The sequence below is a fragment of the Cupriavidus sp. 05T41 genome, from assembly GCF_056396525.1.
The window spans coordinates 1-113,593 of record NZ_JBFTLQ010000012.1; the positions used below are offsets into that span (position 1 = coordinate 1).

General features: G+C 64.7%; 105 protein-coding genes and 2 pseudogenes (1 of these 107 cut by a window edge). 48 read left to right on the top strand and 59 right to left on the bottom strand.

Annotated elements, in window-relative coordinates; all coding sequences use genetic code 11:
- Positions 1-546 precede the first annotated feature (546 nt).
- A complete protein-coding gene (locus AC1DKV_RS09740; RefSeq protein ID WP_441613963.1) occupies positions 547-2,031 on the top strand; it encodes an MDR family MFS transporter in 1,485 nt (494 codons plus the stop codon).
- Positions 2,032-2,055: 24 nt separating this feature from the next.
- Here the strand turns inward: AC1DKV_RS09740 and AC1DKV_RS09745 are convergent, their stop codons facing one another.
- Positions 2,056-2,394: a DUF190 domain-containing protein gene (locus AC1DKV_RS09745; protein ID WP_441613964.1), complete on the bottom strand. Its 339-nt coding sequence runs from the start codon at positions 2,392-2,394 to the stop codon at positions 2,056-2,058.
- A 306-nt stretch (positions 2,395-2,700) separates the two neighbouring features.
- Positions 2,701-3,219: a MarR family winged helix-turn-helix transcriptional regulator gene (locus AC1DKV_RS09750; RefSeq protein ID WP_441613965.1), complete on the bottom strand. Its 519-nt coding sequence runs from the start codon at positions 3,217-3,219 to the stop codon at positions 2,701-2,703.
- Positions 3,220-3,355: 136 nt separating this feature from the next.
- Here AC1DKV_RS09750 and badH point away from each other — a divergent pair, with 136 nt between their 5' ends.
- From badH to aliA, 4 genes are all read left to right on the top strand, one after another.
- On the top strand, positions 3,356-4,123 hold the full coding sequence (gene badH, locus AC1DKV_RS09755; RefSeq protein WP_441613966.1) for a 2-hydroxycyclohexanecarboxyl-CoA dehydrogenase: 768 nt from the start codon (positions 3,356-3,358) through the stop codon (positions 4,121-4,123).
- 37 nt (positions 4,124-4,160) lie between these two features.
- Positions 4,161-4,943: a 2-ketocyclohexanecarboxyl-CoA hydrolase gene (gene badI / locus AC1DKV_RS09760; RefSeq protein WP_441613967.1), complete on the top strand. Its 783-nt coding sequence runs from the start codon at positions 4,161-4,163 to the stop codon at positions 4,941-4,943.
- Between the two features lie 89 nt (positions 4,944-5,032).
- Positions 5,033-6,184, top strand: a complete 1,152-nt coding sequence (gene aliB / locus AC1DKV_RS09765) for a cyclohexanecarboxyl-CoA dehydrogenase (RefSeq protein ID WP_441613968.1) — start codon at positions 5,033-5,035, stop codon at positions 6,182-6,184.
- 48 nt (positions 6,185-6,232) lie between these two features.
- Positions 6,233-7,852: a cyclohexanecarboxylate-CoA ligase gene (gene aliA, locus AC1DKV_RS09770; protein ID WP_441613969.1), complete on the top strand. Its 1,620-nt coding sequence runs from the start codon at positions 6,233-6,235 to the stop codon at positions 7,850-7,852.
- A gap of 35 nt (positions 7,853-7,887) precedes the next feature.
- Here aliA and AC1DKV_RS09775 read toward each other — a convergent pair whose 3' ends face one another.
- The 5 genes from AC1DKV_RS09775 to AC1DKV_RS09795 form a co-directional block, all read right to left on the bottom strand.
- Entirely contained in the window at positions 7,888-8,196 is a 309-nt protein-coding gene (locus tag AC1DKV_RS09775; protein ID WP_441613970.1) for a hypothetical protein, read from the bottom strand.
- Positions 8,197-8,324: 128 nt separating this feature from the next.
- Complete coding sequence (locus tag AC1DKV_RS09780; protein WP_441613971.1) at positions 8,325-9,296, bottom strand: LysR family transcriptional regulator; 972 nt, start codon at positions 9,294-9,296, stop codon at positions 8,325-8,327.
- Positions 9,297-9,339: 43 nt separating this feature from the next.
- Positions 9,340-9,765, bottom strand: coding sequence for a cupin domain-containing protein (locus AC1DKV_RS09785; protein WP_441613972.1), 426 nt, complete (start codon positions 9,763-9,765; stop codon positions 9,340-9,342).
- 4 nt (positions 9,766-9,769) lie between these two features.
- Positions 9,770-10,249, bottom strand: coding sequence for a carboxymuconolactone decarboxylase family protein (locus AC1DKV_RS09790; protein ID WP_441613973.1), 480 nt, complete (start codon positions 10,247-10,249; stop codon positions 9,770-9,772).
- 301 nt (positions 10,250-10,550) lie between these two features.
- Positions 10,551-11,012, bottom strand: coding sequence for a carboxymuconolactone decarboxylase family protein (locus AC1DKV_RS09795; protein ID WP_441613974.1), 462 nt, complete (start codon positions 11,010-11,012; stop codon positions 10,551-10,553).
- 195 nt (positions 11,013-11,207) lie between these two features.
- Between AC1DKV_RS09795 and AC1DKV_RS09800 the strand changes: the two genes are divergently transcribed.
- Positions 11,208-12,080, top strand: a complete 873-nt coding sequence (locus AC1DKV_RS09800) for a sigma factor-like helix-turn-helix DNA-binding protein (RefSeq protein WP_441613975.1) — start codon at positions 11,208-11,210, stop codon at positions 12,078-12,080.
- A 16-nt stretch (positions 12,081-12,096) separates the two neighbouring features.
- Here the strand turns inward: AC1DKV_RS09800 and AC1DKV_RS09805 are convergent, their stop codons facing one another.
- From AC1DKV_RS09805 to AC1DKV_RS09905, 21 genes and pseudogenes are all read right to left on the bottom strand, one after another.
- A complete protein-coding gene (locus AC1DKV_RS09805; protein WP_441613976.1) occupies positions 12,097-13,104 on the bottom strand; it encodes a bestrophin family protein in 1,008 nt (335 codons plus the stop codon).
- A 119-nt stretch (positions 13,105-13,223) separates the two neighbouring features.
- A complete protein-coding gene (locus AC1DKV_RS09810; RefSeq protein ID WP_441649728.1) occupies positions 13,224-14,219 on the bottom strand; it encodes an alpha/beta fold hydrolase in 996 nt (331 codons plus the stop codon).
- Positions 14,220-14,594: 375 nt separating this feature from the next.
- Positions 14,595-15,221: an FMN-dependent NADH-azoreductase gene (locus AC1DKV_RS09815; RefSeq protein ID WP_441614072.1), complete on the bottom strand. Its 627-nt coding sequence runs from the start codon at positions 15,219-15,221 to the stop codon at positions 14,595-14,597.
- Positions 15,221-15,673, bottom strand: a complete 453-nt coding sequence (locus AC1DKV_RS09820; RefSeq protein ID WP_441643211.1) for a GNAT family N-acetyltransferase — start codon at positions 15,671-15,673, stop codon at positions 15,221-15,223. Before AC1DKV_RS09820 ends, AC1DKV_RS09815 begins: the two co-directional genes overlap by 1 nt.
- A 103-nt stretch (positions 15,674-15,776) precedes the next feature.
- On the bottom strand, positions 15,777-16,676 hold the full coding sequence (locus AC1DKV_RS09825; RefSeq protein ID WP_441613979.1) for an IclR family transcriptional regulator: 900 nt from the start codon (positions 16,674-16,676) through the stop codon (positions 15,777-15,779).
- A gap of 43 nt (positions 16,677-16,719) precedes the next feature.
- Positions 16,720-17,847 carry an FAD-dependent monooxygenase gene (locus AC1DKV_RS09830; protein WP_441613980.1) on the bottom strand — a complete coding sequence of 376 codons (1,128 nt, stop codon included), beginning with the start codon at positions 17,845-17,847 and terminating at the stop codon, positions 16,720-16,722.
- Between the two features lie 249 nt (positions 17,848-18,096).
- Complete coding sequence (locus AC1DKV_RS09835; RefSeq protein WP_441613981.1) at positions 18,097-19,071, bottom strand: oxygenase MpaB family protein; 975 nt, start codon at positions 19,069-19,071, stop codon at positions 18,097-18,099.
- A gap of 62 nt (positions 19,072-19,133) precedes the next feature.
- Positions 19,134-20,156 (bottom strand): cytochrome d ubiquinol oxidase subunit II, encoded by a 1,023-nt coding sequence (locus tag AC1DKV_RS09840; RefSeq protein WP_441613982.1) that lies wholly within the window; start codon positions 20,154-20,156, stop codon positions 19,134-19,136.
- Positions 20,153-21,529 carry a cytochrome ubiquinol oxidase subunit I gene (locus tag AC1DKV_RS09845; RefSeq protein WP_441613983.1) on the bottom strand — a complete coding sequence of 459 codons (1,377 nt, stop codon included), beginning with the start codon at positions 21,527-21,529 and terminating at the stop codon, positions 20,153-20,155. Before AC1DKV_RS09845 ends, AC1DKV_RS09840 begins: the two co-directional genes overlap by 4 nt.
- Positions 21,530-21,533: 4 nt before the next feature.
- Complete coding sequence (locus AC1DKV_RS09850) at positions 21,534-22,175, bottom strand: GbsR/MarR family transcriptional regulator (protein WP_441613984.1); 642 nt, start codon at positions 22,173-22,175, stop codon at positions 21,534-21,536.
- 131 nt (positions 22,176-22,306) lie between these two features.
- Positions 22,307-22,465: pseudogene (locus tag AC1DKV_RS09855) on the bottom strand (MFS transporter); the annotation flags it as partial.
- A 46-nt stretch (positions 22,466-22,511) separates the two neighbouring features.
- Positions 22,512-23,276: an arsenical resistance protein ArsH gene (gene arsH / locus AC1DKV_RS09860; RefSeq protein ID WP_441613985.1), complete on the bottom strand. Its 765-nt coding sequence runs from the start codon at positions 23,274-23,276 to the stop codon at positions 22,512-22,514.
- A complete protein-coding gene (arsC, locus tag AC1DKV_RS09865; RefSeq protein ID WP_441613986.1) occupies positions 23,273-23,695 on the bottom strand; it encodes an arsenate reductase (glutaredoxin) in 423 nt (140 codons plus the stop codon). The genes arsH and arsC overlap by 4 nt, the downstream gene beginning before the upstream one ends.
- A gap of 9 nt (positions 23,696-23,704) precedes the next feature.
- Positions 23,705-24,769 (bottom strand): ACR3 family arsenite efflux transporter, encoded by a 1,065-nt coding sequence (gene arsB / locus AC1DKV_RS09870; protein ID WP_441613987.1) that lies wholly within the window; start codon positions 24,767-24,769, stop codon positions 23,705-23,707.
- A gap of 28 nt (positions 24,770-24,797) precedes the next feature.
- Positions 24,798-25,127 carry an ArsR/SmtB family transcription factor gene (locus AC1DKV_RS09875; protein ID WP_441614073.1) on the bottom strand — a complete coding sequence of 110 codons (330 nt, stop codon included), beginning with the start codon at positions 25,125-25,127 and terminating at the stop codon, positions 24,798-24,800.
- A 141-nt stretch (positions 25,128-25,268) separates the two neighbouring features.
- Complete coding sequence (locus tag AC1DKV_RS09880) at positions 25,269-25,610, bottom strand: copper-binding protein (RefSeq protein ID WP_441613988.1); 342 nt, start codon at positions 25,608-25,610, stop codon at positions 25,269-25,271.
- Positions 25,607-28,774: an efflux RND transporter permease subunit gene (locus AC1DKV_RS09885; RefSeq protein WP_441613989.1), complete on the bottom strand. Its 3,168-nt coding sequence runs from the start codon at positions 28,772-28,774 to the stop codon at positions 25,607-25,609. The genes AC1DKV_RS09880 and AC1DKV_RS09885 overlap by 4 nt, the downstream gene beginning before the upstream one ends.
- Positions 28,771-30,300 carry an efflux RND transporter periplasmic adaptor subunit gene (locus AC1DKV_RS09890; RefSeq protein WP_441613990.1) on the bottom strand — a complete coding sequence of 510 codons (1,530 nt, stop codon included), beginning with the start codon at positions 30,298-30,300 and terminating at the stop codon, positions 28,771-28,773. The genes AC1DKV_RS09885 and AC1DKV_RS09890 overlap by 4 nt, the downstream gene beginning before the upstream one ends.
- Positions 30,297-31,598, bottom strand: coding sequence for a TolC family protein (locus AC1DKV_RS09895; RefSeq protein WP_441613991.1), 1,302 nt, complete (start codon positions 31,596-31,598; stop codon positions 30,297-30,299). The genes AC1DKV_RS09890 and AC1DKV_RS09895 overlap by 4 nt, the downstream gene beginning before the upstream one ends.
- Before the next feature lie 72 nt (positions 31,599-31,670).
- Positions 31,671-31,943, bottom strand: coding sequence for a hypothetical protein (locus AC1DKV_RS09900; RefSeq protein ID WP_441613992.1), 273 nt, complete (start codon positions 31,941-31,943; stop codon positions 31,671-31,673).
- 344 nt (positions 31,944-32,287) lie between these two features.
- Positions 32,288-33,202, bottom strand: a complete 915-nt coding sequence (locus tag AC1DKV_RS09905) for a LysR family transcriptional regulator (protein WP_441613993.1) — start codon at positions 33,200-33,202, stop codon at positions 32,288-32,290.
- Between the two features lie 144 nt (positions 33,203-33,346).
- Here AC1DKV_RS09905 and AC1DKV_RS09910 point away from each other — a divergent pair, with 144 nt between their 5' ends.
- The 10 genes from AC1DKV_RS09910 to AC1DKV_RS09955 all read left to right on the top strand — a co-directional run bounded on the left by AC1DKV_RS09910 (position 33,347) and on the right by AC1DKV_RS09955 (position 43,341).
- Entirely contained in the window at positions 33,347-34,399 is a 1,053-nt protein-coding gene (locus AC1DKV_RS09910; RefSeq protein WP_441613994.1) for a TauD/TfdA family dioxygenase, read from the top strand.
- A gap of 54 nt (positions 34,400-34,453) precedes the next feature.
- Positions 34,454-35,446: a Bug family tripartite tricarboxylate transporter substrate binding protein gene (locus AC1DKV_RS09915; protein ID WP_441613995.1), complete on the top strand. Its 993-nt coding sequence runs from the start codon at positions 34,454-34,456 to the stop codon at positions 35,444-35,446.
- Between the two features lie 14 nt (positions 35,447-35,460).
- Positions 35,461-36,243, top strand: a complete 783-nt coding sequence (locus AC1DKV_RS09920) for a class II aldolase/adducin family protein (protein WP_441613996.1) — start codon at positions 35,461-35,463, stop codon at positions 36,241-36,243.
- A gap of 81 nt (positions 36,244-36,324) precedes the next feature.
- Positions 36,325-37,149, top strand: coding sequence for an enoyl-CoA hydratase/isomerase family protein (locus AC1DKV_RS09925; protein WP_441613997.1), 825 nt, complete (start codon positions 36,325-36,327; stop codon positions 37,147-37,149).
- 33 nt (positions 37,150-37,182) lie between these two features.
- Positions 37,183-38,361: a thiolase family protein gene (locus AC1DKV_RS09930; protein WP_441613998.1), complete on the top strand. Its 1,179-nt coding sequence runs from the start codon at positions 37,183-37,185 to the stop codon at positions 38,359-38,361.
- Positions 38,362-38,387: 26 nt separating this feature from the next.
- A complete protein-coding gene (locus tag AC1DKV_RS09935) occupies positions 38,388-39,395 on the top strand; it encodes a Bug family tripartite tricarboxylate transporter substrate binding protein (protein ID WP_441613999.1) in 1,008 nt (335 codons plus the stop codon).
- A 127-nt stretch (positions 39,396-39,522) separates the two neighbouring features.
- Positions 39,523-40,755, top strand: a complete 1,233-nt coding sequence (locus tag AC1DKV_RS09940; RefSeq protein WP_441614000.1) for a CaiB/BaiF CoA transferase family protein — start codon at positions 39,523-39,525, stop codon at positions 40,753-40,755.
- A gap of 31 nt (positions 40,756-40,786) precedes the next feature.
- Positions 40,787-41,785, top strand: a complete 999-nt coding sequence (locus AC1DKV_RS09945; RefSeq protein ID WP_441614001.1) for a tripartite tricarboxylate transporter substrate binding protein — start codon at positions 40,787-40,789, stop codon at positions 41,783-41,785.
- Positions 41,786-42,010: 225 nt separating this feature from the next.
- On the top strand, positions 42,011-42,838 hold the full coding sequence (locus AC1DKV_RS09950) for an AraC family transcriptional regulator (RefSeq protein WP_441614002.1): 828 nt from the start codon (positions 42,011-42,013) through the stop codon (positions 42,836-42,838).
- 77 nt (positions 42,839-42,915) lie between these two features.
- Positions 42,916-43,341 (top strand): cupin domain-containing protein, encoded by a 426-nt coding sequence (locus AC1DKV_RS09955; RefSeq protein ID WP_441614003.1) that lies wholly within the window; start codon positions 42,916-42,918, stop codon positions 43,339-43,341.
- 33 nt (positions 43,342-43,374) lie between these two features.
- On the opposite strand, the gene AC1DKV_RS09960 is transcribed toward AC1DKV_RS09955, so the two are convergent.
- Positions 43,375-44,139 carry an IclR family transcriptional regulator gene (locus tag AC1DKV_RS09960; RefSeq protein ID WP_441614004.1) on the bottom strand — a complete coding sequence of 255 codons (765 nt, stop codon included), beginning with the start codon at positions 44,137-44,139 and terminating at the stop codon, positions 43,375-43,377.
- A gap of 148 nt (positions 44,140-44,287) precedes the next feature.
- Between AC1DKV_RS09960 and AC1DKV_RS09965 the strand changes: the two genes are divergently transcribed.
- The 8 genes from AC1DKV_RS09965 to AC1DKV_RS10000 all read left to right on the top strand — a co-directional run bounded on the left by AC1DKV_RS09965 (position 44,288) and on the right by AC1DKV_RS10000 (position 53,350).
- Entirely contained in the window at positions 44,288-45,292 is a 1,005-nt protein-coding gene (locus tag AC1DKV_RS09965; protein WP_441614005.1) for a Bug family tripartite tricarboxylate transporter substrate binding protein, read from the top strand.
- 1 nt (position 45,293) lies between these two features.
- Positions 45,294-46,862 carry an AMP-binding protein gene (locus AC1DKV_RS09970; RefSeq protein WP_441614006.1) on the top strand — a complete coding sequence of 523 codons (1,569 nt, stop codon included), beginning with the start codon at positions 45,294-45,296 and terminating at the stop codon, positions 46,860-46,862.
- 11 nt (positions 46,863-46,873) lie between these two features.
- On the top strand, positions 46,874-48,040 hold the full coding sequence (locus tag AC1DKV_RS09975) for a thiolase domain-containing protein (protein ID WP_441614007.1): 1,167 nt from the start codon (positions 46,874-46,876) through the stop codon (positions 48,038-48,040).
- 4 nt (positions 48,041-48,044) lie between these two features.
- Complete coding sequence (locus AC1DKV_RS09980; RefSeq protein WP_441649729.1) at positions 48,045-48,446, top strand: Zn-ribbon domain-containing OB-fold protein; 402 nt, start codon at positions 48,045-48,047, stop codon at positions 48,444-48,446.
- Between the two features lie 32 nt (positions 48,447-48,478).
- Complete coding sequence (locus AC1DKV_RS09985; protein ID WP_441614009.1) at positions 48,479-49,297, top strand: SDR family NAD(P)-dependent oxidoreductase; 819 nt, start codon at positions 48,479-48,481, stop codon at positions 49,295-49,297.
- Between the two features lie 413 nt (positions 49,298-49,710).
- A complete protein-coding gene (locus tag AC1DKV_RS09990) occupies positions 49,711-50,352 on the top strand; it encodes a cysteine hydrolase family protein (protein WP_441614010.1) in 642 nt (213 codons plus the stop codon).
- Positions 50,349-51,926: an aldehyde dehydrogenase (NADP(+)) gene (locus tag AC1DKV_RS09995; protein WP_441614011.1), complete on the top strand. Its 1,578-nt coding sequence runs from the start codon at positions 50,349-50,351 to the stop codon at positions 51,924-51,926. Before AC1DKV_RS09990 ends, AC1DKV_RS09995 begins: the two co-directional genes overlap by 4 nt.
- Positions 51,927-52,030: 104 nt before the next feature.
- Complete coding sequence (locus AC1DKV_RS10000; RefSeq protein WP_441614012.1) at positions 52,031-53,350, top strand: epoxide hydrolase family protein; 1,320 nt, start codon at positions 52,031-52,033, stop codon at positions 53,348-53,350.
- Between the two features lie 42 nt (positions 53,351-53,392).
- Here the strand turns inward: AC1DKV_RS10000 and AC1DKV_RS10005 are convergent, their stop codons facing one another.
- A complete protein-coding gene (locus AC1DKV_RS10005; RefSeq protein ID WP_441614013.1) occupies positions 53,393-54,388 on the bottom strand; it encodes a quinone oxidoreductase family protein in 996 nt (331 codons plus the stop codon).
- A gap of 155 nt (positions 54,389-54,543) precedes the next feature.
- Here AC1DKV_RS10005 and AC1DKV_RS10010 point away from each other — a divergent pair, with 155 nt between their 5' ends.
- From AC1DKV_RS10010 to AC1DKV_RS10020, 3 genes are all read left to right on the top strand, one after another.
- Entirely contained in the window at positions 54,544-55,578 is a 1,035-nt protein-coding gene (locus AC1DKV_RS10010; protein ID WP_441614014.1) for an AraC family transcriptional regulator, read from the top strand.
- 127 nt (positions 55,579-55,705) lie between these two features.
- Positions 55,706-56,689, top strand: coding sequence for an aldo/keto reductase (locus AC1DKV_RS10015; protein ID WP_441649731.1), 984 nt, complete (start codon positions 55,706-55,708; stop codon positions 56,687-56,689).
- 41 nt (positions 56,690-56,730) lie between these two features.
- Positions 56,731-57,657 (top strand): LysR family transcriptional regulator, encoded by a 927-nt coding sequence (locus tag AC1DKV_RS10020; RefSeq protein ID WP_441614015.1) that lies wholly within the window; start codon positions 56,731-56,733, stop codon positions 57,655-57,657.
- A gap of 220 nt (positions 57,658-57,877) precedes the next feature.
- Here the strand turns inward: AC1DKV_RS10020 and AC1DKV_RS10025 are convergent, their stop codons facing one another.
- The 6 genes from AC1DKV_RS10025 to AC1DKV_RS10050 form a co-directional block, all read right to left on the bottom strand.
- Positions 57,878-58,909 (bottom strand): DUF1254 domain-containing protein, encoded by a 1,032-nt coding sequence (locus AC1DKV_RS10025; protein ID WP_477137599.1) that lies wholly within the window; start codon positions 58,907-58,909, stop codon positions 57,878-57,880.
- 46 nt (positions 58,910-58,955) lie between these two features.
- A complete protein-coding gene (locus tag AC1DKV_RS10030) occupies positions 58,956-60,296 on the bottom strand; it encodes a DUF1214 domain-containing protein (RefSeq protein ID WP_441614017.1) in 1,341 nt (446 codons plus the stop codon).
- Positions 60,297-60,308: 12 nt separating this feature from the next.
- On the bottom strand, positions 60,309-61,055 hold the full coding sequence (locus tag AC1DKV_RS10035) for an SDR family NAD(P)-dependent oxidoreductase (protein WP_441614018.1): 747 nt from the start codon (positions 61,053-61,055) through the stop codon (positions 60,309-60,311).
- Between the two features lie 33 nt (positions 61,056-61,088).
- Positions 61,089-61,844 (bottom strand): SDR family NAD(P)-dependent oxidoreductase, encoded by a 756-nt coding sequence (locus tag AC1DKV_RS10040; RefSeq protein WP_441614019.1) that lies wholly within the window; start codon positions 61,842-61,844, stop codon positions 61,089-61,091.
- A gap of 1 nt (position 61,845) precedes the next feature.
- On the bottom strand, positions 61,846-62,823 hold the full coding sequence (locus AC1DKV_RS10045) for an alpha/beta hydrolase (protein WP_441614020.1): 978 nt from the start codon (positions 62,821-62,823) through the stop codon (positions 61,846-61,848).
- A 65-nt stretch (positions 62,824-62,888) separates the two neighbouring features.
- On the bottom strand, positions 62,889-64,481 hold the full coding sequence (locus AC1DKV_RS10050) for a flavin-containing monooxygenase (protein ID WP_441614021.1): 1,593 nt from the start codon (positions 64,479-64,481) through the stop codon (positions 62,889-62,891).
- Between the two features lie 225 nt (positions 64,482-64,706).
- Between AC1DKV_RS10050 and AC1DKV_RS10055 the strand changes: the two genes are divergently transcribed.
- Positions 64,707-65,678, top strand: coding sequence for a LysR family transcriptional regulator (locus tag AC1DKV_RS10055; RefSeq protein ID WP_441614022.1), 972 nt, complete (start codon positions 64,707-64,709; stop codon positions 65,676-65,678).
- A 179-nt stretch (positions 65,679-65,857) separates the two neighbouring features.
- Positions 65,858-67,558, top strand: coding sequence for a GMC family oxidoreductase (locus AC1DKV_RS10060; protein ID WP_441614023.1), 1,701 nt, complete (start codon positions 65,858-65,860; stop codon positions 67,556-67,558).
- A gap of 228 nt (positions 67,559-67,786) precedes the next feature.
- On the opposite strand, the gene AC1DKV_RS10065 is transcribed toward AC1DKV_RS10060, so the two are convergent.
- Positions 67,787-69,367 (bottom strand): isocitrate lyase, encoded by a 1,581-nt coding sequence (locus tag AC1DKV_RS10065; protein WP_441614024.1) that lies wholly within the window; start codon positions 69,365-69,367, stop codon positions 67,787-67,789.
- A 520-nt stretch (positions 69,368-69,887) separates the two neighbouring features.
- On the bottom strand, positions 69,888-70,802 hold the full coding sequence (locus AC1DKV_RS10070) for a sterol desaturase family protein (RefSeq protein WP_441614025.1): 915 nt from the start codon (positions 70,800-70,802) through the stop codon (positions 69,888-69,890).
- A gap of 307 nt (positions 70,803-71,109) precedes the next feature.
- Between AC1DKV_RS10070 and AC1DKV_RS10075 the strand changes: the two genes are divergently transcribed.
- Together AC1DKV_RS10075 and AC1DKV_RS10080 are read left to right on the top strand one after the other, a co-directional pair.
- A complete protein-coding gene (locus AC1DKV_RS10075) occupies positions 71,110-71,409 on the top strand; it encodes a hypothetical protein (protein WP_441614026.1) in 300 nt (99 codons plus the stop codon).
- A gap of 169 nt (positions 71,410-71,578) precedes the next feature.
- Entirely contained in the window at positions 71,579-72,343 is a 765-nt protein-coding gene (locus tag AC1DKV_RS10080) for a DUF4410 domain-containing protein (RefSeq protein WP_441614027.1), read from the top strand.
- Positions 72,344-72,480: 137 nt separating this feature from the next.
- On the opposite strand, the gene AC1DKV_RS10085 is transcribed toward AC1DKV_RS10080, so the two are convergent.
- Entirely contained in the window at positions 72,481-72,915 is a 435-nt protein-coding gene (locus AC1DKV_RS10085; RefSeq protein WP_441614028.1) for an SgcJ/EcaC family oxidoreductase, read from the bottom strand.
- Positions 72,916-73,189: 274 nt separating this feature from the next.
- On the opposite strand from AC1DKV_RS10085, the gene AC1DKV_RS10090 reads away from it, so the two are divergent.
- Positions 73,190-74,047: a hypothetical protein gene (locus tag AC1DKV_RS10090; protein WP_441614029.1), complete on the top strand. Its 858-nt coding sequence runs from the start codon at positions 73,190-73,192 to the stop codon at positions 74,045-74,047.
- Between the two features lie 317 nt (positions 74,048-74,364).
- Here AC1DKV_RS10090 and AC1DKV_RS10095 read toward each other — a convergent pair whose 3' ends face one another.
- Entirely contained in the window at positions 74,365-74,997 is a 633-nt protein-coding gene (locus tag AC1DKV_RS10095; protein ID WP_441614030.1) for a CGNR zinc finger domain-containing protein, read from the bottom strand.
- Between the two features lie 466 nt (positions 74,998-75,463).
- On the opposite strand from AC1DKV_RS10095, the gene AC1DKV_RS10100 reads away from it, so the two are divergent.
- Positions 75,464-76,318: an alpha/beta fold hydrolase gene (locus AC1DKV_RS10100; RefSeq protein WP_441614031.1), complete on the top strand. Its 855-nt coding sequence runs from the start codon at positions 75,464-75,466 to the stop codon at positions 76,316-76,318.
- A gap of 77 nt (positions 76,319-76,395) precedes the next feature.
- Positions 76,396-77,367, top strand: coding sequence for a zinc-binding alcohol dehydrogenase family protein (locus AC1DKV_RS10105; protein WP_441614032.1), 972 nt, complete (start codon positions 76,396-76,398; stop codon positions 77,365-77,367).
- 127 nt (positions 77,368-77,494) lie between these two features.
- On the opposite strand, the gene AC1DKV_RS10110 is transcribed toward AC1DKV_RS10105, so the two are convergent.
- Positions 77,495-78,343, bottom strand: a complete 849-nt coding sequence (locus AC1DKV_RS10110; protein WP_441614033.1) for a LysR substrate-binding domain-containing protein — start codon at positions 78,341-78,343, stop codon at positions 77,495-77,497.
- 103 nt (positions 78,344-78,446) lie between these two features.
- Between AC1DKV_RS10110 and AC1DKV_RS10115 the strand changes: the two genes are divergently transcribed.
- A complete protein-coding gene (locus AC1DKV_RS10115) occupies positions 78,447-79,094 on the top strand; it encodes a LysE family translocator (protein ID WP_441614074.1) in 648 nt (215 codons plus the stop codon).
- A gap of 163 nt (positions 79,095-79,257) precedes the next feature.
- Here AC1DKV_RS10115 and AC1DKV_RS10120 read toward each other — a convergent pair whose 3' ends face one another.
- From AC1DKV_RS10120 to AC1DKV_RS10135, 4 genes are all read right to left on the bottom strand, one after another.
- Positions 79,258-80,418, bottom strand: a complete 1,161-nt coding sequence (locus AC1DKV_RS10120; RefSeq protein ID WP_441614034.1) for an MFS transporter — start codon at positions 80,416-80,418, stop codon at positions 79,258-79,260.
- Positions 80,415-81,770, bottom strand: a complete 1,356-nt coding sequence (locus AC1DKV_RS10125) for an MFS transporter (protein ID WP_441614035.1) — start codon at positions 81,768-81,770, stop codon at positions 80,415-80,417. Before AC1DKV_RS10125 ends, AC1DKV_RS10120 begins: the two co-directional genes overlap by 4 nt.
- A gap of 59 nt (positions 81,771-81,829) precedes the next feature.
- Positions 81,830-82,591 carry an SDR family NAD(P)-dependent oxidoreductase gene (locus AC1DKV_RS10130; protein ID WP_441614036.1) on the bottom strand — a complete coding sequence of 254 codons (762 nt, stop codon included), beginning with the start codon at positions 82,589-82,591 and terminating at the stop codon, positions 81,830-81,832.
- A gap of 87 nt (positions 82,592-82,678) precedes the next feature.
- Positions 82,679-84,436: an FAD-dependent oxidoreductase gene (locus AC1DKV_RS10135; RefSeq protein WP_441614037.1), complete on the bottom strand. Its 1,758-nt coding sequence runs from the start codon at positions 84,434-84,436 to the stop codon at positions 82,679-82,681.
- Positions 84,437-84,608: 172 nt separating this feature from the next.
- Between AC1DKV_RS10135 and AC1DKV_RS10140 the strand changes: the two genes are divergently transcribed.
- Positions 84,609-85,415 (top strand): IclR family transcriptional regulator, encoded by an 807-nt coding sequence (locus AC1DKV_RS10140; RefSeq protein ID WP_441614038.1) that lies wholly within the window; start codon positions 84,609-84,611, stop codon positions 85,413-85,415.
- 193 nt (positions 85,416-85,608) lie between these two features.
- Here the strand turns inward: AC1DKV_RS10140 and AC1DKV_RS10145 are convergent, their stop codons facing one another.
- Positions 85,609-86,535, bottom strand: a complete 927-nt coding sequence (locus AC1DKV_RS10145; protein ID WP_441614039.1) for a LysR family transcriptional regulator — start codon at positions 86,533-86,535, stop codon at positions 85,609-85,611.
- Between the two features lie 103 nt (positions 86,536-86,638).
- Between AC1DKV_RS10145 and AC1DKV_RS10150 the strand changes: the two genes are divergently transcribed.
- From AC1DKV_RS10150 to leuD, 3 genes are read left to right on the top strand one after another with little or no spacing between them, the layout of a single operon-like run.
- Positions 86,639-87,601 carry a tripartite tricarboxylate transporter substrate binding protein gene (locus tag AC1DKV_RS10150; protein WP_441614040.1) on the top strand — a complete coding sequence of 321 codons (963 nt, stop codon included), beginning with the start codon at positions 86,639-86,641 and terminating at the stop codon, positions 87,599-87,601.
- Between the two features lie 19 nt (positions 87,602-87,620).
- Positions 87,621-89,039 carry a 3-isopropylmalate dehydratase large subunit gene (gene leuC / locus AC1DKV_RS10155; RefSeq protein ID WP_441614041.1) on the top strand — a complete coding sequence of 473 codons (1,419 nt, stop codon included), beginning with the start codon at positions 87,621-87,623 and terminating at the stop codon, positions 89,037-89,039.
- Entirely contained in the window at positions 89,032-89,676 is a 645-nt protein-coding gene (gene leuD / locus AC1DKV_RS10160; protein ID WP_441614042.1) for a 3-isopropylmalate dehydratase small subunit, read from the top strand. The genes leuC and leuD overlap by 8 nt, the downstream gene beginning before the upstream one ends.
- Positions 89,677-89,767: 91 nt before the next feature.
- Here leuD and AC1DKV_RS10165 read toward each other — a convergent pair whose 3' ends face one another.
- Positions 89,768-90,652, bottom strand: coding sequence for a LysR family transcriptional regulator (locus tag AC1DKV_RS10165; RefSeq protein WP_441614043.1), 885 nt, complete (start codon positions 90,650-90,652; stop codon positions 89,768-89,770).
- Between the two features lie 233 nt (positions 90,653-90,885).
- On the opposite strand from AC1DKV_RS10165, the gene argC reads away from it, so the two are divergent.
- On the top strand, positions 90,886-91,818 hold the full coding sequence (argC, locus tag AC1DKV_RS10170) for an N-acetyl-gamma-glutamyl-phosphate reductase (RefSeq protein WP_441614075.1): 933 nt from the start codon (positions 90,886-90,888) through the stop codon (positions 91,816-91,818).
- A 152-nt stretch (positions 91,819-91,970) separates the two neighbouring features.
- Here the strand turns inward: argC and AC1DKV_RS10175 are convergent, their stop codons facing one another.
- The gene (locus tag AC1DKV_RS10175) at positions 91,971-93,401 is read right to left on the bottom strand and encodes a DUF2252 domain-containing protein (protein ID WP_441614044.1); all 1,431 of its coding nucleotides are present in this window, start codon (positions 93,399-93,401) and stop codon (positions 91,971-91,973) included.
- 307 nt (positions 93,402-93,708) lie between these two features.
- Between AC1DKV_RS10175 and AC1DKV_RS10180 the strand changes: the two genes are divergently transcribed.
- The 5 genes from AC1DKV_RS10180 to AC1DKV_RS10200 all read left to right on the top strand — a co-directional run bounded on the left by AC1DKV_RS10180 (position 93,709) and on the right by AC1DKV_RS10200 (position 98,373).
- Positions 93,709-94,239, top strand: a complete 531-nt coding sequence (locus tag AC1DKV_RS10180) for a hypothetical protein (protein WP_441614045.1) — start codon at positions 93,709-93,711, stop codon at positions 94,237-94,239.
- 211 nt (positions 94,240-94,450) lie between these two features.
- Positions 94,451-96,436 carry an alkyl/aryl-sulfatase gene (locus AC1DKV_RS10185; RefSeq protein WP_441614046.1) on the top strand — a complete coding sequence of 662 codons (1,986 nt, stop codon included), beginning with the start codon at positions 94,451-94,453 and terminating at the stop codon, positions 96,434-96,436.
- A 42-nt stretch (positions 96,437-96,478) separates the two neighbouring features.
- Positions 96,479-96,673 carry a response regulator transcription factor gene (locus AC1DKV_RS10190; protein WP_441614047.1) on the top strand — a complete coding sequence of 65 codons (195 nt, stop codon included), beginning with the start codon at positions 96,479-96,481 and terminating at the stop codon, positions 96,671-96,673.
- Positions 96,674-96,783: 110 nt separating this feature from the next.
- Positions 96,784-97,077, top strand: a complete 294-nt coding sequence (locus AC1DKV_RS10195; protein ID WP_441614048.1) for a hypothetical protein — start codon at positions 96,784-96,786, stop codon at positions 97,075-97,077.
- Positions 97,078-97,344: 267 nt separating this feature from the next.
- Positions 97,345-98,373 (top strand): YeiH family protein, encoded by a 1,029-nt coding sequence (locus AC1DKV_RS10200; RefSeq protein ID WP_441614049.1) that lies wholly within the window; start codon positions 97,345-97,347, stop codon positions 98,371-98,373.
- A 106-nt stretch (positions 98,374-98,479) separates the two neighbouring features.
- Here AC1DKV_RS10200 and AC1DKV_RS10205 read toward each other — a convergent pair whose 3' ends face one another.
- From AC1DKV_RS10205 to AC1DKV_RS10240, 8 genes and pseudogenes are all read right to left on the bottom strand, one after another.
- Positions 98,480-99,343 carry a hypothetical protein gene (locus tag AC1DKV_RS10205; protein WP_441614050.1) on the bottom strand — a complete coding sequence of 288 codons (864 nt, stop codon included), beginning with the start codon at positions 99,341-99,343 and terminating at the stop codon, positions 98,480-98,482.
- Between the two features lie 137 nt (positions 99,344-99,480).
- Positions 99,481-100,377, bottom strand: a complete 897-nt coding sequence (locus AC1DKV_RS10210) for a hypothetical protein (protein ID WP_441614051.1) — start codon at positions 100,375-100,377, stop codon at positions 99,481-99,483.
- A gap of 222 nt (positions 100,378-100,599) precedes the next feature.
- Positions 100,600-101,844 carry a complex I 51 kDa subunit family protein gene (locus AC1DKV_RS10215; protein WP_441614052.1) on the bottom strand — a complete coding sequence of 415 codons (1,245 nt, stop codon included), beginning with the start codon at positions 101,842-101,844 and terminating at the stop codon, positions 100,600-100,602.
- 19 nt (positions 101,845-101,863) lie between these two features.
- Positions 101,864-103,513 (bottom strand): FAD-binding protein, encoded by a 1,650-nt coding sequence (locus AC1DKV_RS10220; RefSeq protein WP_441614053.1) that lies wholly within the window; start codon positions 103,511-103,513, stop codon positions 101,864-101,866.
- Positions 103,514-103,527: 14 nt separating this feature from the next.
- The gene (locus AC1DKV_RS10225; protein WP_441614054.1) at positions 103,528-104,166 is read right to left on the bottom strand and encodes a 2Fe-2S iron-sulfur cluster-binding protein; all 639 of its coding nucleotides are present in this window, start codon (positions 104,164-104,166) and stop codon (positions 103,528-103,530) included.
- An 85-nt stretch (positions 104,167-104,251) separates the two neighbouring features.
- Positions 104,252-104,338: pseudogene (locus tag AC1DKV_RS10230) on the bottom strand (hypothetical protein); the annotation flags it as partial.
- Positions 104,339-104,432: 94 nt separating this feature from the next.
- Entirely contained in the window at positions 104,433-105,938 is a 1,506-nt protein-coding gene (locus AC1DKV_RS10235) for a DASS family sodium-coupled anion symporter (RefSeq protein WP_441614055.1), read from the bottom strand.
- Positions 105,939-106,428: 490 nt separating this feature from the next.
- Positions 106,429-107,340, bottom strand: coding sequence for a LysR family transcriptional regulator (locus AC1DKV_RS10240; protein ID WP_441614056.1), 912 nt, complete (start codon positions 107,338-107,340; stop codon positions 106,429-106,431).
- A gap of 120 nt (positions 107,341-107,460) precedes the next feature.
- Between AC1DKV_RS10240 and AC1DKV_RS10245 the strand changes: the two genes are divergently transcribed.
- Together AC1DKV_RS10245 and AC1DKV_RS10250 are read left to right on the top strand one after the other, a co-directional pair.
- Positions 107,461-108,192 carry an SDR family oxidoreductase gene (locus tag AC1DKV_RS10245; protein WP_441614057.1) on the top strand — a complete coding sequence of 244 codons (732 nt, stop codon included), beginning with the start codon at positions 107,461-107,463 and terminating at the stop codon, positions 108,190-108,192.
- Between the two features lie 217 nt (positions 108,193-108,409).
- Positions 108,410-109,267 (top strand): oxidoreductase, encoded by an 858-nt coding sequence (locus AC1DKV_RS10250; protein ID WP_441614058.1) that lies wholly within the window; start codon positions 108,410-108,412, stop codon positions 109,265-109,267.
- A gap of 235 nt (positions 109,268-109,502) precedes the next feature.
- Here the strand turns inward: AC1DKV_RS10250 and AC1DKV_RS10255 are convergent, their stop codons facing one another.
- Both AC1DKV_RS10255 and AC1DKV_RS10260 read right to left on the bottom strand, forming a co-directional pair.
- The gene (locus AC1DKV_RS10255; protein ID WP_441614059.1) at positions 109,503-109,970 is read right to left on the bottom strand and encodes a cupin domain-containing protein; all 468 of its coding nucleotides are present in this window, start codon (positions 109,968-109,970) and stop codon (positions 109,503-109,505) included.
- Between the two features lie 282 nt (positions 109,971-110,252).
- Positions 110,253-111,131, bottom strand: coding sequence for a LysR family transcriptional regulator (locus tag AC1DKV_RS10260; protein ID WP_441614060.1), 879 nt, complete (start codon positions 111,129-111,131; stop codon positions 110,253-110,255).
- A 207-nt stretch (positions 111,132-111,338) separates the two neighbouring features.
- Here AC1DKV_RS10260 and AC1DKV_RS10265 point away from each other — a divergent pair, with 207 nt between their 5' ends.
- Positions 111,339-112,721: an MATE family efflux transporter gene (locus AC1DKV_RS10265; protein ID WP_441614061.1), complete on the top strand. Its 1,383-nt coding sequence runs from the start codon at positions 111,339-111,341 to the stop codon at positions 112,719-112,721.
- A gap of 57 nt (positions 112,722-112,778) precedes the next feature.
- On the opposite strand, the gene AC1DKV_RS10270 is transcribed toward AC1DKV_RS10265, so the two are convergent.
- Positions 112,779-113,593 carry the 3' portion of a porin gene (locus AC1DKV_RS10270; RefSeq protein ID WP_441614062.1) on the bottom strand. Its footprint extends 343 nt past the window's final position, so 815 of the gene's 1,158 nt are visible here — the last part of the coding sequence; its start codon lies off the right edge, out of view — the gene reads right to left on this strand; the stop codon is at positions 112,779-112,781.

Here is a 113,593-nt window from a genome sequence, read left to right on the forward strand (position 1 = left end):
GAGCAAGGCCCGCGCCCCGGTAGTGCGCCAGGGCCGCGAGCCGGTGCTGTCGGCCAAGTCGCTGCCGGTGACCCGCCAATCCAGGCCCGCCGCGGCCGCTCCGGTGGCGCGCCGCGTACCGCGTGCCGCCGCAGCCGGCAACCTGGCGGTGGCCAACGGCGACTGGGAATCCTTCTAAGGCCGTGCCCCGCAGGGCGGGGCACGATGCGGGCGGGAAAGACGCGGTGCAGGGCGGGAGGCTTCGGCCTACAATAACGCCCTTGTATCCCAAAACAGACATGAGCGGGGCCGCCTGGTGCCGTCTGCTGCCGTCGGGGGCCCGCGCCCGCGCCGGTGGCGCCGGCCCTGCACTCGATGTCCTTTCCCGCGTTCCTCTCCCCCCGCCCGCCCATGACCGCCGTCTCCCCGCCGTCGTTCCCGCCGTCTCCGCCTCCACTGTTGCCTGCCCTGCAAGCGGCATCGGCCTCCTCCCCGCAAGGCGCGGCAAACGGCGGCCAGCGCGACGGCCGCGCATCCGGTCCGCCCGCGGTGCCGCCGGTGCCCGTCATGCAGGTCATCTTCGGGCTGATGCTGGCGATCCTGCTGGGTGCGCTGGAGCAGTCGATCGTGGCCGTGGTGCTGCCGGAGATCGCGCTGCAGCTCAACGGCTTCGAGGTGATGGCGTGGGTGGTGTCCGCCTATCTGGTGGCGTCCACCGTGGTGACGCCGATCTACGGCAAGCTCTCCGACCTGCTCGGGCGCCGTTCGGTGCTGTCCTTCGCCATCGTGCTGTTCCTGCTGGCCTCGATCGCCTGCGCGCTGGCGCAGACCATGCCCCAGCTGATCATCGCGCGCATCCTGCAGGGACTCGGCGGCGGCGGGCTGATCTCGGTGTCCCAGGCGACCATTGCCGACGTGGTGCCGCTGCGCGACCGCGGCCGCTACCAGGGCTATGTGAGCGGCGTATGGGCCGTGGCCAGCATGGCCGGGCCGGTGATCGGCGGCTACCTGGCGCATTTCCTGTCGTGGCGCTGGATTTTCTGGATCAACCTGCCGCTGGCACTGATCGCGCTGGTGGTGGTGCGCCGCGCGCTCAAGCACCTGCCGGTGGGCGGGCGCCGCCACCGCATCGATTATGTCGGCGCGCTGCTGTTCGGCGGCGGCCTGACCGGCGTGCTGGTGTTCCTCACCCGCCTGGGGCAGGGCCAGTCGGCGCTGGCGCCGCAGACGCTGGGCCTGCTGCTGGCCGGCCTGGTCGCGCTGGTGCTGTTCGTGTGGCAGGAAAAGCGGGTGGCCGACCCGATGATCCCGCTGGCCATGCTGCGCGTGCCCACGGTGGCGATTTGCTGCATCACGCTGTTCCTGTGCTTCTTCCAGCTCATCGCGATGTCGGTGCTGCTGCCGCTGCGCTTCCAGGTGGTGGGCGGCGCGCAGGCCGACACCGCGGCGCTGCGGCTGGTGCCGCTGACCCTGGCCATCCCGTTCGGCGCCTTTATCTCCGGGCGGCTGATGACCCGGAGCGGGCGCTACAAGCCGCTCCAGCTGGCCGGCTCGCTGATCGCGCCGCTGGCCATCCTGGCGCTGGCCTTCGTCGATCCGCACGCGGTGGTGCTGACCGCCCTGGTGATGATCGCGCTCGGCCTGTCGATCGGGCTGCAACTGCCCAGCGGGCTGGTGGCGACCCAGAACGCGGTGCCCGCGCAGCAGGTCGGCGTGGCCACCGCGCTGACGGCGTTCTCGCGCATGCTGGGCGGCGCGGTGGGCGTGGCGGTGCTGACCACGGTGCTGATCGGGCTGCTGCGCCATGGCGGCATGGGCGTGTCGGACCTGAAGGGCGGCGAGGACATCCTGACGAGCATGTTCCACCGCGCCATGGTGGGCGGCGACGCGGCCGACGCCGGTGCCGTGCGGGCCGCCGCCGAGACGGCGTTCCGCATTCTCTTCGTGCTCAGCGCGGCGGTGTCGCTGGTGGCGCCGTTCCTGGTGATGCGCCTGCCGGAAGCGACGCTGCGCGGCAGCAAGACGACGACCGTCGCGGCCAGCATGGACTGACGTGGCGGGCAGGAGCCGGCAGCTTCACGGGCTGTCGGCCCCCGTCGCGCCTTTGCCGAGAAAGCCGAACTCGACCGGCGTCTTGGCATAGAACACCTGCACGTCTTCCTCCGCCAGCCGCGCGAACAGGCGCTCCACTTCCTCGCCGGTGGCGATGACGGTGATTTCTTCCGGCCGGTCGGCCAGTTCCAGGAAATGCCAGCTATGAAAGCGGCGGTCGTGGCCGATGCCTTCGGCCGCCACCAGGTGCGTGGCGCCGCGGATGCGCAGCTCGCGCAGGACCTGCAGCAGCCAGTGCGACAACTGCTTGCCGTGATGCCGGCGGTTTTCGATGGTGAAGAGTGTCAGCTGGAAGCCTTGCACGATAGCCCCCCTTGCGGGCCCCGCGGCGGCAGGCCCATGGCGCGACCGCGGCACGGATGCCTGGCGCCGGGCTGGGCGCCTGCCTGAAGTCTAGGCCAGCCGTGGGCCGGTCTCAGGTGTTCCTTCTGGCACACCTTGATGAATTTCTGGGGTAACCCTGGTCTCGTCAATACGTGAGACTGGCAGACTGGCCATAGACAAATTCGCGCTGGAAGGCGGCAGACGCCAATCGTTTCTGTATTGAGAACGCGGGGAATATCGCCGCCCATACCGCGCCCGCCACCGCGCCTTCGCATGATCGCGCCTTCAATCCTGCGTGTCCTGCGCGGCGGTCCCTTCGTCATCCAGCGCTTTCATGTTCTCCAGCAGCTTGAGCAAGTAGTGCAGCGTGTGGGTGATATCCCCTGTCGAGAAATCGGTCAGCGCCCGCGCGTAGTAGTCGCGGATCTTGGGCTGGGCCAGGCGTAGCCACACGTCGCGTCCGCTCTCGGTCATGGTGACCAGCCGCGAACGCCGGTCGCGTCCGTCGGGAGCCATGCTCAGGTGCCCGTCGCGCTCCATGCGGCTCACCAGGCCCGACAGGTTCTGCCGGCTCACCATCAGGTAGCGGGCGAGGTCGCCCACGCTCATTCCCGCGGCCGCCTGCGGTCGCGACAGCGCGCCGAGCACCGCCCACTGCTGCGTGGTGAGGCCCTCCGCCTCTACGGCTCTCGATCCCGTTTTATGCAACATATTTGCACATTGGTACAGGCGGAAGAACAACCTGTTCGCCATCTCCGTGCGTGCGGATGGCCCAAGTTCATCGTCAAATTCGGGGTTAACCATGGCTATTTCCTGATGAGGCGGGCTTGCATTGTTCCAGATGTCCTCCTAATATACGTCAACATATTTACCTATTTAAACGGTGCCGCGCGGCGCTTCAGCCGCACGATAGCACCCGGGACCCTGAAAGGAGAACATTGTGCAAAGACTTGAAGGCAAGACGGTCATCGTGACCGGCGGCGGCGGCGGCATCGGCGGGGCAAGCTGCCGGCGCTTCGCTCGCGAGGGCGCCGCGGTGGCGGTGCTGGACCTCAACCCCGAAGCGGCAGACCGGGTGGCGCAGCAGATCCGCGCCGAAGGCGGCCGCGCGGAGGCGTTTCGCTGCGACATCACGGATCGCGCCAGCGTGGACGCCGCGGTAGCCGCGGTCGTCGACAAGTTCGGTCCGGTCGACGTGCTGGTGAACAACGCCGGCTGGGATGTGTTCAAGCCGTTCACCAAGACCGAGCCGGCGCAATGGGACCGCCTGATCGCCATCAACCTGACCGGGGCGCTGCACATGCACCACGCCGTGCTGCCCGGCATGGTGGAGCGCAGGCGCGGGCGCATCGTCAATATCGCCTCCGACGCGGCGCGCGTGGGCTCGTCCGGCGAGGCGGTCTACGCCGCGTGCAAGGGCGGGCTGGTGTCCTTCTCCAAGACCATCGCACGCGAGCACGCGCGCCACGGCATCACCGTCAACGTGGTGTGCCCGGGGCCGACCGACACCGCGCTGTTCGAGGACTACAAGCAGGGCGCGGGCAACCCGGAAAAGCTGATCGAGGCGTTCACGCGTTCGATCCCGCTGGGCCGCATCGGCCAGCCGGACGACCTGCCCGGCGCCATCGTGTTCTTTGCCAGCGACGACGCTGCCTTTGTCACCGGGCAGGTGCTCAGCGTGTCGGGCGGCCTGACCATGAACGGCTGAGCCCGCACTCGCCAACGAAACCCTGGAGACAAGCACCATGAACTACGAAGACATCCTGTATGAAGTGCGCAACGGCGCGGCGTGGATCACCATCAACCGCCCCGAGAAGATGAATGCCTTCCGCGGGCGCACCTGCGACGAGCTGATCCACGCCATCAACCGCGCCGGCTACGACCGTGCCATCGGTGCCATCGTGCTCGCGGGCGCCGGCGAGAAGGCCTTCTGCACCGGCGGCGACCAGTCCGCCCACGAAGGCCAGTACGACGGCCGCGGCACCATCGGCCTGCCGATGGAAGAACTGCACAACGCCATCCGCGACGTGCCCAAGCCAGTCATCGCGCGCGTGCAGGGCTATGCCATCGGCGGCGGCAATGTGCTGTGCACCATCTGCGATCTCACCATCGCCTCGGACAAGGCCGTGTTCGGGCAGGTGGGGCCGAAGGTGGGCTCGGTCGATCCCGGCTACGGCACGGCGTTCCTGGCGCGCGTGGTGGGCGAGAAGAAGGCGCGCGAGATCTGGTACCTGTGCCGGCGCTACCCGGCCGCCGAGGCGCTGGCCATGGGCCTGGTCAACGCAGTCGTGCCGCACGGGCAGCTCGATGCCGAAGTGCAGAAATGGTGCGACGAGATCATGGAGAAGAGCCCCACGGCGCTGGCCATCGCCAAGCGCAGCTTCAACATGGACACTGCCCAGCAGAGTGGCATCGCCGGCATGGGCATGTATGCGCTCAAGCTCTACTACGACACGGAAGAATCGCGCGAAGGCGTGACGGCCTTCCAGGAAAAGCGCAAGCCGGACTTCCGCAGGTACGCGAAGTAAGCCGCGCGCCTCCACGGTACGCGCTGCACGCCCGCACGGCCCGGCCGGCGGGCGCGCGTCAATACAACATTCCGCAGGCCGCAGACATCATGAACCCCTATCTCGACGAAGACCTGGCCGCACTGGCCGACCATGCCCGGCGCTTTGCCACCGACCGCATCGCGCCCGGATTTCTGGAGCGCGACCGGACCCGCGTGCTGGACCGCGCGCTGATGCGCGACATGGGCCAGATGGGCTTCATCGCGCCCGAACTGCCCGAACAGTACGGCGGGCAGGGCCTCGGCTGCCTGGCGGCCGGCGTGATCCACGAAGCGGTGGCGCGCGCGGACCTCAGCATTTCCTACATCAACCTGCTGGCCTCGCTGAACGGGCAGATCCTGGCCCAGCATGCCGCGCCGGAGATCGCACGCCCCTGGCTGCAGCGCCTGACCCGGGGCGAAGCGCTGTTCGCCATTGCGCTGACCGAGCCGCGCGGCGGCTCCGACGCGGCCAGCCTGCGCCTGCGCATGGAGCGCGATGGCGACCACTACGTCCTCAATGGCGAAAAGACCTCCATCTCCGCCGCCGACCAGGCCGACGCCGCCGTCGTGTTCGCGCGCTCCGGCACGGTAGAGGCCGGCGCGCGCGGCGTCTCGGCGCTGCTGGTGCCGATGGACCTGCCGGGCATCACCACCAGCCGCTTCGATTGCCATGGCCAGCGCGCCATCGGCCGCGGCTCGATCTTCTTCGAGAACGTGCGCGTCCCGGTCAGTCACCTGCTCGGCAAGGAGGGCCAGGGCTTCGTGCAGGTGATGCAGGGCTTCGATTTCTCGCGTGCGCTGATCGGCCTGCAGGTGCTGGCGGTGGCCAAGGCGAGCCTCGACGAAACCTGGGAATACGTGGCGCAGCGCGAGGCGTTCGGCAAGCCGCTGTCGGCGTTCCAGGGCGTGTCGCATCCGCTGGCGGATTTCGAGACGCAGGTGACGGCCGCGCGCCTGCTGTGCCTGCAGACGCTGTGGATGAAGGACCGCGAACTGCCGCATACGGCCGAAGCCGCGATGTGCAAGTGGTGGGCGCCCAAGCTCGCCTACGACGTGGTGCACCAGTGCCTGCTGTCGTTCGGCCACGGCGGCTACGACCGCGGCCCGATGGAGCAGCGCCTGCGCGACGTGCTCGGTTTCCAGATCGGCGACGGCACCGCGCAGATCATGAAGACCATCATCGCCCGCACGCGCGCGGGCCGGGACGCGGTGCCGGCCTGACCTGCGCTTGCGCCATCCATGACAACGACAGCAACGAGGAGACACGCCATGGCATTCGACGCCATCCTGCTGCCACCGCGCCGCGCCGCCAGCATCGCGCAGGGCTTGTGGCCGGACCGCACCATCAATGATGCGCTGGACGATTGCGTGTCCCGCTGGCCGGACAAGACTGCGCTGAGCGCGGTGCGCGCGGAAACCGGCGCCACCGTGCGGCTGAGCTACCGCGAGCTTGCCGGCCGCGCGGACCGGATCGCCGCCGGGCTGGCCCGGCTCGGCGTGGGGCGGGACGATGTGGTGTCTTGCCAGCTGCCGAACTGGTGGGAGTTCACCGCGCTGTACCTGGCGTGCTCGCGGCTGGGCGCGGTGCTCAATCCGCTCATGCCGATCCTGCGCGAGCGCGAGCTGTCGTTCATGCTTCGGCACGCCGCCAGCAAGGTGGTGGTGGTGCCCAGGCGCTTCCGCGGGTTTGACCATGAGGGCATGCTCGAAGGCCTGCGCGCGTCGCTGCCGGACCTGCAGCACCTGCTGGTGATCGGCGGCGCCGGCGCCAATGCCTTCGAAGCCCTGCTGCAGGCGGGCGACGATGCGCCTGCGCCGCCAGTGCATCATCGCCCCGGGCCCGATGACATCACTCAACTGATCTACACCTCCGGCACCACCGGCGAGCCCAAGGGCGTGCTGCACTCGGCCAATACGCTGATGGCCAATATCGTGCCCTACGCGCAACGCATGCGCCTGGGCAGCGGCGACGTGATCCTGATGGCCTCGCCCATGGCGCACCAGACCGGCTTCATGTACGGGCTGATGATGCCGCTCATGCTCGGCGCCAGTGTGGTGCTGCTCGATACCTGGGAGCCGCGCAGGGCGCTGGAGCTGATCCGCGGGGAAGGCGTGAGCTTTACCATGGCGTCCACGCCGTTCCTCTCCGACCTGGCCAGGGCCGTAGCCGATACGGGCCTGGCGATCCCGACGTTGCGCACCTTCCTGTGCGCCGGCGCGCCGATTCCCGGCGCCCTGGTCGAGCAGGCGCGCGCAGCGCTCGGGGCCAAGGTGGTGTCGGCGTGGGGCATGACGGAGATGGGCGCGGTCACCACCACGCGCCTGGACGATGACGACGAGCGTGCCGTCAACACCGACGGCTGCCCGCTGCCCGGGGTGGCGGTGCGCGTGGTGGACGCAGCCGGTACGGAGCAGCCCGCCGGCGCAACCGGCAGGCTGCTGGTGCGCTCGTGCTCGAACTTCGGCGGCTACCTGCGGCGCCCGCACCTGAACGACACCGACGCCGACGGCTGGTTCGATACCGGTGACCTGGCCCGGATCGATGCGCACGGCTTCATCCGCATCGACGGGCGCAGCAAGGACGTGATCATCCGCGGTGGCGAGAACATTCCCGTGGTGGAGGTCGAGGCATTGCTGTACCGCCATCCCGCCGTTTCGCAAGTGGCCATCGTGGCCTACCCGGACGAGCGGCTGGGCGAGCGCGCCTGCGCATTCGTGGTGACGCGGCCGGGCTGCGCGTTCGACATGGCCGCCATGGCCGCCTATCTCAAGGCGCACAAGCTGACCCAGCAGTATGTGCCGGAGCGGCTGGTGGTGCGGGAGGCGCTGCCGTGCACGCCGGCCGGGAAAATCCAGAAGTTCCGCTTGCGCGAGGAGTTGCGCGGCTGAGGGCCGGCGGCCGGCAATTGGCTGTCGGCTGTCGGCTATTGGCTCTCGGCAACGGGAGCGGTTTGCCGCGAATCGCGCGGGTCGGCCGCCGGTTGCATCGGCGGCCGGCAAGCCAGCGGCTTCAGAAGCGCGTACGCAGTCCGCACGGCAACGTCGAATGATTTGTCGAGCGCAATCTTGCACCCGTTCACGCTGATCTGCCAGGCGTCCTGGCGCGTGAGCCGGCACGAGATGCTGCGGTCCTCCATGCTGTCGGAGAACCACCTCCACAACCGTGCATCATCCCGCTGGGCTGCTTCCGCAGCACGAAGCCTCGTCATCTCGAGGCGGTCATCTAAAGGCATGCTATCCACATAGTTTCGGGCGGCGCGGGCGCGGCCTTTGCAGGGCGTGCCGGCGTTCCTTGGCAGGCGCGGCGACCCGGCCGGAGCAGGCGCGCACCGCAACACACCCTGTTGTCTCCGGGACACCATCAGGCAAGCGGGATCCGGAGATCGAGCAGCCGCGTCTGCTCCGCGATGTAGTCGACGAACACCCGGACCCGCGCCGGGAGATGCTTGCGGCTGAGATAGCACACGTAGTGGCCGCTGTCGTCGGGTGCATGGCCGGCAAGGCAGTGCACGAGCTGTTCCGTGCGAAGCAGCTCGCGGATCTGGTAGGCCGCCAGCTGCGCAATGCCCTGGCCGCGGAGCACCGCCTGCAGCACCAGGTCCGCATCGTTGAATGTCAGCCGCGAAGGCGGCAGCAGCGTGATGCCAGCGCCGTCGGCCTTGAACTCCCAGCTCCGCACGCGGCCGCCCGCGGTCCGCAGGTTGATGCAAGGATGGCGGGCAATGTCGTCGATGGAGTCCGGCAACCCGTGCATGCGTGCATATGCCGGCGAGGCGCAGACCAGCATCTGCATCGGAATCAGCTGCCGGGCAATCACCTGGCTGTCTTCCATTCTGCCGTCGCGAAATGCGACGTCGATGCGGTCCGCCGCGAAATCGGCGGGGCGGTCGTCGAGCTGAACGTCCAGCGAGATTTCCGGGTACCTGGCGTGGAATCCGCAGAGCAGGGGCGCCACAATCTTGCGTCCGAACCCTGTCGTTGCCCGCACGCGCAGATGACCGCGCGGGGGGCCGTTGCGCAGCTCGCGCATGTCCCCGAGTGCCTGCGCGATGCGCTCGATGGCCGGACGGCAGTTGTCGTAGAACAGCTTCCCTTCGCGCGTCAGCGAGGTACAGCGCGTCGTGCGCACGAACAGCCGCGCGTCGAGTTGCGTCTCAAGCTTCTGCACGTTGCGGCTGACCGCGGAACGGCCGATCCCGAGGCGGACGCCAGCCTTGGCGAAGCTGCCTTCGCTGACGACGGCAATAAAGGCGATCACACCGGCGTAACTCGTTGCGAAACTGGTGGCGAGCGCATCGCCGGGCAAGTCCGGGGCGATAAAAGAAATATCCATGCCCGCAAGACGTTGGATACCGCCCGCGTGTGACAGGCGCCGGCTATTTTTCCGGGACCAGCACCGGTGCGTCCTTGTCCTTGATCAGCAGCACGACGAACTTGGCCGGCTTTGTGTTGCTGGCGTTCCTTCCCACCGTGTGCACGTCGTCCGGGCCTTCATGCCAGGTCTGGCCCGGCGTCAGGGTGACTTCCTTGCCACCCTTGACGGCCATGATGATCTTGCCCTCCAGCACATAGATGAAGGCATGCGCGTTGTGCCGGTGTACGGGATCCTTGCTGCCGGGCGGATAGACCACGGTGATCATCAGCGCCTCCTTGCCGGGGAATTCGGGCAAAGGCTGCGTAAGCACGGGCGTGACGATGGCGTCGTGTGCGTCGTGTGCGTCCTGTGCGGCGTTGGCGGACTGCACGCCCGCGAGCGAGGACAGCAGGAACAGCGCAGCCGTGAATCGCTTGGTGAACTTCATGGCATCACTCCAGGTTGGCCTTGTCCAGACCATACTCCTTGTCGGCCGAGCCAGGGGAGGTACGGAAGGCCACGTTGGCGCGGTTCCAGGCGTTGATCGCCATCACCAGGAACGTCAGGTCGGAAAGCTCCTTCTCCGAGAACTGCGTGAGCACGCGCTCGTAGAGCTCGTCCGGCACCCCATGCTCGGGAATCTTGGTCAGCACTTCCGTCCATGCGAGTGCCGCGCGTTCGCGCGGCGCGAACAACGTCGATTCGCGCCAGATGGCGAGGTGGTGCAGGCGCAGTTCGCGTTCGCCGTGAATGCGCGCTTGCTTGATATGCATGTCGACACAGAAGGCGCAGCCGTTGATCTGCGATGCGCGGATCTCGACCAGGTGGCGGATGTTCGGCTCGATCTTCGAGTCATTCAGCAGCATGCTGACTCCGATAAGCTTCTTGAGGAGCTCGGGGGATTGCTGCATGTAGTTCAGGCGTTGCGTCATGATGTTTTCCTGGCGAACTTGAAGATACGGCCCCGGAGGGCCAGGGCGCCGGCCATATCCGCCGGACACGACGAATCCTAGGTGTCGAAGCCGTGCTGCGCTAGATACGCCGCGGGGATCACATTGTTTCCCGTTCGGCACCAATCGCTTGCGTCCGACCATGCCCTGCGCATGGCGCGCGCGATTGCCGCGACAGCCGGCACCGGACAGGACGCGAGGCGGGCCGATTGGTGCGTGCACGGAAACGCGCCGCGCATGCGCGCAGGGCACCGTGCCAGGGTGGCGTGGACCTGCGGGTCGATCAGAAGCCAGGCGCCGGCACTTCCGGAATCTGGTTGCGCAGGCTCAGGTTCATGACGTTCCAGCCACGGATCGCCGCGATGGTGTACAGCAGTTCGGCAATCTCGGTCTCGCTGAATTGCTCGCGCAGCTCCGGGTAGACCGCATCCGTGTCGTCGCGATGCGGCAGTGCGTTGACGGCTTCCGCCCAGGCCAGCGCGGCGCGCTCGCGGGCGTTGAAGAACGGTGCTTCGCGCCAGCCGGCCACGGCATTGAGATGGCGCGGATCAAGTCCTTGCTTGACCAGGTCGCGCCAGTGCATGTCGATGCACATGCCGCAACCATTGATCTGGGATACGCGCAACTGCACCAGTTCCACCAGGCGGGGCCCGAGCGAGCTCTGCTTGACGGAGCCGGAGAGATTGATCATCGCCTTCAGGTTCGCCGGCGCCAGATTGAAGAAGTCCATACGTGCTGCAGTCATGATATTTACCTTTCGTCTTGTTTGGCAGGAGCCCTCTGCGCCTTGCTTATCCGTAAGACGGCGGGCAGGACACGCTTGTGACAGTCATGGCGAAAACTTCGCTGCATCGCGCCGGCAGGTCCGGTGTCCGCCCGGTGTCACAGGGCAACGCGCTGGCGCGTCTAAGGTGAATGTTCCTCATATGGCCCCTGGCTTATGGATATCGCAGAGACCTTCGCCGCGCTGAAAACCCGCCTGATCGGCATCGCCGATCGCATGCTCGGCATCCGTGCCGAGGCCGAGGCCGAGGACGTGGCCAGGGACGCATGGCTGCGCTGGCAGGAGGCTGACCATGCCCGCATGCCTTCCGCGCAGGCATGGCTGGTCACGGTCACGACAAGGCTGCCGATCGATCGCCCGCGTTCGCGCGGGCAAGAGCAGGCGGAGTACGTCGGCTGGTGGCTGCCGGAGCCGCTGGTCGAGCTTTGCGAAGACACCCCGCAGGCCGAGGCGGCACTGGCGAGCGATTTGTCCGGGGCGCTGTTCTGGGTCCTGGAGCGCCTCTCTCCCGACGAGCGCGCGACGTTTCTGCTGCGCCAGGCGTTCGACCTGGACTACGAGGAAATCGCCGCCGTCCTCGGCAAGACCGGCGCGGCCTGCCGCCTGATCGTGGACCGCGCCGGCGAGCACGTCCGCGCAAGCTGGCTGCGCTATGACGCATCCAGACAGGAACATCGCGCATTGCTGGCGCGCTTCATGGAGGCCGCCAGCGCCGGCGACTGTACGGCGATGCGGTCCATGCTCGAGCCAGACGCCGTCCTGGTTGCCGACGGCGACGGCAAGGGGCCATCGCGCGGGCGCGTCCTGCGCGGCGCGGCCCGGATTGCCGGCGTCTACCGGTCCGCCCTGCGCGCGGTACCGGGCCGGGTGCGCTACCGGGCGGCCCGCATCAACGGCATGCCGGGCCTCCTGCGCTATGTGGACGGCAAGATCGAATCGGCACACGCCTTGAGCATCGACGCGGGGCGCATCGCCACGATCTACGTCGTGCGCAATCCCGACAAGCTTGCGGGGGTCCCGTCCTTCTAGGCTGTTCGTCTAGAGACTAGAGAACGATGTGGCCGTCCGACTCCGGCTCGGGCGACACGGGCTCGTCGCCCAGGAGGTTCATCAGTTCGCATTCGATCTGCCGGCAAATCCGTGTGATGGGCACATCGTTGGCGTTTCCTTCGAACGGGTTCTCCGTGCTTTCGCCCACCTGTTCCAGCGCGAGATACATCCAGGAGATCATCGCGCTGAACGGAATGACCAGCCAGATCATGTTGCCGTGCATGATCCCCGTAACGCGCTCGCTGAGTTTCTCGAACTCCGCGAGGATGCCGAAGGGAAGCAGCAAGCAGAAGGAACGTACAAACAGGACATTGATGACTGCGTATTGCCTGGGATACGGATACTCCTTGATACGCTCCGCCCTGCCTTGTTGCTGGAAGCACTCCCGGAACGTCCGTTGGAATTCCATATAGAAAGGGTGGCTGATCTCGCCGGCGGCCAGGAGTCGCTTGACCGCCGCGGCCTGCGCGCCCAGCAGGCTGGTTGCCTTGTTGTCGGCTTGCAGAAGCGACGCAAGCTCGGCCGGCGGCAGGTACGGCGCAAGCGCCTGTTCCAACGGCATCTCCCACTCGGAAATCCGGTAGTACTTCCGGTACTCCACGTTGAAGATCTTGTCGGCGTTCTCCCAGACCCTGGGGCTTCTCAGTTGGTAGCGCAGCGCCGTCAACCATGCACAATGCCGCAGCACCAGTTCCCGGCCGGCCGTTGGCGTCGCCGGGAAGTCCCGGCAGATGACGGCCAGGAAACGGCTGCCGTTCAGGATGTCAGTCCAGATCTCTTGCGCCTCCAGTGCCCTGTTGTAGGTCTGCACGTTCTTGAAGCCGACGATGAACGACGTGGCCGTGCCCAGCAGCACGACAACCGGCAGCGGGATCGACAGCCATTTCAGCCCGAGGAACTGATAGAGGAAAATGGGCAGCGCACCGCATACGAGCAAGGCATAGATCTGCCTTCTCGACCAGAACACGAACTCGGACAACGTGTACGACTTTCCCAGGTGCATGGTATGCATCTCGCGGCAGTGTGGCAGCGCGCAGGGCCGGGGTGCGGGCCGCCGGCAAGGAATCCGGAGGCAGCCCGGCGGCCACAGGTGCGCCCGCCGATCTGCTCCCGAGGGACCGGTCAGCTACGCAGGAAGGCCAGCAGATCCTGGTTGAGCTGATCCTTGTGCGTCTCGGTCAGGCCGTGCGGCGCGCCTTTGTAGATCTTCAGGATGGCATGCGGGACCAGCGTCTTCGACGCGCGCCCGCCCACATCGACCGGCACGATCTGGTCGTCGTCGCCGTGCACGATCAGCGTCGGCTTGTCGAACTTCTTCAGGTCCGCGGTAAAGTCCGTTTCCGAGAACGCGCGAACCGAGTCGTAGGTGTTCTTGAAGCCGCCCGTCATGCCCTGCAGCCACCATGATTCGATCATCCCTTGGGATGCCTTTGCGCCGGGACGGTTGAAGCCATAGAAGGGCCCGCTCGCGATGTCCCGGAACAGCTGCGAGCGGTCTGCGATCATCGCCGCGCGGATCCCGTCGAAGGCCTCTATCGGCACGCCGCCCGGGTTGGCGGCGGTCTTGACCATCAGCGGCGGCACCGCCGAGATCAGGCCGATCCTTGCCACGCGAGCGCTGCCGTGGCGGCCGATGTACCGGGCGACCTCGCCGCCCCCCGTCGAGAAGCCGATCGCCGTCACGTTCTTCAGGTTCAAGGTATTGATGACCGTGGCCAGGTCGTCGGCGTAGTGGTCCATGTCGTTGCCGTCCCAGGGCTGGCTGGAACGGCCGTGTCCGCGCCGGTCATGCGCGACCACGCGGAAGCCGTTCGACGCAAGGAAGAATGCCTGGCTTTCCCAGCTGTCCGAGCAAAGCGGCCAGCCATGGCTGAGCGTGACTGCCGGGCCGCTCCTGGGGCCCCATTCTTTATAGTAGATGTCGACGCCGTCTTTGGTGGTGATCCTGTCCGCGGACTGGTTTCCGGCCGCGCCACGAACGGGGGCTGACGTGGGCACGCGGCCGGTGGCGGCCGCTGCGGCGGCCGGAAGGACGGTTGCGATCGTTGCCGCGGCGCCGCCGAGCATCAGGTTTCGCCGGCCTGCGCCGTCGGCAGAGAGGAGAGGTTCACGCTTCATGTTTCATGCTCCGGTGGTGATTGGCATCGCGATCGCTGTCGATTCACCGGGCCCTGGCCGGCCGGCCGGGCGAAGGGAGACTGTGCCGTTGACGGGGTAACGGCGCGAATGGAACGATGTACAGCGAGGTGGCCCGTCGCAAAATGCGTTGCGCGGCAAGGAACGCATCGTACGAGTGCCGCCGTCCCGGCGGTAGATACGCACAGGGGCTCATGCTGTTGTCCGGACGGCACCAATCCGTGAGCGCCGCGCACGGCTGCGTGCTTGCGCCGCCGCTTGTCTTTACGCGAAAGGGATGGCCGCGGAAGACGGCTGGTGCGGGCGGGAGCGCCCCCGACGCCCGCCAGCCGCGGCCGCCCGGACCCGGTCAGCGCGCTAGCCGAGCAGGCGCGGCAGCTCGGCCGCGATGTTTGTGCGGGCCGCCGCGAGCGCCTCGGCCACGGCCGTGTCGCCGAAGACGAGTCCCTGCAGCAGCACGAACTTCACGTCGTGGATGCCGATCGCGGCGAGCGCGTGGCGCAGGTATGGCGTCAGGAAATCCGGCTGCCGTGCGCGCTCGCCGGCAATGTGGCCGCCGGAGCCGACCAGCACGAATGTCGGCCGGTCCCGCAGCAGCCCGACCTTGCCGGCCGGCGTCGCGGCGAATGTGCGGTGGATGCGCAGCACGTAGTCGATCCACAGCTTGAGCGAGGCCGGCACGGTGAAGTTGTGCATCGGCGTGCTGATGACCAGCAGGCTGGTTTCCTCGAGCTCGCGGATCAGCCGCTCGGACCACGCCAACGCCGCGGCGTCCGGCTTGCTGCCCGGTGGCATCGTGATGGCGCTTGCGTAGGCCTTGTCGATCGCCGGCGGCGGCTCTTGCGCGAGGTCGCGCACGATCAGCGGGAAGTCCGTCGCGCGCGGGCCGTGCGACTCGCGCAGGCTGGCAATCAGTTCGCCGGCCAGGCGGTGGGCATGGCTCGCGGCGCCATGCGGGCTGGCATTCACGTGCAGTGCGCGCATCATGCCTCGCTCCCTTGCGACAGCGCTTCGACGAAGTGCATGCCGCGTGCCAGCAGGCCCTGGCGGAAATAGAAGCGCTGCGCGAGTGCCATGTGCAGCCCGGTATCGAGCACGAAATGCGTGCAGTCCCGTGCCACGGCCTGTTGCCGCGCCGCGTCCAGCAGCCGCGCGCCGAGGCCGGAGCGCTGCAGCGATGCGGCCACCACGAGGTCGTCGACGTAGACGAAGCGGCCGTAGATCAGGTTTTCCTGCAGGCGGTAGCCGGCCAGGCCGAGAATCTCGCCGTGCTGGCGCGCGGCCAGCAAGCGGTAGCCCTGGGCGTGCTGCCGCTCGAGCTGGCTGGCGAAGGCTTGCGCGTCCCGCAGGTGCGGCCGCAGCGCCTTCATGACGGGGAAGGCGGCCAGCCAGTCTGGCCGGGATTCGAGATGCTGGATGTCGATGGGTGCGTTCATGCTGGTTCCTTTAAGCGCGTACGGCCAATGTAGCGGGGCCGCGGTACACCTTCCAGAGCCAAGAAACGGCAAAACGACTAGGCCATCCGACTAGGCCATCCGACTAGGCGATCTGCCTGCCGCCGCGGGCGCCGCGGGTGGCGCCGGCATGTCCCAGCAGCCCGGACAGGTCGCGCGCCGCGCGCCTGACCTCGCGCTCGGTGCGCTCGCGCAGCGCGGGATCGCGCTCGAAGCGGATATCGGGGCCGGCCACGCTGATCGCGGCGACGGTGGCGCCGCTGGCATCGAACACCGGCGCCGCGCAGGAATCGATGCCGGGCTCGAACCCGGAGAAGCTCCACGCGCAGCCGCGCTCGCGGTCCGCCGCGAGCACGTCGCCCAGGCGCGCGTAGGTGGCCGGGCTCTGCGGCGTCGCCGTGGCGAGCGGCTCGTCGCCGAGGCAGGCGCGCAGGGCGCCGTCGGACAATCCCGCCACCAGCATGCGGCCCGGCGTGGTGAGGTGCGCGGGCACGCGGCTGCCCACCTGGATATTGCTGACCAGCGACGTCTGCGGCATGTCGCGCAGCAGGTAAAGCACATTGCCGTCGTCCAGCACGCACAGGTAGGCGGACAACTGCAGCGACTCGCTCAGGCTGGCCAGCACGCGCCGCGCGAAGACGGTGAGGTCCTTGCCGGCCAGCACGCGGGCGCCGAGCTTGAGGAAATCGAAGCCGGGCTGGTGGCCGCCCTGCGGCAGCCGCTCCAGCATGCCCTCGTGCTCGAGCGTGTCGAGCAGACGCATGACGGTGACGCGGTTGACGTCGATGCGCCGGCCGACTTCGCTGAGGTTCGCGGTGGAGCCGCCCTCGGCCACGAAGCGCAGCAGCCGCAATGCGCGGATCACGGGGCCGACGAGTTGCGGCTTGTCGTCGTCACCGGTGATCTCGGGGGCCGCCGGCGCGGCGGTCTCGGTCTCGGCCGCGGATGGCGCGGCGCTCTGGGCTGGCTTGGATGTCTTGCGCATGGATCCTGGTGGGCGGGTCGCGGTGCGGCCCCGCCGAATCGCTTCAGCCGAGCGCAACCTGCCACGCATTGTAGTCGTACACCCAGTCGGCGTTGCCGCCTTCCTTGAGCCACGCATTGCTGCGCGAGCCGATCTGCACGCGGCTGGTCCGTGCGTGGCGCGCGGCCTGGTAGCGCGCCAGCGCGGCCGGGACGTCACCGTCCTGCGCATCGGCCAGGCAGCGCGCGAGTACCACGCCATCCTCGATGGCCATGCCCGCGCCCTGTGCCATGAACGGCATCATCGGGTGGCACGCATCGCCCAGCAGCGCGATGTGGCCCGCCGACCATCGCGGCAGCGGGTCGCGCACGTACAGCGCGGAGATCAGCACGTCGTCGCAGGCGTCGAGCAGGGCGCGCGCCTCGGGGTGGAAGCCGGCATACGCCGCGCGCACATCTTCCACGCGGCCCGGCGTGGTCCACGATTCATGGCGCCAGGCGTCCTGCGCCACCGTGGCGAAGATGAAGATCTCGCGTCCGCGGTTGAGCGGGAACGTGACGATCTGCGAGGTCGCTTCCGGGCCCCACCACTTGGTGAAGGCCTGCAGGTTGGGCACCGACAGGCGCTCGGCCGGCACCACCGCGCGGTAGGCCACCACGCCGGTGAACACCGGGTGCTCGGGCCCCAGGATGGCGGCGCGCACGGCCGAGTGGATGCCGTCGGCGCCGATCAGCACGTCCACGTCTTCCTGCGTGCCGTCGGCAAAGCGCAGGGTGGCGCCGGCTTCGCGCGGGATGATCTCGGTGGCCTTCTTGCCCAGCTTCACGCACGCGGACGGCAGCGCGCCTTCGAGCGCGGTCATCAGGTCGCCGCGGTGCATGGTGAGCTGCGGCGCGCCGTAGCGGATCTCGGCCTCGTCGCTCATGGCCAGGCGCGAGGTCTCTTCGCCGGTATCCCACTGGCGGCTGATGCGGTGGGTGGGGCGCGCGGCGGTCTCGCGCAGCGCGTCGCCCACGCCTAGCCCGTCCAGCGCCAGCACGGCGTTCGGCGTGAGGTTGATGTCGGCCCCGACGCGCGCGAAGCGCGCCGCCTGCTCGAACACCACCACGTCCTGGCCAAGCTTGCGCAGCGCAATCGCCGCGGCCAGTCCGCCGATGCCGGCGCCGTTGATGCCAATCTTTCGTGAAGCCATGATGCTCTTTCCTTTTCCGGGGCGTCGCGGGATGCGGTCAGTTGCGCGTGGCGCGCTGTCGCCGTGCGATGTCCTGACCTTGTTTATGTTCAAAAATGAACGTAGCGTTCATAAAAGAATATTAAGGTGCGACGGCGAAGTCAATCCGGGGGTTTACGCGTAGATCGTGGGACAGGCGCGAGCGCGTGCAGCGGCGGGCGCACGTGTGCGCCGCCGCAAGACGAGGCCTGCAGGGAGGGATGCTGCCGCTCAGGAGGCCTGGGCCGACGCCACGGGTGCCGCTTTGAGCGCGCGCCGGCGCGCGCGGGCGGCCAGGCCGTTGCCGAGCGCCCAGCGCAGCGTCGGTGCCAGCATGCGCATGCCCGCCAGCGAGACCGGCAGGCGCAGGGCCGCGGCGCCGTGCAGGCCGAGCTCGCGCTGGGCCCAGCGCGGCAGCAGGGCAATGCCCGCGTCGGCCATGATGCGCACCGCCGGCTTGAGCAGCGGGCTGGCCACGGGCATCGCCATGACCAGCCGCACCACTTCATGTGTGCGCTCGCTTACCACCAGTTCGGGGCGCATGCGCTCCAGGTAGGCCGCGATGGCGGCCGCGCTGCGCGGCACGCCGGTGGCGCCGAGCATCTCGGCAATGCGCGCGGTCTCGTCGTAGTAGCGGTCCTGCTCCGCCAGCGGGAGCGGGCCGACATAGCGCAGGTAGGCCCCGAGGAAGCTCGAGACCTCGGCCACGTGGACCCAGGTGAGCAGCGCGGGGTCGTCGGCGGCGTAGGGGCGGCCGTCCGGCGCCGTGCCCTTGACCTGGGTGTGGATGCGCCTGACGCGGTCGATCAGCGCCAGCGCGTCGGCGCGGTTGCCATACGTGGTGCCCGCGATGAACTGCGCGGTGCGGCCCAGCCGGCCCTGCATGTCGGTGCGGAACGTGGAGTGGTCCCACACGCCGGCCAGCGCCAGCGGGTGCAGCGTCTGCAGCAGCAGGGCGCTGACGCCGCCGGCCAGCATCGCGGGAAAGTCCGCGTGCACGCGCCAGCAGACCGCGTCCGGGCCGAACAGGCCGGGGTCGCCGGGCGGGTTGTCGTAGTCCAGGCTGAGACCGGAGTTGCTGCGCGTGAGGCCGCGCACCTGCGCGCCCGCGCGGGCCCGCAGGCGGTTGAGCAGGCGGCGGGGCAGGGGGCCGGCCTCGGGGATGGTGGGGGGCGTGCCGGGTTGTTGGCCTTGCGAGCCGCTCATGAGTTGCTGTCTGTCCTTGTCGATATGGCCGCCTGCCGGGCCGGGCGCCCGGTCCGCATGCTTCAGTAGTAGTGCAGGTCGGTCGCCTTGCCCCAGAATACACGGTACGCGTACAGCGTGTAACCCAGGATGGTCGGCAGCACCACGGCCGCGCCCGCCAGGATCACGCCCAGCGATTCGGGCGCGCTGGCCGCCTGCCAGACGTCGATCTTGTCCACCACGAGGTAGGGGAAGATGCTGTAGGCCAGGCCGTTGAACGCCATCAGGAAGATCACGGCGGTGCCGGCGAAGGGCACGCAGCACCAGCGATCGTTGCCGCGTTCGAGCCAGGCCGGCATGCGCCGCAGCAGCCGGTCGAGGATCACGAACAGCGCCACCGTCACCAGCGGGATCGGCGCCAGCAGGATGATGTTGGGCAGCGAGAACCATTTGTCGAAGATGCGCTGGCTCACCAGCGGCGTCACCACCGAGATCAGGGTCACGCCGGTGCCGGTCAGCCACAGGCTGCGCCGTGCCCAGTACATGGCGCGCCGCTGCAGGCTGCCGCTGGTCTTCATGATCAGCCAGCCCGCGCCCAGCAAGCAATAGCCCGCCACCAGGCACAGCCCCACCACCACCGCGAAGGCGATATCCAGCCAGCCATGCCGGAAGCCGGTGATGTACAGGCCCAGCATCAGCCCCTGCGAGAAGCTGGCCAGCAGCGAGCCCGCGTAGAACGCGCGGTTCCACCACGGCTTGTGGTGCGCGCGCGCCTTCACGCGAAAATCGAACGCCACGCCGCGGATGATCAGCCCGGCCAGCATCAGCGCCACCGGCAGGTAGAGCTGGGTGAGGATCATGCCGTGCGCGATCGGGAAGGCCGTGAGCAGCAAGCCCACGCCCAGCACCAGCCAGGTCTCGTTGGCATCCCAGAACGGGCCGATCGAGGCGATCATGGTGTCCTTGTCGGCATCGTCGGCACGGCGCAGCAGCACGCCCACGCCAAGGTCGTAGCCGTCCAGGATCACGTAGATCAGCATGGAGACGCCCATCAGGGCCAGGAACACCAGCGGCATCCAGCCGGCGGGTTGGGTCAGGTCGTTCATTCTGCGCTCCGCAGTTCGCCGGGCAGCACGGCGCGAGGGGTTTCGAGCCCGGACGCGTCCAGGTCGGGGCTGCCCGCCTTGCGCGCCAGGTAGAACACCACCGAGATGTACGCCGCGATCAGCGCCGCGTAGAGCGCCAGGTACATCGCCAGCGTGGCGCCGATCATCATGGCCGGCACCTTGGAGGCGGCCTGCGCCGTGGTCAGCACGCCGTACACCAGGTAGGGCTGGCGGCCGATCTCGGTGACGTACCAGCCCGCCACCAGCGCCACCCAGCCCGAGAATGTCATCGCCAGCAGCGCGCGCGCCATCCAGCGCGAGGGCTGCCCGTGGCGGCGCAACTGCCAGGCCGCCGTCCACGACACCGCCAGCATCAGCAGGCCCACGCCCACCATGATGCGGAACGCGAAGAACAAGGGCGCCACCGGCGGGTGCGCGCCCTCGAACGCGTCGATGCCCTTGATCTCGCCGTCGGCGCTGTGGGTCAGGTAGACCGAGGCCAGCTTGGGGATGGCGATCTCGAAATCGTTGCGCTGCGTGGTGGCGTTGGGCAGGCCGAACAGCACCGCGGGCGCGCCCTTCTCCGTCTTCCAGATGCCTTCCATGGCGGCGATCTTGGCCGGCTGGTGGTGCAGCGTATTGAGGCCGTGCAGGTCGCCAGCGACGATCTGCAGCGGGATCAGCACCGCCGCGATGACCACGCCCGTGCGCAGCGACGACAGCACCTCAGGCGCGCGGTCGCCGCGCAGCCAGCGGTAGGCCGAAATGCCTGCCAGCAGGAACGCCACGGTCAGGCCAGAGGCCAGCAGCATGTGCACGAGGCGGTAGGGGAACGACGGGTTGAAGATCACCGCCAGCCAGCTCGTCACGTGCGCGCGGCCGTCGATCATCTCGAAGCCGGCCGGGGTTTGCATCCACGAATTCAGCGCCAGGATCCAGAACGCCGACAGCGTGGTGCCGCCGGCAACCAGCAGCGTGGCGACGGTATGCGTGCGGTTGCTCACGCGGCGCATGCCGAACAGCATGATGCCGAGGAAGGTGGCCTCCAGGAAAAACGCGGTCAGCACCTCGTAGGCCAGCAGGGGGCCGGCCACGTTGCCCACGGTCTCCATATAGCCCGGCCAGTTGGTGCCGAACTGGAAGCTCATGGTGATGCCGCTCACCACGCCCAGCGCGAAGGTCAGCGCGAAGATCTTCACCCAGAAACGGTAGGCCGCCATCCAGCGGTCGTCGCCGGTCTTGTTGAAGCGCAGCTTGAAGAACAGCAGCACCCAGGTCAGCGCGATGCTGATGGTGGGAAACAGGATGTGGAAGGTGATGTTGGCGGCAAACTGTACGCGCGCCAGCACCACCGGGTCGAGCGACGAGAACATGCAATTACTCCTTGCGGGTACGGGCCGGCCTGGCCTTGGGCTTTGCCTCGGGGGCCGGAGTGGCCGTGGTAGCCGGGGTGGCACCGGCGCGCGCCTTGCCGCCGATGGCGCTGCTGAGCTTGTCCTTGACCTCCAGCAGCTTGTTGACCCTGGAGCCCAGCTTCATCAGCTTCTCCAGCGTGGCCACGTCGAGCTTCTGGATATCGCCGAACCAGCTCGTCACCAGCACGATCAGCCCGTACATCTCCTTCATGCGCGCCTGCGCATGGCGGTCGTCGGCCGTGGTCGGCGACTCGAGCTGTACCTCGCGCAGCATCGACAGCGTCGGGTCGATCTCGCGGCGGCGGCGCTCCTCGGCCAGCGTGCGGAAGATGGCCCAGACATCGTCCGGCGCCGAGAAATACTCGCGGCGGTCGCCCGGCTGGTGCGACAGCCGCACCAGGTTCCACGACTCCAGCTCCTTCAGGCCGATGCTGACATTGGAGCGCGAGAACGCCAGCGCCTCGGCGATCTCGTCCGCGTTGAGCGGGCGCGAGGCGGTAAACAGCAGGGCATAGATCTGCCCGACCGTGCGGTTGATGCCCCAGCGGCTGCCCATTTCGCCGAAATGGAGCACGAAGCGCTGGACCAGGGGCGAGAGTTGCATGGCTTGTCTGTTTCGAATTTTTAGAAAGTTGTGAAAGTTTAGTACGAAACAGGGAGGTGGAGACGAGGGATCGGGGAGGGTGCGACAACGGGTCGCTGTTGTCGCTGGCGCTTGTCACGTCCCGAAGCTGGTATTTGCGCCTCCATGAAAGTCGGCAGCGGCCATCCGATGTTGCTGGCAAAGCCTGCAATCAGCGTGATCCCTGCGATGGCACCCGGCGAACGATTGCCGTGCAGCGCGACCAGCGTGGCAGACGCGGCTTCGCAGAGGCTTGCGCCCATGCCGATGCCCGGAGTTACCACCTGCCCGCCATGCTCGCAACGCCAACGGCACTGCTTATTCGACTTCGCCGCTATCGTTGTCGCCCGCCTGGGCTTCGTTCTCGTGGCTCATGGCAGCCGCCGCGAGCGCCGTGGCGGCTGACGGGGCCGCTTCCTTGCGCTCGCTGTACCGGTCGGTCAGGTAGTCGCTGCGATCGCGTATGAGTAGCGTGAACTTGTAGAGTTCCTCCATGACGTCGACCACCCGGTCATAGTAGGAAGATGGCTTCATCCGGCCGTTGTCGTCGAATTCCTGGTATGCCTTGGCGACAGACGACTGATTCGGGATGGTCACCATGCGCATCCAGCGCCCCAGCACGCGCAGCGCGTTGACGGCGTTGAACGACTGCGAGCCGCCGCAGACCTGCATCACGGCCAGCGTACGCCCCTGTGTCGGCCGCAGCCCGCCCAGCTCCAGCGGCAGCCAGTCGATCTGATTCTTGAAGACGGCAGTCAGCGTGCCGTGGCGCTCGGGACTGCACCACACCTGACCCTCCGACCACTCCGAAAGCTCGCGCAGCTCGGCCACCTTGGGGTGATCCGCTGGCACGCTGTCGGCCATCGGCAGGCCGTCCGGGTCGAACACGCGGGTCTGCGCGCCGAAGTGCCGCAGGATCCGTTCGGCTTCCTGCACGAGCATGCGGCTGTACGACGTCTCGCGCAGCGAACCGTAGAGCAAAAGGATGCGCGGCGGGTGGTCGCTGATGCGCGCCGGCTCCAGCTTGCGCAGATCCGGTGTATCGAGCACGGCCGGTACGACATTGGGCAGATCCGGGTTCACTTGACTCTCCGTCCTTGCCCGTCGATCACGACTTCGCCGTCTTCCTTGGTAAAAGGGCCTTGCTGGGGCGAAGGCAGGATGTCGAGCACCGCCTCTGACGGCCGGCACAGGCGCACACCAAGCTCGGTGACGACAAACGGCCGGTTGATCAGGATCGGATGGGCCAGCATGGCATCGAGCAACTGCTCATTGGTCAGCGCCGGATCCGAGAGGCCCAGTTGGGCGTAAGGGGTGCCCTTCTCGCGGATCGCGTCACGCACGGTAAGCCCGGCGTCGCGGATCATCGCCTGCAATGTCTGTCGGTCCGGCGGCGAGCTCAGGTATTCCAGGACGGTTGGTTCAATGCCCGCATTGCGGATCATGGCCAGCGTGTTGCGCGACGTGGCGCAGGCAGGGTTGTGATAGATGGTGACGGACATATTGGTTCCTCAAGGCGATTCGTACCAGCGTTGCGAGCGGTTGACCATGCCCACGACGAACAGCATCACGGGCACCTCGACCAGTACGCCCACGACGGTGGCGAGCGCCGCACCGGACCGGAATCCGAAGAGGCTGATGGCGGTAGCCACGGCCAGCTCGAAGAAGTTGCTCGCGCCGATCAGCGCCGAAGGGCCGGCCACGCAGTGGGCAACACCGAGCTTGCGGTTCAACAGGTAGGTCAGGCCGGAGTTCAGCAGTACCTGGATCAGGATCGGGACGGCCAGCAACAAGATGACCAGCGGCTGGTCCACGATGGCATCGCCCTGGAAGCCGAACAGCATCACGAGCGTCGCGAGCAGTGCGGCAATCGAGTAGGGGCCGAAGGCGCCGGTGACACGCTGGTAGGTGGCTTCGCCGCGCGCCAGCAGCGCCTTGCGGATGACCTGCGCGATCAGCACCGGAATCACGATATAGAGCCCGACCGAAGCGATCAGCGTGTCCCATGGGACGCTGATCGACGACAGGCCCAGCAGCAGGCCAACGACGGGCGCGAACGCCACGACCATGATGGCGTCGTTGAGCGCCACCTGCGAGAGCGTGAAATACGGATCACCCTTGCACAGCTGCGACCAGACGAACACCATGGCCGTGCAGGGCGCGGCGGCCAGCAGGATCAGGCCGGCGATGTAGCTGTCGAGCTGGTCGACCGGTAGCCAGCCCGCAAACAGATGGCGCACGAAGATCCAGCCGAGCAGTGCCATCGAGAACGGCTTGACGAGCCAGTTCACGAAGAGCGTCACGCCGATGCCGCGCCAGTGGCCCGCGACTTGGCCCATGGCGCCAAAATCGATCTTGATCAGCATCGGAATGATCATGACCCAGATCAGCACGCCCACGGGCAGGTTCACCTGGGCGACTTCCATGGCACCGATGGCCTGAAAGACCGCCGGCAGCCATTGGCCGAGCAGGATGCCAGCGACGATACAGAGCGCAACCCAGACGGTCAGGTAGCGCTCGAAGAAGCCGATGGCACTGGCCTGCGTTGCCGCGGCAGTCCGTTGCACTGTGCTCATTGCCCGACTCCGCGGTCTGCTCGCCAATTCAGGACCCCGCGGCAACGGAACAGGAGGGCACCGGCGAACACGGCGCGCCGCCGCAGCAATTCTCGGTGAGGTAGCCAAGCAAGGCATTCATGGTCTCGAAGCGAGCCATGTAGATGATCGACCGGCCTTCCTGCCGGCTTGCCAGCAGGCCCGCCCGGTGCAATTCCTTGAGGTGGAACGACAGCGACGAGGCCGGCGTCTCCATCAATTCAGCAATGCGGCCCGCTGGCAGACCTTCGGGCCCCGCCTGCACGAGCAGGCGGAACACGGCCAGGCGGACGGCGTGAGCGAGCGCGGCTAGCGCTTCCAGGGCGTTATTTGTTTCCATTTTTCGAATATAGTCGAACAATGGAAACCATGCAACCCGCTTAAGCAGCTCGCAGCTCACGGCCCCCCATGCTTCTGCATCTCCAGAGGTCAGGCTGGCTGCATGACTGGCGGCACTGCCAGACCTCTGGATTGCATCGGGTTACTTCTTCAGCTCGATAACCGTTGCCTTGCCGTCCAAGGTGTCGAAGGTTGCCGACACCCTGTCACCTTCCTTCAGGTTCTTCAATGTTCCGGGGTCCTTGACGGGAAATGCCATGGTCATCGCGGACATGCCCAGGTTGGCAATCGGCCCATGCTTGAGCGTGACCTTGCCCGTTGCCGCGTCGATCTTGCGAATCTCGGCCGGGACGGGTTGAGGCGCCTTCGCGGCGCCGGTCGCGGGCTTCATGTCCATGCCATCCATATTCGCGGCAAATGCCGCAGGCACCAGACCGAAAGCGAGCGCGAGCGCAATCGCAACGGCATCGAGGGGCGTCTTCATGTTTCCTCCTTGAGAGTCGGGTGGGTAAGGGCGGGGTATGTGGTCGCCTGGCGACGGCGCATCAGCAGGTACACGGCGGGTACCACGAATAGCGACAGCAGCGGCGCCGTGATCATGCCACCGACCATCGGTGCCGCAATGCGTTGCATGACTTCCGAACCGGTGCCATGCGACCACATGATCGGGATGAGCCCGGCAAGGATGACGGCCACCGTCATGGCCTTGGGGCGCACGCGCTGCACCGCGCCCTCCTGGATGGCGGCAAGCAGTGCAGCGACGTCCGTCTCTCCTCGCTGCTGTCGGTCGTGCCAGGCGTTCTTGAGGTATAGCAGCATGATCACGCCGAACTCGGCCGCCACGCCGGCCAGTGCGATGAAGCCGATCACGCCCGCCACGGACAGGTTGTAGCCGAGCACGTAAAGCAGCCAGAAGCCACCGATCAACGCCAGCGGCAGCGTCCCCATGATCAGCAGCGCCTCGTCGAGGCGGCCGAATACCAGGTAGAGCAGTACGAAGATGATCAGCAGCGTGAATGGCACCACCACCTTGAGCTTCGCACTTGCGCGTTCCAGATACTCGAACTGCCCGGACCAGCTCAGCGAATAGCCGGCCGGCATCGGCACCGCCCTGGCCACTGCGGCTTGCATGTCACGCACGGCCGAGCGCAGGTCGCGCCCGCGGATATCGACGTAGATCCATCCCGACAGCCGGGCATTTTCACTGCGCAGCATCGGCGGCCCCTGCACCACCTGGATGCGCGCCACATCGGACAGGACGATCTGCTGTCCACGATCCGTCACGACCGGAAGGCTGCGCAGTTGCTCGACGGAATCGCGATAGTCGCGTGGATACCGCAGATTGATCGGGAAACGCGCCAACCCGTCCACCACTTCGCCGACGTTGTCGCCACCGATTGCCGAGGACACGATGCTTTGTATGTCGCCGATATTAAGACCATAGCGACCCGAGGCCGCGCGGTCGATATCGATGTCGATGTAGCGTCCCCCGGTCAGCCGCTCCGCCAGTGCGGACGTGACACCGGGGACGGACTTCACGGCTTCCTCGATGCGGGTGGCAAGCCGGTCCATTTCCTTCAGGTCGGTGCCCGCCACCTTGATGCCAACCGGGCTCTTGATACCGGTGGCCAGCATGTCGATGCGGTTGCGGATCGGCGGCACCCAGAGGTTCGACAAGCCCGGCACCTTCACCACGCGATCGAGTTCTTCCACCAGCTTGTCCGGGGTCATGCCGGCACGCCACTGATTGCGCGGCTTGAACTGGATCGTGGTTTCGAACATCTCCAGCGGCGCCGGATCGGTAGCCGAGTCGGCGCGACCAGCCTTGCCATGGACGGTGGCGACTTCCGGAACCGACTTGATCAGGCGGTCTGTCTGCTGCAGCAACTGCGCGGCCTTGCCAGCCGAAAGGCCGGGTAGCGCCGAGGGCATGTAGAGCAGGTCGCCTTCGTCCAGCGGTGGCATGAATTCGCCACCGATCCGCGCGATTGGCCAGGCCGTTGCCGCCAGGGCGATGGCTGCCAGGACGACGGTGGTTCGCGGATAGCGGAGTACCTTCGCCAGGACGGGCTGGTAGGCGCGGATCAGCCAGCGGTTCAGCGGATTGGCGTGCTCGCCGGGGATGCGGCCGCGAATGAGGTAACCCATGAGCACCGGCACCAGCGTGATCGACAGGCCAGCCGCTGCCGCCATCGAGTACGTCTTGGTGAACGCCAGGGGCGAGAACAGCCGACCCTCCTGGGCTTCGAGCGTGAACACCGGCACAAATGACAGCGTGATGATCAGCAGCGAGAAGAACAATGCCGGACCCACCTCCGCAGCGGATTCGCCAATCACGCGCCAGCGCTCTGCCCCGGACATCGGCTGGCCAGGATGGCTGGCATGCCAGTGCTCCAGATGCTTGTGGGCGTTCTCGATCATCACGACGGCCGCATCCACCATCGCGCCAATCGCAATTGCGATGCCGCCCAGCGACATGATGTTGGCATTGACGCCCTGGTACCGCATGACGACGAACGCGGCCAGAATGCCAAGGGGCAGCGACACGATGGCCACCAGGGCGGAGCGCAGGTGAAACAGAAACACCAGGCACACCAGCGCAACGACGATGAATTCTTCGATGAGCTTGTGGGTGAGATTGTCCACTGCACGGTGGATCAGCCCGGAGCGATCGTAGGTGGTGACGATCTCGACGCCGGCAGGCAGGCTTTTCTTGAGCACTTCCAGTCTGGCCTTGACCGCATCGATAGTTTCCAGCGCGTTCTTGCCCGAGCGCATCACAATGACGCCGCCCGTCACCTCGCCCTGGCCGTCGAGCTCGGAGATGCCGCGTCGCGTCTCCGGCCCGAGCTGGATCGTGGCGATATCCCCCAGGCGGACAGGGATGCCCGCGCTGCTGGCCTCGATCGGTACCTGCCTGAAATCGTCGAGCGTCTTCAGGTAGCCCGAGGCCCTGACCATGTACTCGGCCTCCCCAAGCTCCAGTACCGATCCGCCTGCCTCCTGGTTGGCCCCGCGGATCGCGGCGAGCACCTTGGCCTGCGAGAGGTTATAGGCGCGCAGGCGGTCAGGCATCAGCACGATCTGGTACTGCCGGACCATGCCGCCCAGCGACGCTACCTCGGCGACGTTCGGCAAGGATTTCAGCTCGAAGCGCAGGAACCAGTCCTGTAAGGCGCGCAACTGACTCAGGTCGTGGCGGCCAGTCCGGTCGACCAGCGCATACTCATAGATCCAGCCCACGCCGGTTGCGTCGGGCCCCAATGCTGGCTTGGCCGCTGCCGGGAGGCGGGACTGCACCTGGTTCAGGTACTCCAGTACGCGCGAGCGAGCCCAGTACGGGTCGGTCCCGTCCTCGAACAGGACGTAGACAAACGAGTCCCCGAAGAAGGAGTAGCCCCGTACCGTCCTGGCCCCCGGCACCGACAGCATCGTGGTGGTGAGCGGATAGGTAACCTGGTTTTCGACAAGCTGCGGCGCTTGCCCCGGGAACGGTGTGCGGATGATGACTTGTGTGTCGGACAGGTCCGGCAATGCATCGAGCGGCGTGCCGTGGATCGCCCACAGACCCCACGCGGCCAGCATGACTGTGGCCAGCAGCACCAGGAAGCGATTGCGTATCGATGCCAGGATGATGCGCGCAATCATGGCTTGGCTCCTTCGGCGCCAGCCGGCTTTACCGACGATAGCGTGGCCGCGCCGTCCTGTTCCAGGCGGAAACGGAACCGGATACGATCGCCCGGCTTCAATCCCTTGAGCAATGCAGCGTCGCGTGCGGCGAAATCCATGGTCATGGCGCCCCACTGCGCGGCGGGAATCGGGCCATGCGAGATCGTCAGCCCGTCGGCATTGACCGCCTCGATGCGACCGGTGCCTTCGTATTCCTGCACCGCCGCGGCGGGCGGGGATGCACCGGCGGGCGATACCAGCCGCTCCGACGTGCCGCGCAGGCTCGCTTCGGAATCGATCAGGAACTGGCCGGAGGTCACGACCTTCTGACCGGCGCTTAATCCGGAGAGGACTTCGGTCATGCCGTCGGATTCATGACCTGTGCGGATTTCGGTGGCCACATAACCTTGCGGACCTGCATCGACCATGACGATGGTGCGCCGACCCGTACGAATCGCGGCCTCGGATGGAATCTGCAACACGTCCTGCCGGTCGCCGCTGTCGAAACGCACGTTGGCAAACATGCCGGGCGCCAGCCTGTGCTGCCTGTTTGGCAAGACGATGCGGACCTTGATGGTGCGCGTGGCCGGATTGACGTCGGGCAGAATCGCATCGACCTTGCCGGTCACGGGCTCCGGGGCGGCGGCGGCCGACACCGTGACGGCCTGTCCTGGTGCGATGCCACGCGCCTGGGCCTCGGGCACTTCCGCAATCACCCATACCTGGCCGAGATCCGCCAGCCGGAACAGTGTCATGCCCGGGGTCACCGTCATGCCCTCGCGTACCGCGATTTCGGTCACCACGCCATCGAGCGGGCTGGCGATGCCCTGGCCCGTCTGCAGCGTTCCCGACCGGGCGACCGCATCGGCTTGGCCAGGTGTCATGCCGGCTTGCAGCATGCGCGCTTTTGCCGCACCCGCCAGGTCGCCCTGTAGCCCTTGGGGCAGCCGCGCCACGGCCAGGTATTCTTCCTGTGCCGCCACCCAGTCGGGTGCGTAGAGGGTGATCAATGCCTGGCCCTTTCGCACCGGATCGAGTGTGGCCCGCACGCCCACATGCTGCACGAAGCCGGTGGTGCGCGCCTGGATGACCTGGACGCTGCGCTCGTCGATCGCCACATTGCCGGGTGCCTCTAGCACGGAGGCGATACGCGCGGACTTCACCTCTGCCGTGCGGATGCCCAGGTTCTGCGTGACGCGGCCGTCGATGGTGACACCGCTATTGCCGGCACCGTCGCCATCGGCATAGACCGGCACCAGTTGCATATCCATGAAAGGCGATTTGCCCGGCTTGTCGAAGCGCTGCCCCGGCACCATCGGGTCGTGCCAGTAGAGAACCTTCCTTCCAGCTTGTGGTTCGATATCGCCGGCTTTCGCTGTCGCGCCGGTCTCCGGTTTGCCGGGCATGGCAGGCATTCCCTGCGAAACGCCGAAGCGATAGCCCGCATATCCGGCCGCACCGGTCAGAACCAGGCACGCCATGGCGATCTTTAGTCGTGGGCTCATTTGAGATCCTTGGTAGCCGGTTCGGTTTGTGCGGTGGGCAGGGGCGTCAGGAAGGTGAGTTCGGCCCAGAGCCTTGTTGTGCGTCGCTCCAGGGCCAGGCGTTCCAGCGCGGTATCGATGGCGCGGTGATTGGCTTCAGCCACCGCCAGCAGCGAACCCGTGTTGGCGCGGTAGGCCGTCAGCGCGGCATCCGCCTGTGCGTTGGCAAGCGGCAGCGTGGCGTCGTCATAGCGCTTGAGGCGTTCCAGGTTGCGACGCAACTCCGCGAGGCGCGCACCGACTACCGCGTCGGTATCGCGCTGGATGATTTCCGCCTTGGCGCGCGCCTCCGTGGCCTGTGCGAGCCGTGCGGACACTTCACGGTCCTGCCGGTTGGCGCGATCCCACGGCAGCGGGAAGCTCACGTTGATCGACGCCAGGTTGGAGTACGCCGAGCCGCGCTGGCTATACATCAGCTCGACCGCGACGTCGGGCTTGCGCGCTTCGTCCGCCACGCGCACTTCGCTCTCTGCAAGGGTAACGGCGCGCTGGGCCGCGGCAATTTCCGGTACGCCGTCGTAGCGCGTACGGATGAGTTGCCCGATGCGATCCGGTACGGCCAGCGCAGGGCTTTCGCCGAGCGGACGCGCGGCGTCCGCGCCTATCCAGCGCGACAGATTGACGCGGGCGGTGTCGAGCGCCGCCTGGTTCTCGCCTTCACGGTCGAGCAGTTTTTGCACTTCCAGTTGCGCGGACAGCACGTCGGCACGCGTGCCGCGGCCGCTGCGATAGGCCACATTGGCGGCTTCCAGCGCGAGATTCAATGGATGCGCGTGGTGGCCAAGCAGTGCGGCCGCCTGCTCGGCGTACCGGCGGTCGATCCACGCGGCCACGGCGCTGCGCTGGACATTGGTCACGCCGACCATGCGTCGCGCATCGGCGGAAGCGGCTTCTGCCTCGAAGCGCGCGGCGCGCGCCCGTCGCTTGTCAGCGCGCGTGAATTCCTGCAGCACGCTGACCGAACGCGTGGTCATGGAGTCACGACTCAGCGAGAACTTGTCGTGGCCATCGGCAGGCACATCGTTCAGTCCAACCTTGAAGACGGGATCGGGCAACTGGCCTGCAGCAACAGCCTGTTGCACGGCCGCTTCGATGGCACCGTGCGAATCCTCGGCATCGTGCGCATGCGCCGTTGCAAGTGCGGCGGCCTCTTCGATGGATAGAACAGGGGCGGCATGCGGTGGCGCAGCAAGCGACACCGACATGCCGAGGGCGGACGCGCAAAGCAGCGCCCGCCGCAGATAACGCGGGAATGACATAAAGCCTCCGGAAACAACGACCACCACTCCCGAGAGGTCGGGAGCGACAAAGATGTGGCGTAGCTTCGGAGGCTAGGTGCGGAAACAGCAGTGGAGAATGGCGTGCGGCGGTGGCGGCGCACGCGGCTGGGTCTGCGCGCGCACGGCGATCAGCGGCGCGGCATCCAGTACGGGGGGCTCGACGAGGATGCTGACGAGGAGCGGGATATGCGCCGGAATCTGTGGCGCGGAGAGATCGGCGTGCTTTGCATCAGCCTGGCAATGGCTCATGCAAAGCGCTTTCTGGCCATCGTTCTGCGCGGCATCCTGGTCGGCCATGTCCGCGCAAGACACCATGTTCTCCATCGGCGCCTGTCCTGCCGGCTCGCTCAGGCCCATCGTACAGGCGTAAGCGGCCGTTGCCAGCTGGACTGACAGGAACACAAGCAGAAGGAGTCCGGCAATCCACGAATGCCGGCGGACGATATGACGCACGATCTAGGGGTATCTCAAACCAGTGCAAAGCATAACCAGTTTCCAGGCGATTGCAATAGCGGACTCTCAGGCGAACCAGCGGCACTATCGGCCGCCGGCGCCCCCCGCACTTGCGAGATGCGGGTGTGATCAGGCCTGCGATGACACGTCGCTGGCGCGTGCGCCATCGGTGTGCGGATCGCGGTTGAATCCGCAGGCCATTGCCGCCGGCCGGGTCACGCGACTGCGCATTCCCTCTCCCGTGACAGAAACGGAGAAAGCAGCGTTTCCCTGAATTCGACGCAGAACGGCGAAAGATAGGCGTCACCGCGCCAGAACAGCGCGATCCCGGGTTGCCGGAGCAGGCTGGGATCGCCGACCACGCAGAGGTCGCGTCCATCCGCCTGCTGCAACGCGCGCTGCGCCACGACGCCGAGCAGGTCGCTGTTGCGAATCAGCTCGCCAACCGAGCCGCCCGACCCGTTCCACTCCACGGCGACGCGTGGCGGCGGCAGTTTCTGGCGGGCGAGGGCCTCCTGCACGATCTGGTACACGCTGGATGACGGTTGCGGAAGCGCCCAGCGCTCGTCAGCCAGATCAGCCAGCGTCTTCCATGCGCGCAGCCGCGGATGATCGGCACGCGCGACGATCTGCATGGCCAGCGGCTGCAGAGGGGCGTGGAGCAGGCCGTCAGGCACGCCGGGAGGCAATCCTCCGCACGCGAAGTCGACTTCGCCAGACAGCAGCGCCTGCAGTGCGCCTTGCGTCAGGCTCGTGTCGATCGAGAAGCGGGCGAGCGGACGGCTCGCCAGGAACTGCGCGATCACCGGCATCAGGAACGCCGAGACAAGGTGGGGCGTGCCCGCGAGGCGGATATTCCCCGCGCGCGCCGAACGCTGGGCTTCCAGCTCGCCCATGAGATCGTGGCTCGCAAGCACGACCTGTTCGGCACGTGCGAGCAACGACTGCCCTGGCTGCGTGAGCGCCACGCCGCGGGCGGTGCGGTCAAACAGCCGTATCCCGGCTTCCGACTCCAGGCGGGCCAGTGCCTTCGACAGCGCGGATTGCGTCACGCCGGCCTGTGCCGTTGCGCGGTGCAGGCTGCCGTGTCGTGCCACGAGTACGAACGCTCGGAGATCATCTATCCGCATCCAGCTTCCTCCGGACTATGTTGGTTCGGGTTGACCCGGAAGTATTCCGTTTTGGAATCGCCTGGCATATCGGGGGAATCACTGGCACCGGCTGGCTTTCGTAGAGTTGTGTCACCCCGCCGGGCGAGCGAGGGCGGCAGGACGGTGCCGGAATGGCAAAGGGAAGACGAAATGAACGAAAGTCGGATCGCGGTGGCTTCGGAACTGGTCGAGGCATTGGGAAATGGGGTGCGGTGCCATGAGCGCGCGGCGGGGCAGCCGCCGCTCTTCATCGAGCCGTACGGCGACGCATTGCGGGAGAGAACGCGCTTTCGCGCATGGACGCGCAACGCCATGCCCGTGCTCGAGGCGCTCGTCAGCCGCCACGGCGGCATCGTATTGCGGGGCTTTCCGACACCGGATACCGCCGACTTCGCCGACATCATCGACCAGCTTCCCCCGTTCCAGGACGGATACCTCGGCGGACGTGCGCCACGCATGCAGATCGCGGGACGTGTGATGGAAGCGACCCGCCTGGATGCCAGCGTCGGGCTGGGCGTGCATTCGGAGATGGCGTACCGGCGACAGTTTCCAAAGCGGATCGCCTTCTTTTCGCACAGGACGGCGCCGGTGGGCGGCGAGACCGTCGTTGCCGATGCGCGCAATTTCGTGACACAGATGGGCGAGGAGCTGGTCGCGAAGATCGAGTCGCTGGGCGTGCGCTCGGCCCTGACCTACGGACCGAAGACGGATACGGTCGAAGCCTCGTATGTCGACCAGGATCAATACGGCTGGAACCATGCGTTCGGCACCGACAGTGCGGCGGAAGTCGAAGCCCTGTGCGCGGCGCGCAGCCTCGAGCCGCTCTGGCACGACGATGGCTCCCTGACGGTGTTTGCCACGCTTGCCCCTTTTCTTGACCATCCGCAGACCGGGCAGCGTCTGTACCGCTCGGGGCTGCACCGGTCCCACACGGCCACGGAAGTGCTCGATACGGTGATCCGGAAGAACCAGCGCTACCCGACCGGCATGTTTCTCGGTCGCGCGCAACGCCTGGAGACCGCAGAGGTCGACCACATCAATGCCGTATGCGACCGGAACACCCATAGCTGGGCATGGCGCGACGGCGACGTGATGGTCCTGGACAACCTGCAGGTATGGCACGGCCGCAATCCCTACCAGGGCGCGCGGGATGTTCAGGTCGCGCTGCTCGACTGAGCGCGCCGGACCAGCGGCAAACCATTCACGTCCATCCCGCAGGAGACAGGAAACATGCGAGCAGCTTTCGGATTCAGGTGCCTTGCCGGCACGCTTGCGGCACTCGGCCTGATAGGTTGCGCCATCACGGCATCTCAGGCCGCGGAGCCGGCCTATCCCTCGAAGCCGGTCAGGCTCCTGGTGCCCTCGGTGCCCGGCGGGCCCATCGACGCGGTCTCGCGGCTCATTGGCAGCCGTCTGTCGGCGCGGCTTGGCACGAGCTTCTACGTCGAGAACAAGCCGGGCGCCAACGTGCAGGTCGGCGCGAACTACGTCGCCAGGTCCGATCCGGACGGCTACACGTTGCTGGCCACCTCGCCCGCGCACATCTCCAACCCGTTGCTCTACAGCAAGCTTCCCTACGACACGGGCCGCGACCTGACGGGCGTGGCCATGATGGCGCGCGTGCCGCTCCTGCTCGTGGTGAATGCCGACTTGCCGATCCACTCTGTCGCGGATCTGGTGGCCTGGGGCAGGGCTCATCCGGACCGGATTCGCTATGGCAGCTCGGGCTCCGGTTCGACGGCGAACCTCGCCGGCGAGTTGATCTCGATGAATACGGGAATCCGGCTCGAGCACATCCCGTACAAGGGCTCCGCGGCCGCGCTGCCGGACCTGATGGCGGGGAGGTTCGAAGTCATGATCGACACCCTCCAGCTCTTCGCCCCGCACATACGCGCCGGCAAGGTGCGCGCCATCGCCTTCACCGGCACGAAGCGTGTCCCGGCACTGCCTGACGTACCGACCTTCGCGGAGAGCGGCTATCCAGACGTGGTGGCGAATTCCTGGCTCGCCATCGTCGCCCCCGGCAAGACGCCGCCCGGCGTGGTGGAGAAGCTGGGCCATACCGTCACCGATATCCTCGCCGAGCCCGAGGTGCGCAGGCAGATCGCCGAGTTCGGCATGGAGTCCGACGTCATGACCCCGGCGCAACTCAATCGCTACTTCGTCTCGGAGAGCGAGCGCTGGGGCAGGGTCATCAAGGCAGGCAACGTCCGCGTCGAATAGACCTTACAGAGAACATGAACCCTCCTTTCACCATTGCGCGCGAAGCCGTACGAGCCACCGTCAGCGACGCCGAATGGCGGGCCCGCCAGGAACTGGCCGCCTGCTACCGTCTCGTCGACCGCTACGGGATGACTGACCTGATCTACAACCACATCACGCTGCGGATTCCCGGCACCGAGCACCTTCTCATCAATGCCTATGGGTATCTCTACAGCGAGGTCTGCGCGTCGAACCTCGTCAAGATCGACCTCGACGGCAATGTCCTGCTGAACCCGCTGAACGAGCATGACTACCAGGTCAACCGCGCCGGCATGGTGATCCACACCGCCATCCACCGCGCGAGGCCTGACGTGCACTGCGTCATTCATACCCATACCCGCGCCGGCATGGCGCTGTCCGCGCTGCCGTGCGGATTGCTGCCGATGACCCAGACGGCGCTGCGCTTCCACGGCAGGACTGCCTACCACGACTTCGACAGCCCCGTCGTCGAACTCGCGCAGCAGGCGCCGCTGGTCAGCTCGCTCGGCGATCACGACGTAGTGGTGTTGCGCAACCACGGCCTGCTGGCGGTCGGCCCGAGCGCGGCCGAGGCGTTCAGCCGCATCTACTGGCTCGAGATGGCCTGCCGCACGCAGGTCGACGCCATGGCCGCCAGCGCGGAGGTCGTCCTGCCGTCGCAGCAGGCGATCGACGACACCGTCCGGGCGATGGATGCCCGCGCCGGCACCTTCGGCAAGCGCGAATGGCCGGCGTTGCTGCGACTGCTCGACCGGATCGATGCCGGCTACAGGCATTGAGTCGATATCCCGAGGACCTCGAGGAACAGGAAGGAGAGACCCGATGATCGTATATGGCAGCAGGGCTGCGGCAGCGTACAAATGAACCGCTTGAACGGACAAGGAGAAGATATGCCGACGCAGCAAAAGAATGTGGTCGATATGGCCAACGAAGGTGGTGTGTTGTGGTTGACCATGAACAGGCCGGAAGCCCTGAATGCACTCTCGGGCTCGCTGGTCAGCGCGTTGCAGGAGAGATTCGCCGCCGCGGCGCGTGATCCCGAGGTAGGCGTGATTGTCCTGACGGGGGCCGGGCGAGCGTTCTGCGCGGGCGCCGACCTCAAGGAGGCGGAAAGCCGCGGCGCCGGTACCGAGGCAAGCGCTGCCTTCCTGCGCACCATTTCCGGCCTGACGGATGCCATGGAACTCTGTCCCAAGCCGATCATCGCCGCCGTGAACGGTGTGACGGTGGCGGGCGGCCTGGAACTGATGCTCGCCTGCGACTTTGTCGTGGCCGCGGCATCGGCAAGGCTCGGCGACGGCCATTCGAACTACGGCCTGTTTCCCGGCGCGGGTGCCACCGTCCGGCTGCCGAGGATGGTCGGTGTTGCCATGGCGAAGTACCTGATGTTCTCGGGAGAGCTTATCCCTGCCCGCGACGCGCAGGCCATCGGCCTGGTGCAGGCCGTGGCCGAGGATGAGGCGTTCCGCTCCACGGTGGCCGCCCTGGCGCAGCGCCTGGCGGCGAAGAGCCCGCTGCTGCTGGGGCGGATGAAAGAGGCGATCAGCGATGCGCCGACGCAGCCCCACGGTGCGGCCATGCGTCGGGAACGGGACCTGAGCCAGTTGTATTCCGCCTCCTTCGACCGCGCCGAAGGCCTTGCCGCATTCCGCGAAAAGCGCGCACCGCGCTTCCAGGGGCGTTGATTCCCGGCGCTTCCAATCTCACCGGAGCCATAGATGAAACAGGCATGTGCAATTGTCGGGGTCGGCATGACGCCGTTCGGCAAGTTTCCCGATCTCACGGTCCGGCACCTTGCCGAGCAGGCCGCGAGGGCGGCCCTCGGCGATGCCGGAATGCAGCCGGATGACGTGGACGAGGTGTATTTCTCGAATGCGGTCGGGGGCATGATCACCGGGCAGGAAATGATTCGCGGGCAGGCGGCGCTTCGCTTTCTCGGACTGCGGGGGCAGGCGATCTTCAATGTCGAGAATGCCTGCGCATCGGGAAGCACGGCATTCCATCTGGCCTGGAGGGCGGTGTGCAGCGGCAGGGTACAGGCCGCGCTGGTGGTGGGCGCCGAACGCATGACGCATCCGGACAAGCGGGTTTCGCTGGCGGCGCTGGCCACGGCTGTCGATCTCGACGAGAAGCAGCCGGAACACGTCGGCGCGGGAAGCGGGTCCATCTTCATGGATATCTACGCCGCCCGAACCCGCAAGTACATGGCGCAGACCGGCGCCACGCGCGCGGACCTGGCGGGGATCGTGGTCAAGAGCCGCAGGGCCGCCTCGTTGAATCCGAATGCCCAGTTTCGGGCGGAGACGACAGTCCCGGACGTGCTGGCGAGCCGGGTCATCAGCGATCCGCTGACGCTGCAGATGTGCTCGTCGATCGGCGACGGCGCAGCCGCCATCGTCGTCTGCTCTCCCGAACGCGCCGCGCGCCTTTCCGCGCGGCGCCCGGTGTGGGTGGGTGGATCGGTCATCGTCTCCGGAACGCCTGAGGGCAGCGGGAAGCCTGCCGCCGTCCGCGCCACATTCCAGGCGTACGAGGAAGCCGGCGTCGATCCGCGCGACATTCACGTAGCCGAGCTGCACGATGCCTCGGCACCCGCGGAACTGATGTACTACGAGTCGCTAGGACTCTGTGGCCCGGGCGAGGGCCCCGCGCTATTGCGAAGCGGCCAGACGGGAATCAATGGCCGGATATCCGTCAATCCAAGCGGCGGCCTGCTGAGCAAGGGGCATCCCATCGGCGCGACGGGCGTGGCCCAGCTCGTCGAACTGACACAACAGTTGCGGGGCCAGGCGGGGCCACGGCAACGCGACGACGCCAAGGTCGCGCTGGCCGAAAACAACGGCGGCCAGGTTGGTCATGACGCGGCGGTCGCGGCGGCAACGATCCTGCATGTTTGACGGTTCTGCGGAGACTGGAGGCGAGCATGGAAATATTCGGCAATGAGCATTCGGCGGGACGGCGCGCATTCGGCAAGCACGTGCTCGGGCTGGCGGCGATGGGTCTGTGTGCAGGGATCCGTCCGGCGCTTGCCGCGCTCGACCCCGGGCGGCCGGTGTCCATCATCGTGCCGACCGCGCCCGGCGCCACCACCGACATCATGGCTCGCGCTTTCGCGCGGCACCTGACCCGGGCGCGAGGACAGGCCGCCGTGGTGGAGAACAAGACGGGCGCGACCGGCGCGATCGGTGCGCAGTTCGTCGCGCGGGCAGCGCCGGACGGGCATACGCTGCTGATCGGACCGAGCAGCACCATGGTGGTCAACCCGCTCGTCCAGAGCGTGCAGTACAGCACGTTGAACGACTTCCGCATCGTCGGACTGCTGGCGAAGGCCGAGACCCTGATCGTCGCCAACCCCGCAAAGGGATTCCGCAATCTTCAGGACGTGATCCGGTACGCGAAGCAGAATCCCGGAAAGCTGACCTACGGCTCGAGCGGCACCGGCAGCGTCCTCCACATGGCCATGGAGTATCTCCAGCTCTCGGCGGGGATCGAGATGATGCACGTTCCCTACAAGGGGACGGTCCAGGCCGAGGTGGCATTGCTCTCGAACGAGATCGACGTGCTGCTGACCAACACGTCGTCGGTGGAAGTGCATATCCGGGCGGGCAAGCTCGTGCCGCTGGCCATCACCAGTTCCACGGCCGGGAGCGAGCTGCGCGGCGTACCGAGGGCATCCGGGGCGGTGCCGGGCTACTCGGTCGATACCTGGCTGGGAGTCTATGTCCCCGCCCGCGCCGGTGATGACACGGTAGCCACGCTCAACGCCGCCCTGAACGGCTTCCTGGCCGATCCGGCAAGCGCGGGCAGCATGAAGAACTACGGGTTGACAGGGGCGCCGGGAACGCCGGCCGAGGCGCTCCAGTACCAGCGCGCGGAGCTGGGGAAATGGTCGCAGGTCGTGGCCGCCGCCAGGGCTGCCGGCCGCGTGTAGCGCTTGCTCGCGCCGGCGCTGCGCATCCTCCACGGAAAAGCCGGCTACCAGGTGGAGGTGGCGGCCTGCGAGGCTGCACGGATGCCCGGACGCCGGGTCTTCAGGAAATTGACAAGGAGTACATCAGATGAGTGAGCCGGGAATGCGCGACGAAGCCAGCGGCCAGCGACGGGGACCGCTTGCCAGCCTCAAGGTGCTGGACCTGGGGACGATGATTGCCGGACCCGTGGCCGGGACCCTGCTGGCCGACTTCGGTGCGGAAGTCGTGAAAGTCGAACAACCGGGTACCGGCGATCCATTGCGGAAGATCGGTCCCTTTGTCGATAACGAAAGCCTGTACTGGAATGTCGAGGGACGGAACAAGAAGTCGGTCACGCTCGATCTGCGCAAGCCGGAAGGCCAGGCACTGGCCCGCCAGCTGGCGACAAAGGTCGACGTGGTGGTAGAGAATTTCCGTCCCGGAACGCTTGCCGCGTGGGGACTTGACTACGAGGCCTTGTCCGCGCTCAATCCAGGGCTCGTCATGCTGAGCGTGTCCGGCTTCGGGCAGACCGGTCCCTACGCGAAGCGCGCTGCCTTCGATCGCATCGCGCTGGCGTTCAGCGGCGTCCTGCATATTTCCGGGTTCCCGGATCGTCCTCCCGTGAGACCGGGGGTGACGATGGCGGACTACCAGGCCGCGCTATTCGGTGCGTACGCAGTGATGATGGCGCTCTATCATCGCGACGCAAACGGCGGGGCGGGGCAGCACATCGACCTCGGGCTCTATGAATCCGTCTTCCGCTTTACCGATACCCTGGCCCCGGCCTATGACCGGCTCGGCGAGGTCCGGCAACGGCAGGGCAATCTTGCGGCGGCAGCGGCGCCGGGGGACATCTTCGAGACCTGCGATGGCCGTTATCTCGTGCTCACCATGTCCAACGACGCCATGTTCCGGCGCCTGTGCGGCGCGATGGGTACGCCGGCGCTGGCCGACGATCCCCGGTACGCCACCCATCGCCAGCGATGGGAGCATGTCGTCGAGTTGAATGCCATCGTCGGCCGATGGATCAAGGGGCTTGCGGTACCTGAGGTCGAGACCGCCTTGCACGACGCCGGGCTTGCGTACACGCTGACATACTCCATCGAGGACATTTTCTCGGATCGCCACTATCTGGAGCGAGGCAGCATTGAAAGCGTCGAGAATCCCCGCATCGGGACCGTCCGGATGCCTGGCGTGGGCCCACGGCTGTCAGCCACGCCCGCGGGGCCGATCCGTTCAGCGCCAACCCTGGCAGAGCACAACGAAGAAGTCTTCGGGGGATGGCTTGGCTTGAGCGACGCCGTGCAGCGGCAACTTCGGGAGGCGGCCGTCATATGAGGTTCCGCCGATCCCAATACAGGAGACACCCATGACACAGCGATCCCGCATTCGCCTGCTGGCCCTCGCGCTGGCCGCAACGTTGCCCGGCGTTCCAGGCCCGATTTCCGGCATCGGCGCAGCCCATGCCGAGACATGGCCTGCACGCCCGATACGTTTCCTGGTGCCGCTCGGCCCGGGCAGCAGCGCCGACTCCAGCGCGCGGCTGCTCGCCAGGCTTGCGGCGGAGGAACTGGGACAGCCCGTCGTGGTGGAAAACAAGCCGGGCGCGGATTCGCTGGTAGCGGTGCAGGCACTCCTGTCCGCACCGGCGGACGGGTACAGCATGCTGATGATCTCGCCGAGCTCGATGATCATCAACCCGCTGATCAACGCCTCCACGTCCTATGATCCGCAACTCGATCTCCGCCCGGTGGCCGGCATGATGCGACTCGGGGCCCTGCTGGTGACCGGCGGTGCGTCCCGCTTTCATACCCTCGCCGATGTGCTGGCCGAGGCAAGGCGGGCGCCAGGCTCGGTCAGCCTGGGCAGCTACACCGCCTACTATCGGCTCGGGGCGCTGCGCATGCAGCAGATGGCAAGCGTGACGTTCAACCAGGTCTCCTACAAGACCGCCACGCCGCTGCAGACCGACCTGGCCGGCGGCACGGTGGATGTCGCGCTGATCGATGTCGGCGGAGCGATGCCGCTGATCGCCTCCGGCAAGCTGCGCCCCCTGGCGGTGGCCGGCAAGGAACGGCACCGGTTGCTGCCATCCGTGCCGACGATCGCAGAGAGCGGACCGAAGCAGTACGAGATGGCGGGCTGGATCGGCATCGGCATTGCCGGGAAGACCCCCGAGCCTGTCGCGCAGTCAATCGAGACCGCCTTGATCAAGGCGATGAAGCGGCCGGAGTTCGTCAGGTACCTGACGGAAAACGTGGGCGCCGAGACGTTTGCGGTGTCGGGCAAGGAAATCCGGGCACTGGTTGAGTCCGAGACCGCCCACTATCGGCCGCTTGCCGGGCAGTTGCAGGCGGCGCAGCGTTGAGCGGACGGCCCGGCCTCCAGCGTATCCGGGGGCCGGAAGCGGCCGCCGATGGTCTGGCGTTTTTCGCTCAGGGCCAGTCTGGAAATTCCGTGGCCCCGTTGTTCGTCCTGCAACACCGGCGACTGGATCTTCCCGTGCGACAATCCGGGTAGCTGCTGCGCATCGCACCGCGCCCGGGGGCTTGTACCGCAGCGCGACACCCCGGGCCGCCAAAATTCATACATCATGAACCGACCAGCAGCGCTCTCATGCCCCGACTGGGTGAGGTGCGCCGAGCCGATGGAAGGCGTCGAGCGCATCGAAGCGTGGTTTCACGGCAAGGCGTATGCCATGCACCGTCACGACACCTATGCCATTGGCCGCACGCTCGCCGGCGTCCAGAGTTTCAACTATCGGCGCAGCCAGCGAAACAGCCTGCCGGGCAACACGATGGTGCTGCACCCCGACGAGATTCACGATGGCCAGGCGGGCACCGACGAAGGGTTCCGGTACAGGATGATCTACGTTGAACCCGCGCTCTTTCAGGATGTGCTCGGTGGACGCGCGCTGCCGTTCCTCGAAGGCGGCGTGACGACCGATCCGCGTCTTGCAGCGGCAACCGCGACGTTGCTGCAGCACGTCGGCCATACGCTCGAATCGCTCGAACAGAGCGATGCGCTCGCCGAACTGGCGTATGCCCTTGCCGCCGTTACTGGCACGTCCACGCGACGCCCGAAAGGCGACTTCCTCTCGGCGCGGCGCGCACGCGACTATTTGCACGCGAACTGCGCCCGCGTCGTCACGCTCGTCGAACTGGAAGCTGCGACGGGCCGCGATCGCTGGAGCCTGTCGCACGACTTTCGCACGTTCTACGGCACGAGCCCGTACCGCTATCTGACGATGCGGCGCCTCGATGCGGTGCGCCGCATGCTGCTCGCCGGCACCTCGCTCGCCCACGCCGCCGCGGCCGCGGGTTTTGCTGACCAGAGCCACATGACGCGCCACTTCTCGAAAGCATTCGGGCTGACGCCGGGGCGCTGGCTCCAGGCCGCGGGCAGCGTCCACCGCACCTGAAAACAGCCACGATCGTTCAATACGGACGCAAGGAGCATGCGTATCCTCGGCGCATTGACCTTTGAACGGAGAGAACGATGGACCAATCCTCGAACCACACCACCGCGCCGGCCGAACGCGGCCAGTGCCAGGCCATCGACCTGGCCGGCAAGATCGCGCAGATCAACGGTCACTGGCAACCGCGCGTCGTCGCTGAAATGAACGACTATCAGTTCAAGGTCGTGAAGGTCGAAGGCGAGTTCCAGTGGCATCGGCACAACGATACGGATGAAGCGTTCATCGTGCTCGAGGGCGAGCTGCGCATCGATGTCCGCGCGGGCCCTTTGGGCGACAGTTCTATCGTGCTGCGCGCCGGCCAGATGGCGGTGGTGCCCAAGGGCGTCGAGCACAAGCCCTGTGCAGACGCAGAAGTGAAGCTGCTGCTGATCGAGCCGCGAGGTGTGGTGAACACAGGCGACGGTGCGACGGGCGAGCGTACTGTCGAGAACGACCAGTGGATCTGATGCGGCCCCGGCATATAACGTTTGCGGATGCTTCTATAAGCCGGTCGGCAATAGCTTCCCCAGCGCGTCCTGGATCGTCTTGATGATGTAGGTCTGGCGCTGACGCTGCATGCGTGCCAGCGGCGCGGCTACGCTGATGGCGGCCAACGGCACGCCGCCCGTGGCGGGAATGGCAATGCCCACCCCGAGGGTGTCAGTGGCTACATGGTTACCGACGACAGACCAGCCTCGCTCGCGCGTGGCTTTCAGCAATAGCTGCATGCGTTCGGGCGTCATCCCGCCGTAGCTGCCCAAGGTCGCGGCGTTGGCGGCAATCATTGCGGCGGCTTCGTGTTCAGGTAACGAAGCCAGCAGCGCAAGTCCGGCGGCGCCGACCCCCAAAGGCTGGCGGCGGCCAACCTGCACGATCAGCACCTGGACGGGGAACGTGCCGATCTGGCGGGCGATGCAGTGTGACTGAGCGCCATCGCGCACCACCGCGAATGCAGAGTCTTCGGTAATTTCGCTGATGTGCCGCAGCACGGGTTGTAGCCGCGTCGCGAGTTCGTTGACGGGCGCGCCGCCGGAGACGTCCTGGATGCGCGGCCCGGGCACATACCAGTACCTGTCCCGCTTGGCCACGTAGCCCGCGGCGATCAGCGTGCTCAAGAGCCGATAGACCGTAGCCCGTTCCAGCATGCAAAGCCGCATGATCTCCATTACCCGTACGCCGCCCCGGGCGTGTTGCCGCACGCAGTCAAGCACGTCCAGGCCACGCTGCAACGAGCGGTTGCCATCGTCGATGTGCGTTGTCGTCACATTTTAGCCATTTGTTGGTTTGTCCGGCAGGCGGACATTGTAGCCTTCCCAGCGATCGTGATAAGCGGAAAACTTCATCCCAGCCGAGCCCGCACCGGTCACCTGGCGTAGCGGAGACAGACGGCACATAACCAGACTGGAGACAAGCATGACCTTGGCAATGTTGCGCCTGCGGTGGACACAGACCTCATGTGCCCTGATGCTGGCGTTGGCGCTTGGCCCGACGCTGGCCACCGCGCAGGACACCGCGGCAGGTACCTATCCAAGCCGCCCCGTCACCATCATCGTGCCGTTTGCTGCCGGCGGCGGCACGGACATCGTGGCCCGCATGCTTGGCAATGAACTGGGCAAGCGCTGGAAGACCAGCGTCGTGGTGGAAAACAAGCCAGGCGCCAGCGGCCAGATCGGCAATGCACTGGCGGCCCGTGCCAAGCCTGACGGCTACACGCTCCTGCTCTCCACCACCGCGCTGATCCAGGAGCCCGGCCTCTACAAGAAGCTGCCGTACACGGCGGTAAAGGACTTCACTCCGGTAGCCCAGGTGGCCACCTCCACCAACTTCCTCGTGGTTCCCGCATCGTCACCGGCCAACACGCTCAAGGAATTCATCGCCTATGCCAGGGGCCATCAGGGGCGCCTCAGCTACGGCTCGAACGGCAATGGCGGCTCCTCGCACCTGCACGGCTCGCTGTTCAATTCTGCCAACAGGCTCGAGATGGTCCACGTGCCGTTCGCGGGCTCCGCGCCGCTGCTGACGGCGTTGCTGGGCCAGCAGGTCGACGCCGCCTTCGTCGATATCTCGCCGCTACGCGCGCAGCTGGGCGGCGGCAAGCTGAAGGTGCTGGCCGGCACGGGACCGAAGCGCTCGGTGCTGCTGCCGAATGTGCCGACGATGAGCGAGGAAGGCATCGCGGGTTTCGAGCCCGTGGGCTGGTTTGGCATGTTCGTGCCATCCGGCGTTCCCGCGCCGATCCGCAAGACGATCTCCTACGCCGTGGTCGATGCACTGAAGTCCCCGGAGATCGTCAAGCGAATCGAGGAACTGGGGCTGGCGCCCGCGCAGGTGGCCCCGGACGCGTTTGCGGAACGCATGCGCGAAGACACCCCCAAGTGGGAACAGATGATCAAGGCTGGTAACGTAACGGTGGAATGACATGCAACTCTCTCCTGAACTGACGCACGGCGGCACGATTGCGGACCTCGTGATCGGCGCGATCGAGCGCTTTCCCGAGCGCACGGCGTTTGCCAGCGACGATGCCACGATCAGCTACGCGGCACTGGGCCAGCGCATCAGCCAGATCGCGCAGCACTTCGACAGCCTGGGCCTGAAGCCCGGCGACACCGTGGCGCAACTGGCCGTGAACCGCTTCGAGGTGTTTGCGATCGTCGCCGCGGTCTATCTGCGCGGTTTGCGCTCCGTCATGCTGCACGCCATGGGCAGCGAGGCCGACCACGAGTTCGTCCTTGATGACTGCGGTGCCAGCGTGGTGATCGTCGACGCCTATCACCAGGCGCGCGGCCAGGCGCTGCGCAAGCGCTGCGGCAAGGTGCGGGCATGGATGTCGCTGGGTGCAATTCCGGGTTTCGACGCGCTGGACGACGCGATGCAGGCCTACCAGCCGGCGCCGCTCGTGGCCTTTGGCGACGCGGAACTGGTGGTCCGCGTGGCCTATACCGGAGGAACGACCGGTCGCCCCAAGGGCGTGATGCTGTCCAACCGCGCGCTGGCGACCAATGTGGTGCTGGACCTGTCTGCCAAGGAATGGCCGGCCGACGTCAAGTATCTCTGCGTAGCGCCGATCTCGCATGGCGCCGGATCGCTGGTGGTTCCCACGCTGATGCGCGGTGGCTGCATTACGCTGATGCGGGGCTTCTCGGCCGACGGCCTGATCGACACGATCAACAAATACGGCTGCAACGTGACGTGGCTGGTGCCCACCATGCTGTACGCGCTGCTGGATTGCGCGCGCGTGAAAGAGGTCGACTGGTCGAAGTTCCATTCGCTGATCTACAGCGCGGCGCCCACCTCGCCCTCGCGCATCCGCCAGGCGCTGGATCTTCTGGGTCCCATCCTGATCCAGAGCTACGGGCAGACGGAGTCGCCGAACTCGATCCTGATCCTGGGCAAGCACGATCATCCGCGCCTGAGCGATGCGCAACTGGCTTCGGCCGGACGCCCCTATCCGCTGATGCGCGTCTGCCTGCTCGATGCCGACGGTGCCGAGGTGGCGGCCGGCGAGCGTGGCGAGGTCTGCGTGCGCGGGCCGTTGCTGATGTCGGGCTATCTCAACAATCCGGCGGAAACGGCATCGACGCTCAAGGACGGCTGGCTCCACACTGGCGATATTGCGTACAAGGATGCCGATGGCCTGTACTACATCGTCGACCGCAAGAAGGACATGATCATTTCGGGCGGATTCAACGTGTATCCCAAGGAGATCGAGGACACCATCTGCGCGCATCCGTCGGTGGCCTCGGCGGCCGTGATCGGCATTCCCGACGAAAAATGGGGCGAGATGGTCATGGCCTATGTGCAACTGAAGGACGGCTGCCAGGTGTCGGAGGACGAGATTGCCGCAGCGGTGCGCCAGGCCAAGGGCACCGTGGCGACGCCCAAGCGGGTGGAGATCATCGCTGCGTTGCCGCTCACGCCGCTCGGCAAGATCGACAAGAAGGCGCTGCGGTCCCGCCACTGGACCGCGGGTGCGCGGTCCGTCCATTGATGAGGCCGACCATGAACCAGACCCACGCCTATATCTGCGGCGCCTACGAGCACCCGACGCGGCACGCGCCGGACAAGTCGGTCGCCCAGCTCCACGCCGAATGCGCCAGGGGGGCGCTGGCCGATGCGGGGCTCACGCTGGCCGATGTCGACGGCTACTTCTGCGCGGGCGATGTGCCGGGCGGCACGCCGCTGCTGATGGCCGACTACCTGAACCTGCGGCTGCGCTGGCTCGACGGCACGGAGCTTGGCGGATGCTCCTACATTTCGCTGGTGTCGCACGCGGCGGCGGCCATCGCGGCAGGCAAGTGCTCGGTGGCACTGATCACCATGGCGGGGCGCCCGCGCAGCACCGGACAGTCGGTAGGCGTCAAGCCACGCGCGTTGAGCCCGGACCGCCCCGAAGCCGTCTGGGACAGCCCGAGCCAGTGGACCATCGCCACCATCTACGGCATGGCGGCGCAGCGCCACATGCACGAATTCGGCACCACCGCGGAGCAGATGGCGTGGGTCAAGGTGGCCGCTTCGACCCATGCGCAACACAATCCGCATGCGTTCCTGCCCAAGCTTGTCACGGTCGAAGATGTATTGGCGTCGGGCGTCATTGCCGATCCGCTGCACAAGATGGACTGCTGCGTGGTCACCGACGGTGGCGGGGCGCTGGTGGTAACCAGCGCGGCCGTGGCGCGTTCGCTCAAGCGGCCCTTGGTCAAGGTACTGGGCACCGGCGAAACCGTGCACACCAATCAGGGGGGGATGGTGGACCTGACCGTCACGGGCGCCACGAAGGCGGGCACGGAAGCCTTCGCGCAGGCCGGGCTTGGGCCGAAGGACATCCAGTACGCGTCCATTTATGACAATTTCACCATCATGGTCATCATGCAACTGGAAGACCTCAGCTTTTGCAAGAAGGGGCAGGGTGGCGCGTTCGTGGCCGACGGCAACCTGATTTCCGGCAAGGGCCAACTGCCGTGGAACACCGACGGTGGCGGGCTGTGCAACAACCATCCGCAGAATCGCGGCGGCATGACCAAAGTCGTCGAGGCCGTCAGGCAATTGCGAGGCGAAGCCCATCCGCAGGTGCAGGTGCCGGACTGTTCCATCGCGATGGCATCTGGGCCCGGCCTCGTGCTCGGCGGTGGCCATGCGTACTCCGCGCTGGTTCTGGAAAGGGAGTGAAAAAATGACCCCGACATCGTTTCTGGAAGATCCGTACGTGGCGGCCAACCCCGAGAGCCTGCCATTCTGGCGCGCGGCCGAGGAAGGCGTGCTGCTTGGCAAGTCCTGTAGTGACTGCGGCAAGGTGCACTGGTACCCGCGCGAGATCTGCCCGTTCTGCGGCAGCGACCAGACAGAATGGAAGCCGCTCAGCGGGCGCGGCACGGTCTACGCGTTCTCCACGTTGCGGCGCGCCGCGCAACCCTATACGGTGGCCTACGTGCGATTGGCGGAAGGCCCCACGATGCTGACCAACCTGGTCGAGATCGATGATGCCGACATGCGGGTCGGCATGCCGGTCCGGGTGGTCTTCCGGCGCACCGAGGAAGGCCGTATTGCGCCGAAGTTCGCCGCGGAGGTGGTTTGATGAATCATCCGCGCTAAGTGAGGATAAGAGACATGGAAACAGCTTTCCCGATGCCGCTGCGCCTTGACGGCCGGCATGTGTTCGTTGCGGGTGGTGGTTCGGCCGGACCGGGCTGGAGCATCGGACGCGCCGCGTCGGTACTGTACGCCCGGCTCGGCGCCAGCGTATCGGTGGCCGACTGCGACGAAGCGTCTGCCCGCGAGACCTTGCGGCTGATCGAGCAAGAGGGCGGCCGCGCGGTTGCCCTTTTTGGTGACGTGACGCTCGAGCAGGAGGTCGGGCGGCTCTTTGCCGAGGCGCGCGATGCATTCGGGCCGGTGGACGTGCTGCACTACAACGTCGGCATCGGCAAGGTAGGTGGCGCCATGGAAACGAGCGCGGCCGACATGGCGCGCATACACGGCGCCAATGTCGGCGGCCTGCTGTTGTGCGCGCAAGCGGTGCTTCCAGGCATGAAGGAGCAGCGGCGCGGTGCCATCGTCGCCATCTCGTCCATCGCGGGCCATCGCTATCTCGGCTATCCCCACCTCGCGTATGGCGTGACGAAAGCCGCCACCGAGCAATACATCCGGCTGGTGGCACATGAATACGCGGCCGACGGCATCCGCGCCAACACGGTGGTGCCCGGGTTGATCGATACCCCGCGGATCGCCAGCACGGTGGCAAAGATGTACGACGCGGAAGACTTCGATCGAGCCAGGCAGGAGCGTGCGCGTCAGGTGCCCGTGGGCCGCATGGGCACCGCGTGGGACGTGGCGCATGCTTGCGCCTTTCTCGTATCGGACGCCGCGGCGTACATCACGGGGACCGAGTTGATGGTCGATGGTGGTATCACCGGAAAATTCATCTGATACATGGCTTCGGCGCGGTGCCTGGCGAGCTTGGGTAGCGTATGCAGTGCACCACGCAAGCGCCCATCACCGCCACGCGAGGCATCTTCCCGGCATGCGTGGGCTTCTACCTCTTTCACTTTCGATCACCTAGAATCGATTGGATCATTCGGCAGGGCGGGCGTCACGCGGAGCATGTACGCGGAACCGGCGCGCACCGCATGAGTGAGTGAAGTAGCGTCCGGGCACTGTAGGCCGGGAGTTGCATGAGCGCCACCTGCCTGAGCTCATGCCAGCAGCGTTGCATCGGCCGGGCTCCATCGCCCCCGCCACAGTGACGCGCTATGGAATTGCGTCGCGCAAGCCGTCGGACGACGGCTACCTTTGTCGCGCACGTCGTAATCACGGTGCTTTGCATGTCATGGAGAGCCGAGATGCCCGATCCTGTTTATCGCGCCGACCGTACCGGCCTGCTGCTGGTCGATCCGTACAACGACTTTCTGTCCGAGGGCGGAAAGGTATTTCCGATGATCAAGGAAATCGCCGCCGAAGTCGGACTGCTGGACAATCTGCGCACGACGGTCGCCGCCGTGCGCAAAGCCAATATCCAGGTGTTCTACGTGCCGCACCGTCGCTGGCAACCCGGCGACTATGACAACTGGGATCATCCCAATCCGACGCAACGCCTTGTCCAGGAGCGCCACACATTCGAGCTGGGAACGTGGGGTGGCGAATGGCATCCCGATTTCATACCTCAGGCGAACGACATCATCATCAAGGAGCACTGGGCCCAAAGTGGATTCGCCAACACCGATCTCGACTTCCAGTTGAAACAGCAGGGTGTCACGCATGTCGTGATCGTCGGCCTGCTGGCGAATACCTGCATTGAATCCACAAGCCGCTTTGCCATGGAACTGGGCTATCACGTCACGCTTGTGCGCGATGCCACCGCGGCATTCAGCAAGGAAATGATGCGCGCGGCGCATGAACTCAATGGCCCCACCTTCGCCCATGCGATTCTGACGACGGCCGAGCTGACCGCTGCCCTGTCTGACGTCGAGCGGAGGCAGTCATGACGCTCACGGGTGGTCTTCTCATTGGTGCAGAGGAAGTCGCCCCAGGTGCGGGCACGATGAAGGCGCTGAATCCGGCAACGAATCTCGAAATCGAGCCGCCGTTCGCATTTGGCGGCATCGCGGAAGTCGACCGGGCGGCAAAGCTGGCCGATGACGCCTTCGACAGCTATAACAACACCAGTCTTGCAGAGCGGGCCGCGTTCCTCGAGCGCATCGCGGATGGCGTCGACGCCATCGCCCAGGCGCTTGCCCAACGGACTTCGCTCGAGACGGGCTTGCCGGTCGCCCAGCTCGAAGGAGAAGCCGCAAAGGCGGCGGCCCAATTCCGCCAGTTCGCGAATGTCGTGCGCCAGGGACGTTTCCGCCAGGCCACGATCGATCCCGCCCAGCCTGAGCGTCAGCCGCGTGCGCGAATGGACCATCGCATGCAGAAGATCGCCCTCGGTCCGGTCGCCATCTTTGGCGCGAGCAACTTTCCGATCTCCTACTCTGTCGCCGGCGGCGATACGGCCTCGGCGCTGGCCGCTGGTTGTCCGGTCATTCTGAAGGCACACAATGCGCACCCGGGCGCGTCCGAAATGCAGGCGCGCGTGATCCGGCAGGCGGTGAAGGATTCCGGGCTGCATGAAGGTGTCTTTTCTCTCGTGCGTGGCGGCGGCAATGAAATCGGCGAGGCGCTCGTCGATCATCCGCTTGTCAAGGGCGTCACCTTCACGGGCTCCGAAGGCGGCGGCATGGCGCTGTTCCGACGCGCGCAGCAGCGCCCTGATCCGATTCCCGTCTTCACCGAAATGACGAGCGTCAATCCGACCTTTGTCTTGCCGGCCGCGCTGGCCTCGCGAGGCGGCGAGATTGGCGATGGATTCGCCGAGCGCATGCTTGTCACTGTCGGACAGGCCTGCCTCAAGCCGGCCATCCTGCTTGCCATTAACGGCCGGGGTTACGAAGAGATGAAGCAGGCAATGCGCGCACGTGTGCAAGCCATGCACGCGCGCACCATGCTTACGCCGGGCATCAACACCGCGTATCGCAGGAACCTCGAGCGGCTGTCCAGCGCCGGGGCCGAACGAATCGCCGCTGGCGGCGATCCGCAAGGCATGTGGGAAGGCCAGTCGATGCTCTTCGAAGTCGACGGCGCGCGTGCCCTTGAAGAACCATCGCTGTCGGCGGAGGTTTTTGGACCTGCCGCGCTGATCATCCGGGTGAAGGACGAAGCGCAGCTCTTCGCAATGGCAAGGCAGTTCGGCGGACAGCTTTCCACCACGATGCAGATCGACCCGGATGACTACGCGATGGCCGGCCGGCTGCTGCCGATTCTGGAGCGCCGGACAGGGCGAATCGTCATCAACGCGTTCTCGCATCCGCAGGAGGTGTCGTACGCGTCGATCCATGGCGGGCCATTTCCCGCAACTTCCGACAGCCGCTTCACCTCTGTCGGCATGAGCGCAATCGAGCGATTCTTGCGCCCGGTCTGTTACCAGGGCTTTCCCGACAAGCTGTTGCCTGAAGCGCTGAAGCACCGGAATCCTTCTGGTATCTGGCGTCTCACCGACGGGGAACCGTCAACGGCCTGATCCGCGCCGGCCATCGCCCCGGACGATGCGCGACCCGCTTGATCGTGCGGGTTGCGCGCTTGCGCATTGCTTCGCGCGCTTGATGCACGCCGACAGGAGCTTGCATGGAACCCGATATCCTTCCCGAACACCCGCCACGCCGCCGCTTCTTCGGCGTGTCGGCGGCCGCGATTGCGGCGACATCGTTCAGCCAGTACGCCCTGGCCGATGCCACCATCGTTGACGTTTCCCGGGCGGCGAGCGGAGACAAGAGCGCTATTCGTCCACTTCGCGTCCGTGTTCCGGAGTCGCAGCTTGTCGAGCTGCGCAGGCGGGTCAAGGCGACCCGGTGGCCGGAGCGTGAGACGGTAACGGACGCATCGCAGGGGGTGCAGCTCGCAACGATGCAGAACCTGGCGCGCTATTGGGCAAGCAGCTACGACTGGCGCCGGATCGAGGCAAAGCTGAATGCGGTTCCGAACTTCGTTACCGAGATCGACGGGCTCGACATTCACTTCATTCACGTTCGATCGAAACAGAAGGACGCTCTCCCGATCATCGTCACGCACGGATGGCCTGGCTCGATCATCGAACAGCTGAAGATCATCGAGCCGCTCACCAATCCGACCGCACATGGCGGCGCGGCGTCCGATGCTTTCGATATCGTGATTCCGTCGCTGCCGGGTTATGGATTCTCGGGCAAGCCGACAACGACCGGCTGGGATCCTGTGCGCACCGCGCGCGCATGGGTGGCGCTGATGAAAAAGCTTGGCTACACACGCTACGTGGCCCAGGGCGGCGATTGGGGAAATGCCGTGACCGAGCAGATGGCGCTGCTAAAGCCGCCCGAACTGCTTGGCATTCACACCAACATGCCTGCCACGGTGCCTGATGACGTCGCCAAGGCGCTCAAGTTCGGTGAGCCCGCCCCGGCCGGCCTTTCGGCCGATGAGAAGCATGCGTATGATCAGCTCGACTACTTCTACAAGCACGGTCTGGGCTACGCCCTCGAGATGGCGAACCGTCCGCAGACCCTCTACGCGATCGAGGATTCACCAGTCGGCCTGGCGGCCTGGATGATCGACCACGACGCAAGCAGCCAGGCGCTGATCTCACGTGTGTTCGATGGCGCGTCGGAAGGCCTGACCCGTGACGATATTCTCGACAACGTGACGTTGTACTGGCTGACAAACACAGGCGTTTCATCGGCGCGTCTGTATTGGGAAAACAAGCTCAACTTCTTCGAGCCGAAGCACCTTGCCATCCCCGTCGCGGTCAGCGTGTTTCCCGACGAGATATATGCGGCCCCGAAGAGCTGGGTGGAAAAGGCTTATCCCAAGCTAATGCATTTCAATCGCTTGCCCAAAGGAGGCCATTTCGCTGCCTGGGAGCAGCCAATGGTGTTCACGGAAGAGATGCGCAGCAGCTTCCGGTCATTGCGCTGAGCACGACGCTCGCACCGGTGCGGACAGCAACGCCGATCTCGTTCAGGGAATCAGCAGCAGCTTGCCTGTCGTGGCGCGACTTTCCATGTCCGCATGGGCTCTTGCAGCATCCTCCAGCCGATATTCACCGCCGATGGGCATCTGCAACTTGCCCTCGATGATCCACTGGAAGAGCCGGGCCGTCCGGGAGCGGAGCAGTTCGGGCGTATGGACGTGATCAAGAAATACGGCGTAGCCGATCTTGATGCTCTTCGGCAGCTTCATGAGGTCGAGGGGCCCCGGCCCGCCAAGGACTGGCCCATACCAGCAGAATGTGCCTGAACTACGGAGCGCATCGAGCGAGCCCTGGAAGGTCGCCGGGCCGGACCCGTCATAGACGACGTCCACGCCTTTGCCACCCGACAGGCGAACCGCTTCTTCGGCGAACTGGCCGGCTGTGTCGACGATGACGTGATCGGCACCTGCCTGCTTGGCGACTGCTGCCTTGCTCTGTGAAGACACGCGACCGATGACGTGGCCCCCCCTGAGCTTGATGATCTGCGTCAACAGAAGGCCGACTCCGCCGGCTGCCGCGTGGACCAGCGCAATGTCGCCAGGTTGCACAGGATAGAAGTCGGTCGCGAAGTGACTCGCGGTAAGGCCCGCCATCATGATCGACGCGGCGGTCCGATCATCGATTGCATCGGGCACCGCCACTACGGAGGTTGCCGGGACGACGGCCATGTCGGTGTAACTGCCCGGGGAATAGACCCAGGCCACACGCTGGCCGACCTGGATATCCTCTACGCCTTCGCCAACCGCCACGACCCGGCCTGCGCCTTCGACACCCAGCGTTTTCGGGTACGGCATCTCAGCCCAGATGTTCCCCTGGCGGACACCAATATCCATGAAATTCACGCCGGCGGCGGCTACCTCGACCAGCACCTGGCCCGCCGCGGCCACGGGATCCGGCATTTCGACACACTTGAGTACCTCGGGACCGCCAGCGCGGTCTATCACTACAGCCTTCATTTGTTGTCCTCTGTCTTGAATGTTCATTTGCAGTCCGGCCTGCCAAGCCTTGGGCTGTCGACCGCTTGAAAAGGGGGGAGCGCTCGCCTGGACCTATCTTCCGGTTAAACTATCTTCCGTTCCAGCTATAAACGTCCATTTTTTTTGTCGAATCGTACAAATTTTCTGCCGGGAGTGGTCGATTGGATCCTTTATCGGAAATCTGCGCGTCGATGCGTGTTCAGAAAGCGCTGTTCACCCGCGTCGAGGCGTCGGCGCCGTGGGGCGTGAGATCGCCGGCCGATGATGGCTTCAAGTTCGCGCTGCTCGTGCGCGGCTCCTGCGTGCTGACGACGCCCGCAAGCGAAGCCCCGGTCACCCTGCGCAGCGGCGATGTGTTCATCGCGCTCGACGGCGGCGCGTATGAGACCTATGACGCCCCCGGCTCGGCGCTGCTTGACTGCGCGGAAGTCCTGGCGAGGCAGATCGACGACAAGATCGTGATCGGCGGTGGCGGCGCCGCGTCGACCTTTATCAGCGGCTGCTTCGAAATTGACGCGCGCGACGCAGCGCCGCTCATGTCCGTACTGCCGTCGCTGCTGTTGCTGAGGGCCGGCGAAGAATCGAACCGCGCAATCGAGGACCTCCTCGGGATGCTTGCGCGCGAAACCGCGCGTCGCGACATGGGATCGGACGCGATGATCGCGCGGATCTTCGAGCTTCTGTTCATCCATGCGGTCCGCGCGTATTGCGAGCAGCAGGCATTGCCCAGGACGGGTTGGCTCGCCGTGACGTCCGATCCTCATCTGAGGCACGCGGCGCGTGCGATCCACAGCGACCTCGCGAATGAGTGGACGCTGGAATCGCTGGCGAAGATCGCCGGGATGTCCCGTTCGGCGTTCGCGGCACGCTTCAAGGAGAAAGCCGGCCAGACTGCGCTCGATTACCTGATCCGATGGCGCATGCACAAGGCCGCGCAACTGATCCGGCGCGGCGAGCTCTCGCTGCATGAGATTGCCAATTGCATCGGCTACCGATCCGAGGCTGCGTTCAACCGCATGTTCAAACGCGAAGTTGGCACGACCCCGGGCCAATTCAAGCGGGAGAGCCGAATCGCCCCCCGCTCGCCGCAACCGTCGTCCACACTGAATCGCCCTGATACGCCCGCCGTCTCCACGAGCGCTTCGAGCGGTTCGAGCGGTTCGAGGCGATTAGACAATCGGCATCACGATTCATAAGATAGGCTAATAGGTCCATCCGGCTTTGCTGGTCTAATCAGCACACCGTCTGGCAGGTACAGTTCGGATCCGCGTGGCAGCCGTGTGGACTGCCGTCTGCGAAGTACCTTTGCCTTGGAGATGGATGATGCAAACACGACAACTTGGGAAGGGCGGACTGGAAGTCTCCGCCATCGGATTCGGCTGCATGGGGCTGAGCTTTGCCTACGGGCCGCCGACGGAACGCGCCGACGCGATCAAGCTGATTCAGTCAGCGTTCGAGCAAGGTGTCACCTTCTTCGATAGCGCGGAAGCATACGGCCCGTTCGTCAACGAAGAGGTGCTCGGTGAAGCCGTGGCGCCGTTTCGCGATGGGGTCGTCATCGCCACAAAGTTCGGCTTCCGTGATGGAAATCCGAGGGCTGGACTCGACAGCCGCCCGGAACGCATTCGCGAGGTCGCAGACGCGGCGCTCAAGCGTCTGAACACCGATCGGATCGATCTGTTCTATCAACACCGGGTGGACCCGCAGGTGCCCATCGAGGACGTCGCCGGCACGGTGAGCCAATTGATCCGCGAAGGAAAGGTCAAGCATTTCGGACTGTCCGAAGCCGGCGCGCAAGCCATCCGCCGCGCTCACGCCGTCCAGCCGGTCGCGGCGCTGCAGAGCGAGTATTCGCTGTGGTGGCGCGAGCCGGAATCGGAAATCCTGCCGACTCTGGAAGAGCTCGGAATCGGCTTTGTCCCCTTCAGTCCACTCGGTAAGGGCTTTCTGACGGGGGCCATCAACGAGCACACGCAGTTCGATGCGAGCGATTTCCGCAATACCGTGCCGCGCTTTGCTCCTGAAGCCCGCAAAGCCAACCGGGCATTCGTCGAAATGCTCGCACCCATTGCATCGCGCAAAGGCGTGACGCCGGCACAAATCGCATTGTCCTGGCTACTGGCGCAACGGCCGTGGATCGTGCCCATCCCGGGCACCACGAAATTGCATCGCATCGAGGAAAACAACGCTGCCGCGAATATTGTGTTGAGCGTCGATGATCTGCGCGATATCGAGGACGCTGTCTCTCGCGTGACGGTCCATGGTGACCGATACTCGGCTCAAGGTCAGAAGATGGTCAACCGATAGGCCACGGCGATGAGCTTGTCGAATGTCACAAGGGACGTGCCATGCGGGAAAACTTCAATGACATTTTCGCCTTTCTCATCGTTGCGCGTGAAGGCAGCTTCACCAAGGCCGCCGCACAACTAGGCGTGTCCCAGTCCGCGCTCAGCCAGACGGTGCGAGCACTGGAGACGCGTCTGGGTGTGCGCCTTCTGACCCGCACCACGCGAAGCGTTACCCCGACTGTGGCCGGCGAGCGATTGCTCAGTCGGATCGGTCCAAGCTTTCAGGACATTGAATCGGAGATTGCAGCGTTGTCCGTCCTGCGGGATAAGCCCGCGGGAACGATCCGGATCTCGGCGCCGTTTCACGCCGCCGAAGCGGTCATCTGGCCCAAGCTCGAGTGCTTTCTGCGTGATCACCCGGATATTCACGTCGAAGTAAACGTTGAGCACCGCCTGATCGATATCGTCGCGGAGCGCTATGACGCGGGGGTTCGTCTGGGCGAGCGTGTGGCGAAAGACATGGTCGCCGTGCGTATCAGCCGGGACAGCCGAATGGCGGTAGTCGGCTCGCCCGGATACTTCGGTGCGCGTCAGCGACCGCTCACGCCAAAGGACCTCGCGCAACACAACTGCATCAATCTGCGCTTTCCCACATACGGCGGCTTGATGCCGTGGGAATTCGAGAAAGATGGGCACGCGCTGTCGGTACAAGTGCAAGGGCAGTGCGTATTCAACTTGAGCCCTATGGTCTTGCGTGCCGCGCTCGCGGGAAATGGACTGGCCTACCTCCCGGAACTGGTCACAGACGAGTACGTCGCCACAGGTCATCTGATTCGTGTTCTGGAGGACTGGAGCCAGGCAATCTCCGGCTATCACCTTTATTACGCGAGCCACCGGTTGACGTCACCGGCCTTCGCCTTGTTCGTGGAGGCGATGCGGGAGACACGAGACGGCGCGACGGCGCCGAGCCCGGAGCGCGACACATAGCGTCCGCTCGAGATCGCCTCGATAGATGTCGCGCGACCCGGCGGTGCCGGTCGACGGCCACGATCGATGCGCGACGGGCAGTACCTGACCCTTCGCAGCCGCCCACGCTTGCTGTCCCTGCGACGGCCTTTTCAGCAAAGCGGACATGGAGCCCGTTCACTGGAGCGGCACAACCCTTCCCCAATCCCCTGGAAGCCCTTCCCGTTGGGTGACGCCTCATTCACGAAACGGGCTGCGGCAGCGGAAACGTCCAGCGACCGTCGAGGATTTCCGCATGAGGGAGATAGAACCGCACCATGTAGTTCCATCCCGGCGTGACGGGAATGCAGTTCGGGGTATCCGGCCTGCAATCGCCCAGGCGCAGCGAAACCGTACCGTCGGCCGCGTGCTTCGCGGTCAGGCTGTTGATGGTGTACGCACCCTCCGCATTGGGCTCGAAGTAGCCCGCCGCGTTGTACACGCTGATCGACCAGAAGCCGTCCACCGGTACGTGAGGCACGTCTATCCTGTACGCCGTCTGGCCGTCATTGTGTTCAGGCTTCACGATAAGATAGAACGCCTCGCGCTCGGGGATGCCACCCCACGCGATCGCGCTGCCCACCAGATGGCGTACCGGATCCACCTTGCCGGGCGGCCCGAACATGCCTCGGGAATCGGGCACCGTCGCCCCGAGTGTGATGAGCGCATGGCGCAGCGTGTCCTGGCTGGCCTGGTCCCATGCAGGGACGTCGAACCGCCCGGGACCGTCGGGCTGGCTGGCGACGATCGCGTCCTGCATGGCGTGCGCGATCCGGCCGTCCTCCGGATCGCGGGGATCTACCATCGTACGCACGCCGACCAGCGCGTAGCGGGTGCCGACGTTTTCCTTCGTCAGCGTGTAGCGGCCCGCGCCAAGGTGCACGGCTGCGACATGGTGGTCCTCGTTGTACACCGACATGGACATGTAGCGCGGTCCGGCGTCCGGCATGGATATGGTGACGGGGCCTGCGTCGAGATCGAACACGGCGCTCGAGTACAGCGTGTCGCGGTTGCCCCGCACGACGGTCTGCGCCTCGACCGGCATGACCTTGCGCGCATGCACGAACTGGCCGAGGGCGCCGCGTTTCACCACCCGCTCGAAGTACCGATCCGATTCGGCGCGCGCGAAGTTGTCGACGGTAACCGGCACCGGCGCCGCCGACTGCGCACAGGCGGGTAGCGCCGCGGCCGCCAAAAGCGTGGAAGCGGCTGCACGGCAAAACATGGTTTTCATCTTTTCTCCGGATGGGTTTCCGTTGCCTCGGCGGGGCCGCAACGGCTCATTGCCGCCTGACCAGCGGCGCAGGGAAGGTCGCCCCATTCGCTATGTCGGCGTCCGCGCCGTAGTAGCGCAAGGTCAGGTTGTAGCGGCTGCCGGGAGGCGTGGGCAGCCAGTTCGAGCGGGGCGTTCCGGCCGGCAGCTCGGGTGCATAGACGATCGTCAGCGAGCCGTCGGGGTTGTACTGCAGCGCGGACTCCTTGTTGAGCAGATACCTGTCGAGCGGATTGGGAATGACCTTGTAGTCGTGTGCATCGACGGCGGTCACCGACCAGAAGTACCGGGCGTGCTGCGCCGGCAGTTGCCCGGCGGTGAAGGTCTGCGAATAGGTCGCCCCGCCTTCCAGGTCGCGATGGCCGAAGTAGGTCACCTCATCGCTGTTGTTGGCCCAGATGCCTGCCAGGCTGACCGCGGTACGCATCTTGTAGTCGTTGCCGTAGTTACCGGTGACCGCCGCCCGGACCCAGCCATTCCGGGTCGTCCCCAGGTTCCGGACCTGCGACTGAAGCGCCGGCCATGCCTGCCCACGGATCACCCGGTCGAGCCTTGCCCGCGCGTCCGGGCCGGACCTTGCGAGCACTGAGACCGACGCCACTTCGCTACGGATCGTCGACATGCCCGGGTTGATGTCCGGCTCACCATCCAGGATGGCGTCGGCCCAGTCGAACGCTTCCGCGCCCGGCATCGCCTTGTTGGTAAAGACCGGCACCTGGATGGGGGGCCCGATGCGCGGCTCGACCAGGGGAGTCAGCTTGAATCCGCGCTGGAGACGCGCCGCTTCGGCGGCGTCCGCGCCCAGCTCGACTCTCGCCAGGACCCTGAAGGTCTTGCCCGGCAGATCGATGCGCCTGATGCCCGCCGGCAGGCTGACCTTAGCGCCTTTGAGGCAGAGCGCATAGGTGCCGTCGGGCTGGGCCGGATAGGTGCGCTCGTTGATATTGAGAACCGTCTCCCCCCAGCCATTGAGCATCTGCCATGTGTAATAGCGCCCGGCGATCTTCGGAATGTCGAGTTGCACGCAGGATGTCTCGTCGACGGCAACCCACGCTTCGGAATACGCCACGTCCAGGTTCGGATTCGCCCAGGCGACCGCGCCCGGCGCGCGATGGACCACCTGGTTCCAGCGCAGTCCCTCGCGCTCGAAGTCCTGGCGCTCCTGCCGCAATATCAGCAGCCGGCCCAGCAGGTAGAGATAGGCATCGCTGATCTGCTGGTCCGTCGGCACCGTGGCCGGGATCACCAGTGACTGGCCGTGACTGCCATCCTGGACGGGCGGCGCCGTGCAGGCGGCGAGGAGGACAACAGCGGCGCCAACGGCGGCGGCAACGCGCAATTCAGGCATCCGGCGTCTCCATCATTGTGCGCAATAGCCGCCGTCCACCAGCAGGCTCGTTCCCACCACGAACGAGGCATCGTCGCTGGCCAGAAACAACACTGCCTTCGCGACTTCCCCGGCCTGTCCCAGCCGGCCGATCGGATGCGCCGCCACGAGCCGCGCGCGGAGCTCTCCAGTCGCGCGGTCGATGAGCGGCGTCTCCACGAAACCCGGACATACGGCATTGACGCGTATCCCGTGCTTCGCATACGCGACGCCGAGCGAGCGCGTCAGGTTGACCACGCCGCCCTTCGCCGCGTTGTATGACGCGGCGCCGGCCATGCCGACATGCCCAAGCACGGAAGCCATGTTGACGATCGCGCCGCCCGACCCCTGTTTCCTCATCTGCGCAATGGCCAGCTTGTTGCTGAGGAAGACGCTGGTCAGGTTGATGTCCATCATCTGCTGCCATTGCTCGATGCCGACGTCCTCGATCGGCGACGAAGGATGCGCGATGCCCGCATTGGCGACCATGATGTCGAGGCGCCCGAAGCGGGACACCACCTGGTCGATCACCTTGCGCACGTCGTCCTCCCGCGAGACGTCGATCTCGCAATCATGCGCGTCGTACCCGTTCTCGACCAGTTCACGTGCGAGCGTCTTCCCGAGCGCCGAGCGGTCCGCGATGAGCACGCGGGCGCCCTCCGCGGCGAAGAGCCGTACCGTCGCCTCGCCAATGCCGCTGGCGCCGCCCGTGACGATGGCGACCTTGTCCTTGAGTTTCATGCCGATTCTCCGCTATCCGGTAAATGCAGGCGGCTACGCCGCCGTGAAGCCGCCGTCGAGTACCAGCTCGGCGCCGTTCATATACGACGACTCATCCGAGGCGAGGAACAGGACGAGGCTGCTGACGTCGCCGACGGTGCCAAGCCGGCCCATCGGCGACGCGGCGTGGCCGAGCGCCTGCTTGCCGTGTCCCGTGGCGCCCGATGCGTAGTCTGCCATGGCGGTATCCACCAATCCCGGATGGATCGAATTGACCCTTACGCCCCGGGCGGCATACTCCATGGCGGCACCCTTGGTCATGGCGCGCACGGCGCCCTTGCTGGCGCTGTACATCGTTGACCGCGCCGAGCCGACCAGCCCGGCGACGGAAGACGCGTTGATGACCGAGCCCCTGCCGGCGCGGGCCATCAGCGGCATGACGTGCTTCATGCCGAGGAACACGCCAGTGACGTTGATTGACATCAGCCGCTCCCACTCGCCGAGCGTGGTGTCGGCCAGGGGCTTGAGGACGAAGATGCCCGCATTGTTGAAGAGCACGTCCACGGTGCCGAATGCCTCGACAGCGGCGCCCGCCACGTCCGTCCATTGCGACTCACTGCTGACATCGTGACACAGCGCGACGGCGCGGCCGCCGGCTGCCGTGATCGCGGCGGCAACTTCGCCCGCCCCGTCGCGGTCGATGTCGGTGACCACGACGCTCGCGCCTTCCTGTGCGAAGCGAAGCGCCGTCGCGCGTCCGATGCCTGCCGCGGCGCCCGTGATAATCGCTACCTTTCCGTCCAGTCGCATATCAAGCGTTCTCGTCCGTTGTTGTGGGGTTCGCCATGCCATGCAGGCGAACGCCGTTCAGGAACGCGGCACCGAGTGCCGCTGCCGCGTCGTCCAGCGCCTGCCGGCCCTTGTCGAGCGCGCCGGGCATCCAGCAGAAGCCGTGGATGGTCCCGTCATACCGCCTGCATTCGACCGGGGTGCCGGCTGCCGCCAGGCGGTGTGCATAGGCCTCGCCCTCGTCACGCAGCGGATCGAATTCCGCCGTGACCACGAAGGCGGGTGGCAAGCCGCGATGGTCGGCCGCCCGCATGGGCGAGGCATAGGGATGCATCCGGTCCGCGTCGCCCATGTAGTGGTTCCAGAACCAGGTCATGCTCTCGCGCGTGAGCAGGTAGCCGTCCGCGTTGTCCCGGTATGACGCGGTATCCAGCGCGCCATCGGTCACCGGATAGAGCAGCAACTGGAAACAGGGCTGCGGCCCGCCGCGGTCACGCGCCATCAGGGCCACGACTGCCGCGAGGTTGCCCCCCGCGCTGTCGCCACCAACCGCGATGCGCGAGGGATCGGCGTGCTGCTCGCGCGCATTTCCTGCGAGCCAGCGGAACGCGGCATAGGCGTCCTCGGTGGCGGCCGGAAACCGGTGCTCCGGCGCGAGCCGGTAGTCGACCGACACCACCACGCACCCCGCGCGGCTGGCAAAGCGACGGCACGGCACGTCGACCGTGTCGAGATCGCCCACGACCCAGCCGCCACCGTGGAAGTACACCAGCGCCGGAAAAGGACCGTCCCCATGCGGCGTGTAGATGCGAACCCGGATGTCGCCCGCGGGACCGGCGATCATGGCGTCCTCCACGCGCGCGACCGCTTCCGCCTGGCCGGCCAGCGGGCGAAAGTCGAAGGACTGCCGGGCCTGCTCCGGGGTGCACGTGTGCAACGGCGGCCTGCCTGCCGCCGCGATCATGTCAAGGATGTAGCGGGCCTGCTCGTCGAGTGCCATGTTTGTCTGTCTCCGGATGACTTGTCTTGCCGGCTGTCTGGTCCACCGGCTTCTATGGGAAGCGCTCAGGCTTGCTGGAAGTCGTCGTAGCCGTTCGCCGCGACGCGGTCGCAGATCTCCCGATAGACGCTGATGCCTGCCAGGTAGATGGGAAAGCTCATCTTCTTGCCTTCGACGTTCGAGCCGTTGTACCAGGAGTCGCCCTTCGGGAAGAGCGTTGCATCCGCGACTTCATGGCAATGCCGGCTCCAGGCTTCTTCGGCTTGCGGCTTCGCCTCGATGACGGCGATCCGGTTCACTTCCATATGGCGGATGCAGGCATCGATCCACTCGACGTGCTGTTCGATCGACCAGACCATGTTGGACAGCACCGACGGACTTTCCGGCCCGGTGATCATGAACATGTTGGGAAAGCCGGCGGTGGCCAGGCCCAGGTAGGTCCGGATGCGTTCGCCGTTGCTCCACTTGTCGCGCAGGCTGACGCCGTCCTTGCCGCGGATGTCGATCCGGAACAGCGCCCCGGTCATGGCGTCGTAGCCGGTGGCGAAGATGATCGCATCGAGCGGATAGTCTGCGTCGCGGGTGCGCAGGCCGGTGGGGGTGATCTTCACAATGGGGTCGGCCTTGACGTCGACCAGCGTCACGTTGTCGCGATTGTAGGTCTCGAAGTACCCGGTATCCATGACGGGGCGTTTCACGCCATACAGGTACGTCGGCGCGAGCTTTGCGGCGATCTCAGGGTCCTTCACGATCTCGCGGATCTTGCCACGGATGAACTCGCCCACGGTTTCGTTGGCGCGCGGATCGGTGACGAGGTCCTTGTACAGGCCATGCATCCATCCGCCTTCGTTCCACGCCTGCTCGTAGCGATTCCTCCGCTGCGCTTCGGTATCCTCGAATGCGCGGCGATCGCCGCGCGGGCGCGTCGTTGTGCCTCCCCAGGACTTCAGGACCTGTTCCCTGATGGCCGGATAGTTCGCCTTGATCTCCTCGACATACTGACGGTCGTAAGGGCGATTGGCGGCGGGCGTGCTGTATTGCGCCGTGCGCTGGAACACGTAAAGATGCGCCGCCTGGCGGGCGACCTGCGGAATCGCCTGCACGCCGCTCGATCCGGTGCCGATCACGCCGACCCGCCTGCCTTCGAAGCTTACCGGCTCGTGCGGCCATGTTCCCGTGTGATACTGCTCGCCGCCAAAGTTGTCGAGTCCCTCGAAGCGGGGCGTGCTCGACGTCGACAGGCAGCCCACGCCGGAAATGAAGTACTTGGCCATGGCCACGCGGCCATCGTTGGTCTCCACGCGCCATTTGCCGGCCGCTTCGACGTAATGCGCCGAGACGACGCGCGTGTCGAACCGGATGTCGCGGCGCAGGTCGAACCGGTCCGCCACGTGATTCAGGTAGGCGAGGATCTCGGGTTGCTCCGCATAGCGGCTCGTCCAGGTCCACTCCTGGAGCAGTTCCTTCGAGAAGGTGAAGTTGTAATAGACGCTTTCGACATCGCACCGCGCGCCTGGATAGCGGTTCCAGTACCAGACGCCGCCCACGTTGTCGCCGACCTCGTACACGCGGGCCGACAAGCCTGCCTCGCGCAGGCGGTGCAGCATGTACAGGCCGGAAAATCCGGCGCCCACCACGATGGCATCGTAGTTGTCCATTCCTCTGTCTCCTTCATTCTTTTCGACCGGATCCCAACGCGGGTCCTGGCACGCCGTTCAGTTTTTCTATGCTCGCATCCGCGTGTCGGGCCTGTCCAATTCAACTTTTTCCGTCGCATTCCCGCCAGGCATACCTGACAGATCCCGGCCCCGGAGACGCACCGCCACCGTCCGTGGCAGAATCACCCCCCACCGATAGCCGCGCAACACGTGGGAGTGACAGGAATGGATGCTCGTCTGAAACAGGCCGTCGCCGTGGGCAGGTTCGGCTCCTTCTCGAAGGCGGCGGAAGCAGCAAATGTGACCCAGTCGGCGGTCACCAAGAGCGTTGCCGACCTGGAACGGCGTATCGGTTTCCCGATTTTCCTGCGCACCTCGCGGGGCGTGGTGCCGACCAGCGAAGGACGCGCCTTTCTCGAGCAGGCTTCGCGCCTCCTGGCTGATGCCGACGAGTTGTTGAGCGGAACGAGTCGCACCGATCCGTTCAGCGGCAGCCTGCGCATCGGGATTTTCCCGACAACGTTCGAGTGGATGCTTGCCAGGCCGCTCGAAGTCCTGGTGCAGCGTCATCCGCGGCTCCTGCTGGACATCACGTCAGGAACGAAGGAACGTGGCGTGCAACTGCTCGACCAGGGCGATATCGATGTCGCCATCGGTCTCGAATCCACGTTCTCGGACAAGGCGCGCTTCCGGCTCGAGTACATCGCCACCCTTTCCGCCGCGATTTTCGTCAGGCGCGGTCACCCGCTGCTCGGCATCAGCGCGCCAGTCGCGGGGGATGTCGCTCGTTACGACATGGTGCTGCCCAGCCCGATATGGGACTTGTCGCTCTATCCCACGGTCAGCAAGATCTACGGACACGCGGAGCCAAGCCGCGTCCACAGGATCGAGAATTTCTCGCTGCAATGCAAAGTCATCGAGAACACCGACGCCTTCGGCTTTGTCGATCTCGAACTCACGGCGACGGATTACTTCCTGTCACGCTTCGCCGTCGTGGAGGCCATCGAAGCCCCCACCACCGCGCGCATCGTCTGTGCGGTGCGCCAGCAATGGACCCCCAAGGCCGGCGTGAATGCCCTGATTGCGATCCTGCAGCAGGTGCATGCCGACGGCATGCTGAATAGCGATATCCAAAGCCGGCTGTTCGGACATGAATGTGCGGCACTGCCATCGGAAGGAACGACGCGTCGATTGTGATCGGGACGTCGTGTTCTCGTCCCGCGCCTCTGCATAAGGCTTCTACATAAGTCCTCTGCATAAGAATCGGATAAGTTCCGGCCCACCCATGGTTTGTCCTAGCCACCCGCGCTGCCTGTTGCCTGCGCGGCGGCGAATCACGCAGAATGGCCGTCGCTACGAGTTCAGGACGCAGACACATGCAACAGCAATACGACTTCATCGTCATCGGGGCCGGCTCGGCCGGTTGTGCAGTGGCCGCACGCCTGGCTGACAGCAATGCCGGTACCGTGGCCCTGCTGGAAGCTGGCGGGCACGACTTCAGCCCGGCCATCACGATTCCCATCGGCATCGCGTCGACGGTGCCGAAGGCAGGGCCGTACAACTACGGCTATGCCACCGAGCCGCAGCCGGCGCTCGACGGCCGCATCGGCTACCAGCCACGCGGCCGGGGGCTGGGCGGCAGTTCGTCGATCAACGGCATGATCTACATCCGCGGCACGCCGTCGGACTATGAGCGCTGGGCCGCGGCCGGATGCGACGGCTGGGGCTGGAACGACGTGCTGCCGTATTTCAAGCGGTCGGAACGCAACGAACGTCTGGGCGGAAAGGCCGAGGACGCGTGGCACGGCGGACAGGGGCCGCTCGACGTGGTGGATACGCGCTCGACCAACCCGTTCGACCGCCGGTTCCTGCAAGCGGCCCAATGTGCCGGACTGCGCCACAACCACGATTTCAATGGCGCCGACCAGGAAGGGGTGGGCTTCTACCAGCGCACCCAGCGCGATGGCGAGCGATGGAATGCCGCGCGGGCGTACCTGCACCAGGGCAAGCGCGAGTCGATCAATGGCGGCCGTCACAACCTCGACGTGCTGACCGGCTCGCAGGCGCTGCGCATCGTCTTCGAGGGCAAGCGCGCGGTCGGGGTGGTGATCGAGCGCGATGGCCAGCAGCTCACGCTGCATGCGCGGCGCGAAATCATCCTCAGTGGCGGGACGTTCGGCTCGCCCCAGTTGCTGATGGCTTCGGGCGTGGGACCGGCCGCGCACCTGAAGGCGCACGGCATTCCCGTCGTGCACGACGCCCCGGACGTGGGCCGGAACCTGCAGGAACACCCGAACCTGAAATTGCAGCAGCGCGTGGCCAGCACCGACCTGTACGCCTTCAGCGTGCGCGGCGCGATCCGCTTATACGGCGAATGGCGGCGCTACAGGCGCGACCGCTTCGGCATGTTCGCTTCGAACATTGCCGAGACCGGCGGCTTCGTGAAGACTGACCCCTCGCTGGCGGAGCCCGACGTGCAACTGCATTTCTCCACCGCGCTCGGCGACCCCGCGGCTCGCAGCGCGCACGGCTATAGCCTGCACGTCTGCGTGCTGCGGCCGTACAGCCGGGGGCAGGTACTGCTGGCATCCGCCGACGCGCGCTTGGCGCCCCGCATCGACCAGAACCTGCTGGCCGATCCGCGTGACATGGACACCATGCTCGCTGGGCTGGGCATCGTCCGGCGCATCCTTGACCAGCCGCCGCTGGCGCGCCTCGAACCGCAGCCGCACAACTACGGCGGACTACGGTTCGACGGCAGCGATGACGAGGCGGCGCGCGCCTTCATCCGCGCGAAGACCGACGTCATCTTCCATCCGGTCGGCACATGCCGCATGGGCGGCGACAGCGCCTCCGTGGTCGACCCGCAACTGCGCGTGCGCGGGGTGGAAGGCCTTCGCGTGGCGGATGCCTCGATCATGCCGACGCTGATCGGCGGCAACACCAATGCGACCGCCATCATGATCGGGGAGAAGGCGGCGGACCTCGTGTGCGGCATCGAGCGGGCGGGAGCAGGGAGCGTGGAGGCGCCCCGTGCCGCGGCCATCCAGCCGTCCGTCGCCGTGGCGCAAGTCTAGGCGCCAGGCAAGGCGCGTTCGCCGTGTGCTTTCAGCATGGCGCGGAGAGGGGTTCCCCCTCATGTCGGGTGACAGCTTGCGGGGCAGTTCGGTCATATCGCGTCTCGGATCGAAAGACTCAACTGGCCGGGAAACGTTCGATGAGGACCCCTGCGAGCCATGTCGCCGGACAAAAAAAAGCGCCAACCCGTTTTGGGTTGGCGCTTTGTTTGAGGCGTACTACTGGTATCAGAACTGGTTCATCGTGTTGTCTTTACCTGCCGCCTTCAGGGCTGCATCGCCGCTGAAATACTCCTTGTGGTCGTCGCCGATGTCCGAGCCGGACATGTTCTGGTGCTTGACGCAGGCGATGCCCTGACGGATTTCCTTGCGCTGCACGCCGGCCACATAACCCAGCATGCCCTGGTCGCCGAAGTATTCCTTGGCCAGGTTGTCGGTCGACAGTGCGGCGGTGTGGTAGGTCGGCAGCGTGATCAGATGGTGGAAGATACCTGCTTCGCGCGACGCGTCGGCCTGGAAGGTCCGGATCTTTTCGTCGGCGAGCTTCGCCAGTTCGGTCTGGTCGTATTCCACGCTCATCAGCTGGGTGCGCTCGTATGCCGACACATCCTTGCCCGCGGCCTTCATCGCGTCATACACCTGCTGGCGGAAATTCAGGGTCCAGTTGAACGACGGGCTGTTGTTGTACACCAGCTTGGCGTTCGGGATGACCTTGCGAATCTCGCTGACCATGCCGCCGATCTGGGCGATATGCGGCTTTTCGGTCTCGATCCACAGCAGGTCAGCGCCGTTTTGCAGTGCGGTGACGCTATCCAGTACGCAGCGCGCTTCGCCCGTGCCGGCGCGGAACTGGAACAGGTTGCTGGGCAGGCGCTTGGGGCGCAGCAGCTTGCCGTCGCGCTTGATGATGACGTCACCATTGCCCAGTGCGTCGGCCGACAATTCCTCGCAATCGAGGAAGGAATTGTATTGGTCGCCCAGGTCGCCCGGCGTGTTGGTCACGGCGATCTGCTTGGTCAGGCCGGCACCCAGCGAGTCGGTACGGGCCACGATGATGCCGTCGTCCACGCCCAGTTCCAGGAAGGCATAGCGGATGGCGCGGATCTTGGCCAGGAAGTCCTCGTGCGGCACGGTGACCTTGCCATCCTGGTGGCCGCACTGCTTCTCGTCGGACACCTGGTTTTCGATCTGAATGCAGCATGCGCCCGCTTCGATGAACTGCTTGGCCAGCAGGTACGTTGCTTCGGCGTTGCCGAAACCCGCGTCGATGTCCGCGATGATGGGCACGACGTGGGTAACGTGGTTGTCGATCTTTTCCTGGATGGCGGCCTTGGCAGGGCCTTGGGCAGCATCCAGTTCGCGGAACAGGCCGCCCAGTTCACGGGCGTCGGCCTGGCGCAGGAAGGTGTACAGCTCGCGGATCAGCGCGCTGACGGAGGTTTTTTCGTGCATCGACTGGTCCGGCAGCGGGCCGAACTCGGAGCGCAGCGCGGCCACCATCCAGCCGGACAGGTAAAGGTAGCGGCGCTCGGTGCTGTTGAAGTGCTTCTTGATGGAGATCATCTTCTGCTGGCCGATGAAGCCGTGCCAGCAACCCAGCGACTGGGTGTACTTGGCCGGGTCTGCATCGTAGGCGGCCATGTCGGCACGCATGATCTTGGCGGTGTACTTGGCGATGTCCAGGCCCGTCTTGAACTTGTTCTGGGCACGCATGCGGGCGGCATACTCAGGGTTGATGGCATTCCATGCGCTGCCGTTGTTCTCTTTCAAACCGGCGACTGCCTTGATGTCGTCTTGATACTGGGCCATGGGAAATTCCTAAGAAGAAAGCGCGTTTGAAGAAAGGGTTGCGTGTGTTGCTACGGGTGTCGAAGCAATCAGCGTGGAATCATTGTATGGCGCTTCTGGTGCATCGCGGCGAAGTCTTATATAAGACATAAGAGTTGGTTTGTCCTTATTTTTCAATGACTTAGGCTTTGAATTTCGCAATGTGGAACGCGTTTTCGGGGAACGGAACGATGGCGTTGGGGAAGTTCGGAGCAAATTCCGCAATGTGAAACCCGCTTTCAGTTGTCGGAGGTGACGGCAGGCACGGATGTTCGGGCAACGATAGCTGGGGGATTTGTAGACGTCTGTCGAACGAACAGTGTCATGAGCCGGCGCAGGAACGCGTGGCTGTCTTCGTGTCCGCTGCGGTCGTTCGATCACGAGCGAGGATCGTCGCAAACTGGCCGGCCTCGGCCGCCGGATCACCGGCCTTCCCTGAAATCGGCGATAAACCAAGAAAATCGGGCAGCGCATGCTGCCCGTGTCTCCATCGCCCTTCCTGTTATCTGGCGCTCACCGCCACCGCATGTTCAACGGTTTGCTGCTGACGCAGTTCCTCTGTCGTCGTGCCCCTGCCATCCGGTGCCCAGCCCGGGGGCATGGCCAGGTAGCCAATCGCGTTCAGCACGTTGCCCGATTTCATCATGTCCTGGCCCAGGCTGACCCAGTGCTCGAACTGGTTGACGAGCGGATTGTGCGTGGTGGTCGGATGGACCAGGCCGAAGCGGCACGGTTCGTCTTCACGTTCTTCCACATAGGTGCCAAACAGCCGGTCGAAGATGATCAGCACGCCGCCGTAGTTGGCATCGAGGTAGTCCACGTTCGAGGCATGGTGCACGCGGTGTGCCGACGGGGTGTTGAACACGTATTCGAGCCAGCCAAGTTTGGGGATCCAGGTGGTGTGCAGCCAGAATTGGTACAGCAGGTTCAGGCTCAGCGTGGCCAGCACCACTTCCGGACGCACACCCAGGAACACCAGCGGTGCGAAGAAGATGGCGGTGCCCGTGATCTTGCCGGTCCAGCCCAGGCGGTAGGCGGTGCCCAGCGTCAGCTCATTGGGCGAGTGATGCACGGCGTGGGTGGCCCAGAAGAAGCGGATACGGTGCGAGGCGCGGTGGTACCAGTAGTAGCAGAACTCCTGGGCGATGAAGAGCAGCAGCACCGCGAGCACGCCGTTGATCTGGATCGTGAAGATGCGGTGGTCCCAGGCAAACGCGAAGATCGGCGTGGCCAGCGAGAGCGGCAGCAGTGCCGTCAGCTTGCGGCCGGCCATGTCGGCCAGCGACAGGCCCATTTCGTGCCAGGGGTAGTCCTTGCCTCCCTGACGCGCCTTGCGTGCCAGGAAGAAGGCTTCTACCAGTGAGGCGGCCACGACGATGACCGTGGCGAAGAGCGCTATCTTGTGGAGGTTTTCCATGATCGTCCTGTGTGTTGAGCGGTGACGTTGCTGCGTCGGTGAGCCAACTGTAGGAGTCGGTCGGGGAGGGCGCCATGCGGCAATTATGTCGGCCCATGTCATGGGTCGTGGAACCATGGCGGGTGCAGGACAGACGCCAATGTCCATCGCATCCGGCCGTGAATCCGCGCGGCTGTTCGACGCCGCGATCGTGTAACGCCGTGACATGTTTTCCACCGCGAGATTCACAAGTCCCCGACCTATAGTTCGGTCCGTCGCCGCGCCGCACCGGCTGGCTGAAACCGAAACTGAAACTGAAGGACTTGTGATGACCTCGCGCTTCTCTCGAATCTCCCGCTTCCTTGGCACCGTTGCCGGCACCGTGATGCTGTTGGCCAGCGGCCAGGCGTCTGCCTCGACCGTGGTGGTCGCTCCGGCTCCCGTTCATGTCGCCCGGGCGACGGTTGCGGTGACGACCGCGCCGACAGTGGTCGTGAAGCCAGTAGTGGTTATCAAGCCTGCACCGAAGGTGGTGTACGTGGCCGTAGCGCCGCTGCCGGCGGTGGTCGTGAAGGCCAGCCGGCGTACCGTCTACGTCGCTTCTCGTCCCATCTACGTTGTGCGCTGAGACCGCGAGGTCACAGCATTGGCGCCGTGTGAGCGTTCATGTCCGACCTCGCAACCCGCGCCGAAGGCCGTGACATCGGACGAAATAATTCCTGCCTGGCTTACGACGCCGCCGTTTTCCATACTCTGTTCACCGCGCCGCAGCGCATCGACAAACTGAAGGATTCAAGATGCCCACCACTCTCCAAACCACTGCCACCAAGATCAAGCGCCTGGCCATTGCCGCTCTCGCGACGGGCGCAATGCTGACGGCCGGCTACGCCAATGCCGGTGTCACCGACATCAGCCGTCCTGGCCTGCTGCAGACGGTGCAGGCCGATGTCATCTACGTGCATGCGTTTAGCGCCGATGCCGGTCAGGTACGACTTGACGGTGGCTTCATGCAGAAGGTGAAGACGATGGCCACAGGAAGCTCGGCTGCCGGCGAGCAATCGCAGGAGGCTTCCGAGGCACGCGAACAGGTGGCCAACGAGATTGTGCGCACGCTGCGTGGGCAGGGCCTGAACGCTGTGCGCTCGGACGCCCCTGCACCGGCCAATGCCAACGCGCTGATCGTGGAAGGCGACTTCCGCAAGATCGATGAAGGCACTAGCCGTCGTCGACTGCTGGTCGGCCTTGGCGCCGGCAAGAGCGAGGTCGGCGTGCAGGTGCGCATCTCTTACAAGCCGGCCAACGGCGCGCCGGTGCCGCTGCAGAGCTTTGTCGCCAATGCCGACAGTGGTCATATCCCGGGCATTGCCGAGACCGCTGGCGTGGGCGCCATAGCCGGACACGTGGCGGTCGCCGCTGCCGCAGGGACGGGCGTGCATGGCGTGTCCGAAATGAAGCATGACACCATCTACGCCGATGCCACGCGCCTGGGCGATTCAATTGGCAAACAAGTGGCGGCGGCAAGCAATGAGGAGAGGTGGATGGCGGTGCAACCGGCTATCTGATCGCAGACGGGCAGACGGGCCGGCGGCGGATGAATCGGTAGCTCGCCCCGGCCTTGTCCGGGGCGAGCTACTTCTTGGGCCTGATAGCCGGCAAGCGAGACAACCTCGTGCGTCGTGAAAGCAGCTTTGCGGCTCGATCAAGGACTCCGGTCGTCTCTCAAGACGGCTTCTCCCGTGCGCGGATTCGTCAGGGTGACATTCTCGAGCGCCTTGATTCGCCACTTGCCAACCTGTCGCGTCAGCACGGCAAGGATCAGCGTGTCGACAGCGTGCGGGCCCGCCGGATGAGCCGCACCGGCCGTGAGGCGGCTCCAGAAGTGAATGACCGCCGCATCGTCGCCGATGGGGATCACGTCGATCAGTTCGTTATCCAGCGTGGAATCGCTGTAGATAGTTGCGTGGATGGGCGCATGCAGCTTGATAATCGCCTCGACGCCGCGCACGTAGTGCCCGAACCGGTTCACAAATGTCGCATTCTCATGGAACAACGCGCCGAGGGACTGCATGTCGTGGCTGTTCCAAGCAGTCTGAAACGCGTGGGGCACGTCTTCGGGTTGACTCATTTGAATCATGTGGATTCTCGCAAGTGTCTAGGTCGGGACGCCCGACGTCCGCATCGGACGGTTGTTGTCGAGCGGTTGAATCCTCAGCCGAAAGATGCCCGCCATTGGTGAACGGCCGTGCCCGAGCCCATCTCGGACATCATCCAGCGCTTGCGAAACGGTCGCGCAGCCTGGCCCCGGAGCTACCCGCATCTTCCCCGCCGGACAGAAGGGGTGTCCGGATGGCTAGAGATTGACGAGGGGTTCATACTTGATCTGTCGCTTCAGCGCCAAGGGGGAAGAAATGGACCGCCGAGAATTCATCAGAGCCACTTTGGTACTGCTGCCATCGACGGCAAAGGGCGCCGACCAGATCGGCGAGACCCTCGATGGTACTTGGTTGGTTGTGGTCGAAGGAGAGAAAAGAGAGCGACTGCTTCGAATTGTGGACGCCTCTGCAGAGTCAGGGAAGATCCGGGTGGGTGATATCCGGTATGGCTGGATCGATGCTAAGACGCTGTCGCAGGTAACGGACTTTGACGCGCGATTCACCGGCGACAGATTGCAGATTTCATTTGTCACAAATGCCGGCTCTCGAATCGTAGTATCTCTGCGGTCAGGCGAAGAGAGCCTCGAAGGAACATTTGATGGCGCAAACGGAAAGCACGCCGCCATTCGGATGACTCGGCTCTCCACAGAAGAAGTCTCTGCGATAGCGTCCAACGTCGCGCCTAGTGTAGGTGGAGTAGGGCGCTATCCGTCGTCTGGTCCGCTGCATGTGGTGGCAGGGTCACGCATTAGTCTGGTCTACCTTGGAGCAAACAACTGCGTGGCATGCCGTGGCTACAAAGCCGAGTACTTTGGCTCTATGGACATAATGCGGAAGTCGCTGCCGGAATTCCACCAGATCGAGTACGTCGAGATCAGCCTCGGCGGGTTTAACTCTAACGTCCGGAGCAAGGATCTTCCTGAACATCTCGCTTGGGCCGCTGGAGACCGGCCTAACGGGAAACCCATTCTTCGCGCTCGCGGTACTCCGGCATTCTTTGCTGCGGTCGATAAGGAAATCTGGGCGCAAGGCCATGGTGTCGCGGGCCTCGAGAGCATCGTGATCCCACAAATCAGATTGGCGGTCGCGGAAAGATCTCGGCTGGCCCACTAGATTCGGCGCTTTGCATTTCGGCCGACGCGTCCACTGACTGCGCGTAGGGCGGTAGGCAGAAACTGTTTGGTAGCCGATGGCTTTGATGACTGGGCGCGCCGGCCCTTGAAAAGGCATCCGAAATCAGCGCTGTGATGTCGGCTGCCGGACACGCTTCCGCCAGTCCCTGAAGGACGCGTGAGCGGCCGCAACAGGCAGCCGAACTCGTTCAAGTAAGTCCTCGTTGTCTTCACCGAGTAACCGTTCAAACAGAAAATCGGTCACCTTGTGGCCGGATCGGGCCTGTCGGCCCAGCCCAGCCGAGGTCACCCATCACCTCAGCCGAGTGCCCGCTCCTTGAGCCGCTTCCGGTGAGCCGCAACCTTGGCCCGGTTGCCGCAGATCGCCATGCTGCACCATCTGCGGCCATGGCCCCGCGTGTGATCGGCAAACATCAGCGTGCACTGAGGACCCTCGCACGCTTTCACATGCAAGAAGTCTTCTTCACACACGAGTTTCGCGAGTATCTCGGCGATCGGCATCAGCAACGACTCCGGCGAGCGCCACCGTCGAGTCGCACGTAGTCCGAAGGCCGTTGGCGCACCTGGCGCGTTGGCGACGATCTCGGCATACCCTTCGTCCCGCTCAAGCAGGCGGTTTAGAGGTTCGAGTTCACGCAAATCCTCGGCGACCAGCGGTCGTCCCTTCGTACGCTGGACAAATCCCCTGAACCATTCCCGCAGACTTCGCGCCTGTGCCGCGACGCCATCGAGTTCGCCGGGCATCGACTCCGACCGTAGCGCGTCGAGCGTGCTGCGAGGCACCAAACCTGCCTGTTCTAGCCACGCAAGAAGGCCTTCCCCATCACCGATCCAGTCGACTTGCTCACTCGTCGGCGTGGCAACCGAGTTCAGGAAATCGAGGCCCTGCGCATCGGCCACGAATATTGCGGGAAGTCGTCGGTAGTCCATCTCAAGTGACCTGATGTGCAGTGTTGATGGAGGCCATGGTAACCCCTTAAAATCGTCTTGACAAGTTACACAACAAGAAACTAACCTACATGAACACAGCAGAACGGTTACTCGGGTTCGGAGCGTGTGCATTGCAAACGGCTGGAAGATTGAAAGGAGCGAGAAATGCCTCGTGGAGACGTGAAAGCGGCGCTAGGGGATGGCGCCTGGGCGGACGGAGCGAGTTGCAGGAAGGTGATTAGCGGTCTGGCGGAGCGAGGCGTCAATGCAAGGGCGGCATCCGTGCCGGTGATGTCGTCCGGCGAAGACATCGCCGTACTGGACAGAGCGCTGCAACGAATCGAACAACCGGTTGTGCTTGTCGGCGACGCCCAGCCTGGAAAGCGGCGGTCACTTCGCATGTTGGTTGCTGTTTCCAACGCGTGTTAACCACCGGTCACGTCATCAACTCACGAGAGAGAACCTCATGTCCGCTATTGCCTATCGCCACGCCGACGTCGACGGCTTCAATGTGTTTTATCGAGAAGCCGGTCGTGCCGGTGCCCAGAAAGTACTGCTCCTCCACGGCTTTCCAAGCTCGAGCCACATGTTTCGGGATTTGATTCCTCAACTGTCCGACCGCTTCCATCTGGTTGCGCCGGATCTACCTGGGTTTGGTCGTTCGGATATGCCGGCCCATGACACCTTCGCCTACACGTTCGACAACATCGCCGACGTGATCAGCCGCTTTACCGAAGTGATCGGGTTCGATCGCTTTGCCGTCTACGTATTCGACTACGGCGCGCCGACGGGCTTTCGGCTTGCGCTGAACCATCCGGAGCGGATCACCGCGATCATTTCCCAGAACGGCAATGCTTACGAAGAAGGACTCAGCGAAGGCTGGAATCCTATCCGGGCTTATTGGCGAGATCCTTCGCAGGGAAACCGTGAGGCACTGCGGGCCCTGTTGACTCCGGAAACGACACGCTGGCAGTACACACACGGGGTATCTGACACGGCTTCGGTATCGCCGGACGGGTATTCGCTGGATAACTTTTACTTGGGCCGTGCCGGCGCGGACGAGATTCAACTGGACCTGTTTGGCGACTACCAAAGCAATGTCGCGTTGTATCCCGCGTTTCAGCAGTATTTCAGAACGCACAAGCCTCCGTTCCTCGCCGTCTGGGGGAAAAATGATCCATTCTTCCTGCCTGCTGGCGCTACGGCATTCAAGCGTGACATCCCTGGCGCGGTGGTGCGCTTTCTCGATACGGGCCACTTCGCGCTCGAGACGCATGCGACAGAAATCGCCGCGGCCATGCGTGATTTTCTTGTTACCTGAAGTGTGGGTGTGTGTGGTCGATATGTAGCGACCAGACACGCCAATCAAATTGATTGTTCAACCAAAGGAGCAGCAATATGCGTGCAATCGTGATCGAGAAATTCGGCGGTCTGGATGGCCTTGTCTACACAGAGTTGCCTGAACCCGAACCGCTGGCGGGCCACGTGGTAATCGAAATCAAGGCATTTGGCATCAACCACGCAGAGATGCATATGCGGCGTGGCGAATGGGCCGAAGCCGCAAAGGTAAGCGGCATCGAATGCGTCGGGGTGGTGAAGTCGTGCCCTGGCGGCGAGTTCCCGGTTGGGGCGAAGGTTGCCGCGTTGATGGGAGGTCTAGGTCGAACCATCAACGGGAGCTATGCGGAATACACGCGCGCACCGGTGTCCAACGTCGCATTGATTGAGTCAGACCTGTCGTGGGCCGAACTGGCGGCCATCCCCGAAACCTATGCGACCGCATGGACCTGCCTGTTTCGCAATCTCGAGATCACGGAGGGACAGACGTTGGTCATCCGCGGTGCGACATCATCGTTTGGACAGGCGGCGGTGAAACTGGCGGTCAATGCCGGTGCGCGGGTCATCGCAACAACACGCAATCGCGAGCGCTTCGAGATGCTGGAGGGCCTGGGCGTGGCACGTGTCGAGCTCGAGGGACCGGACCTTTCGCAGCGAATTGCCGAGGCAAAGCAGGTTGACGCGGTACTCGACCTCGTCGGCAACAGCACCATTCTCGATTCGCTGGCGATGCTGCGACGGGGTGGCCGTGCCTGTCTTGCGGGCTGGTTGGGCGGCCTGGCTCCGATCGCGGACTTCAACCCACTCCTGCAAATGGCGAGCGGCGTGTATCTGACCTTTTTCGGTAGTTTCGTGTTCGGCACCCCGGGTTTTCCGCTGTCCGACGTACCGCTTCAGAAAATCGCAGAAGACGTGGCGGCTGGCCGTCTCAAGGTGACTCCGTCCCGGGTGTTCGGCTTTGATCAGATCCATGAGGCGCATCGGGTGATGGAAGCCAATGAAGCCGGCGGAAAGATGGTAGTCGTTCACTGAAGCAACATTGGCTTACCCAGACCGGGAGACATGAGATGTCCACGAAAGTAGCGATCGTCACGGGCGCCAGTCAGGGCGTCGGGCATTCGGGCGGATCGTGTCGATATCCGGCCATTGAACGACCGATCTAGCCCCTCATTTCAGCCAGAATCTGCTCGGCGAGAAAATCACACGGCGGTCGGCCGGACTGTGCGCTGCGGGCAAGCACGACCTCGAGTTCGTCCAGGGGCGGCAACCCTTCGTTCTGGGATAGCTGGACAAGGTGCCCCGGCACGCTGCATCTTGCGAGGGGCGCTATCGCGAGCCCCGCTTCTACCATGCTGACAAGGCCCAGCAGACTCGGGCTTTCGTAGGACATCCGGTACTTGATATTTTCCCGCTGCAGCGCGCTGATGGCATGGGCACGCGCGGTGCTGCCATGTGCGAAGACGGCGATGGGCAGCGGGCGTTCTTTCCATACTTTCCTTGCGGCCGACCCGGCCCACACCATCGGCTCGAACCGGATGAATTCGCCCGCGATGCCCCTTGTTTTCGTGATGCAGGCCAGGTCCAGCGTATTGTCTTTGAGCAAGGGAGCGAGCGCACTGCTGGGCAGGCCGATGACCCGGATTTCGACACGCGGGTGAGCAACCGCGAACTTTCCCAGAACCTGTGGCAGCAACGATGAAGCGTAGTCGTCAGGAACGCCGATGGTGACCCGGCCCTTTATCTCCGGGCGAACGATCGACGCCCATGCTTCCTCCCGCATGGCAAGCATTCGGCGGGCATAGTCCAGAAGCGTCCTGCCCTCTGCCGTAATCGCCACGTTGCGGGTGCTTCGCACGAAGAGCGGTTTTCCCAGCGCTTGTTCAAGCGCCTTGATCTGCATGCTCACCGCCGATGGCGATCGATGCACGGACTCCGCACCCCGAACAAATGAACCTGTATCGGCGACCGCCACAACCATTTCAAGAACGTCCAGATCGAGCTTCTTCATTTTGGTCAGAAAAGCTGAGCAATGGATTCAGTTTAATGCGTTTTACTTGAGTATGCATCGGACCGATACTGCTTGGGATGACCACTTGAACGAGCCCACAAAAATGCACGGTACGGTATCGATTTACGGATTTCTGGCGGTCGGCGGAATGCTTGCCGTGACACCGGGTCCGAACATGATCTACGTGATGTCGCGCTCGATTGCGCAAGGACCTGCGGCCGGCCTGATATCGCTTGCAGGCGTCATGCTCGGATACCTCGTCTATATGTTCGGGGCAGCATTCGGCATCACGGCGCTTTTCCTGAGGGTGCCTTATGCAGGCAGCGCGTTGGGTGCGGTGGGCGCCGTGTATCTGTTCTATCTGGCGTGGCAGGCCGTGAGGCCTGGGGGCCGTTCGCCTCTGGAGGTTCGCGATCTGCCTCGCGAACAGCCTCGCCGGCTCTTCGCGATGGGCGCAACGACTAGTTTGCTGAATCCCAAGCTCGCGATGGTCTTTCTGTCGCTCCTGCCGCAATTCATCAACCATCAGGACGGCAGCGTGCTGAGGCAATCGCTCGTGCTCGGTTCGTCGCTGATTGTGGCATTCGCATCGGTCAATGGCTTTGTGGCGGTCTGCTCCGGCAGCATGGCGAGGTTCCTCTCCAGCCGCCCGGGACTTCTGCTTGCTCAACGCTGGACTATGGGCGTTGTTCTGCTTGCCCTCGGCGCAAACATGGCCATCGATGCATTGAAGTCGGGAGGCTTCTATTGAGCTACGTCGCAAACCAGGTCGAGAGCGGCCGCCTGGTCGGAGACGATCAGTGGCCGAAACTGGCTGCGGATTCAAGCGGTCGATACAACGAGTTGATGGAATCGTTGGTGGGCCGGTGTATCGAAGTTCAGGGTTTTCCGCGGGCGTTCATTGTGCCGCCTGGCTATCCGGGGCGGTGACGGGGAGCGTCCGCGCGGAGCCGTGCGCCGAATGCCAGGCCGAGAACGGGAAGGGCCACGGCGGCGGCGGCGAACAACCATCGCGCTTCCAGCGTTCCGGCGACGGCCGCGGCGCCGCTCATGCCGATCGCCTGTCCCAGGAACAGGCTCGCGGCAAACAGCCCGACCGCCGTGCCGCGCGATGGCGGGAACACCTCGGTCGCCTGCGTTTGCAAGGTGTTGTGAAGCATGTAGAAGCCGAGTCCGCCGAGGAAGCATCCGGGGACGCTCCATTCCCACCGTGGTCCGAGCGCCACGATGGCAAAGGCTGCGCCCAGGAGCATGCCGCCGAGGGCGGCCAGCGCATCAGGCCCCAGGCGCCTGAACAGCACGCCTGAGACCGCCACATAGGCCAGGCCACCAGCACCATACATCGCCATCACGGCGCCGGCCGCGCCCAGGCCGAGCCCGAAGCGGCCGTGCAGGTAGGTCGGCACGAAGGCAAATCCCGCCAGGGTGAACAGGCCTTCGATTGCCGTCACTGCGAACAGCAGCCTTGCGCGCGGCTGACCCAGCACGCTGCGGAACTGCTCCCCGAATGAACGCCTGGCAGCCAGGTGGGAGACCAGGCCCGAGCCCCGCGTCCGCACGGCGAGCGCGGCAACGCCAGACCCCGTCGCCAGCACCCAGAAGACAACGCGCCAGTGCAGCCAGTCGGCAAGCAGGCCGGACATCCACTGGCCACCGATCGTCCCGCCGATGGTCGCGAGGAAGAAGCGGGCAAGCACCTGCTGCCGGTCCCTCGCCGGAACCGTATCGCCGATCATCGCCATGCTCATGGGGATGACCCCCGCCGCTGCGGCGCCCGAGAGTCCCCGGGCCAGCGCGAGGGCGGGCATGGTCGGGGCCACGGCGGCCATGACATGCGCAACGGCGCAGCCGGTCAGCGCCAGCGTGATGACGCGAAGCTTGCCGAAGCGGTCGCCGAGCGGGCCAAATACGAGTTGCATCAGCCCATAGGCCAAAGCGAACGCGGAGATGGACCACGCTGCCATGCCAACGGGTACGCCGAAGTCCGACGATAGCGCCGGAAGCAAGGCGTCACACGCGCGCATGGACGCCATGCTCATGGCCGCCGCAATGGCGAGAGGCCCGAATCGCCTCACTCCGCCACCCTTGCCATCGGATAGGCGTGCCGGGGCTTGGCGATCATGAATACCGTCCCCGCCGCGAGCAGCGCCGGCACCGCGAGCAGGCCGAATACATCGCCGAAGCCCCAGCCAAGGCCGAGGAGGCCCGCACCGATAAAGGAGCCCGCCATGCCACCGATGCGCCCGATGCCCTGCATCCACGCCACCCCGGTGGTGCGTGCCTCGGTCGGATAGAGGCTTGCGGCGTAGGTGGACATCGAAGTTGCCGCGCTCGTGACCAGGGTGCCACAAAGGAAAAGCGAGATACCCAGGAACTCCGGATGATCGACACCGCGTCCCACCACGATGACGAGCACGGCGGCCAGCAGGTACGCCACGACGATGGTACGGTTGGCATTGAAGCGGTCCATGAGCCAGCCAGCAGCAAGGTTGCCCAGCAGGCCACCAAGGGGAAACAGGGAGGCCAGCAGCGCGCCACGTTCCACGCTGTATCCGGCTTCACGGAACAGCGTCGGCATCCAGTTCGTCATCAGGTAATAGATCACCAGACCCATGAAGCACGACAGCCAGAGCATGACGGTGCGCCGCCGGTATCCTGCCGACAGGATGAGTGCAAGAGCCGAAGCCTTTCCCGCCTTGCCTGCCGCAGCCATCGGCGCGACGAACACGCAGTGTTCGAGCGTTTGCCGAGGCGCAATGCGCTTCAGGATGCGCGCGATCCGCTCGGGCGCCCCGTTGCGCACCGCCAGGAACTGGGCCGACTCCGGAAGCAGCGCAAGCAGCAGTACGGCGAGTACCAGCGGCGCGATGCCGCCAGCCGTCAACACGCCGCGCCAGCCGAAATGGGGAATCAGCCAGGCCGATGCCGCGCCGCCCGCCACCAGTCCACCGGAGAAGCCGCAATACATGGCATTCACCGCAAGGGAGCGCAGACGCGACGGCGCGTATTCCGACATCATCGTGATGGTCGTCGGCATGGCTGCGCCGAGTCCGAGGCCGGTCAGGAAGCGCAGGACGGTCAACGTGCCAACGGTTTGCGCCTGGGCGGCAACGAGCGTCCATCCTCCGAAGCATGTGACAGCCGCCACCAGTACCGCCTTGCGGCCAACGCGATCCGCCACCGGTCCCGCGAAGATCGCGCCCAGGCTCAGCCCAGCCAGTGCGGCGCTCATGACGACACCGAGTTCACCGCGGGCGATGCCCCATTCGTGCGCCAGCGACGGAGCGATAAAGCCGATGGCCGCCGTGTCGTAGCCGTCAGCCGCCACGACGAGGAAGCAGAAGGCGAGGACCAGCCACTGGCAGGGGGAAAAGCGTTCGGCGTCGATGAAGGACTGCACGTCGATCGTGCGGGATGCCTGTTTCATCGTTTGTCTCCTGGATGGGCGGGCAAACGCGATGTCCGCGCCTGCCTCGTTTGTGAGGGTCAGGCGGCGAGGTATCCGCCGTCCACGGGCAGGGTCACGCCGGTCACATAGGTGGACATCGACGAAGCGAGGAACAGCACCGCGCCCACCAGCTCTTCGGGTTGCCCCACCCGGTTCATCGGGATACGGGACATGAAGCGTTCGAGCTTCGCCGGGTCCGTGCGCGTGGACGCGGTCATGGGCGTGTCGATGACGCCCGGCGCAATGGCATTGACGCGCACACCGTCGCGCGCGAGGTCGGCTGCCAGCGACTGGGTCAGCATCTTCACCGCGCCCTTCGAGGGCGAGTAGCCGAGCGTGTTCGGCTGGCCCGAGAACGACGCGATGGAGGCGACGTTGACAATGGCGCCACGGGTCTGTCGCAGGGCCGGCAGCCACGCGTGGCAGACGTTGAACGTCCCTTCGAGGTTGACCTTCATCACCCGCTGCAGGTTGTCCAGCGCATGCTCGCTGTCGATGCCCTGGCGAATCAGGATGCCGGCGTTGTTCACCAGCACGTCGACGGGGCCGACGCTGGCGGTGATCTCTTCGGCGACGGCACGGCACTGCGCGGCATCGGTCACGTCCAGCGCGCAGGCACGCGCCGCGTGGTTCCGGGCATCGATCATCGCCGCCGTCTCATTGGCATTGGCTTCGTTCATGTCGGTGACGACGACCGTCGCGCCGGCCTCGGCGAGGCCGATGGCGATGGCCCGGCCGTTGCCCTGGCCCGCGCCGGTTATAAAAGCGACCTTCCCGGTCAGGAGTTGAGGAATCAGCATGATTGCAATCCAGGGAAATTCAGGGTGAACGCCGCCACGCGGCCGCCGCAATGCGGCCGCGTGGGTGACAACAATCGGGCAGGGAGTTCAGTGCATGGCCAGAGGCTCGCGCGCGGAAGCCGCGCTCGCATTCGGGGGCGTGGCCTGAGAGTGATCGGCGATGTGGTTGCCCGCGACATAGCCGAAGGTCAGGCCCGGGCCGAGCGTGATGCCCGCACCGCTGTACTCGCCGCCCATGATGCTTGCCGCGTCGTTGCCCGCTGCGTAGAGGCCGGGGACTGGATCGCCGTCCAGGGAGACGACCTGGGCGTGCTCGTTCGTACGGATGCCCATGAAGGAGCCAAGGTCGCCCGGTACGAGCTTGAGCGCATAGAACGGACCGTTGGCCAGCGGCGCGACGCAGGGATTTGGCGTGTGCAGCGCATCGCCCTGGTAGCGGTTGTAGGCTTTGCTGCCACGCCCGAACTCGGGGTCGCGCCCGTACTGCGCCGTTTCGTTGTACTGGCGAACGGTGGCGGCGAGCGTCGCCGGTTCGATACCGACCTGCTTCGCAAGGTCCTCGATGGTCTTGCCGCGCTTGAGGTAGCCGTTGCGCAGATGCGGCCCGAGCGGCATCGGGAACGGCTTCACGAAGCCGAGGCCGTAGTGCCGGATCGCCGCATGGTCGGCGATCAGCCAGCACGCCGTCTCCGGCTTGCCCTTCGAGGCGGCGATCATCGCCTGCACGAGATCGTGGTACGAGTTCGCCTCGTTGGCAAAGCGCTTGCCATCCAGGCTGACGGCAATCACGCCTGGTTTCGCCCGGTCAATGAAGTGGGGCATGATGCCGGTCGTGCCGTCCTTGCGCGGCACGAGCGACATGGGCGTCCACGCGGCGGCATTCGACAGGTTCTTGTCGAACACGCCGCCCACCGCTTCGGCCATGCGCACGCCGTCGCCCACATTGGTCTGCGGCGTTGGCGAGAAGTGGCCGTGGCCTGCCTGCACGTGCGGGTAGGTCTCCTTGCGCCGCTCGAGGTCGTGCGGAAACCCGCCGCTGGCCAGCACCACACCGTGACGCGCCTTTACGCTGATCCGCTGGCCGTCGCGCTGAAGCACTGCGCCCGTGACGCGCCCTCCGTCCTGCAACAACGCCACGGCAGGCGACGACAGCCATACCGGGACCGACAGGTCGGCCGCCGACTTCGCGAGTCGCGCGGCCAGCGCATTGCCGTTGGTCAGCGTCATGCCCCGCCCGTACTTCATTACCTCCAGGAAATGCCTGGTCAGGCGTTTGGTGACATACCAGGCGGACGCCAGCGATCGCGTCACCCGCATGAAATGAACGATCTCCTTGCCGGAGCCGATCGTCACACCGAAGACGGTCAGTTCCGGCAGCACGGGGCCGAGGGTCTTGAGCAATGGGCCGAGTTCGCGGGCGTCGTACGGGCGCGTCACCATCGAGCGGCCGCCTTGCGCGGCGCCGGGCGCCTCGGCGTGGTAGTCCGGGAACGTTAGCGGCATGTCGAACTGGACGGCGGTCTTCGACATGAAGAACTCGATCGCTTTGGGGCCGTTCGCCAGGAAGGCGCGTACACGCGCCTCGTCGAACCCGGCGCCGGCCTGGTTCCGGATATAGGTCAGCGCCTGGTCCGGTTGTTCGTGATGGCCGTATGCCTTGGCCAGATGGGTGTTCGGCACCCATAGCCAGCCGCCCGAGCGGGCCGTCGTGCCGCCGTAGTAGCTCGCCTTCTCGGCCACGATGACCTTCAAGCCCCGGCTGGCGGCGGTAATGGCCGCGGACATGCCGGCGACGCCTGATCCGATGATCAGAACATCACATTTTTCCTGTTGCAGTGCAGACATCGACTTCTCCATTCAAGTGCGGGCGGTATGGCCGCCAAGAGCGGCGCCGCCATGATTGCTAGATTAGTACTAGCGCGCTTGAAATGATCTACTAGTTAACCCTATGCTTACGCATTAGATAATGTCTAGTGTTATACTGCGCGCACTAACCATCTCATGGCAGGGACATACCGTGGACCAGACCGACCAGGCACCCGAGCCACCCGAGCGAGAACGCCGCGGCATCCAGTCGATTGAAGTGGGGGGGGAAATCCTGAAGGTGCTGGCCTCCGAGGCCAGGCCGATGGCGCTACGCGATCTCGTGAAGGCGGCAAACATGCCGTCCGGCAAGATCCATCCGTATCTGGTGAGTTTCGGGAAGATCGGACTCGTCGCCCAGGACCCGGTCACGGGTCGCTATCTGCTCGGCCCGATGGCCATCCAGCTCGGGCTGACCAGCCTGCAGACGCTCAACCCCATCCGCGAGGCCACGCCGTTCGCCGAAGCGCTGTCGGAAGAAACGTCGCACGCGGTCGCGCTCGCGGTATGGGGAAACCTCGGGCCGGTCATCGTGCGGCTCATCGATGCGTCCTATCCCATCCACACGAATATCCGAACCGGCACGGTCATGTCGCTCGCCAATACGGCAACCGGCAGGATTTTCTCGGCGTTCCAGCCGCGCCAGCTCACCGAGAAGCTGTTGCTGGACGATCGCGTACGGCTCGGCCCCGATATCGCGCATCCGCTGGACGCTGCCATTGTGGAGGAGATGATCAAGGAAGCGCGGGCGCGCCACATGTCCCGCAGCATCAACCATCCCACGCCAGGGATCGTTGCCTTTTCCGCGCCCGTGTTCGACTACTCGGGAAACATTGCGCTGACGATTACCATCATGGGGCCGACCGGCACGGTCGATACCGATTGGGACGGCCCGGTTGCCAAAGCGCTGGATGCCTGTGCGCAGGCAGTTTCGAAGCGCCTTGGCTACCGGGCCAAGTAGCGGTGCTTGCGAGGGGAATCGTGCACGCTGCCGAGCGAACAGGCGTTCAGCTTCGTGTGGCTGACCGTCGGCATGGCATGACCGCTGCCGATTCCAACGTAGCCGGCTATCTGTCCCCAAGCGGTATCCGCATTACGTCGCATACGCGAGCCTGGCGCCGACGTGAGTGATGCTCTGGAAGGTAATACCAGTACTACCAGTGACCGTCCGAGCCGCCGGAAGCTGGACCACGGTGATCGGCGAAGCGGTCCAGCAGGAAGTCCACGAGAACCCGAACCTTGTCGGGGCGATTGCTCTGGGCCGGAAATACGAGATTGATATCCGCCGGTGTGAGCTGCCATTGCGGCAGCACCCGGCACAACGCGCCGCTTCGCAGGTGCTCCGCGACGTCCCACTCCGAGCGTACGATCAAGCCTTGACCATCGAGCGCCCAGGCCAACGCGGACTCTCCGTCGTTTGTGCTCATGGTCCCGCGGATCTTGACGGTTTCCTGCTGCGCGCCGTTGCGCAAATGCCAGGTACCAAACGTCTCATCGCTCTCACGGATGAAAATGCAGTTGTGCCGGGACAGGTCGCGCGGACTTGAAGGCTCGCCGCTTGCTTCGATGTAAGACGGTGCGGCACAGACCATGCGGCGGTTGTTGGCCAGTAGCCGACCGGTCAGTCGCACATCCGGCAGTTCTCCAAAGTGGACCAGCACGTCCAGACCCTGCTCGACCAGGTTCAGCGAACGATGGCTCAGATAAAGCTGCACCTCGACTTTCGGAAACTTCCGCGTGAATTCGGAGAGGGCCGGCGCGATATGCCTTCGTCCGAATCCCAGTGTTGCCCCGATTTTTAGCAAGCCGTGCGGCGTACTGCTGCTTCCCGCAATGGTGCGCTCAAGGGCTTCCATCTCCGCATGAATTCTGGCGCCTTCGACCAGGTAGCGCTCCCCCTCGGGCGTCAGGCTGATGCGTCGCGTGGTCCTGTGCAACAGGCGGACACCCAGACGGGCCTCAAGGCCAGAAAGCCGCTTGCTGACGGCCGGTGGCGTGACGCCCAGTTCCTGCGCGGCCCCTGCAAGGCTTCCGTGCCGGTTGATCAGCATGAAAAACGCAAGGTCGGAGAAATGGTCCATTGGTGAACTACAGGAACGAAAGAAGTGAATAACTATGAATTATGCGTCATGTGGTAACTGATAGGATGGTTTCCATAACGATTCATACTCACAGGAGACGCCCATGAAGTTTGCCCATCTCACCGCAGCGCTGATTTGTGCCACGTTCGCTGGCACTGCGGCTGCGCAATCCTATCCTCAGCGACCGGTCCGGCTCATTGTGCCGTACGCGCCGGGTGGAAGCGCCGACATCGCCGCGCGTCTGGTATCTGACACTTGGGCGAAAAGTCTGGGCGGCACCATCGTGGTTGAGAACCGGGCCGGCGCCGGCGGCAATATCGGTGTCGATGCGGTCGCGAAAGCCGCCCCCGATGGCTACACGATCGGACTGCAAACGGTCTCGCTCGCCATCAACCCGGGCCTGTTCCCGCGCATGCCGTACGACACGCTGAAGGACCTTGCGCCGATCGGCATGGTCGCCAGTTCGCAGCATGTCCTGGTGGTCAACAACAATGTGCCCGCCAGGAACCTTCAGGAACTGATATCCGTTGCGAAGGCAAAGCCCGACAAGCTGACCTATGGTTCGGCAGGCAACGGGAGCACGTTTCATATGTCCGCAGAACTGTTCAAGTCTGTGGCAAGCGTCTCTATCGTCCACGTCCCTTATCGCGGCGGTGGCCCGGCCCTGGTTGACACGATCGCCGGTCAGGTCGACATGAGCTTCCCGGTGGTTTCCGCCGCCCAGCAACATGTCCAGAGCGGCAAGCTCCGGGCGCTGGCTGTCACCGGATCAAAGCGCTCCCCACTGCTTCCCAATGTCCCGACCGCAGCCGAGGCGGGCCTGTCCGATTACACGTTTGAAACCTGGTTCATGGTGTTTGCGCCGGCGGGCACGCCGAAGCCTGTCGTAGACAAGTTGAACGCCGCACTGAATGCCGCGCTGGCATCGCAGGCGGCCAGGGACCGGATGCTCAAGGAAGGCTTCGAGGCGACGCCGAGCACGCCCGAGGCGGCGCGGCAACGCCTGGAAAAGGAGATGCCCATGTGGGCCAGATTGATCAAGCAGCGCGGCATCACCGCGGAATGATCCTGAAAGAGGTATAGCAATGACCCCGACAACCCTGTACCAGAAGCTGGTCGACTCCCATACGGTCGCCAGAATTGATGAAGACAACGTTCTGTTGTATTGCGACCTGCACCTGATGAATGAGTACACCAGTCCTCAGGCATTCCATGGGCTGCATGAGCAAGATCGCGGTGTGCTGATCCCCGGGCAAAACGTCTCCGTCGTCAGCCATATCATTCCGACGCACCCAACGGCGATCCGGGTGATCGCGGATCCCGCCTCCGCCCTGCAGGCCACGAACCTCCGGGACAACTGCAACCGGCATGCGATTCCGCTGTTCGACACCAACGACACGCTGCAAGGGATCGAGCACGTGATTGCACCGGAGCACGGGATGATCCGGCCGGGCATGGTGGTGATCTGCGGCGACAGCCATACCACGACGTATGGCGCGCTCGGCGCCCTGGGCTTCGGTATCGGGACCTCCGAGGTCGAACATGTGCTGGCGACCCAGACGCTGGTCTATCGGATGGCAAAGACCATGCGCATCCGCGTAGACGGGAAGCTCCCGGTCGGCACGACCGCCAAGGATCTCATTCTCAGGATCATCGGTGCGATCGGCGCGCAAGGCGCACGCGGGTATGTCGTCGAATACTGCGGATCGGCCATTCTGGATCTGAGCGTCGAGGCACGCTTCACGCTCTGCAACATGACGGTGGAAGCTGCGGCGCGAGGCGCGTTGATCGCGCCAGATGCGGTCGCCACCGATTACGTGCTGCGCCGTGCGGTGGACATCGAAGGCCCGCAACGTGAAGATGCGCTCCGATACTGGGCAAGCCTGCAAAGCGATGCGGGCGCCCTGTTTGATATGGAGTATGTGTTTGACGCGAGCGATGTCGAGCCCTATGTGACCTGGGGAACCAGCCCCGACCAGGTACTACCTGTTTCCGGACACATTCCATTCCCCGAGGATCAGATCGACGAAGTCGAGCAGCGGTCGGTTGAACGGGCGCTTGCGTACACACACCTGACGCCCGGGGCGGCGTTGGAAGGCACGCCGATCCAGCATGTCTTTATCGGATCCTGTACCAACGGACGCATCGAGGATCTCAGGGCCGTGGCGAACGTAGTCCGCGGCAAGAAGGTGGCCGAAGGGGTCAGGGCCATGGTGGTACCCGGCTCAGGCGCGGTCAAGGCTCAGGCCGAACGGGAAGGCATTGCCGACATCGTTACCGCCGCGGGATTCGAATGGCGCCAGCCGGGTTGTTCGATGTGCCTGGCAATGAACGATGACGTGCTCGCCGACGGCGTTCGCTGCGCTTCCACCACCAATCGCAATTTCGAGGGCAGGCAAGGACGCGGGGCCATCACCCACCTGATGAGCCCGCCCATGGCCGCCGCCGCGGCGATCACCGGAACGATCACCGACGTCCGAAAGCTGGAGACTTCCCATGTCTGAGTACACGCACATCACTGGCAAGGGTGCGGCGATCCGCATCGAAAACCTCGATACCGACCAGATCATCCCGAAGCAGTTCCTGCGGGGCATCGACAAGACTGGCCTGGACAAAGGCATTCTCTATGACCACCGCTTCGACGCCACCGGCGCACGCCGTCCGGACTTTGTGCTGAATCGCCCGGAGTACGCCGGCACCGGCATCCTCATCGGCGGAGCGAACTTCGGCTGCGGATCGAGCCGCGAGCACGCGGTATGGGGACTGCAGCAATTTGGCATTCGCGCCGTCATTGCACCCAGCTTCGGCGAGATCTTCTATTCGAACGCCATGAATAACCAGCTTCTGCTGGTAATGTTGCCGCGGGAAGCCATTGAGCAGTTGATGAACGACGTGGACGCGAATAGCGGCAACGTGATCACGATTGATCTCGATGCGATGCGGGTGCGGACACCTTCAGGGGAGTATCCCTTTGAGCTGTCCGCGAGGCACCGCCGCATGTTCCTCGAGGGGCTGGACATCATCGGCCTCTCCCTGAAGCACCGTGGCGAGATTGAGGAGTTTGTCGGGAAGTACTGGTCCAGCTTCCCCTGGACAAAAAACGTAGCCAGACAAACTCGAGACCGGCTTGGGTCTACCTGAAAAGGACGACTTCGCTTGTCGCGAGTCGGGTGGGTGCCTCGCACAACTCGCACAACTCGCACAACAGCCGGTCGGCGTGTGGCCAACGGCGCTACCCCGCCCGTAGCGCCCACAGGGCCTCCAGCACGTATTCCGTGGCACGTTCTACCCGTTCCGCGCTGTGCGCCAACCCCAGTCGCCGCCACAATGCCGGCCGCAGCGGCCGCATCACCACGCGCGCATCCGGCGCCGGCGTGGTGACCTCGTGTGGCAGCAGGGCCGCGCCATAGCCGGCCGCCACCAGGCTCTTGATGGCGTCGTTGTAGTTGAGCTGGATACGCGGCGCCGGCCTCTGGCCACCGCTGGCGAACCACTCGGCGGTCAGGCGCGACAGGCGCGTGGTGCCGTCATTCAGGATCAGCGGGCGCGTTGCCAGCCAGGCCGGCGTGATGCGCGCAGGGCAGGGCCAGCTCGCTGGCAGGAAAGCCCGCACAGGATCCCGCCGCCAAGGGCGGATGGTCAGCCCCGCCACGCGCGCCTGTGGCAGGGCCACCAGACCGATCTCCAGCGTGCCGGCGGCCAGCCGCGCCAGCGTCTCCTCCGAGGTGAGCACGGCCACCTGCACGTCGATGTCGGGGTGCTGCTCCGCCAGCATGGCCAGCGCCTGCGGCAGCAGGTGGGCGATGGCCCCGGTCGAGGCGCCGAGGCGCACGCGGCCGGTCAACCCCTGCACCTGACGCTGCACGTCGTCCAGCGCAAGGTCGGCATCGGCCAGCAGGCGGCGGGCGCGATCGACCAGTGTCTCGCCAATCGACGACGGACGCACCTCGCCGCGCTTGCGCGTCAGCAGTGGCGCGCCGACGCGGGCTTCCAGCTCGGCAATGTGCAGGCTGACGGTGGGTGGAGCCAGGTGCAACGCGCGCGCAGCTTCGGCGAAGGAACCCAGATCGGCGATGGCGACGAGGGTACGCAGGCGGTCCAGGCTGATCTCGCGCATGGGGCGGAACTCCGGTCAAGGGCGTAAATGCTGACGAGGATATCGTTCAGGATTCGTGAATTTCATCGTCATGAAATTCAACTTTTCCGATTCTATCCGGTGGCGCAAGATGGCGCTTCCATGATCGCGCCACACCCGCGGCCGCACCAACGCAAAGCTGATGCCGAACCGGCCGGGGCCGCCACTTTCACGTCACTTCCGAGGATCCATCCCATGCGCTACCGCTTGTTTTCATCGACGGCGACCAGGGCACCACCGGCCTGCAGATCCATGAACGCCTGCGCGGACGCGACGATCTGCGCGTCCTTACGCTGCCCGCCGGCCAGCGCAAGGATGCGCGCGCCCGCGCCGACGCCATCAACGGCTGCGACATCGCCATCCTGTGCCTGCCGGACTCCGCCGCACGCGAGGCGGTGACGTCCATCGTCAATCCTGCGGTGCGCGTGATCGACGCCAGTTCGGCACACCGCACGCAGGCCGGCTGGACCTATGGCTTTCCGGAGATGGCCGCCGGCCAGGCGCAGCGCATCGCGGGCGCGCTGCGCGTCAGCAACCCGGGCTGCTATCCCACCGGGGCGATCGGCCTGCTGCGCCCCTTGGTGGAGGCCGGCCTGCTGCCGCACGACTACCCCATCGCCATCCACGCGGTGTCGGGCTATTCGGGGGGCGGCCGCGCCGCCGTCGATGCCTACGAGGGACCGGAGGCCACCCGGGCCCTGCCGTTCCAGGTCTATGGCCTGGGCCTGGCGCACAAGCACACGCCTGAAATCCAGCAGCACGCGGGCCTGGCACGGCGCCCCGCCTTCGTGCCGGCCTACGGCGCCTTCCGGCAAGGTATCGTGCTGACGGTGGCGCTGGAGCTGGACCTGCTGGCATCCGGCACGGACGTCGACAGGCTGCACGCCTGCCTGCTCGACCACTACGCCGACGCCCGCCATGTCGAGGTGATGCCGCTCGCCGAATCGGCCGCCGCCACGCACCTCGACCCGCAGGCGCTGAACGGCACCAACGACCTGCGCCTGGGCGTGTTCGCCAACCGCGAGCACGGGCAGGTGCTGTTGGCAGCGGTGTTCGACAACCTCGGCAAGGGTGCCGCGGGGGCGGCAGTGCAGAACCTCGACCTGATGCTGGCCGGGGTGGCGGCGGAGGTTCGCCGGGCCGCCTGACCTCTACCCAGGGTAACGGCGGTCGCCGCAGCCGGGCGAGTTCACCGTATCGCCGTCCAGGCGCGTCACTTAAGGCGGCGCAAGCCTCGGCGTCGAGATAAGAAGCGGGCCGGCAGCTTGTCGGCTTCCGGCCCGATGATGTCCCATGCAGATCAGATGTCCTCGATCGTCGCCTGGATGCGTCCCTCCCGAATCGCGGCGAGAAACGCCCGGAAATCGCTCCGGTTCTGTGATGCGTATTCGGTGGCGAACTCGCCGATCGCGTCATCGAAGGTCTGGCCGGAGCCCATGTAGCCCGCCATGACCGCGGCGTCGCCCGTCCGCGCGTGCGCACGGGCCAGGGCATGGGCGCACATCCGGCCGTACTGCCTGAGCATGCCGCTATCCCAGTCCTCGATGACGGCCGACATCTTCATATCGCGCAACTGCCGGATGTAGAAGTCCCGACCATTCTTGCCCCGGGTCCAGCCCAGGAACACGTCGCTGGCGGCCTGCATCAGCCGCTGGCCCACAATCACGCGCTGGCCGTGATTGTCGTACACGCTCTTGCCAGCATAGGGCTCCAGCACCGACGCCCGCGCCTCCTTCACCTGCAGGAACAGCGGGTCGTTATCGGCCGCCATGAACAGGCACACGGCGCACATCGTGCCGACACTGCCGACGCCGACAACCTTGATGGCCATGTCGAAGAAGTGAAAGCGGTCGAACAGCACCCGCGTATGGTCGGGCAGGCTCTCGCGGTACCGCGCGATGGCCTCCTCGTAGCCCGATGACAGGCCGGGCGCCTGTTCTTCAGACGGATGAAAGATCAGCGGCGGCTCGTCCTTGATCCTCGGATGCAGACCTTCCTCCACGACAAACTTCGGATACAGGTGGTCGGGTACCGACTTGCGCCGTTCCGCGGCGATGCGTTCGGCCAGCCGCTTGCGCGTCATCTCGACGATCTTGGGATCGCCGCTACGGTCCTCGTACTTCTGCAGGTCGATGCGGTCGTACCAGACATCGAGCGCGCGCATCCCCGCGTAGTTTTGCATTCGCTCCCGGTACTCGCGCACGGAGTCAGTCGCCACGCGTGCCGCGTCGCTCCTGGGTAGTGCCAGATGGTCGGCCGCGATCACGATGCTGGCCGTGAGTCGCTTCAGGTCCCACTCGAAGGGAGCCGGAAGGGTCTCGTCGAGGTCGTTGATATCGAAGATGACATTGCGCTCCGGCGTGGCAAATCCGCCGAAGTTCATCAGGTGCGCGTCACCGCAACTCTGTACGCGAATGCCGCTGGAGGGGGCGGTTGCCAGGTCGGCTGCCATGATCGCGGCCGCGCCCCGGTAGAAGGCAAAGGGCGAGGCTGACATGCGGCCGAAGCGGATCGGCACCAGCTCCAGTATCCGGCCCGTGTTCGATGCGTCCAGCAGTGCCACCGGATCCTTGCGATTGCGCGCGGCCTTCCAGCCGGATTGGGAAGAGCGCGGCACATCATCGCGCAGGGCCCGGCCTTTGGCGGCGCGCTCGTCTGCGGTGAGATAGATCGATGCGGAAGTCGGTTGGCCACCCTTCTGGGTGCGTTTCTTGTTGTCCGCCCTGGCCATGGATCGTCTCCTTGTTGTTGGGCATACGTGGGCACATCCCGAATGGGCGGCACTTGCACGCAAGCCCATACGGGACGCAAACGCGGCGAAGCAGAGCCCCACGCATGCGCCGGCGACTGGCCGGCGCTGATGGCGGTGAGCATCATCGCTTACTCAAGGTTAGGTGCAATTCAATCGCATCGCGGGCAAATTACCGCGCTGGGCCGGGAAAGGTGTCCTATTGTGTCTTGGCATTGGCAAGGCTCGATTGTGTCGATTGCGGCACCTTGGGTGGGCCGGGCCGGTGCATTCACTTCAGGAGACTGCGATGGGTAAGCTGGCTGCCACACTCAAGCATGAATTCATGGAAATGCTGCCGCCGACGATCTTCTTCTTTATCGCGCTCCACGTCGTGGCGATCATCCGTGCCCTGATGCTCCGCGGCACAGGGGTCTCGCTGCCTGCGTCGGCCTCCGTCCTCCTTGCTGCACTGATCCTCGGCAAGTCGGTGCTCGTTGCCAACATGCTTCCGTTCATCAACCGCTTTCCCGAGAAGCCGCTGATCTGGAATGTCCTCTGGAAGACGGCGATCTACATGGTGGTGGCGTTGTTCGTGCACTACCTGGAACGCCTCTACGACTACTGGAAGGACGCTCCTGGCCTGGCCGCCGCCAACCACCAGTTGCTCGTTGGAATCAACTGGCCGCAGTTCTGGGCGATCCAGATACTGCTCGTGACGCTAATCCTCAACTATTGCGTGATCGCCGAGCTGGGTCGCGTCTTGGGCCGGGAGAGGCTCAAGGCGATCTTCCTTGGTCCTCTGCCGCGGAGCGTCGTGGAGAGGAGTGCCAGGCCATAAAGCCACGGCTCGGCGATACGCATTTCACCCGCCGGTTTGCCGGGTGCACATGTGCGGCATGCGGCATGGGCCATGCGATTCAATTCAGAACGCGTAGCGAAAAAATTCACTTCTGTTTTCACTTGCCTTGGCAGAGTATTTTTCAGCACTCGGCAACGCCAGCGCGTGCCCGTTCGAGGTGCCCTCAAACACATTGGAACAGGGGTAAGGAATGACCACGGATCGCAACGTACTGGCCAGAGGCGTTGCGCTGGCCGCGGCCGCCGCCTTGTTGCACGCCGGCCCGGGCATGGCGCAGGACGCGCGCAAGGACGCCACCAGTGCTACCAGGGCCGCCAACCAGAAGCTGCTTGGCGAGCTGCCTTTCGCCGACCGCTCGGATTTCGATGACGCGCACCGCGGCTTTATCGCGGCGCTGCCGGACGCCATCATCAAGGGTACGTCGGGGAACCCGATCTGGAATCCGCAGCAGTACGCCTTCATCAAGGAGGGATCGGCCGCGCCTGGCACCGTCAACCCGAGCCTCTGGCGGCAGGCGCAGCTCATCAATATCAGCGGGCTGTTCCAGGTCACCGATGGCATCTATCAGGTCCGTAACCAGGATCTGTCGAACATGACCATCATCGAGGGCAAGGAAGGGATCACGGTGGTAGACCCGCTGGTCTCGCAAGAGACGGCAAAGGTCGCCATCGAGCTCTACTACGCCAACCGGGGCCGCAAGGCGGTCAAGGCGGTTATCTATACGCACAGCCACGTCGACCACTACGGCGGCGTCCGCGGCGTGGTGGACGCGGCGGATGTGGCATCTGGCAAGGTCAAGATCTACGCGCCGGAAGGCTTCCTCGAAGCGGCCGTCGCCGAGAATGTCATGGCGGGTAATGCCATGAGCCGCCGCGCCAGCTATATGTACGGAAACCTGCTGCCGCCCGACCCGAAGGGCCAGGTGGGCGCAGGGCTGGGCACCACGACATCTGCCGGCACCGTGACGCTGTTGCTTCCCACCGAAACCATCACCAAGACGGGCGAGAAGCGCACGATCGACGGGCTGACCTATGAGTTCCTGATGGCGCCGGGGTCGGAAGCGCCATCGGAGATGCTCTGGTATATCGAAGAGAAGCGCGCAATATCCGCCGCCGAGGACTGCACTCACACACTGCATAACACCTACTCGCTGCGTGGCGCCAAGATCCGCGAACCGTTGCCGTGGTCCAAGTACCTGAACCAGGCGCTGACCATGTGGGGCGCCAAGGCAGACGTCATGTTCGCCCAGCACCACTGGCCGACCTTCGGGCGCGAGAACGTCGTCAAGCTACTGCGCCAGCAGCGCGACCTGTACCGCTACATCAACGACGAAACGCTGCATCTCGCCAACCAGGGCGAGACGATGGTCGAGATCGCAGACAAGTTCAAGCTGCCGCCGGGCCTTGCGCTGATGTGGGCCAACCGGGGCTACTATGGCTCGGTCAGCCATGACGTCAAGGCGACCTACGTGCTCTACCTCGGCTGGTTCAACGGAAACCCGGCCACACTGGACGAGCTGACGCCGGCGGAAGCCGGCAAGCGCTACGTCGAGTTCATGGGCGGCGCCAACGCTGTGCTGGCCAAGGCAAGGCAGTCTTACGCCCGCGGCGAGTACCGCTGGGTCGCGCAGGTGGTCAACCACGTTGTGTTCGCCGATCCGTCGAACCAGGCCGCCAAGGCCCTGCAGGCCGATGCGCTCGAGCAACTCGGCTACCAGGCCGAGTCCGGCCCGTGGCGCAACTTCTACCTCAGCGGCGCCAAGGAACTGCGCGAGGGCGTGAAGAAGCTGCCGACGCCGAACACGGCCAGTGGCGATACAGTGAAGGCGATGACGCCGGAGATGTTCTTCGACTACCTCAGCGTGCGCGTCAACCGCGCCAAGGCAGCCAACGCTCATGTCGTGCTCAATGTCGACCTCGGCAAACCGGAGGGGACCTACCTGCTGGAACTTGAGAACGGCGTGCTCAATCACACTGCGGGCGTGCAGGCGCAGCAGGCCGATGCCAACATCACGATGTCACGCGATACGCTGAACGGCGTCATCCTGGGCCAGACCAAGATGGCGGATGCAGTAAAGAACGGTAGCGCGAAGGTCACCGGCAACCAGATGAAACTGGACGAGCTGGTGAGTTACCTCGATACGTTCGAGTTCTGGTTCAACATCGTGACACCGTAATCAGGAATTGGCGCGGCTGGCGGACCGGGCGATCCGGCGCCGGTGCTGACGCGCCGTGAGCTGGAAGTCCTTGCGCTGCTGGAGCAATCCATGTCCAACAAGCGGATCGCACTGACGCTCAATATCAGCGTACAGACCGTGAAGTGGAACCTCAAGAAGATCTTCGTCAGGCTGCAGGTGTCAAGCCGCTACGAGGCCATCATCGCGGCCCGCAAGCTGGCGCTCTGTGAGCGTTGACGCGCACGCGTGGCATCAGCCCACGAAGCGCCGGTCAACGCTCCAAATTGACGCGCCGAAAGATCAGGTGCAACCTTCCATCATCTTCCTCCCCCGCACCGGAGCCCGCCATGACCTCCCAAGAATTCCGAGCGTTCAAGGCAAACCTGGCGATGTTGCTACGCGACATGCCGATCGGAACCACGGCCGATTTCTCCGACGTGGCCGTTGCCTACTGGGATGGCACCCAGGTGATCGGCGCTTATTTGCGCGACGGCGGGCGGCTGGATGAGGACTTCGAGTTCGACCGGAACGCGTGTGAGAGCTGGCACGACGAACTAGTCGGCTGGCAGGCCAACCCGACCTTCACCGAACGCGAGGAACTGAAGGGCAGCCTGCAGCACCCCGGGCAACGCGCCGCCTGACCGCAGCACCTCGCCAGCATGTCTGGTGGTGCTGGCACTGGTCCAGGATGCCGATGCGATGTGCTTCAGGAGCGGCTCACCATCGACGGTGGCATGGAATGCAAAGTCGTTGGCATCCGTTGCATGGCGGGCACCGGGTCCCGTGTCGCATGCTTGCTAACCGGGAACTTGCAGAGTGTGTCCGCCAGCGCTTCCCGGTTTGCCAAAGTTAGCGGGCCTGATACCGAGATGGGTGGCGAACGTCGTCGACCCGTCGGAGAGACATCCATGTCCGTGAAATTTCTGAATCCGAGCTTGTTAAGTACGTTCCGGGGCAATCTGCCCGGCATGGTCATCAGCGCGGTGGTAACAGTCGCAGCCATGTCGCTCGCCTCGCATTACCAGGCGCCGGTGATGCTGTTCGCCTTGCTATTGGGTATGGCGCTGAACTTCCTGTCCCGAGAATCCTCCACTGCTTCCGGTATTGACTTCAGTGCCAAGCAGGTGCTTCGGCTGGGGGTGGCCTTGCTGGGATTACGCATCACTGCCTCGCAGGTAGCGGCGCTGGGCTGGCACTCCGTTGCCATGGTCGTATTGGCGGTGGCGCTGACCATATTGTGCGGCATCGTGCTGGCCCGAATGATGGGGTTCCAGACGTTCTTCGGCTTGCTCACCGGGGGTGCCGTGGCGATCTGCGGTGCTTCCGCGGCGCTGGCCCTGTCGGCAGCCATGCCACAGCATCCGCTAAAGGAGCGCGCGACGCTGTTCACGGTAATTTCCGTGAGCACGCTATCGACGGTCGCGATGGTGCTATATCCGATGCTCGCGCAACTGTTGGCCCTGCCTTCTTTGCAGGCCGGAGCCTTTATTGGCGGAACCATCCATGACGTGGCCCAGGTCGTGGGGGCCGGCTACAGCATCTCGCATGAAGCTGGTGATGCGGCTACGCTGATCAAGCTGATGCGCGTGGCCATGCTGCTGCCGGTGATCGCGCTGGCAGCCTGGTTGTCGCAGCGGCATCAGCGGGCACAAGGGGAAGCCGGAAAGGGGCCGCGCCCGCCGCTGCTGCCATGGTTTGCCGTGGCCTTCGCGGTGCTGGTGGCGATCAACAGCACAGGCTGGTTGCCTCCGGGGTTGGTAAAGGCGGGGCAGTTTGCTTCGCAGTGGTGCCTGGTCATGTCCATGGTGTCGATCGGCATGAAGACCCACCTCAAGGATATCCTGTCCGTAGGCTGGAAGCCGGTGGCGCTGATGGTTCTCGAGACGCTGTTCCTGGCCGTGCTGTTCTACGGCATGCTGGTGGTGGTGCGATTCTAGTTTGGCAACCACGGGGCCTGGCGTCGCGGACCGCATTGTCCGGCAAGGCCGCCCATGCGTGCGCGCCAGGGCGATAGAGAGGAAGGGATAACCCAGGCGAGTCACGCTAGAAGCTGACACCCAGTGAAAGGATCGCGACCTGATCGGATGAGCCGGGATTGAACCAGTAAAAGCCTGCGGTGAACTTGCGCACCGTGACCTGTAAAAAGCCGCCTCGCTGGAGATCGCGGCTCCCCCCGTAGATCCGGGTACGCTGGGCGACGACACCGAGTCTCAGCCATTCGATCGGGCGGAATCCGAGTTCACTCCAGGCATAGAGATAGCCCGATTCGTCTCCATGTGGATTCAAGTATTCGGCTTCGATGTAGTAGTCGAACTTGCGTATGGCCACGCTGGCCTCGAGTCCGCCGATCACACCATGCGTGGAGCCTCCCACGAATCCGACGATAGGCGTCGCCTTGAACTGGACGGATTCGCCTCCCGAGAATGTCCAGCCGATGAATGCCGACTGCGAGTGCTTCGCCTCGTAGTTGGTTCTTGCCTCGAGGTGGAGCTGCGATTTTTCCGCAATGAAGATACCGCTGAGGTAGTCGCCGCTCTCACGCGGCATGTTCCAGTAGCCTGTCGCCGAGAAAGTCCACGGTGCGCCGGCAGGCTGTGCTGCGCCGTCCGGCGCGGGCTGGGGCGGTTCCTGTGCGCGGACACCGCCCACGGCCAGCGTGGTGGCCAGCAACATGGAGGCGGCTCGCATCCGAGCCACCCAGCGAGTTCCTGACGGCAATTGCGAGGGAGAGGCGCCGGCCGTGTCCCGCCGGCGTGCGAACCAGGAACATGACCGCGTCAACCAGCTCCCGGGCCAGCCCATCTCGGAGACCCGGTCCACCACGTCCGGCACCGGCTCGCGCATCGGCGCATCCTCCGGCGGCGCGGTCGCGCCCGCGCCGATAGTTGTCTTGGGTGCATCTGCCACGGAGAACTCCCGGACGCTGCATCGATGATCGGACAAAGTGACAGGGGCCAGTTCTGGCTATTTCCCCCGGCTCCGACAAAGTGTCCCGCGTGCCAACAGGCTCCCCGAAACGGTGTCTTCCTGAAAGGGCGAGGGGCTCAGAAGCGAAACACGGCACTCAGCATGGGCCCCTTGAGTGTCAGCCTCTGCACCAGGTCGTCGCCACCCAGATAAAAGGTCAGGTAGCGGTAAGTCAGTTGCACATCGCCCCATTTTGCTGCGTACGCCGCCCCTCCGGATGCCTGCACCGTATATCTGGCGGAGCCGGCACCGACGTCCAGGTAATAGGGCATGTACCATCTGCCCGAGTCGCCAAGTCGGATACGCCCGCGAACACCGATGATGCCGTCGATGATATTGGCCGTCTGCGACAGGCTCCCGTCTTTCGCAAGCGTCGCGCCTTGTTCCGTGAACGTGGCAGACAGTGTCCAGTTCGCGTTCGCGCTCAGGTTCAGGTACCGAAGCCCGCCGAGTGGTTCGATCGTGCCCCAGGACACGCGCTGCCCGGTATAAGCGACAGCAAGTCCGAACAGGCCACCGCTCAGGCTGCTGCCTGTTCCGGTTGTCACATCGCGCGGTATGACAACCCTGGCACCGTTCCCCGCGCCGACGGCATTGACGGTGGTCTGTTGGTGACCGAAATCCAGATAGGCAGCATCGGCCAGGATCGTCCAGTTTCCCTTGCTGGCCTCGGCCTGCAACATGAGCAGGAACTGCAGATTCTGGAGATAGCTGTCCGGCCCCGTTCCCACGTCGAGTCTGCCACCTCCGGTCGAAGACGATCCGGAGAAGCCGAAGGCTCCGCTCACATTGGGTAACCAGAGGTATGGCCCGATCGCAAAACGCCATCCATTCGCATCCGGCGATTCCGCATGAGCCAGGCCGGCCGCGATTGCAAGGACGAGAGTGACACCCAGACGGTTCCTGCCGGGCTTCGCAAGCCGCTTCTTGCCATAATCCGCGTCGGGCAGAACGCCTTGTGGTGCGTTTTCCATGCTTTACGCCTCCGCTCTTGGATCCGAACCCCAAGCCGATCAACACGCAGACACAGACGCCCGCGTCAGTCGCCTGCCCCATGGATGCTTGCCAGCGCCGCCAGACAATGCCTTGTGCAGTTGATGGCAATGCATCTGGTCTGCCGCAGATCGAACGGTGACCTGTGCCGTTCCGTGACGACTGCCGGTCCCGCTGGCCAGATCCAATGGAGCCTTGCGCGCCTATGCCGCCAGAGGCGCCTCGTATTCCTCCCGGAATTGCTGAAGCGAACTCTCCACTACCGTCACGGCACCGTCGATCAGGCCACAGCGTCCGCTGCCGGGCAGGATATTGCACAGGTTCTCCAGCGCCTCCAGGTCGGCACGCACGCCCCGGCCGGTGTCGATCCGGTTGAGCAGCCGCATCAACTGGAAGGTTCCACCCTTGCATGGAGGACACTGGCCGCACGAGCCCTGAGCGAAGAAGCTCACGTACTCGGCAACCTTGCGCACGATGCTGGTGCCTTCCGATACGACGATCATTGCGCCGGTACCCAGCCGTGAGCGCCGCAGCCTCACCGAATCGAAATCCAGCGCGACATCGAGATCGCGTTTCGTCAGCAGGGTATTGGAGGGGCCACCGGTAAAGACCGCCTTGAACTCCTTGCCCTGCAACATGCCGCCGCCATGCTCGAATACCAGCGACTCGAGACGCGTGCCCATTGGCAACTCGTACAGGCCGGGGCGCAGCACGTCCCCGGAAAGCGAATGGAGCTTTGTTCCCGTGGCATTCCCGATGCCGAGGTCCCGATACCATTGCGCGCCGTGGCGCAGAATCCCGGGGACGTGGGCCAGGGTCTCCGTGTTGTTGACGATGGTTGGCGCGCCACGCACGCCGTGCTCGGCCGGGAATGGCGGCTTGCGGCGCGGGAAGGGGAACCCGCCCTCGACGCTGGCTATCACCGCGGTCTCCTCGCCCCCGATGTACAGCCCCGAACTGGGCACGATCCCCAGGGTGACTTGCTTGCCCACCAGCCGCTCGAGCTCGGCGAACAGCGGATGCTCCAGCCATTGCCCGACCGCTGTGCGTGTCGCCGCGAGGGATTCTGGCTGGTGCGGATTGACGTACAGGACGACGTGGTTGGCACGGGTGGCCGCGGCGGCAATGAGCGCGCCCTCGATGACCTGGTGTGGCGTGTGCTGCAGAAGAAAGCGGTCCTTGAACGTGCCCGGCTCGTCTTCGTTACCGTTGCAGATGATGTACTTGTCGCCGTCAGGCGCAGCGGCGACTGGCGCCCATTTGCGATGCGTCGCGAAGCCGGCGCCGCCCATGCCGCGCAGATCGGCCCGCTCGATCTCGGCGATGATTGTCGCCGGCTCGCGCAGGGCTTTCGCGAGCCCCTCTCCGCCGCCCGTGGCAAGCCATGCGAGCAGGTCGGCGCCAAGCTGGATGTCTTCCTTTAGGAGAACCTGGTTCAGGTGTGTCATCGCTCGCTCCGAGTAACGCTCACCGGACACCGCTGACCACCCGGCCCCGGGCGCCGGAATGTAGTCCGGCATCGACGCGCAAGTCGAAATGCGCGTAGCCAGGGAACAGCATCGGCGCCTTGACATGAAGGGGTAGCCCGGCGAGCGTCAGTTCCCGCTGCCAAGCATGTACGTGGCCGATTCCTGCACGACTGGCCATGACCCCGCGCCGCGGTCCGGCGGCACTGGCGCCTGCGCGCCGCCCCATGCTCAGGATGTCGAGCAGCGCGTTTCCCATCAGCCGGTTGCGGCCGTGAATGCCGCCCGTCACCTCGCCAACGCAATACAGCCCGCCGACGCCCGTGGCGCCATCCTTGTCGATCGCAACGCCGCCGTTCTGGTAGTGGAGCGTCGGATAGACGAGGAAGGGGTCCCGCGCCGGGTCCTGGCCGCACTTGCGCGCAAGATGGCTCAGCGTGACCAGGCGCTTGGCCAGGATGCCGGGATTCTCCATTTCGAGCGTCGGCGTATCGAGAAAGACCCCCACCTGCCCACCACGCGTGATGCCGCGTCCCTCCGCGCACTCGCGCAGGATCGCCGACGCGACGACGTCGCGCGGCTTGAGTTCGTCCACGAAGCGCTCGCCTTCCCCATTGATCAGCTTCGCCCCGGCGGAACGTGCTGCCTCCGAGATGAGTCCGCCAGCGAGATGCGGCGGGTATGCGATGCCGGTGGGATGGTACTGGAACGAATCGAGTTCGCGCAGCCGGGCGCCGATCCGGTACGCGAGCACGAGGCCGTCGGCGGTGGCGCCGTAGTGATTCGAGGTCGGGAAGGCATTCAGGTGCAGGCGTCCCGCGCCCCCGGTGGCGAGGATCACGGCATGGGCACGCACCAGGACGAAGGTGCGCCATTCGAGGTTGTAGATCACCGCGCCGGCGCAGTTTCCCCGCTCGTCGGTCAGCAGTTCGACCACCGGGCATCGGTTCCACACGTCGATGGCGGCGTCCAGGTCCACCGCCTCGCGCAGTACCCGCATCATCTCGAGCCCGGTATAGTCCCGGTAGGAAAGAATGCGGGCGGCCGAAGCTCCCCCCGGCCTCTTCCGCATGAGGTTGCCGCCGGGGAGCCGATCCTCCTCCTGGTCGAACATCATGCCGAGCCGGATCAGCCAGCGAATCACATCGGGCCCATCCATTACCATCTGCGCGACTAGCTCGGGATCGCCCTGGAAATGGCCGGCGCGCAGGGTGTCCTCGAAGTGCAACTGCGGGCTGTCGTCCTCGCCGATGGCAGCCTGGATGCCGCCTTCGGCCATCACGGTATTGCTGTCGCCGAGACGCAGCTTGGTGGCCAGGATGACCCGCGCGCCCTGCTTCGCAGCGGTGAGCGCGGCCGCACATCCGCCACCGCCACCACCGATCACCAGCACGTCGGTGGTCGTGAGCTGGGCACCTGCAATATCCACGTCGTCGATCAGCGCGTTGGCTTGCAACTGACGCGCGAGATCGGGCTGGCACGGATCACCTCGGTTCACCCCGACGACCAAGGACACGCGCGCATTCGGGCCATGGTCCGGGTGAAAGCCTTTCAGGAGTGCATCGACGGACGAGTCATCGCTGCGTACCGCCGGCGTCATGCCTGGCCGGTAGCGCTGGCGGGCGTCGTCATAAGGGATGCCGGCAGGCATGATCTGTTGTCCCGTCAGCCTGGCGGGCGCGCGCCCGGCGCATCGAAATCGATCTTCATCTCGCCGTTCTCGATCTGTTGCAGCCGGCGCATCAGATTCGCCGGCCGTAGCGACAGCGACGCGGTCATCCGCCGCACGAACAGGCCGAGGTGGTTGGGCCGGATCAGCTCGGGACAGGCCAGCGTGCAGAGATTGCACATGACGCATTCGTCGAAGACGCGGCCAGACTCCGCCAGCTTTCCCTCCACGGCGAGGTTTACCCCGCGCTGCACGTCGAGTCCCTTCGGGCATGCGCGATCGCAACCGCTGCAGTGACGGCAATGGGAGGCTTCCGGGAATGTTTGCTCGATGACGTGCAGGACCTGCCAGCTATCGTCCAGATCCTCCATGCGATAGACGTGGCGTGCCGGGGCAGTGAAATAGTCGAGCGAGGCCACCTGCATGCCTTCCTCGATCAGGGTCTCGCAGGCGAGCGCCGTGTTCACCTCCGGCTCGCCGCTGCGCCGCACCAGCACACGGCAGGACCCGCACACGCCCTGACCCATGCAGCCGACGCCTTCCACGAGGGTCTCCCCGGCGTGGAGAAACGCTTGCAGGATAGAGCAGTCGGGTGGGGCGTCGATCTGATGGCCTTCGATGGTGAGGCGTACCATCTTCTTGCACCCTGTCGTCTGGCGGCGCTCGCGCCACACTGGCGCACTTGCCGAAAAGGTCATATAAACCATAGCACACAGGCGGTTATGCTAGCGGGGGAATCGCTATGGGTCCGTTCCGTCCGATGCGACGCACGCGTATTTCCTTCGCACCAGCCTGCGTACCGGACTGCCACCTCTTCGCAGGAGGGCAATCCCCGGCGTTGCAATTGGCTCACCAGCAAATCCGCCTTGTGCTTTCATGCGTGAACCGGCCCTTGCCCGGCTCACCAGAATCCCAGAATCTTCCACCAGGTACCCCCTACCACGGCGAAGATGGTCAGTTCCAGCACGCACATCACCGCGCCGACCCGCCACCACTGTCCCATCGTCACATAGCCGCTGCCGAAGATGATTGGCGATGTGCCGGTGGCGTAGTGGGTCAGCGTCATCATGATCGCGGAGCCGGCCGCCATCATCAGCATGAAAGGCGGGACATAGGGTGGCGGGATCAGGTGAGCGCCCACGGTGAGAAAGGCCAGCATCATCGCGCTGATATGCGCCGTGGTACTCGCGAACAGGTAGTGGGAAAAGACGAACGCCAGCACCAGCACGGCGGCAATCGAGAGCCAGCCCATTCCACTGGCGGCGATGGCATCGCGCATATCGGCCGAGAACCATGCGATCACGCCAAGCTTGTTGAGCTGTTCCGCGAGCATTACCAGGGCGCCGAACCAGATCAAGGTGTCCCAGGCGCTCTTCTCCGATAACACATCATCCCAGTCGATCGTGCCGGTGATGATCAAGGCGAAGAGGCCGAGAAATGCGACCACGGTCGGATCGAGGGTGAAAGCCGGGCCCATGATCATCGCCGGCACGTTGGCCCACAGGACCAGCATCATGGCGAACACGCCCATCATGACCCGCTCCTTTCCACTTAACGGGCCCATGCGGGCAAGCTCGCCCCTGGCGTAATCGATGGCGTTGGGCGTCGCCTTCAGTTCGGGCGGGCAGAGCACGAAAACGACAAGCGGCATCAGCAACAGGCAGAGCAGGCCGGGCAGCAGCATGCACAGCGCCCAGGTGGTCCAGGTCAGGTGCAGCGACTGGCCACTGGCCTTGGCCACGTAGTCGACGACCAAGGGGTTCGGCGCGGTGGCGGTCACGAACATGGCCGACGTGATCGGGTTGGCATGGTAGTTGACCAGCGCCAGGTAGGTGCCGACCTTGCCCTCAGTCCCCTTGGTCGGATCAGAGTCGAAAGCGCCGGCGATCGACCGCATGATCGGATGGACAATGCCGCCACCGCGCGCGGTGTTGCTGGGCGTAAATGGCGCCAGGACCAGCTCGCAGATCGCAAGCCCGTAGCCGATGCCGACGGTGCGCTTGCCCAATAGCGCGATGAACATCAGGCCGACGCGATTGCCCAACCCCGTTTTCTTCAGCCCGCGCGAGATCAGGATGGCCACGACGATCAGCCAGATCAGCGGATTCGAGAAACTGCTCAGCGCATCGGCGATGGCGCCTTTGGACGAGTTCGAGGTCACTTGCGCCAGTGACACGATCACGATTGCCATCATTGCCATCACACCGATCGGCATCACCTTGAGAATGATTGCGACGATCGTGGTCAGGAAAATGGCCACCAGATCCCAGGCGTCCGCGTTCAAGCCAGCCGGCGCGGGCATCAGCAGCAACGTGACAAGTACGGCCGTGGTGATGATGGCCGGCGTCAGCCGGAAGGGCACCACGGACATGAAGTAGCGATACATCGCGACGATCTTGGCGAGCATCTCCGAACCTCCCCGAAAAGGACACGGTGAATAAAGACAGCCAAGGTCCTCGCATCTGTCGACGCGAACTGTGCCTTCCGGCGGCGTAGCATTTCTCAAGAGATCCTGAACGATGGGCCTCGCGAGCAGAAGTGAATCTTTTCGAAGGGAGGATGAAGAACTTACAAGGATGGAGCTCGCCGGAGACGAGTTGACAGGGGCGAGTTGGACGCGGAGGGGCTAACCACACGATCCGCGCTGCTGAGCTGACCGGTATGCACCATTTCGGTGCCAAATTTGCCTGGCACCTGCGCCCTGTCCATGCGAGAAGTGTCGCTACTGTGACACTCCGGGCGTCGCAGCGCCTGTCAGATCCGCGGGTGTTCTTCGCGCGTGTCCGACACGGCCGCGAGATAGTGTTCCGCGCGCATGAAGCGCCCCGGCGACATCGCTCGCGCCCACCGCGGTCGGGGGACGACCAAGCGTTCGCGACGTAAAGTCGTAGAACGCTTCATCGCAATGGAAGCCAAAGGGGGCCTTCCCACGCTTTCAGCGCATCGAGAAACGCTTTCAGCTTTGACGGCGTGAAGCGGCGAGTCGGATAGACGGCATGAACGAATATTTCCGGTGACGACCATTCCGGCAAGATGCGAACGAGCTCCCCGCGGGCGATATGCGCATCGGAATAGCCGGAAGGAAGGAGTGCGATGCCGTGACCGCGGAGCGCAAAGGCGCTGACGATGTGAAAGTCGCGCGCGGCGACGGGGCCCGTTACGCGAACGTTGACTGACTTTCGTCCGCTGACCAAATGCCATTCCGTCTCGTTGTTCCGGGCGTTGATCAGCACGCAGGGATGTTGGCTGATGTCTGCGGGCCGGGCCGGGAGATGGTGATTCCGTGCGTATTCGGGGGAGGCGACCAGGTGCCTGATACTTCTTCCCACGCGTTGCGCGACAAGGCTCGAGTCCCGCAAGTCACCGAAGCGGATCGCGACGTCGACGTTTTCGGCGATCAGGTCCACGAAAACGTTGGTGAAGTAAAGATCCACCTGGATGCGCGGATAGTTCCTTAGAAACGACGACAGAAATGCGTAGAACGGCTCCTGTTCCAGCATCACGGGACCGGAGATGCGCAGCAGGCCCTCCGGCTTTTTTTGCGTCTCGGTGATCACGCGCTCCGCGTCGTACAGATGGCTCAGCGGCTCGCTGCACTGATCGAAATAGGCTCGTCCCTGCGCGGTCAGGCTGAGCTTGCGGGTCGTGCGTTGCAGCAGCGTCACGCCAAGGCGTTCCTCGAGCGCCGTCACCTTGCGGCTGACGGTGGAAACGGGCATGCCAAGGGCTAGTGCAGCGCGACTGAAGCTCTCGAATTGCGCCACTCGGACGAAGACGGCGATGTCATTCAGGTCGGCCAGTTCGGTCATGTGGACATGTGGGACTTTTGCATGGATGGAAAAGAGATTCCACATATTCCAGTCTAATCAAAAATAGATTCCTCGGCCAGACTTCTCTCCACGCAATCCAGCGCCTTTCGGAGAGATACCATGGCTAACAACGTCGTCATCATTACCGGTGCTTCCAGCGGAATCGGAGAAGCCACCGCCAAGCTCCTTGCCACGAAAGGCGCCACGGTCGCCTTGGCCGCTCGCCGGCTCGGCAGTCTTCAGCGCATCGCCGCCGAAATCCGGGCAAAGGGCGGCAAGGCATCCGTTCACCAGGTCGACGTCACTGACCAGGCGCAGGTCAATCGCTTGATTGGCGACGTCGTATCGCAACACGGCCGCCTGGATGTGATGGTCAACAACGCCGGCCTGATGGCCATCGCGCCCCTGTCGCTGCGCAAGACAGACGAATGGGATCGCATGATCGACATCAACATCAAGGGTCTTCTCTACGGTATCGCAGCGGCGTTGCCAGTCTTCGAAAGGCAGCAATCGGGTCACTTCGTCAACATCGCGTCGGTCGTGGGCCTGAAAGTCTTCAGTCCCGGAGGGACGGTGTACTCGGGCACGAAGTTCGCGGTGCGCGCCATTTCCGAAGGCTTGCGCCACGAGGTCGGCGGCCACATCCGCACCACGGTGATCTCGCCGGGGGCGGTCGACACCGAACTGAAGTTCGGCTCCGGGCATGAGGACAGCCGCAACTTCGTCGTCGATTTCTACAAGATGGCCATCCCGGCCGATGCCATCGCACAGGCCATCGCCTATGCGGTCGAGCAGCCAGATTCGGTCGACGTCAACGAGATCGTGATCCGCCCCACCGTGCAGGATTTCTGAGGGTCGCGGCGGGCAGGGAAGTGCTTAAGCCGATGAGGAAGTTCAGCGAGTTACGTCAGATGCCAATCCGATAAGCCCGCAGTGCTGGATCTCGACCGAATACCGACCCACCAATTTCATCCGGGTTTGACCCACCGTCAGGCAGCGTCATTCCGCTATCTCGATGCGGATAACGCTTGGCCATCGACGCTTTCACCACCAATGCAGGAGCAAGATCATGAGCAACCTCACCAAGCAACAGTTCAAGCGCGTCTGGTTTATCACGGGCGCTTCACGCGGCCTGGGCGCGCTGATGGCCAAGGCAGCCCTTGCCGATGGCAACGCCGTCGTCGCCACGGGCCGCAACGCCGCCGCAATTGCCGAGCGTCTCGGCGAGTCGTCCGCATTGTTCCCTGTCGCACTGGACGTGACGGACGGCGCGCAGGTCAAGGCGGCTGTCGAGGCCGCCGTCGAGAGGTTCGGCCGCATCGATGTGCTGATCAACAACGCTGGTTTCGGGCTGCTCGCCGCCGTCGAAGAATCGAGCGACGCCGACGTGCGCCGGATCTATGAAACCAACGTCTTCGGTCTGCTAAGCGTGACGCGCGCCGTGCTACCAGTGATGCGCAAGCAGCGCTCGGGTCACGTTATCAATATTTCGTCCATTGTCGGCTATCAAGCGGCGGCCGGGGTCGGCGTGTACAGCTCGACGAAGTTTGCCGTCGAAGGCATCACGGAAGCATTGCACGCAGAACTGAAGCCGCTTGGCATCCATGCGACCCTCGTCGAGCCGGGCTTCTTCCGCACCGACTTTCTGGATACGTCGTCTCTCCTCGTCGGCAAGGAAATCATCGACGACTACGCTGAGACCTCGGGCAAGCTGCGCGACCTCGCAGTCGTCATAAATCACAAGCAGCCGGGCGATCCGGAGAAGCTGGCAACGGCGCTCGTCACGCTGGTCGATGCGCAAACGCCGCCGTTGCGCCTGCCGCTTGGCACCGACACGCTAAAGGCGATCGCCGAGAAGAACGCGTACGTGACGACGGAAACGCAGGCGTGGAAGTCGCTGTCGGAATCCACAGACTTTCCGGCGTGAAGACGATGAGAGCAGGCTGAGGCCGTTGCGAGCCGCGTGCTGTCGTTCTTGACGCAGCAAACCGTCCAGACCTGAACCAGTCGGCGTATGACTGCCAGGAGAAGCGGTCGATGTGGCCGACGAAACCCGGCAGCCGCATGGCGGCAACCGTGACTTCGGTGTGCTGCCATGTCATGGATGCCGCATCTTCCTGCGCGGCACGCTTCGCTACGACTGCCCTCAGGGCGCCGGGGTTTCAGGGCAGCAGGTGGGTATCGCCGGCGGCCTGCGGTGGCAACTTGACTACCAGTGCCTTGAAATCGCCGCTGGTTGCGACCGAACCCGCGTGCGCGACGCTCTTCGGAATGACGATCAGGTCGCCGGGGCCGACTTCGCGCTGTTCATTGCCCAGCCAGAATGTTCCCTTTCCTGCGATGACATACTGGATCTCGTCGGCGCTGGTGTGGTAGTGCTTTGGAACGTTGCCCGATTGCACAGCAACGGTCCCTTGCGGCGTCGTCACCAGCCCTCTCGTGCGCAGCGTGCCCATATTGGGAACCTGTGGCCCGAGGTCTTCATTGGTCAAGGCCGCCAGGTTGATGATCTGCGGCGCCAACGCGGCGGGCGGGGTCTGCGCGTGGGCGGGCGGCAGCCCCATGTGGGCCGCAAGGTAGCCGCAAGCAAAGGCGACCGGGACTGCGGAAAGAGCGGCAAGGCGATGCATATTTATCTCCCTTTGGTTGGCCTGCGATCATTGCGCCGTCACGACGCTTGATTCGTGCGATCCGGCTGGATTGTCTCACCGCGATCCGCGCCCAGAATTAAGGGGAAACCCGAAAGCACTGAATCGATCGCATCTCGGAGAGGGTGCTGCCGAAGCCGGAAGGGAATTTACCTTGGGCCGCCTCTGGTATTGAAAAGGAAGCCGGTTCTCTTTCCACTCACTTCCGGAATGAAACCGCTGTCGACCGCGAAGCTGGTGAATGCATCCGCGACAGAAAGCCGTTCATTCGAGGTTCCGCATTTCGGTATCCATCCAGCTGCAGAATTGCCGGACCACGCGCGATTCCGAGCGGCGCTGGTAACGATATGTTCCGATCTCAACCGGCTCGTATCCGGGCAGGACCACCAACGCGCCGGCTTGTGTTTCCCTGGCCGTGAGGATCGGCGGCGCGAGCACCATCCCAAGACCGGCAACACAAGCATGAAGAGCCGCATCGTCGGTGTCGAATTCATGGGCGAAGGAAAGCTCTGCCAGCGAAATATCGAAGGTTTCGCACCAGAGCTTCCAGTCCCAATTGCCGGCTGCGCGCTGAAGAGCCGGCACGTCCGAAACGGTGATCTCCCGGCGATTGGTGTCTCTTGCCAGCAGGCTCGGCGAAACAACCGGGCGGCTCAGGTCGCGAGCAAGGAGTTCCCATCCTTCGGCTGCTTCCCCTGCCCGGAAATAACGGATGCTGACATCAGAGACCGGGACGGCGAGCAAACCTCGCGCGGAACCAGTTTCCACCCGAACGCGGGCCTCGGGGCAGAGCGCGTGAAAGCGATCCAGTGACGGGATGAGCCAACGCACTGCAAGCGACGTTGACGCCTGAACGCTGATTTCGGTTTCGTCGCGATACAGGGCATCGGCCGAATGCTCGATGAGCCCGATCGCCGGCGCGACCTCCTGATAGAACCGCTGTCCCACGTCGGTAAGGGAAACGGTGTTATTTCCCCGGTGGAAGAAGGTCACGCCAAGCTCGTCTTCAAGCTTCTTGAGCTGGTGGCTTACCGCGCCGGCGGTAACGCCGAGTTCAGCGCCGGCGGCCGTCAGGCTCCCGGTGCGTGCCACGATCGCAAACACCCGAACGGCGTTGAGAGAGACGCGATGCCTGTTCTGCATGAGGTTTCCTCAAGCTCCCCTAAAATTACTCGTTTGAGTGTCGCAAAAAAATATAGCACAATCGAAAGTGAAAATCCGCTCGGTAAGTACGATGCGCTCAAGAAAATATTGAATCGACACCAAAGTCACGGCGTGGGTGATGGCGGGGACGGCATTATTTTATTAATTTTCTTTTCACAATAAACTACTCGCACCCAGAGATCTGTGATGATTTCCATCCCACGTCACTACCGCGACATGATCATGCTTTCCGCGCCGATTGCGGGAATTCAGTTTGCGCAGATCGTATTGACGAGCACCGATCTGATGATGATGGGCTTGATCGGCATGGAGGCGCTGGCGGCCGGTGGTCTTGCCACGCTACTTTACAATCAGTTCCGCACCATGTGCGTCGGCATGGTGACAGGCTTGGGAAATCTCATTGCCGCTTCTATCGGACGGGCCGAAAAACGCACGGAAAGCATAATGGTCGATGCTGCTGCCCGGGAGGAGATCCGCGGCCTTGTCCGCTCTGCGTTGTTTCTCGCCACGGTCGTCGCTCTTATCGGTGGCGGCTTGCTTGCCGGTCTGGGTTATTGCCTCACCTTTCTCGGCCAGGATGACACCGTCGTCGCCCTGGCAAGGCCGGTGATGATCACGCTTGCGCCGGGGCTCTTACCCATGGTCTGGCTCAATGTCTTGCGGCAATTCGCCGTCGGTATGCGCCGCCCCGGCTCGCTTTTGTGGGTCACCGTGGTCTCCATCGCCGTCAACGTGCTATTGAACGCGATGTTCATCTATGGGTGGCTAGGCCTGCCCAGACTCGGACTGACGGGCGTCGGGCTTTCGACGACGTTTGTGCAGGTATGGACTTTCCTTGTCTATCTTCGCGCCGTTCAACGGGACGAGAAGCTGAAGGATTTTCTGTCGCTCGCCTTCTGGAAAGCACGACCTGCGACCGTTCTCAAGATGGCGAAGATGGGAACGCCGATCTCCCTGACCTATGGTCTCGAGGCGTCAATTACTTCCGTGGCGTCGATCTTGATAGGAAATTTCGGGCCTGTTGTGCTTGCTGCCTCCAATGTCATCAACCAGCTTGCCAAGATCGTCTATCAAATCAATGTCGGCCTCTCTCACGGGTCGTCCATTATGGTCAGCCGTGCCATCGGGAAACAGGAATATGGGGAGATCGGAGTCATTGCACGAGGCGCCATGACAATCTGCTTTATTCCGATGACGGCGATCGGGCTCGTTTACCTGTTCTTTCCCCATATTGTATTGTGGCCATTTCTCGGCGCTCACGCAGATCCTGCCATATTATCCACAGCAACCACGCTGCTCTGGTTCGCCGTTTTCAATCAGTTCTTTACGGCTTCGCAGAATATCAGCATTGGCCTCTTGCGTGGCCTTGGAAATACGAAAGCCGGACTGAGCAATAGCCTGATTTCCTATTGGTTGATCGGCATTCCAGCGATACTATTTTGCAGCGATTGGCTCGGATGGGGCGGCGCGGGCGTTTGGTTCGGCTTGTGCATCGCTTTCGGCGCGAGCAGCGTGCTGCTCTGGCGACGTTTCATGGCCGATCTGAAGCGGATATCGCAGCCTGGATAGATGGAGCGGTGGCCAATCCACCGCATGCCGTACCGCCGCGCGCCAAGTCAAAACCCGTCAGAACTTGTGACGAAGCCCGATCGCGACGCCGAGCATATTGCTCTGGCCGTTGCCCAGCGTGTAGCTGTTGCCGAGCGAGAGGCTGTTGGCATACACCGTGGCCAGCGATTCCATCATCAGGCCGGCGTTCTTCGCATAGGCCGTGGTCAGGTAGGCGTCGGTGCGCTTGGAGAATGCGTAGTTGGCCACCAGCGCGATCTGCCAGGGGTTCGGCACGCCCGTGTTGCCGAACAGGCTTTTTACGTTGTCGTAGTCGTATTCGAGCGTGAGACCCACGGCGGGCGTGACCTGGTAGGTGCCGCCGATCCAGTAGAAATCGTCCCGCTGGATCACCACATCCGCGGCATTCTTGTTCTGGCCCCAGCGGTATCCCCCCATGATCTTGGCCGTTCCGAACGCGTAGCTCGCACCCACCGCGGCTTTTTTCAGCGTGCCGCTGCCGGTGCCGATGGTCGGATTCCACTGGTCGTAGGCCGCCATCAGCCCGATCGGGCCCGCGGAATAGGAGACGCCCGCGCCGTAAGCCGTATCGCGCCGGAACTGGCCGGGAACCTCGCCGTTGCCGCCGATTGCGGTGGCCACGCCTACCGTCTGCGGCAGGGCCAGGCCAACGCCGAACGACCAGTGGGCGATAGCCGTGACCGGACCGAACTGGCCGTTGTACTTGAGCGTGTTGTCCTCGCGGAAGTTGGCGCCGGTCTGCAGTACGACGGGCTCGTACTGCGTGGCGAACGCGGTGGGCTCATAGTTGGCGACCGTCTCGAACATCGACGTGTACTGGCGCCCGAAGCTGAACTGGCCGATGGGACTCT

Bases quoted from the DNA above. Each gene is read 5' to 3' on its own strand.
- AC1DKV_RS09840 (WP_441613982.1), bottom strand. From the start codon at position 20,156: ATGAACGACCTGACCCAACCCGCCGGCTGGATGCCGCTGGTGTTCCTG.
- AC1DKV_RS10200 (WP_441614049.1), top strand. From the start codon at position 97,345: ATGTCCGTGAAATTTCTGAATCCGAGCTTGTTAAGTACGTTCCGGGGC.
- AC1DKV_RS10240 (WP_441614056.1), bottom strand. From the start codon at position 107,340: ATGACCGAACTGGCCGACCTGAATGACATCGCCGTCTTCGTCCGAGTG.
- AC1DKV_RS10005 (WP_441614013.1), bottom strand. From the start codon at position 54,388: ATGAACATTCAAGACAGAGGACAACAAATGAAGGCTGTAGTGATAGAC.
- AC1DKV_RS10045 (WP_441614020.1), bottom strand. From the start codon at position 62,823: ATGGCACTCGACGAGCAGGCCCGCTACATCCTTGACATGATCGCGGCG.
- AC1DKV_RS10095 (WP_441614030.1), bottom strand. From the start codon at position 74,997: ATGGACTACCGACGACTTCCCGCAATATTCGTGGCCGATGCGCAGGGC.
- AC1DKV_RS09885 (WP_441613989.1), bottom strand. From the start codon at position 28,774: ATGATTGCGCGCATCATCCTGGCATCGATACGCAATCGCTTCCTGGTG.
- AC1DKV_RS10255 (WP_441614059.1), bottom strand. From the start codon at position 109,970: ATGCATCGCCTTGCCGCTCTTTCCGCAGTCCCGGTCGCCTTTGCTTGC.
- arsB (WP_441613987.1), bottom strand. From the start codon at position 24,769: ATGAGCACAGTGCAACGGACTGCCGCGGCAACGCAGGCCAGTGCCATC.
- AC1DKV_RS09790 (WP_441613973.1), bottom strand. From the start codon at position 10,249: ATGACGCAACGCCTGAACTACATGCAGCAATCCCCCGAGCTCCTCAAG.
- AC1DKV_RS10115 (WP_441614074.1), top strand. From the start codon at position 78,447: ATGCACGGTACGGTATCGATTTACGGATTTCTGGCGGTCGGCGGAATG.
- AC1DKV_RS09890 (WP_441613990.1), bottom strand. From the start codon at position 30,300: ATGAGCCCACGACTAAAGATCGCCATGGCGTGCCTGGTTCTGACCGGT.
- AC1DKV_RS09805 (WP_441613976.1), bottom strand. From the start codon at position 13,104: ATGCACCTGGGAAAGTCGTACACGTTGTCCGAGTTCGTGTTCTGGTCG.
- AC1DKV_RS09775 (WP_441613970.1), bottom strand. From the start codon at position 8,196: ATGCCTTTAGATGACCGCCTCGAGATGACGAGGCTTCGTGCTGCGGAA.
- AC1DKV_RS09825 (WP_441613979.1), bottom strand. From the start codon at position 16,676: ATGCGCAAGACATCCAAGCCAGCCCAGAGCGCCGCGCCATCCGCGGCC.
- AC1DKV_RS09875 (WP_441614073.1), bottom strand. From the start codon at position 25,127: ATGGAAACAAATAACGCCCTGGAAGCGCTAGCCGCGCTCGCTCACGCC.
- AC1DKV_RS10185 (WP_441614046.1), top strand. From the start codon at position 94,451: ATGACCACGGATCGCAACGTACTGGCCAGAGGCGTTGCGCTGGCCGCG.
- AC1DKV_RS10065 (WP_441614024.1), bottom strand. From the start codon at position 69,367: ATGGCCCAGTATCAAGACGACATCAAGGCAGTCGCCGGTTTGAAAGAG.
- AC1DKV_RS10040 (WP_441614019.1), bottom strand. From the start codon at position 61,844: ATGCGACTGGACGGAAAGGTAGCGATTATCACGGGCGCCGCGGCAGGC.
- AC1DKV_RS09900 (WP_441613992.1), bottom strand. From the start codon at position 31,943: ATGGAGAACATGGTGTCTTGCGCGGACATGGCCGACCAGGATGCCGCG.
- AC1DKV_RS10060 (WP_441614023.1), top strand. From the start codon at position 65,858: ATGCAACAGCAATACGACTTCATCGTCATCGGGGCCGGCTCGGCCGGT.
- AC1DKV_RS10165 (WP_441614043.1), bottom strand. From the start codon at position 90,652: ATGCGCGAGATCAGCCTGGACCGCCTGCGTACCCTCGTCGCCATCGCC.
- AC1DKV_RS10000 (WP_441614012.1), top strand. From the start codon at position 52,031: ATGGAACCCGATATCCTTCCCGAACACCCGCCACGCCGCCGCTTCTTC.
- AC1DKV_RS09845 (WP_441613983.1), bottom strand. From the start codon at position 21,529: ATGTTCTCGTCGCTCGACCCGGTGGTGCTGGCGCGCGTACAGTTTGCC.
- AC1DKV_RS10035 (WP_441614018.1), bottom strand. From the start codon at position 61,055: ATGAAACTCAAGGACAAGGTCGCCATCGTCACGGGCGGCGCCAGCGGC.
- AC1DKV_RS10105 (WP_441614032.1), top strand. From the start codon at position 76,396: ATGCGTGCAATCGTGATCGAGAAATTCGGCGGTCTGGATGGCCTTGTC.
- AC1DKV_RS09810 (WP_441649728.1), bottom strand. From the start codon at position 14,219: ATGAAGCGTGAACCTCTCCTCTCTGCCGACGGCGCAGGCCGGCGAAAC.
- AC1DKV_RS10150 (WP_441614040.1), top strand. From the start codon at position 86,639: ATGAAGTTTGCCCATCTCACCGCAGCGCTGATTTGTGCCACGTTCGCT.
- AC1DKV_RS09940 (WP_441614000.1), top strand. From the start codon at position 39,523: ATGAGTGAGCCGGGAATGCGCGACGAAGCCAGCGGCCAGCGACGGGGA.
- AC1DKV_RS10070 (WP_441614025.1), bottom strand. From the start codon at position 70,802: ATGGAAAACCTCCACAAGATAGCGCTCTTCGCCACGGTCATCGTCGTG.
- AC1DKV_RS10215 (WP_441614052.1), bottom strand. From the start codon at position 101,844: ATGACACACCTGAACCAGGTTCTCCTAAAGGAAGACATCCAGCTTGGC.
- AC1DKV_RS09795 (WP_441613974.1), bottom strand. From the start codon at position 11,012: ATGACTGCAGCACGTATGGACTTCTTCAATCTGGCGCCGGCGAACCTG.
- AC1DKV_RS10180 (WP_441614045.1), top strand. From the start codon at position 93,709: ATGGGTAAGCTGGCTGCCACACTCAAGCATGAATTCATGGAAATGCTG.
- AC1DKV_RS10135 (WP_441614037.1), bottom strand. From the start codon at position 84,436: ATGTCTGCACTGCAACAGGAAAAATGTGATGTTCTGATCATCGGATCA.
- AC1DKV_RS09975 (WP_441614007.1), top strand. From the start codon at position 46,874: ATGAACCAGACCCACGCCTATATCTGCGGCGCCTACGAGCACCCGACG.
- AC1DKV_RS09925 (WP_441613997.1), top strand. From the start codon at position 36,325: ATGAACCGCTTGAACGGACAAGGAGAAGATATGCCGACGCAGCAAAAG.
- AC1DKV_RS10260 (WP_441614060.1), bottom strand. From the start codon at position 111,131: ATGCAGAACAGGCATCGCGTCTCTCTCAACGCCGTTCGGGTGTTTGCG.
- AC1DKV_RS09835 (WP_441613981.1), bottom strand. From the start codon at position 19,071: ATGAGCGGCTCGCAAGGCCAACAACCCGGCACGCCCCCCACCATCCCC.
- AC1DKV_RS09785 (WP_441613972.1), bottom strand. From the start codon at position 9,765: ATGAAGTTCACCAAGCGATTCACGGCTGCGCTGTTCCTGCTGTCCTCG.
- AC1DKV_RS09970 (WP_441614006.1), top strand. From the start codon at position 45,294: ATGCAACTCTCTCCTGAACTGACGCACGGCGGCACGATTGCGGACCTC.
- AC1DKV_RS10125 (WP_441614035.1), bottom strand. From the start codon at position 81,770: ATGAAACAGGCATCCCGCACGATCGACGTGCAGTCCTTCATCGACGCC.
- AC1DKV_RS09930 (WP_441613998.1), top strand. From the start codon at position 37,183: ATGAAACAGGCATGTGCAATTGTCGGGGTCGGCATGACGCCGTTCGGC.
- aliB (WP_441613968.1), top strand. From the start codon at position 5,033: ATGAACCCCTATCTCGACGAAGACCTGGCCGCACTGGCCGACCATGCC.
- aliA (WP_441613969.1), top strand. From the start codon at position 6,233: ATGGCATTCGACGCCATCCTGCTGCCACCGCGCCGCGCCGCCAGCATC.
- leuC (WP_441614041.1), top strand. From the start codon at position 87,621: ATGACCCCGACAACCCTGTACCAGAAGCTGGTCGACTCCCATACGGTC.
- AC1DKV_RS10075 (WP_441614026.1), top strand. From the start codon at position 71,110: ATGACCTCGCGCTTCTCTCGAATCTCCCGCTTCCTTGGCACCGTTGCC.
- AC1DKV_RS09945 (WP_441614001.1), top strand. From the start codon at position 40,787: ATGACACAGCGATCCCGCATTCGCCTGCTGGCCCTCGCGCTGGCCGCA.
- AC1DKV_RS09985 (WP_441614009.1), top strand. From the start codon at position 48,479: ATGGAAACAGCTTTCCCGATGCCGCTGCGCCTTGACGGCCGGCATGTG.
- AC1DKV_RS10055 (WP_441614022.1), top strand. From the start codon at position 64,707: ATGGATGCTCGTCTGAAACAGGCCGTCGCCGTGGGCAGGTTCGGCTCC.
- AC1DKV_RS09935 (WP_441613999.1), top strand. From the start codon at position 38,388: ATGGAAATATTCGGCAATGAGCATTCGGCGGGACGGCGCGCATTCGGC.
- AC1DKV_RS09965 (WP_441614005.1), top strand. From the start codon at position 44,288: ATGACCTTGGCAATGTTGCGCCTGCGGTGGACACAGACCTCATGTGCC.
- AC1DKV_RS09915 (WP_441613995.1), top strand. From the start codon at position 34,454: ATGCGAGCAGCTTTCGGATTCAGGTGCCTTGCCGGCACGCTTGCGGCA.
- badI (WP_441613967.1), top strand. From the start codon at position 4,161: ATGAACTACGAAGACATCCTGTATGAAGTGCGCAACGGCGCGGCGTGG.
- AC1DKV_RS09780 (WP_441613971.1), bottom strand. From the start codon at position 9,296: ATGGATATTTCTTTTATCGCCCCGGACTTGCCCGGCGATGCGCTCGCC.
- AC1DKV_RS10025 (WP_477137599.1), bottom strand. From the start codon at position 58,909: ATGAAAACCATGTTTTGCCGTGCAGCCGCTTCCACGCTTTTGGCGGCC.
- AC1DKV_RS09950 (WP_441614002.1), top strand. From the start codon at position 42,011: ATGAACCGACCAGCAGCGCTCTCATGCCCCGACTGGGTGAGGTGCGCC.
- AC1DKV_RS10195 (WP_441614048.1), top strand. From the start codon at position 96,784: ATGACCTCCCAAGAATTCCGAGCGTTCAAGGCAAACCTGGCGATGTTG.
- AC1DKV_RS10020 (WP_441614015.1), top strand. From the start codon at position 56,731: ATGCGGGAAAACTTCAATGACATTTTCGCCTTTCTCATCGTTGCGCGT.
- AC1DKV_RS09740 (WP_441613963.1), top strand. From the start codon at position 547: ATGCAGGTCATCTTCGGGCTGATGCTGGCGATCCTGCTGGGTGCGCTG.
- AC1DKV_RS10245 (WP_441614057.1), top strand. From the start codon at position 107,461: ATGGCTAACAACGTCGTCATCATTACCGGTGCTTCCAGCGGAATCGGA.
- AC1DKV_RS09955 (WP_441614003.1), top strand. From the start codon at position 42,916: ATGGACCAATCCTCGAACCACACCACCGCGCCGGCCGAACGCGGCCAG.
- AC1DKV_RS10015 (WP_441649731.1), top strand. From the start codon at position 55,706: ATGCAAACACGACAACTTGGGAAGGGCGGACTGGAAGTCTCCGCCATC.
- leuD (WP_441614042.1), top strand. From the start codon at position 89,032: ATGTCTGAGTACACGCACATCACTGGCAAGGGTGCGGCGATCCGCATC.
- AC1DKV_RS09815 (WP_441614072.1), bottom strand. From the start codon at position 15,221: ATGCGCGCACTGCACGTGAATGCCAGCCCGCATGGCGCCGCGAGCCAT.
- AC1DKV_RS10210 (WP_441614051.1), bottom strand. From the start codon at position 100,377: ATGGAAAACGCACCACAAGGCGTTCTGCCCGACGCGGATTATGGCAAG.
- AC1DKV_RS09995 (WP_441614011.1), top strand. From the start codon at position 50,349: ATGACGCTCACGGGTGGTCTTCTCATTGGTGCAGAGGAAGTCGCCCCA.
- AC1DKV_RS10175 (WP_441614044.1), bottom strand. From the start codon at position 93,401: ATGGCCAGGGCGGACAACAAGAAACGCACCCAGAAGGGTGGCCAACCG.
- AC1DKV_RS09905 (WP_441613993.1), bottom strand. From the start codon at position 33,202: ATGCGGATAGATGATCTCCGAGCGTTCGTACTCGTGGCACGACACGGC.
- AC1DKV_RS10100 (WP_441614031.1), top strand. From the start codon at position 75,464: ATGTCCGCTATTGCCTATCGCCACGCCGACGTCGACGGCTTCAATGTG.
- AC1DKV_RS09820 (WP_441643211.1), bottom strand. From the start codon at position 15,673: ATGAACGCACCCATCGACATCCAGCATCTCGAATCCCGGCCAGACTGG.
- AC1DKV_RS10145 (WP_441614039.1), bottom strand. From the start codon at position 86,535: ATGGACCATTTCTCCGACCTTGCGTTTTTCATGCTGATCAACCGGCAC.
- AC1DKV_RS10085 (WP_441614028.1), bottom strand. From the start codon at position 72,915: ATGATTCAAATGAGTCAACCCGAAGACGTGCCCCACGCGTTTCAGACT.
- AC1DKV_RS10235 (WP_441614055.1), bottom strand. From the start codon at position 105,938: ATGCTCGCCAAGATCGTCGCGATGTATCGCTACTTCATGTCCGTGGTG.
- AC1DKV_RS10250 (WP_441614058.1), top strand. From the start codon at position 108,410: ATGAGCAACCTCACCAAGCAACAGTTCAAGCGCGTCTGGTTTATCACG.
- AC1DKV_RS09920 (WP_441613996.1), top strand. From the start codon at position 35,461: ATGAACCCTCCTTTCACCATTGCGCGCGAAGCCGTACGAGCCACCGTC.
- arsC (WP_441613986.1), bottom strand. From the start codon at position 23,695: ATGTCCGTCACCATCTATCACAACCCTGCCTGCGCCACGTCGCGCAAC.
- AC1DKV_RS09895 (WP_441613991.1), bottom strand. From the start codon at position 31,598: ATGTCATTCCCGCGTTATCTGCGGCGGGCGCTGCTTTGCGCGTCCGCC.
- AC1DKV_RS10225 (WP_441614054.1), bottom strand. From the start codon at position 104,166: ATGGTACGCCTCACCATCGAAGGCCATCAGATCGACGCCCCACCCGAC.
- AC1DKV_RS09750 (WP_441613965.1), bottom strand. From the start codon at position 3,219: ATGGTTAACCCCGAATTTGACGATGAACTTGGGCCATCCGCACGCACG.
- AC1DKV_RS10130 (WP_441614036.1), bottom strand. From the start codon at position 82,591: ATGCTGATTCCTCAACTCCTGACCGGGAAGGTCGCTTTTATAACCGGC.
- AC1DKV_RS10030 (WP_441614017.1), bottom strand. From the start codon at position 60,296: ATGCCTGAATTGCGCGTTGCCGCCGCCGTTGGCGCCGCTGTTGTCCTC.
- AC1DKV_RS09990 (WP_441614010.1), top strand. From the start codon at position 49,711: ATGCCCGATCCTGTTTATCGCGCCGACCGTACCGGCCTGCTGCTGGTC.
- AC1DKV_RS10090 (WP_441614029.1), top strand. From the start codon at position 73,190: ATGGACCGCCGAGAATTCATCAGAGCCACTTTGGTACTGCTGCCATCG.
- AC1DKV_RS09800 (WP_441613975.1), top strand. From the start codon at position 11,208: ATGGATATCGCAGAGACCTTCGCCGCGCTGAAAACCCGCCTGATCGGC.
- AC1DKV_RS10220 (WP_441614053.1), bottom strand. From the start codon at position 103,513: ATGCCTGCCGGCATCCCTTATGACGACGCCCGCCAGCGCTACCGGCCA.
- AC1DKV_RS09880 (WP_441613988.1), bottom strand. From the start codon at position 25,610: ATGAAGACGCCCCTCGATGCCGTTGCGATTGCGCTCGCGCTCGCTTTC.
- AC1DKV_RS10080 (WP_441614027.1), top strand. From the start codon at position 71,579: ATGCCCACCACTCTCCAAACCACTGCCACCAAGATCAAGCGCCTGGCC.
- AC1DKV_RS09850 (WP_441613984.1), bottom strand. From the start codon at position 22,175: ATGCAACTCTCGCCCCTGGTCCAGCGCTTCGTGCTCCATTTCGGCGAA.
- AC1DKV_RS10110 (WP_441614033.1), bottom strand. From the start codon at position 78,343: ATGAAGAAGCTCGATCTGGACGTTCTTGAAATGGTTGTGGCGGTCGCC.
- AC1DKV_RS09980 (WP_441649729.1), top strand. From the start codon at position 48,045: ATGACCCCGACATCGTTTCTGGAAGATCCGTACGTGGCGGCCAACCCC.
- AC1DKV_RS09830 (WP_441613980.1), bottom strand. From the start codon at position 17,847: ATGGCTTCACGAAAGATTGGCATCAACGGCGCCGGCATCGGCGGACTG.
- AC1DKV_RS10050 (WP_441614021.1), bottom strand. From the start codon at position 64,481: ATGGACAACTACGATGCCATCGTGGTGGGCGCCGGATTTTCCGGCCTG.
- AC1DKV_RS10265 (WP_441614061.1), top strand. From the start codon at position 111,339: ATGATTTCCATCCCACGTCACTACCGCGACATGATCATGCTTTCCGCG.